We start from the raw sequence: 112088 nt of genomic DNA on the forward strand, positions 1-112088 counted from the left end.
CCGGCAGCCGCGTGACTTTGTCGAACAGCCTGGTGACCCGTTTTGTGCTCTGGTGGTCGGGGGCGACACCGGCGCGCACCAGACCGTATGGCGTGGGCAGCTTTTCGAAGACATTGACCTGCACCCCGCGCTGCGTCAGCAGTTCGTCGGCGGCGTACATCGCCGCCGGGCCTGAGCCGACGACCGCCACCGTCAGCGGCCTACCCGAACGCGAGTCGACCCGCGGCGCCTCGATCACCGGCGCCAGCTTCGACGTCGGCGGCACCTTCTCGTCGGGCGCGCGGTCGGGGTAGAACGCGGCGTTCAGCGCGACGAAGGGCAGTTGTTGCGGGTCCAACCGGGTCTCCGGCGCGATGGCGCCGACCGGGCATGCCGACACGCATGCGCCGCAGTCGACGCACGCCGCCGGGTCGATGTAGAGCATCTCCGCGGTGGCGAAGCCCGGTTCGTCCGGTGACGGGTGGATGCAGTTCACCGGACAGGCGTAGACGCAGGACCCGTCGCTGCAACACGACTGGGTGATCACATGTGGCATGAAGGCGCCTACGCGGCGGACACCACGTGCTGGCGGGCGGGCTCGCTGCGGTAGCGGCTCGGCTGGCCGTCGATCCGGCACAGTCGCCACATGAGCTTGGCGAACGGGTTCATCAAGCCGGTCTCGTGGCACAGCATCCGCACGTCGCCGAACATGTCGCGCAGCCACTGCTTCGACTCCGGCGAGCCGAAGAACAGCTCCTTGCGCACCGACCGCGGAATGTCGAACTCTTTCCAGAACGCTTTCGGCGGTACGACGATCGCCTTGCACAGTCGCCGCATGACCACGGGCACGTACAGCGACAGCCAGAACCGTTGTCTGGCCTTCAGATGCGGCACCCGCTTCTGCAGATACTCGTGGGCGAACGAGATGTGCCGAGCCTCCTCGGCGACGTGAATCGCCATCACCCGCTCCATGATCGGATGCAGCGCCTTGCCCTCACGCAGGATGTTCTTCTGCGTGTGGTCAATCGGCTCCTCGCCGGCGAGCACGCCGAAGAAGAAGGGGATCGGCAACGGTCCGGCCACCAGTGGGATCAACGGAGCGACCCAGCGCAACATGCGCGGCATACCGGGAACGTCCGCGCCGATGCGGTTCACCATCTCCTGGAACATCAGCGTGTGGTTGCACTCTTCGACCGACTCGTGCAGGCAGTACCGATATTCCGGAGAGCCGTTGGGCACCCAGAACGCGTAGTTGGTCAGTCCGCGGATCAAGATGATCTCGAACTGCAGTCCGACCTTGGCGACATTGGCTTGGCGCCACATGCCGATCGCGATCTGCTTCTCCAGCGGCTGGGCCTGATACCACGGATGGCGGCCCAGCGGATCGGTCGACGGCAGCACCCACCGCGCGTCGTTGTCGACCACCGCGAACTCCGGGGAATCCCAGTCGATGTCGGTGTACGGATTGAAGTTGCGTCGCACTGACCCCTCGGACAGTGTCGTGAGCGTGTCTACGTATTGAGCGTCGTCGCTGACATCCATATTGCGACGCCACCGCCTGACCATGCGTGTGCGGGCCATTCCGAGACCTCCCCTGTGAGGTTTACAAGTGCGCCTTCGTTGTCCAACACGGTACCGCAGGTATCGCATACCCGGAATACCCCTTACCCGGATGTGTCACACGGGTCTGACAGCAGCCTGATGTGACGGTGGTCACAGGCTCACTTCTTTCCGAAGTCCCCCGCCGACGTCAATCTGCCGCCGCCGAGAACTCCGCGTCGGTGAATCCGCAGTCACTGATGACCGCGGCCGCCGCACAGATCGACGGCGACACCGAACGACCTCTCACCACGCGCCCCTCGGTCGGGCTCGAACAACAGTCCCCCGACCGATCTCTTGAGTATCCACCCACAAGGTGGTGAGCAAGCAGGCGTTTGCCCATTTCTCGGCCTTTTCACCGACCCCTCCCGCAAAGACAGACCAGAAGTCCGGTCACTACTCTTGACCGCATGGCTCAGGCTGATGCTCCTCGCGCGAGCGGCTCATCGCCGCTGACCATCCCCGCCGAACTCAAGCCCAAGGACGGCCGTTTCGGCTGCGGCCCCTCCAAGGTCCGGCCCGAGCAGTTGCAGGCATTGGCCGCCGCGGGCGACGTCTTCGGCACCTCGCACCGACAGGCCCCGGTCAAGAATCTCGTCGGCCGGGTCCGCGACGGGCTGCGTCAGCTCTTCTCGGTGCCGGACGGGTACGAAGTGGTTCTCGGCAACGGCGGCACCACCGCGTTCTGGGACGCCGCCGCGTTCGGCCTGATCGACAAGCGCTCGCTGCACCTGACCTACGGCGAGTTCAGCGCGAAGTTCGCCTCGGCGGTGGCCAAGAACCCGTTCGTCGGCGACCCCGTCGTCGTCAAGGCCGACCCCGGCAGCGCGCCGAATCCCCAGTCGGATCCGTCGGTGGACCTCATCGGCTGGGCGCACAACGAAACGTCAACGGGCGTGGCGGTTCCGGTGCGACGACCGGAGGACTCCGGCGACGCGCTGATCGCGATCGATGCCACGTCGGCCGCGGGCGGCCTACCGGTGGACATCACGCAGACCGATGCCTACTACTTCGCGCCGCAGAAGAATTTCGCCAGCGACGGCGGGCTGTGGGTCGCGATCCTTTCGCCTGCGGCGCTGGCCCGCGTCGAGTCGATCGCCGCTTCGGGCCGCTGGGTGCCGGAGTTCCTGTCGCTGCCGATAGCGATCGACAACAGCACCAAGAATCAGACGTACAACACGCCTGCGGTGGGCACGTTGATCATGTTTGCCGACCAGTTGGACTGGATGCTGGACAACGGCGGACTCGACTGGGCGGTCAAGCGCACCGCGGACTCCTCGCAGCGTCTGTACGGGTGGGCCGAGGCCTCGCCGTACGCGACCCCGTTCGTCACCGATGCGCAATTACGCTCGCAGGTCGTCGGCACGGTCGACTTCTCCGATGACGTCGACGCCGGCGCCGTCGCCAAGACGCTTCGGGCGAACGGCATCGTCGATACGGAGCCCTACCGCAAACTCGGCCGCAACCAGCTGCGCATCGGAATGTTCCCCGCAGTGGAGCCTGATGACGTCAGCGCGCTGACCGCGTGCGTCGACTGGGTGGTCGAGCGTCTCTGACGGTGCTCTTCGCGCGAGCGCTCATCGATGACCTGCCGGGGCGTGTCTGCGGGGTTACGGCGGGATAACGAAGTAGGGTCCGTCTAATCGGGCTTCGCGTAAGCTCGGAGGAGGTCGGCATGCGAGAACTCAGGGTCGTCGGACTGGATGTTGACGGCAAACGAATCATCTGCGAGGCCGCCGGCTCAGGAGAGAAGTTCATGCTGCTGCCCGACGACCGGTTACGGGCCGCGGTAAGCGGCGAGAAGACCGGTCAGAGTAAAACCCGATCAGAGGCCGAGGTTCCAAGCGTGCTGCGTCCGAAAGAGATTCAAGCCAGAATTCGCTCGGGCGCATCGGTCGAACAGATCGCGTCGGCCTCCGGTGCCGACATCGAGCGGGTCGAGCGCTTCGCCCACCCGGTGCTGCTGGAGCGCTCACGCGCAGCCGAACTGGCAACTGCGGCGCACCCGGTGCTGGCTGACGGGCCGTCGGTGCTGACCCTGCTGGAGACGGTCACCACGGCGCTGGTCGCCCGCGGTCTGGACCCTGACGCGTCGAACTGGGACGCGTGGCGCAACGAAGACGGCCGCTGGACCGTGCAGCTGTCCTGGAAGGCCGGCCTGTCCGACAACGTGGCGCACTTCCGGTTCGCTCCCGGCGCGCACGGCGGCACCGTCACCGCGTTCGACGATGCGGCATCGGAGCTGATCGACCCCGATTTCGCCCGCCCGCTGCGGCCGGTTGCCGCCGTCCCCCAGCTCGCACGCGACGCCGACGAGCCAGAGCTGCCGCTCGCCGAGCCCGAACCGGAGCCGCAGCAGGAAGTACCCGAGGCAGCGAAGCCGCGAGCGCGCAGAACCAAAGGCAAGCCGGCGGTGCCGGCCTGGGAAGACGTGCTGCTCGGCGTTCGCTCGAGTGGCCAGCGCTGAACGCTTGACCTGAAGCCTCGTTGAGGTCATAGCGTGCGGCTCTATGAGCACGCCCGGATCGATCGGCCTCGCAAGCGCCTATCCGTACACCGATGACGCCACCGTCGTGGCCGACGAGGCGCGCCACGCCGAAGAGCTCGGCTACGCCACGCTCTGGCGGTCGGGCAATCTGCCGATGCTCACCGCCGCGGTGCGCGCCACCATGGCCGTTCCCGTCGCCACCGGCATCATCCCGGTCTCCGTCGTGCCCGCCGCCGAAGTCGCGGCCACGTTCCGGGCGCTGCCGCAGGGACGCTTCATCGTCGGATTGGGCGGCGCGCGCGATGCGCATCCCCTTGCCACCGTGAGCACCTACCTCGATGAGCTCGACGCCGCGGGTGTGCCCGCGGGCAGTCGGGTCCTCGCCGCGCTGGGCCCGCGAATGATGGCGCTGGCCCGCGAGCGCGCCGCCGGCGCGTATCCGTTTCTCGTGACGCCGTCCTATGTGATGGATGCGCGCGCGGTGCTCGGTGCCGACCGTCTCCTGGCGGTCTTGCTGATGGTCATCCCTGTCGAGGACCGGGAGGCTGCGCGGCGGGCCGCGGCCGAGCCGCTGGGTTTCCTGACCAAAGTCGGCGGCTACCGGCGAAACCTCCTGCGGCTCGGGTTCTCCGAGTCCGACATCGACGCAGTGAGCGACCGCCTGCTCGACGGCGTCACGGCGTGGGGATCCGTCGATGCGATTGCCGCGCGCGTCGCGGAGTACCACGCGGCGGGCGCCGATCAGGTGGTGCTGCGCATCCTGGGCGTCGACGACCTCGGCCACTGGCGGGCGCGGTTCGCCGAAGCCATGATCGCCTGAATACCTCTACCCCCCAGCGACAATGGCCAGCAGTGCCGCCCACGCACCCGCGACGCCGACCGCAGAGCCGTAGACGAACCATCGCCAGACGGGCAGCTTGCGCCAACCCCACACGGTCGGCGCCAGTCCGCCGACGGCCACCAGGTTGAGTCCGACTGCGAGCAGGGGGTGTACGCGCACCAGTCCAAGGCCCAGCACCACCACCGCGGCTGCGGTCACAGCGGCGACGAACCCGGCAACCGTCAGGCCCATCGCCCATGGCGTGGAGTCGTCGGTCACGAGCCGAGCCTAACGCGGGCCCATCGCCGTCAGTACAGCACTGAGGCGAGGAACGCGCCGCGGGGCTCTTGGTAAAGGCCGGTGGTCATCAGGTTCATCATGTGGACCACACGCAGCCCGTTCGCGAGGCACCACCGCACCAGGTCGGTATTGCGCATGGGCACAAGAAACCCTGGGCCGTCGAACGATTCTGCGGCGCCGATGAGGGCGTAGAGATCATCGTTCGTCTCGGCGACGGAGTGGGCCATGAAACCCAACCCGGTCGTGTACCCCGTTATCCTGCCGAGCCGTTCGACCACTCGCGCAGTGCCTTGCATGATGGCGTCGCGGACTTCACCACTGCGATCGTGGCCGTGGACACGGCGACACAGGGCGTCGCACACCTCGACGTCCGCGTCGGTCGCCGCGCGAACGTGATATCCCGGGAGCTGATGCGCCAAGGGCGCTCCCTGCATCGTCGCAAAGGGTTCGCGGACATCGAATCCGAGCTTGGCGTAGAGGCTCATCGACCGGTTGTGATACGCCGACTGCAACAACCGAACGCCGGGTGTCCGCAGGTCTGCGCTTCGGTCGAGCATCGCGTTCATCAGCGCGAGCCCAACCCGGTGATCCTGAGCGGCAGGGTCGACGGTGATCGGGCCCAGCCCGAAGATCATCGACCGTTCGTCCAGAAAGTTGCTTCCGATGATTCGTCCGCCATCCTCGGCGACCACTCCGTAGAAGCCGGGGTGCGCGATCAATCCGGACAACGCCCCCGTCGCGGCGTCGACCGACGGGAAATCAGGCGGAAACCCGTGGCGCTCAGCGATGGCCGCGAAGGCGTCATGACAGATGCGCCCGCATTCTGCTGCGTCCTCGGCCGTGGCCTCCCGAATCTGTAGCGGCATGACGCTCCTCCTTTGTCACGGCGCCGATCTCATTCGATCGTAGAAGGCCAGGGCGGCGGCCGTCGCGACGTTGAGCGAGTCGGTGCCGCGTGACATCGGGATGCGCACCCGCAGATCGCTCGCGCGCATGGTCCGCTCGGTCAGTCCGGGTCCCTCGGCGCCCACCAGCACGGCCACCTTGTCGTCGGTGATCGACGACATCGCCTCGGCCAGCGTTTGCGCTGCGGGATCCGGAGTCATCGCGAGCAAATGAAAGCCGTTGTCGCGCACCAATTCCAGATCGTCCGGCCACGACTGCGCCCATGCGTAAGGGACCAGGAGTGCATGGCCCATCGACACCCGCACCGCGCGGCGGTACAGCGGGTCGGCGCAGCCGGTGCCGAACACGATGGCGTCGACGCCGAGACCGGCCGCATTGCGGAAGATCGAGCCGAGATTCTCGTGGTCGTTCACACCCTCGAGCACCGCGATGGTGCGCGCTCCGTCGAGCACCTGAACGACCGTGAGCTCCTGCGGGCGGGATGCCGATGCCAGTACGCCGCGGTTGAGGTGGAACCCCACGACCTCGGCCATCACCTCGGGATGCGCGCGATAGTAGGGCGCGGCAACGGAATCCAGGTCGGACGCCAGCTCGCCCAGTCGCCGATCGGTGCCCAGCAGTGCCCGCGGGGTGAACCGCGACGCCAGCATGCGTTGGACGACCAGCACCCCTTCGGCGATCACGAGCCCCTTGCCGGTCGGCAGATCGGGCCTGCGGTCGACGCTGTTGAGGTCGCGGAAGTCGTCCAGCCGCGGGTCGGCGGGGTCGTCGACGTCGATGACGTTGACGCTCACGCGCTTTCTTCGACGATGGCCGTCATCAGATCCGCCGCCGCCAGTAGCGTCCTGCGCTGGTCCGGGTCGAGCCGGGCCAACCGCAGCATCAACCACTCCTGGCTGGCGCGACGTTCGGCCTCGATCAGGTCCGCGCCGGCGGGCGACACCGACACCAGCACCTGACGCCCGTCACCGGGATGAGCGACGCGATCGACCAGGCCGAGTTCGGCCAGCGACGCGATCACCCGCGTCATCGACGGCGGCCGGACCCGCTCCCGCATGGCTAACGCGCCCGGCGTCATCGCGCCCTCCTTGGCGAGGGTCGACAACGCCGACAACTGCGACAGCGAAACGGGGGAATCCGGGCGTCTGAACCGTAATTGGCGAGCCAGACGGATCACTGCGAGCGAAAGGTCGCTGGCCAAACGGCCGTCGGCATCTTTCACGAGGCAAAGAATACCTAGCATGTCTTCCACACCGTGCGATTATGACGCGCACGTCATCGGCTACGTTGACACCGATGTCCCCGATGTCCCCGATGTCCCCGCAACCGCCCGACCTGCCGGCCGGCGTGCGCAAGCCGTGGCCGGTGATCGTGGTGATCGCCGTGGGGTGGGCCGTCGCCGCGGCGCTGGCGTTCACGGTCGCCGACCTGCACCCGTGGCGTCCGTACACGGTGGCCGGTCTCGGGGTCGGCGTTCTTGGCACCGCGATCTATCTGTGGCAGCGTCACGCCGTGCGCAGCGGATCTCGCGGCGCACAGAGTGGGCTGGACTGAATTTCGACGACAGGCCGAGGAGGGTCGCCATGGCAGCTCCGCTGCTGCACGCGCAGATCGACATCAATGCACCGGTCGAGAAGGTATGGGCGCTGGTCGCCGACGTGCGCCGGATGCCGCAGTGGAGTCCGCAGTGCCGGATGATGAGGACACTGGGCCCGGTCCGCCAGGGCGCCCGCACCGTGAACGTCAACCGCCGCGGACTGCTGGTCTGGCCGACGACCAGTCGCATCACCGAGTTCGTCCCGGAGAAAAAGCTGTCATTCCGGGTCAACGAGAACGGGACGATCTGGAGCTATGAACTGGAACCGACCGACTCCGGGACTCGGCTGACCGAGACCCGACACGCCGAGAACGGCGTGAAGCCGGTGTCGAATATGGCCGTCAACAGGTTCATGGGTGGCGTGCCGAGCTTCGAGCAGGAGCTCGTCGAGGGGATGAATCAGTCCCTGGCGCGAATCAAGGCCGCCGCGGAGAGCTAGTCCGCAGGCTCGGTCGTATCGAGCACACCATCGTCATACGGGTCGTAGAGCGGTGACCCGGTGCCTGCCGGCGCCGGAGTGTCCGAGTGTGCGCCGCAACCGTATTCGGACTCGACGACCTGACCGTCTGCGGACAGCTCGTTGGCGCACACCCCGAACATCGTCCCCAGTGAGCCCGCGAGTGGAAGGTAGAACCCGCAGTCGCGGCACACCCGACGGGTGGAGCGCGCCATCGCCGAGCCGGGACCGTGCTCGCCGTCGTGCCATCGCTGTGCGGCCTCGCTGCGACCCCACGGGCTGAGCACCTGCTTGCGGCCCAGACCGAGTTCGACGGCGACGTCGTCGATCTGCGGGTCGCCGCTGGCCATGAAGCCGGGAACCAGGCGTGGATCGTCGGCGGCCGGAGCGAGCAAATCGCCGGGACTCAGGTCGCCGGGCCTGATCCGCTCGTGCCAGGGCACCCACTGGGGCGCGAGCAACGCCGTCGGACCCGGTACCAGCACGACCTCGCTGATCGTGGCGTGATCGGCACCGGGAAACGCGGCCATGACGACGGCCCACTGCCAGCCCCGGTAGCCGGGCATGTCGGCGAGGAATCGGTGCGTCGCCGCGGTGGGGTCGTCGAAACTGGCGCCCAGGTACTCGCCGACCGTGTCCTCGCCACTGTGCTCGACGATCGCCGCGCGCGCGTCCGCGACGGCGCTGAGCAGCACCGCCTCAAGGTCTGGACGCTCGGCGGGGTCCGCGGCGCCAGGCTCGGCGGAATCGGTCATGCTGTCCATTGCCACTAATTTTGCCTGAGCGGCGAACGACTAGCCACACCGGTCGCCTGCACGTCGACAGCCGCTGCGATGGGGGAGAATCGAACTGTGACCGGATCGCGGCGTGAGCACGACCCGACGGGTCGGCGCGACCCGCGGTATTACCCGCCTCGCCCGCCCGCCGACCCCGGCGATGAGCACCCCGGCATGGCGAACTACCCCAGCGACGGCACCTACCGGCGGCCCCGACGCTCCGGGCCATCGCCGAGCGCCAACCGCTGGCTGCCGCCGCTCGACGAGCCTGCCCGCGAGTTCTCGACCGACCCGCCGCCGCGGTCGGTCCGAACCGGCACGGGCGAACGAGTCACCGTCACGAGGGCGGCCGCCCAACGCAGTCGCGAGATGGGATCGAAGATGTACGGCCTCGTACATCGCGCCGCGACCGCCGACGGAGCCGACAAATCGGGTCTGACCGCGCTGACGTGGCCGGTGGTCGCCAACTTCGCCGTGGACGCGGCGATGGCCGTCGCACTGGCCAACACCCTGTTCTTCGCCGCGGCCAGCGGCGAGAGCAAGGGCAAGGTCGCGCTGTACCTGCTGATCACGATCGCGCCGTTCGCCGTGATCGCCCCGCTGATCGGCCCGGCCCTTGACCGCCTGCAGCACGGTCGCCGCGTCGCCCTGGCAGCGTCGTTCATGCTGCGCACGTTGTTGGTGGTGGTACTGATCGCCAACTACGACAGCGCCACGGGCAGCTTCCAATCGTGGGTGCTCTACCCCTGCGCGTTGGGAATGATGGTGCTGTCCAAGTCATTCAGCGTGCTGCGCAGTGCGGTGACCCCGCGCGTGCTGCCACCGACGATCGATCTGGTGCGGGTCAACTCGCGGCTGACCACGTTCGGCCTGCTGGGCGGAACCATGGTCGGCGGCGGACTCGCCGCAGCCGCCGAGTACCTGTTCGGACTGCTGCACATGCCGGGTGCGCTGTACGTCGTCGTCGCGGTGTCGGTGGCGGGCGCTGCGCTGGCGATGCGGATCCCGAAGTGGGTCGAGGTGACCGAGGGCGAAGTGCCCGCCACCCTGTCCTACCACGGCCGCACCGGCGAGTTGCGCCGCTACCCCGAGCAGCCGCCGTCGAAGGACGCGCGACAACCGATGGGGCGCAACACGATCACCGCCCTGTGGGGCAACTGCACGATCAAGGTGATGGTCGGTTTCCTGTTCCTCTACCCGGCCTTCGTCGCGAAGTCGCACGACGCCAGCGGATGGGAGCAGCTGCGCATTCTCGGCCTGATCGGCGCCGCGGCGGCGATCGGTAACTTCGCGGGCAACTTCACCAGCGCGCGGCTGCGGCTCGGCCATCCGGCGCAGTTGGTGGTGCGGTGCACGATCGTCGTGACGCTGGGGGCGCTGGCCACGGCCGTCACCGGCAACCTGTTGGTGGCCGCGGTGGCCACGCTGCTGACGTCGGGGGCGGCCGCGATCGGCAAGGCCTCGCTGGACGCCTCGCTGCAGGACGACCTGCCCGAGGAGTCGCGCGCGTCGGCCTTCGGACGCTCAGAGTCGTTGCTGCAGTTGGCTTGGGTGACCGGCGGAGCGATCGGCGTGCTGATCTACACCGAGCTGTGGGTGGGCTTCACGACGGTCACCGCGGTGCTGATTCTCGGGTTGGCGCAGACGGTGGTGAGCTACCGCGGCGAGTCGCTGATTCCCGGCTTCGGCGGCAACCGGCCGGTGTTGGCCGAGCAGGAGGGCGGCCTGGCCGACTCGGCGGCGGTCCCGGAGTGAAGCGCCTCATTGCCGCACTGGTTGCTGTCGTCGTCATCGCGACCACGGCGACAGGCGTGCTGATCTGGCGGATGAGCGGCTCCCACGAGTCGGAGTACCCGGAGATCAGCGCGTATTCACGCGGACTGTCGGCAAGAGTTGGACCGTATCGATACTGCAACGTGCTGAACCCGACGGAGTGCACCGTGTTCGAACAGCAGGGCGAGCTGCCGGTGTCCGAGCGGGAGCCGGTTCAGCTGTCGGTGCCCGAGGCGATCGGCAAGGCGCCGTGGGTTCTGTTGCGGCAGTACGACGATTCCGATGTGCTCGAGGAGTTCCGGCCCGACAGCAGGCTCGCGGTGACCATCCCGACGGTCGATCCGCGCCGGGGCAAGCTGAACGGCATCGCGGTGTTGCTGCCGACGTTGATCCGACTGGACGGCGAAGAGGTGCCCGCGCCGCACGCCGAGTGGTCGGTGCGGACGGTGTGGTCTTAGGCCGCGTGCTCGGCGGGAACCCGCTCACCCTCGCGCGTCGACCCCGGGGGTGTCCCGTCACCGAAGGGCTTGCCGCCCAACTGTTCCCGATCGTGCGCGGTGAGCCAGTTCGCCAGATCCGGCCCCTTCGGGACGATCTGCGTCGGGTTGATGTCCGTGTGCACGATGTAGTAGTGCTGCTTGATCTGGACGAAGTCGACGGTGTCGCCGAAGCCGGGCGTCTGGAACAGGTCTCGCGCGTACGCCCATAGCACCGGCATCTCCGACAGCTTCTGGCGGTTGCACTTGAAATGCCCGTGATAGACAGGGTCGAAGCGGGCCAACGTCGTGAACAACCGCACGTCGGCCTCGGTGATGGTGTCCCCGACCAGGTACCGCTGGTTCTCGAGCCGGTCGGACAGCCAGTCCAACGCCCTGAACAGCCGGTCATGCGCCTTGTCGTAGGCGGCCTGCGAGCCGGCGAAACCGCAGCGGTACACGCCGTTGTTCACCTCGGTGTAGATGCGCTGCGCCACCTCGTCGATCTCGTCGCGCAGTTCCTGCGGATACAGCTGCGGTGCGCCGTCGCGGTGGTGGTCGGTCCACTCGGTGGAGAAATCGAGCGTGATCTGAGCGAAGTCATTGGTCACGACCTGGCCCGTCGGCTCGTCGACGATCGCGGGCACCGTGATGCCCTTCTCGTAGTCCGGGAACCGTTTCAGGAATGCGTCCTTGAGTCGCGGGATCTTCAGTACCGGGTCCACGCCGCCGGGATCCAGGTCGAAGGTCCAGCTGTCCTCGTCGTGGGTGGGACCGCAAAAGCCAATGGAGAGAACGCCCTCGAGTCCAAGCAGCCTGCGCACGATGATGGTGCGGTTGGCCCACGGGCACGCCCGCGCGACGACCAGGCGGTAGCGCCCCGGCTCGACCGGATAGCCGTCACGGCCGTCGGCGGTGATGCGGGTGGTGATGTAGTCGGTGTCGCGGTCGAACTCGCCACCGCTGGCGACATAACTCATGACCCCATTGTTCCCCGCCGAACGTTCCTTACCGCTCGAAATCTCGGCGGATCTTCAAGCGGTAAGGAACGTTCGCGGGCGCTGAAGAGGAGCTAGGCGTCGAGCTCGCTCGCGACGGCCCGCACCACTTCCGACACCCGCCGGGCGACCTTGCGGTCCGGATAGCGACCCTTGCGCAACTCCGGCTGCACGACGCCTTCCAGCAGGGTGATCATGTCCTCGACCATGCCGTGCAACTCGTCGGGCGTGTGCTTGTGCTCGGCTGCGGCGGCCTCACGACGGGTCCGGGTGAGGCTCGGCGGCGAGTCGAGGATCTTCAGACTCAACGCCTGCGGGCCGCGACGGCCCGCGGCCATGCCGAACTCGACACGCTGCCCGGCCTTGAGGCCCTCGACGCCTGCGGGCAGCGCTGAGGACCGCACGTAGACGTCCTCGCCTTCCTCTTGCGACAGAAAGCCGAAGCCCTTCTCGGCGTCGTACCACTTAACCCGGCCGGTCGGCACTGGTCTCACCCGCTCGTCTCGTACTCACATAAGGAAAGCGTCCCGATTGCGCCGGGACGCGTGCAGCTGATCTTACTCGGACGCCTCACAGACCAGCACCCGCTTTACTCGGTAGGCTGGGGCAACCGTCGGAGGAGCCATGCGCCTAATACTGAACATCATCTGGTTGATCTTCGGCGGCCTCTGGCTGGCGCTGGGCTACCTCCTTGCCGCGCTCATCTGTTTCGTCCTGATCATCACGATCCCGTTCGGATTCGCCTCGCTGCGCATCGCGTCGTACGCGCTGTGGCCGTTCGGCCGCACCATCGTCGAGAAGCCGGGCCCGCGGCCGGGCGCGCTCGTCGGCAATGTCATCTGGGTCCTCGTCGCCGGCATCTGGCTGGCGATCGGCCACGTCCTCACCGCGGTTGCCATGGCCGTCACCATCATCGGCATTCCGCTGGCGCTGGCCAACCTCAAGCTCATACCGGTCTCGCTCGTGCCGCTGGGCAAGGAAATCGTTCCGGCCGACGAGTTCAACTCCGCGCGAGTCGCCGCATGACCGTCATCAACCTCGGAGTGCCCTCGCTGGGCCCCGCCGACCCCGCCCCGGCCGACGGTCCGCTGATCGACACGTTCGGCCGGATCGCCACCGACCTACGGGTCTCGCTGACCGACCGGTGCAACCTGCGTTGCACCTACTGCATGCCCGCCGAGGGACTCGACTGGCTGCCCGGCGACGATCTGCTGCGACCTGATGAACTGGCCCGGCTGCTGCGCATCGGCGTCACCAAACTCGGCATCACCAGTGTGCGGTTCACCGGCGGCGAGCCGCTGGTGGCCAAGCACCTCGAAGACGTGGTGGCCCTCACCGCGTCGCTGGCGCCGCGCCCCGAAATCACGTTGACCACCAACGGGATCGGACTCGCCAGACGGGCCGCGAAGCTCAAGCGCGCCGGGTTGGACCGCATCAACGTGTCACTGGACACCGTCGACGCCGCGCGCTTCGCCCGCATCACCCGGCGCGACCGGCTGGCCGATGTGCTGGCCGGACTGGAGGGCGCCAAGGCCGCAGGCCTCGATCCGGTCAAGGTCAATGCCGTGCTCGACCCGACCACCGGCCTCGACGACGCCGTCGGTCTGCTGCGGTTCTGCCTCGACCACGGATACCAATTGCGCATCATCGAGCAGATGCCGCTCGACGCCAGCCACCAATGGCAACGCGGACGGGCGCTGGGCGCCGACGACGTGCTCGCGACGCTGCAGCGGCATTTCGACCTTGAGCCCGATCCTGCGCCCCGTGGCTCGGCGCCCGCGCAGTTGTGGCAGGTCGACGGCGGTCGCGGCACCGTCGGCATCATCGCGTCGGTGTCCAAGGCGTTCTGCGCGGCGTGTGACCGCACCCGCCTCACCGCCGACGGCCAGATCCGCAACTGCCTCTTCGCGCGGCAGGAGACCGATCTGCGCCGGCTGATGCGCACCGGAGCCGACGACGACGCGATCGAAGCCGCGTGGCGGGCCGCGATGTGGGCCAAAGCGGCAGGCCACGGCATCAACGACCCCGGCTTCGTCCAGCCCGACCGCCCGATGAGCGCGATCGGCGGCTGAATGTCGGCGAAAGTGACGGTGCGGTACTTCGCGGCGGCGCGGGCCGCGGCAGGAATCGACGAGGAGATGGTGGCCGTCGTCCCGGGGACGACGGTGGCCGATCTGGTCGGTCAACTCGGTCAGCGCGACGCACAACTCGCGAATGTGTTGAGGCGCTGCTCATTTCTGTGCGACGGCATCGCGGTGCGTGACCAGGACGCGCCGGTGCAAAACGCTCAGACGATCGACGTTCTTCCGCCATTCGCCGGCGGATAACCGTGATTTACGTCACATAACGAAACGGTCACAAGCTGGCTACGACCAGGTAGAGCACCGGGTACACCAGCGAAAACGCCCGGAACTCCTGCGGGTTTAGAGGCCCATTATTATTTGCCGCCACCGGAAACGCCGGGGGCAGCAAGAGATGACGCACCCGTCGAGAGCCGTTACGGTTCATTCCCAGGCCATCGACGCGTAATCGCTTGGCCCGCCGTGCCTGACAGCGCCGAGCTCCATCCGTCAGTGCGCGGGAAGACGAACCAATTTGGATGGAGGCGGGGGACCCACCGGTCCACCGAACACAGATGGACCTGGAGCCGCTTGCGGCTCCTTGGGGTGAAGCCGACGCAAAGCGCCGGCCGGGTGACCTCTCTGACCCGAACCCGACAGCTGACCTCGCGGGCGCCGACGAGAGGAAACACACGCACCTATGAGTGGACGGCATCGCAAGCCCACTACATCGGCCAAGAACGTCGCCAAGATCGCCTTCACCGGCGCTGTCATCGGCACCGGCAGCCTCGCCCTCGCCGGGCAGGCGGGCGCGGCCACCGACGGCGAATGGGATCAGGTCGCCAGCTGCGAATCGGGCGGCAACTGGGCCATCAACACCGGCAACGGCTATCAGGGCGGACTCCAGTTCTCGCCCAGCACGTGGACGGGTCACGGGGGCGGCGAGTACGCACCCGCCGCGCACATGGCCACCAAGGAAGAGCAGATCGCGGTCGCCGAGCGCGTGCTCGCCGGCCAGGGCAAGGGCGCTTGGCCGTCCTGCGGCGGCCCGCTCTCCGGGCACACCCCGCGCAACGTGATCGACGACGCCGTCGAAGCGGTCAACAACCTGCTGCCGCCTCCGCCGCCGCCGCCGTTGAACCCCTTCGCTCCCCCGCCGCCACCGCCGCCCGCGCCGTTCGATGCGCTGGCCGCCCCGGCCCCGCCGCCTCCTCCGGCCGATCCGCTCGCGCCGCCACCACCCCCGGCACCCCCCGCGCCGGTCGACGCAATGTCGGCCCCGCTGCCTGCGGCCCCGCCGCCGCCGCCGCCCGCACCGCTGCCTGCGCCGCCACCACCCCCGGCTCCGGCACCCTTCGACGCGATGGCGGCCCCGCTGCCCGCCCCCGTGCCTGCGCCCCCGCCGGCTCCCGAGACCGTCGCTCCCGTCGCGGACTGGGACGTCGCCGAGGAGGCCGCCCCCGGCGAGCAGCCGCAGTTATGGGCTCTGCACGCCGACGCGCCACTTCAGCCTGCGCCGCCGCTCCCTCCGGTTCCACCGGCTCCCCCGGCACCGCCCGCGCCGGGGGTAGTCGCGGCACCCGCGCCCGGTCCGCTGGCGCCGATCAACGCCGTCAACATCCCGCAGCCGGCGTTCGATGCCGCGAACCAAGCCGTCTCCGGTGAGCTGCCGCTGCCGGCCGAGGTTCCGCACCTGGCCAGCCCGGAGAACCTGCCGGAGGGCACGACCATCGACCGTGCACAGGTCGCTGGGGAGAGCCCGAACGTCTCCTATCTCAAGGAGATCTGGCACGCGATCCAGACGCAGGACATCACCGGCAAGGACGCGCTGCTTGCGCTCACCCAGCGTCCGCTGTCGACGCCGGACGTCCCGGGCGGAGCGGCGCCGAACCTGCCCGGCGCCCCAGTGCCGCCGCCGCCCGGCGCCCCAGTGCCGCCGCCGCCCGGTGCGCCGGTGCCGCCTCCGGCGCCCGCCGTTCCGCTGCCGCCCGCTTAGTTACTCGCGGGCGGGTCAGGCGGATCCGACCCACTCCTGCGATCCGTCGCCGAAGAACTGGTGTTTCCACACCGGCAGTCGCTCCTTGACCATGTCGACCAGCCGTTCGCACGTGTCGAACGCCGCGCCGCGGTGGTCGGCGGCCACCGCGGCCACCAGCGCCGCGTCGCCGATGTGCAGGGTGCCGATGCGGTGACTGACCGCGATGGCCCGCACGCCGTGGCACGACGCCGCGATCTCGGCGGCCACGTCGGCCAGGGTCTGCTGCGCCGACGGGTGCGCGGAGTATTCGAGCCGCGTGACCGATCGGCCGCCGTCGTGGTCACGGACGACGCCGGCGAAGCCCACCACGGCGCCCGCGGCCTCGTGGGCGACCAGCGCCTCGTGCGCGGCCAGTTCGATGGGTTGTTCGGTGAGTTCAGCGCGCAGCACGGCCGTCATCGCGCGTGGTCCTTTCCGCCGAGTTGGTCCAGCGCGTGCTCTAGCACGTCGTCGAGCACGCCGAGACCGTCCTTGACGCCGCCGGGCGAGCCCGGCAGGTTGACGATCAGGGTGCGGCCCGCGACGCCGCACACGCCCCGCGACAGCACCGACGTCGGGACCTTCGGCAGCCCGGAACGCCTGATGGCGTCGGCGAGGCCGGGGATCTGGTAGTCGAGCAGCGCCTGGGTGACTTCGGGTGTGGCGTCGGTGGGCGATATCCCCGTACCGCCGGAAGTGATTGCGACGTCGACGTTTTCGGCCAGCGCGGCGCGCAGCGCGTCCCCGACTTCATCGCCGTCGGCAACCACGACAGGGTCGGGTGCGCTGATGCCGCGAGCACGCAACCAGTCGACGACGATCGGCCCGCAGCGGTCCTCGTACACACCCGACGCCGCGCGGGTGGAGGCGATGATGACCCGGCCCTCGCGCGTCATCTCGTCCACGTTCCCGTCTTGCCGCCTTCTTTGCGCAGTACCCGGATGTCATCGATGCGCGCGGCGGGGTCCACGGCCTTGATCATGTCGTAGAGCGTCAGCGTGGCGACGCTGACCGCCGTCAGCGCCTCCATCTCGACGCCGGTGCGGTCGGTGGTGCGCACGGTGGCGGTGACCTCGATCGCCTCGTCGCCGACGACGAAGTCGACGTCGACTCCGGTCAAGGCCAATTGGTGGCACAGCGGAATCAGGTCGCTCGTGCGTTTGGCGGCCAGGATGCCCGCCACTCGCGCGGTGGCGAGCGCGTCGCCCTTCGGCAGCCCGTTCGAGGTGATGAGCGCGACGACGTGGGCGCTGGTGTGCAGGGTGCCCGCCGCGACGGCGGTGCGCTTGGACGGGTCCTTGGCGGTCACGTCGACCATGTGCGCCGCGCCCGACTCATCGAGGTGGGAGAGGCTGGCCCCGCCGGAGGCGGGAAGGTCGGGCCCCGCGTCAGCCACTACTTGTTGATGACCGTGCTGGAGTGGAGGTACGGAAGCTCGTCGGCCGGCAGCGGGAAGGTCAGGTCGCCGAACGGCGACAGCGCGCCGGTGCGGTCGGCGGCCAATTCACTGACCGGGTGGTCGTCCTCGCCGTCGACGGCGGGCCAACCCGGGTCGACGTAGCGCTTCTTCTGCTGCTTGTCGTTTGCCACGTCAACATTGTGGCAGGCGCCGCGGGCACATGCGACACCGGCGGGCTGCTTTACGCTGGTCAGCAATGACCGAACACATTCCGGGCGTCCCGCTGGGCGCCTGGTTGGCCGAGCTGGACGACGAGCGGCTGATCCGGCTGCTGGAGCTGCGGCCCGACCTGACGCAACCGCCGCCGGGCAGCATCGCGGCGCTGGCGGCGCGCGCCCAGTCGCGGCAGTCGGTCAAGGCGGCCACCGACGACCTGGACTATCTGCGGCTCGCGGTCCTCGACGCGCTGCTGGTGCTGCACGCCGACACCACGGCGGTTCCGCTGACCAAGCTCGTCGAACTGCTCGGCGACCGGGCCGACGAAACCGGTATCGCCGCGGCTGTGGACAGCCTCCGCGAGCGTGCGCTGGTGTGGGGCGGCGAAGACAACACGGCGATCCGGGTAGTCGCCGAAGCCGCCTCGGGTCTGCCCTGGTATCCCGGGCAGGCCACGGTCGAAGACACCGCGCCCGACGACATCGCGGCCCGACTCGACACGCTGGACGAAGGCCAGCGCGAATTGCTGCAGAAGCTGATCGAGGGATCGCCGGTGGGGCGCACCCGCGACGCCGCACCGGGGACACCGTCGGACCGCCCCGTGCAGCGGCTGCTGGCGGCGGGCCTGTTGCGCCAGGTCGACGCCGAGACGGTGATCCTGCCGCGGCTCGTCGGCCAGGTGCTGCGCGGCGACCTACCCGGGCCGGTGCACCTGACGAAGCCTGATCCGGTCGTATCGAAGACGACGGCCGCCGATGTCGACGCCGTTGCCGCGGGCGCCGCGATCGACCTGCTGCGCGAAGTCGAGCTGGTACTCGAAACGCTCGGCGCCGCACCGGTTCCCGAGCTGCGCAGCGGCGGGCTGGGGGTCCGCGACGTGAAACGGCTCACCAAGGTCACCGGCATCGACGAGCGTCGGCTGGGCCTGGTCCTGGAGATCGCGTCGGCGGCGGCACTGATCGCGGCAGGCATACCCGAGCCCGAACCCGCCGACGGATCGGGTCCGTACTGGGCGCCGACCGTGGCCGCCGACCGGTTCGTCGAGTCCCAGACGGCGGCCAAATGGGGACTGCTCGCGTCGACCTGGCTTGACCTGCCTGCCAGGCCCAGCCTCATCGGCACCCGCGGACCGGACAACAAACCGTATGCGGCGCTTTCGGATTCGCTGTTCTCGACCGCCGCGCCGCTGGATCGCCGGTTGCTTCTCGAAGTGCTGGCCGACCTGCCGCCCGGCGCGGGTGTCAACGCCACCGAGGCGTCGCGCGCGATGGTGTGGCGCAGGCCGCGGTGGTCGGTGCGCCTGCAACCCGGCCCGATCGACGACCTGCTGACCGAAGCCCACATTCTCGGCATGGTGGGCCGCGGCGCGATCGCCACCCCGGCGCGCGCCCTGCTGGCCGGCGCGCTGGCCGACGACGTCGTCAAGGCGATGGACAAGGTGCTGCCCGCACCGATCGATCACTTCCTGCTGCAGGCCGACTTGACGGTCGTCGTGCCCGGCCCGTTGGAGCGCGACCTGGCCGAGCAGTTGTCGGCGGTAGCCAGCGTGGAGTCGGCGGGCGCGGCGATGGTGTACCGCGTCAGCGAGGCGTCCATCCGGCGCGCTCTTGACACCGGACGGACCGCTGGCGAGCTGCATGCGTTCTTCAAACGTCATTCGAAAACCCCTGTACCGCAAGGGCTGACGTATCTGATCGACGACGTGGCCCGTAGGCATGGCCAGTTGCGTGTCGGGATGGCCGCGTCGTTCGTGCGCTGCGAGGACCCGGCGCTGCTGGCGCAGGCGGTCGCGGCGCCTGCTACCGAGCCGTTGGAGATGCGCCTGCTGGCCCCGACGGTCGCCGTGTCGCAAGCGCCGATCTCCGACGTGCTGACCGCCCTGCGCGCGGCCGGCTTCGCACCCGCCGCCGAGGATTCGACCGGCGCGATCGTCGACATTCGCGCCCATGGTGCCCGTGTGCCCGCACCGCCGGGGCGACGCCGCGTCTACCGGTCCGCGCCGACCCCGACGAGCCAGACGCTCGGCGCGATCGTCGCGGTGCTGCGCAAGGTGGCGTCCGCGCCCCCGTCGGGCCTGCGACTGGATCCGGCCGTCGCGATTTCGGAGTTGCAGGAGGCGGCCCACCACCAGCACTCCGTGGTGATCGGCTACGTCGACCCGGCAGGGGTCGCGACGCAGCGGGTGGTGGCTCCGATCAACGTCCGCGGCGGACAGCTGACCGCCTACGACCCCGCGTCGGGACGGGTGCGCGAGTTCGCCATCCACCGCGTCACGTCGGTCGTGTCCGCCGACCCTGGGTAGCTCGCGCACCCGTTCCCGCAGGCCAGTGGATGTTTACGCACGCTCGTGGGGGTGGCCTGTCCGCGGCCCCTGGATAATGGACAGAATGACCAGCGAGCGAGCAGTTGAGCGGGATCGCGCATGACCGACGGACCCCTGATCGTGCAGTCCGACAAGACCGTGCTGCTCGAAGTCGATCATGAGCTGGCGGGTGCGGCGCGGGCCGCGATCGCCCCGTTCGCCGAACTCGAACGCGCACCCGAACACATCCACACCTACCGGATCACCCCGCTGGCCTTATGGAACGCCCGCGCAGCGGGCCACGACGCCGAGCAGGTCGTCGACGCGCTGGTGTCGTTCTCCCGCTACGCCGTGCCGCAACCCCTGCTGGTCGACATCGTCGACACCATGGCCCGCTACGGACGCCTGCAGCTGGTCAAGCACCCGGCCCACGGTTTGACGCTGGTGAGCCTGGACCGCGCGGTGCTCGAAGAGGTGCTGCGCAACAAGAAGATCGCGCCGATGCTGGGCGCGCGCCTCGACGACGACACCGTGATCGTGCACAACAGCGAACGCGGCCGAGTAAAACAGATGCTGCTCAAGATCGGCTGGCCCGCCGAGGATCTGGCCGGCTACGTCGACGGCGAGAAGCATCCGATCGCGCTGGACCAGGAGAACTGGCACCTGCGCGACTACCAGCAGATGGCCACCGAGTCGTTTTGGGCGGGCGGCTCGGGCGTCGTCGTGCTGCCCTGCGGCGCGGGCAAGACCCTCGTGGGCGCAGCCGCCATGGCCAAGGCGGGCGCCACGACGCTGATCCTGGTGACAAACACCGTCGCCGGTAGGCAGTGGAAACGCGAGCTGATCAACCGCACGTCGCTGACCGAGGATGAGATCGGCGAGTACTCCGGGGAGAAGAAGGAGATCCGGCCGGTCACCATCGCGACCTATCAGGTGATCACCCGTCGCACCAAGGGCGAATACCGGCATCTGGAGTTGTTCGACAGCCGCGACTGGGGCCTGATCATCTACGACGAGGTGCACCTGCTGCCCGCCCCGGTGTTCCGGATGACGGCCGACCTGCAGTCGCGGCGACGGCTGGGCCTGACCGCCACGCTGATCCGCGAGGACGGCCGCGAGGGCGACGTCTTCTCACTGATCGGGCCGAAGCGCTATGACGCACCCTGGAAGGACATCGAGGCCCAGGGCTGGATCGCTCCCGCCGAATGCATCGAGGTGCGGGTGACGATGACCGACAACGAACGCATGCTCTACGCCACCGCCGAACCCGACGAACGCTACAAGCTGTGCTCGACAGTGCACACGAAAATCGCTGTGGTGAAGTCGATCCTGGAGAAGCACAAGGGTGAGCAGACGCTGGTCATCGGCGCGTACCTCGACCAGCTCGAGGAGCTCGGAGAGGAACTCGACGCCCCGGTGATCCAAGGGTCGACGAAGAACGCCGAACGCGAGGCGCTGTACGACTCGTTCCGCCGTGGCGAGATCTCCACCCTGGTGGTGTCCAAGGTCGCGAACTTCTCCATCGACCTACCGGAAGCCTCGGTGGCCGTGCAGGTTTCGGGAACCTTCGGATCCCGGCAGGAGGAAGCGCAGCGGCTGGGCCGGCTGCTGCGGCCCAAGCACGACGGTGGCGGCGCGATCTTCTACTCGGTGGTCTCACGCGACAGCCTCGACGCCGAATACGCCGCCCACCGACAGCGGTTCCTCGCCGAGCAGGGCTACGGCTACATCATCAAGGACGCCGACGACCTGCTCGGCCCCGCGATATGACCGTGCGCCGAGTGATGCCCGTGCTCACGGTCGCCGACCTGGAGGCGACGCGGGACGCGTACGTGCGGGTACTCGGGCTGCGCGAGGTGATGAACCACGGCTGGATTGTCACGCTCGCCGACGACGGGCACCGCCATCAGCTGAGCCTGATGACCAAAGATGCGACGGCACCGTCGAATCCGGCCGTTTCCGTTGAGGTCGACGACGTCGATGCCGCCTACCGAGCCGCCGTCGACCTCGGCTTGCGGATCGTCCACCCGCTCAGTGACGAGGAGTGGGGCGTTCGCCGGTTCTTCTTCGCCGACGAGTCCGGCAATGTGGTCAACGTGTTGAGCCACCGGTCCTGACTGCTTTAGATATGTTTCCCAACGGGTTTGGACACGGTCAGTAGCACCACCGAATCCTCCGTTGCGCTCAGGCCGTGCCGTTCGCGCGGAAGGATGATGTGGTCGCCGGGAGTGCCGTCCCAACCCGCCGACGAATTGGTCACCCGCACCCGGCCCTGAAGTACCTGCAGAGTCGCCTCGCCGGGGCTCTCGTGATCATCCAGAACGCTGCCCGCCGTCAGCGCGATCAGCGTCTGACGCAGGTTGTGCTCATGGCCGCCGTAGACGGTGTGCGCGCTGCGGCCGCTGCTTGCCGCGCGAGCGGTCTCCAAATGCTCTCGGGCCAGTGCGGTGAGTGAGATCTTCTCCATATATGCGCGTCCTTCCCGGACGATCGAGGGCTGGTCGATTCGCGGTACGACTGCCACCACGATCCTCGCGGCGAGCTTTCCCGGCAAGGCTGAGCGTAGTTTTCGGCTCGCGCACGCACCCGCGGGGCCGAGACGCTAGCCTCATTACCCATGACCGCACACCGCCGCCTCAAGGCTGCACTGGCCGGCACCGCGCTCGGCCTTTCTGCGCTGCTGCAAGCGGGCGCGGCCGGCGCCGACCCTGTGCCGCCATTGCCTCCGCCCGTCCCGGGCGCTCCCGGCGAGCCCGCTCCTGCTCCGGGGCAGCCCTTTGCGGTGGACGTCGACGAGGCGGCGCCACCACCCGCCCCGCCGCCTGTCGGCCCGCCACCCGTGCCGGAGATGCCGAACCCGCAGTACGGGCAGGGCACGAGCCCGGGACCGCTCGGCTTCCTGCGGGACGCCTGGAACCAGGCCAAGGATCCGTACGGATTCACGGGGACGCCGCCGGGGCAACCGCCCGGCGTGGCTCCGCCGCCGCCGGGTGCGGGGCCCGCGCCGCAACTGCCTCCCGGATACGTATCGCTGACCGCGCCGGAGTCCAACGGTCCGCCGGTCGCACCGCCGACCGAGGGCGGGCCCGCACTTCCGCCGGGGTACTACCCCCTGGACGGGCCACCGCCGCCTGGATATTTCGACGCGCCTCCACCCGCTCCGGTACCGCCCGAGGGGCCGATACCACCGAGGCCGTAGCGCGAGCTGCATTGTGAGGTAACGCCTTCCAGCTGCGAGCCATCGTGTCGTGGCGGTCTCGTGCAGCATCGCCCATGGTGGGGCGATGCGACCGAACCACCGAATGGTGCATGTCGGCGATGGCCGCCGCGCCGCTTCGGATCCCTCAGCCGACCCCACGATGAGGGTCGCCGGCGGGTAGCCAGACATCGTCGTCCTCGATGCCGAGGTCTGCGCCATCGCGCGTGAACGCGTCGACGACGGCCAGCACGGCTGCGTTGGCCTCGTCGCGACGCCACACCAGTGACCATGTCCACAACGGCGCCGGGTGAATGATCGGTCGCCGCACGAGGTCTGGGGGCTGCTGCTCGTTCTGCCCCTTCGGGTTGTTCAGAACCGGTCGGCCGAGCCCTCGAACATGCTCGAAAAACGTTGGGCCCGTGACACCCCCGTCATCGGTATGCGCCACACGCGCACCGGTGTCGGCACCGAACTGCTCGCCGAACCGATTCCATGACGACCACGTCGCGGTGTCTGCATCAACCAGCACGACGGTGTCCTTCGCCTCCACCGGAGACGTATCCGGCCCGGCGCACAGAGCGTAGAGCCGGTCCACCCCGACCAGGCGCGCCTGCAGCGACAGCGACTCCAGATCGCTGTTGTCCACCCAACAGATGGCGAGGTCGAGGATTCCCTCGGACACCCGCGCGGCCTGGGTGTGCGACGGCATCACCCAGGTGTCGATCCGCAGCTGCGCGACTCCGGCCGCCCGTTCGGCCCAGTCGACGGGACACCAGTTGACGCAGCCGATCCGAACCGGTTCGGTGGTCGGCAGTTCGCGGGCCCGCCTTCGGAGATCATCGGCCTGCTCCACCAAAGCACGGGCATGCGGTAGCAGCGACGCACCGGTGGGAGTGAGAGCCACCGATCGCCGGTCGCGGTCGAACAGCCGCACCTTGAGATCCCGTTCGAGCGCTTTGATCTGCTGCGACAGCGACGGCCCGGCGATGCGTAACCGGTCGGCGGCGCGGCCGAAGTTCAGCTCCTCGGCCACGGTTACGAAGTAGCGCAGCTGGCGCAGCTCCACGGACCGAGCCTAATGCACCCAACGCAGTAGGAGGCGCAGCCTCCCAACAGGGAGCAAACCGGTCGTGGCCACGCGGAGTTCTGCTCGTCGACCCTTTGTTCCGGTACGTATCCGCACAAGAAAGGATTCGACATGACTGTCCACAACGGGTCGCGGTCATCACCGGCGCTTCGCAGGGCATCGGGGCAGGGCTGGTTTCGGCCTATCGCAAGCTCGGTTACGCGGTGGTCGCGAACTCCCGCTCCATCGGCGACAGCGAGGATCCCATGGTCCTTGCCGTCGCAGGCGACATCGCGCAGCCGGGGGTCGGCGCGTGCATCATCGACGCGGCACTTGCGCGGTTCGGCCGGGTCGACACGGTGGTCAACAACGCCGGGATCTTTGTTGCCAAACCGTTCACCGATTACACCGACGACGACTACGACGCGGTCACCGGGGTGAATCTGCGTGGCTTCTTCGAGGTGTCGCGGGCGGCGGTGGCCGCGATGGCGACCCGGCCCGGTGGCGGCCACATCGTCAACATCTCCACCAGCCTTGTGGACCAAGCCAATTCGCAGGTGCCCTCGGCACTGGCGTCGTTGAGCAAGGGTGGGCTCAACGCCGCAACCAAGGCACTCGCCGTCGAATACGCATCGACCGGGATCCGGGTCAACGCCGTGGCACTGGGCGTGATCCGCACCCCGATGCACGATCCGTCGTCGTACGAGTCTCTGTCGAAGCTGAACCCCAGCGGTCGCATGGGCGACATCGATGACGCCGTCGACGCCGTTGTCTTCCTGGAGAACGCCCCGTTCGTCACCGGCGAGATCCTGCACGTGGACGGCGGTCAAAGTGCAGGGCACTGACGTCGTGCGCGACGTCATGGACCAGTGGAAGGCGGGCATCGACGCCCACGATCCGCAGACGGTGGCCGCGGTGTTCGCCGAGGACGCGATCTTTCAGGGCCTGCGGCCCTACAGCGTCGGACGTCAAGGCGTCTTCGACTACTACGACTCCCAGCCGCGTGGAATGACGGTCAACTACCAGATAATGGAAAGCCGCAGACCCACAACCGGATTGGTGGTCGGCTACCTTCGCGCAGACTTCGCGTTCCGCGACCGGCCGCCCCTCGCGCTGAACGTCGGCGTGGTCGTCGCGCAAACGGGCGGCCGGTGGCGCATCGTGCACTACCAGGCGTCACCGCCGGCTAGCTCAGGGCGGGAATGACCTCGCGTTCGAACAGCTCGATGCTGTCGCGGTCGTAGGCCGCCTCGGGGAAGTACATGATCGCGTACTCGCAGCCGAGGTCGCGCATCTTCGTCAGCTTCTCGACGATCTGCTCCGGAGTGCCGGTAGCGGCGTCGGGTGAGGTGAGCGTGCCGAGCATCATGTCGACGGCTTTCTCGTCGGCCACGGCCACCTGCATGGCACGGATGCGCTCGATGCGCTCTTCCACATCGGCCTCCGACGAGCCGATCACGCAGTGGAAGTTGGACGACCGCACGATCGCGTCATAGTCGCTGCCCACGTCGCGGCAGTGATCGGCCAGCACCTGCGACTTGTGCACGAAGCCCTCCGGCGCCGAGGTGAAATTGGTGTACTGGGCGTATTTGGCGGCGATGCGCAGTGTCACCTTCTCGCCGCCGCCCGCGATCCACATCGGAAGTCCGCCGTCCTGCAACGGCTTCGGCGCCACGATCGCCCCGTCGACCTGATAGTGCTTACCGTCGAAGCTGACCTTGCCGTCGCGCCATGCGTCACGCATGATCTGCACACCTTCATCAAGGCGGGCCAATCTCACTCCTGCAGAGGGAAACCCGTAACCGTAGGCGCGCCACTCATGCTCATACCAGCCGCCGCCGATACCCATCTGAACGCGACCGCCTGAGATGATGTCCGCCGTCGCGGCGACCTTGGCCAGGTACACCGGATTGCGATAGCTCATCGCCGTGCACATCTGGCCCAGCTTGATGCGCGACGTCGTGGCGGCATACGCCGACATCAGCGACCATGCCTCGTGCGTCGCCTCCGCGGTGGGCACCGGCACGGTGTGGAAATGGTCGTACACCCACAGCGAATCCCACGGTCCCCTGTCGGCATGCGCGGCCAGATCGCGCATGAGCGGCCAGTGGTTGGCCGTGGGGATGTTGACGAGATCGAGCCGCCAGCCTTGGGGGATAAAGAGTCCGAAGCGCATGAAAGGAGACTCTAAGCCCGTTCGTTACCGAGTTGCCTTCGGAAGCCGACGGCCGTGCGATATGGTGTGGCTCACAGACCTGCCAGTATGTGATGTACGCCACAAAGGAGGCGCAGTGGACGGTTTTCGGGGTGCCGCGGTGCCGGGGCCACAACCACGCCCCTCACGCACCAGTGGACACAACGCCGCCGTGCGGTGGTTCTATGGTCTACTCCTCATCGTCATCGGCATCGCCGCGGTGGCGGGCATCATCAGCACCGCGTCGATGGGACAGACCCCGGTCGCCATCGCCATCGGCATCGTCGCTCTCGCGTTCTTCTCCCGCGTCGGCTGCTGACCGCCCTGAGTTGACGGGGTCCGCAGCTAGCCTGGCTGCATGGCCCTCTCCAAGGAAGAACGCGAACAGTTCCTCGCCGAACCGCACGTCGCCGCGTTGTCGGTCAACGCAGGCGACAAGCGCGGCCCACTGACGGTGCCGATCTGGTACCAGTACACGCCCGGCGGCGAGCCGTGGGTGCACACCGGTAACGGCTCACGCAAGCATCGCCTGATCGAAACGCAGGGCGAGTTCACATTGATGGTCGAGCGCCAGGAGCCGACAGTGCGCTACGTCGCGGTCGACGGACCGGTCAGCCGCATCGAGCCCGCAACCGACGAACAGTTGGTCGAGATGGTGAAGCGCTATATGCCGCCGGACAAAGTGGACGGATATCTCGAGTTCGCCCGTCGCGAGCACGGCGACAGTGTCGCCATCTTCATGAAGCCGCAGCACTGGTTGTCGGCCGACCTCGGCGGGTTCTAAGCGGTGTCCTCACGGCAGCGACTGTTCACCCTGATGTACCGGGTGGGCTTCGCCCCCTGGGACGGTCATCCACTGCCACAGGCGCTTCGCGATCTCGTCGAGGGCTCTGCGGCGCTGCCCGCAGGCACCGCGCTGGACCTCGGCTGCGGCACCGGTGATTCCTCGATCTACCTGGCCAAGCACGGCTGGACGGTCACGGGGGTCGACTTCGTGGCCAAGCCGCTGGACAGAGCGCGGGCCAAGGCCGCGACGGCTCGGGTGGTGGTGGAATTCGAGCGGGCCGATGTTACGCGGCTGTCCACCGAGGCCGTCGGCTCGAACTTCGACCTGATCGTCGACAGCGGCTGCCTGCACGGCATGAGCGCCGAAGACCGCGACGCCTATGTGCGCGAGGTCGCCGCGGTGGCCGCGCCGCAGGCCCGGTTGCTCATCGTCGCGTTCATTCCCGGCAGCTCCTTCGGTGTGCCGGGCATCGAGCCGGACGAAGTCAAACAGCGCTTCGCCCGCGACTGGACGCTGCTGTCGTCGGGTGACGAGACCGCGATGAACCACAACGGGAAGAACCCGGCGCGGCAGTACCTGTTTCAGCGCGCCGTGTAGAGCGCCGCGACCGCGGGCAGGCTCACCTTGAGCGCCGGGTTGCGCGGCAACGCGTCGACCACAGTGAAGGCAACCGGCACGTTGTAGACCGGCAGGTCCCTGCGGACGAGGTCGGCGAGTTCGTCGTCGGACGGTGCCGATGCACCCGGCGCGACTTCGATGGCGGCGAACGGCACCTGCCCGAGGCGTTTGTCAGGCACCCCGACGACGCACGCGTCGCGCACCGCCGGGTGCGAGATCAACACGCGTCGAACGGTTTCCGGCAGGACCTTGAATCCTCCCCGGTTGATCGCACCGTCGGCCCTTCCGTGCAGGGTGACGAACCCGTCGGCGTCGATGGACGCGATATCGGTGGTGCGGATCCAGTCGGCGCCGATCGGCGCGACCTTCGCTTCGAGCAAACCCTGCTCGCCGCAGCCGAGTTCGGCTCCGGTGTCCGGGTCGACGATGCGCAGCTGGGTGTCGGGCAGGGCCCGGCCGACGCTGTGCCGCTTCGCGGCGCCGAACTCCTGTTGCAAGTCGGGAGTCCATGCGCATAGCGAGCCTGCGAATTCCGTTGCACCGTAGGCCAACACGATCGGTATGCCGTACCGCTGCTCGAACTCGTCGCGGGTCTCGGGATCCAGCGGTCCGGATGCGCTGATCAGAAAGTCCAACGAGGCGAGGTCTCGTTCGGCGACGTCGGCGTCGAGCAGCATGCGGATGACGGCGGGCTGTACGCCGGAGCGTTTGATGCGGTGCGTCTTCACCGCGTTCACGTAACCCTCGACGGTGAACCGCTCGAGCATCGTGATGCGCCTGCCGTTGTAGACGCCGGCGATCAGTTGGCACACCCCGATGCCGCCGAACTGCCAGTACGCCAGTTCCGGCGGCGCATCTGCCGCGGCCTTCTCGCCGCTGGTCACACTGAACACCGTGCGCTCGAGCACTGGCGTCTTGATCGCCTGTCGTTTGGGTGGTCCGGTGGTGCCGCTGGTCAAAATGTACAGCGCCACTTCGGGTTCGGCCTCGGCGTGCTGACGGTCGGGGTCGCGACGCAACATCTCGACGGGCTCGCCCGTCGAGATCGCCACCGCGGCGCTGCCGGCCGTGCGCGCGGCGTCGAGCACCGGCGCGGTCCAGTCTTCGCGGTCAGCAACCAGGCCCGCGAGCGCCAGCGCGCCGATATCTCGGGCGATGGCTTCCGGCGACTGGAAGGAATAGATCATCGATACGGGTCGGCCCGCGGCGAGGAAGCCGATGATGGCGCTGGCATGCGGCAGACGGTTGCGCACCACCAGGCCGACGGGCGCGCGGTCCGGCACGCCGGCATTCCGCAGAGCCTGCTCGATCGCGTGGCCGTACGCGGTGATCTCCTCGCCGGTGTACCAACGGCCCTCGAATTCGAGGCACGGCTGCTGGCCATAGCTCGCGAGCCCCGCCGCGAACGTCTCGGTGAAGCTCTCCGGCACGTCGTCAATCTAGCGCGAACAGACGCAAAACTGCCTGTTTCCCACAGGTTTTGGGCAGTTTTGCGTCTGCTCGACGAAGAAATCTAGCTCAATGACGCCGGCGGGGTGAAACGCTCGCCGTACTTGGCGGCCAGCTCCTTGGCGCGGGCGACGAAGGCGTCCTTGCCGACGCCGCCGGGGCCCTCGTAGCCGACGATGAACTGCGCGCTGCCACCGGTGTACGGCGGGTAGCCGATGCCCATGATCGAGCCGATGTTGGCGTCGGCGGTCGACGTCAGCACGCCCTCGTCCAGGCACTTCTGCGTCTCGAGCGCCTCGGCGAACAGCATGCGATCGATCATGTCCTGCAACGGGATATCGCTGCCACCGGACTCGAACGTCTCCCGCAGGCCCGGCCACAGCCCGGTGCGCTTGCCGTCGACGTACTCGTAGAAGCCTGCGCCCTTCAAGCGGCTCGGCCTGCCGACCTCGATCATCTTGTTGACGACCGCCTCGGCCGGGTGCGGCTCGTAGGTGCCGCCGGCGTCCTCGACGCCCTTGCGGGTCGCGGTCGCGATCTTCTGCATGAGCTCGAGGTTGAGCTCGTCGGACAGCTGCAGCGGTGGCGCGGGGTAGCCGGCCTGGCTACCCGCCTGCTCGATGCTCGCCGGCTCCACACCCTCGCCGAGCATCGCCAGAGCCTCGTTGACGAAGGTGCCGATGACGCGGCTGGTGAAGAAGCCACGGCTGTCGTTGACGACGATCGGGGTCTTGCCGATGGCCAGTGTGTAGTCGAAGACCCGGGCCAGCGCCTCGTCGGACGTCTTCTCGCCCCTGATGATCTCCACCAGCGGCATCTTGTCGACCGGCGAGAAGAAGTGGATGCCGATGAAGTCGTCCTGGCGCTTCACACCGGTCGCCAGACCGGTGATCGGCAGCGTCGAGGTGTTCGACCCCAGGATCGCGTTGGGCTCAACGATGTCCTCGATCTCCTGGAACACCTTGTGCTTGAGTTCCTGGCTCTCGAACACCGCCTCGACGACGAAGTCGACGCCCTTGAGGTCAGCCGCGTCACCGGTCGGGGTGATGCGGGCCAGCAGCGCGTCGGACTTCTCCTGGGTGGTCTTGCCCCGCTCCAGCGCCTTGGCTTCGAGCTTCTCGGAGTAGCCCTTGCCCTTCTGCGCGGCCTCCAGGCTGACGTCTTTGAGCACGACGTCGAAGCCGGCCTTGGCCGAGACGTAGGCGATACCCGCGCCCATCATGCCCGCGCCCAGCACACCGATCTTGGTGATCGGTGTTTTACCGATGCCCTCCGGCCGCGAGCCGCCGCCGTTGATGTGCTGCAGGTCGAGGAAGAACGCCTGGATCATGTTCTTGGCGACCTGGCCGGTCACCAACGAGGTGAAGTAGCGGCTCTCGATGCGCGAGGCGGTGTCGAAGTCGACCTGCGCACCCTCGACCGCGGCGTCCAGGATGGCCCGCGGCGCGGGCATCGGCGCACCCTTGAGCTGCTTTTTCAGCAGCGCCGGGAATGACGGCAGGATGCTCGCGAGGCCCGGTGAGCTCGGGGTGCCGCCGGGCATCTTGTAGCCCTTCTGATCCCACGGCTGGGTGTGGCTGTCAGGGTTGGCCTTGATCCACGCCTTCGCAGCGGGCACCAATTCCTCGACGCTGCTCACCAATTCGTCGACCAGCCCGGTTTCCTTGGCCTTGGCGGGCTTGAACCGCGTGCCCTGGCTCAGCACCTCCATGAACGCCTTCTGGATGCCGAACATGCGCACGGTGCGGGTGACGCCACCGCCGCCGGGCAGCAGGCCCAGCGTCACCTCGGGCAGGCCGATCACCGAGCCCTTCACGTCGGCCGCGATGCGGTGATGACACGCCAGCGCGATCTCCAGGCCGCCGCCGAGCGCGGCGCCGTTGATGGCGGCCACCACCGGCTTGCCAAGCGTCTCCAGCTTGCGCAGATCCGCCTTGATGCCCTCGACCTCGTCGAACGCCTCGGCGGCGTTGTCGGGGCCGACATTCATCATGCCCTTCAAGTCACCGCCGGCGAAGAAGGTCTTCTTCGCACTGGTGATCACGACGCCGGAGATCGAATCTGGGTCCTCTGCGACGAGGCGTGCCAACTTCTCTACGGCGTCGTGCATCGACTCCTTGTAGTGCTCGTTCATCACGTTGGCTGAGCCGGTTGGATCGTCCAGCGTCAGGGTGACGATGCCGTCTGCGTCTTTCTCCCACTGAATGGTGTTCTCTGCCATGGTCTTAAACCCTCTCGATGATGGTCGCGACACCCATGCCGCCGCCGATGCACAGCGTGATGAGCGCGCGGCGCGCGTTGCGGCGCTCCAGCTCGTCGACCATGGTTCCGGTGATCATGGCGCCGGTGGCGCCCAGCGGGTGGCCCATCGCGATGGCGCCGCCGTTGACGTTGAGTTTCTCGTCGGGAATGTTCAGGTCCTTCTGGAACTTCAGGACCACCGACGCGAACGCCTCGTTCAGTTCGAACAGGTCGATGTCGTCGACCGTCAGGCCTGCGCGGTCGAGCACCTTGCGGGTGGCGGGCGTCGGGCCGGTCAGCATGATGACCGGATCCGCGCCGCTGGTCGCGGTCGCCACGATGCGGGCGCGCGGCGTCAGACCCTGTGACTGCCCTGCGCTTTCTGAGCCCACGAGCACCAGCGCGGCGCCGTCGACGATGCCGGAGCTGTTGCCGCCGGTGTGCACGTGGTCGATCTTCTCGACGTAGTGGTACTTCTGCAGCGCCACGTCGTCGAACCCGCCCATCGCGCCGACGCCGTCGAACGCGGTCTTGAGCTTGGCCAGGCCTTCCATGGTGGTGTCGGGCCGCATGTGCTCGTCATGGTCGAGGATGACCAGGCCGTTCTGGTCCTTGACCGGAACGACGGACTTGGCGAAGTAACCGCCCGACCACGCCGCGGCCGCCTTCTCCTGCGAGCGCAGCGCATAGCGGTCGACATCCTCGCGGGAGAACCCCTCGATGGTGGCGATCAGGTCGGCGCCGATGCCCTGCGGGACGAAGCCGATGCGGTAGTTGGTTTCGGGATCGGTGGCCCAGGCGCCGCCGTCGGACCCCATCGGAACGCGGCTCATCGACTCCACGCCGCCGGCCAGCACCAGGTCGTCCCAGCCGGAGCGCACCTTCTGCGCGGCGGTGTTGACGGCTTCGAGGCCCGAGGCGCAGAAACGATTGAGCTGGAAGCCACCGGTGGTCTCGGGCAGCTTGGCCACCAGCGCTGCGGTGCGCGCGATGTCGCCGCCCTGATCACCCACCGGCGAGACGACGCCGAGGATGAGGTCGCTGATCAGGTTCTCGTCGAGATCGGGGTAGCGGCCGCGCAACTCGTCGATCAGGCCGACAACCAGGTTGACGGGCTTGACCTCGTTGAGCGCGCCGTTCTTGTTCTTGCCGCGAGGCGTACGAATGGCCTCGTAAATGAAGGCTTCTTCTGACATGAGGGGCAGCGTAACAGCCTAAACCAACCAGATGGTTGGGCGGTCCTGTCGCCGACTCACGCCGACTGCGGCTCCTCGAGTTCGGCCAGCGTCGGGTAATCGGTGTAACCCGCGGGACCGGATGCGTAGAACGTCGCGACGTCGGGTTCATTGAGCTCGGCGCCGAGGATCAACCGGTCGATCAGGTCGGGGTTGGCCAGGAAAGCCCGGCCGACCGCCACGGCGCTGATGGCTCCCCACTGCGCGTAGCTCTCCAACTGGCAGAAGTCGGTGTCGGTCCCCCGCCCGGTGTTCAGCACGAAGGGACCCGGCCACACCGCGCGCAGGACGCCGAACGTCGGCTCCGTCGGATCGATGACCACGTGCAGGTAGGCCATGTCGAGCGGGGCGAGTCGTTCGATGAGGGCTTCGTAGGCGCTGACCTCGTCGATCTCGGTCATGGCCCCAGCGGTGTTTCCGGGCGAGATGCGCAGTCCGACACGGCCCGCACCGATCTCGTCGCTGACCGCCTCGACCACTTCCGCGGTGAGCCGGGCGCGGTTCGCCGCCGACCCGCCGTAATGGTCGATGCGCCGATTGGTCACGTCGGACAGGAACTGGTGCAGCAGATAGCCGTTGGCGGAGTGGATCTCCACGCCGTCCATGCCCGCGTCGACGGCGCGGCGGGCAGCCTCCCGGAAGTCGCGGACGATGGCGGGGATCTCGTCTGTTTCCAGCGCCCGCGGTACCGGCAACGGCCGGTGACCCGAAGGCGTGTGGGCGGTCATGTCGGCCGCGATCGCCGACGGTGCGACGGACTCGAGCCCGCTGATCTCCGGGTGGCCCATTCGGCCGACGTGCCACAGCTGCATGAACATGTGCCCGCCCGCGGAGTGCACGGCGCCGGCGATCTCGGCCCACTTGTCCTGGTGCCGGGCGGTGTAGATGCCGGGAGTGTTGAGATAAGCGCCGTTGGCGGCCGCCGAGACCGCAGTGGCCTCGGTGATGATGACGCCGGCGGCTGCGCGCTGGGCGTAGTACTGCGCGGCCAGGTCGGACGGCGTTGCGTCGGCCTTGGCGCGCGAGCGGGTGAGCGGCGCCATGAAGATCCGGTTGCCGGCGACGGTGTCGCCGACGCGGACCGGCTTGAGCAACGACGGGTCAAGATCGAATTTGAAAGCCACGCCGCAGTAAGCGCTGCGGCGCCCGCTTTCATTCCAGGCCTACGCTCGACACCCATGACGGAGTTCAATGTCGCCGGCCGGCCGGCTCCGGTCCGTCGGTTGCAGCCCTACGCGGTCACCATCTTCGCGGAGATGTCGGCGCTGGCCGCGCGCATCGGCGCGGTGAACCTCGGCCAGGGGTTCCCCGATGAGGACGGCCCCCAGGCGATGCTGAACATCGCCGAGAACGCGATCGCCGACGGCATCAACCAGTACCCACCCGGGCTGGGCATCGCCCCATTACGCGAAGCAATCGCCGCGCAGCGCAAACGCCACTACGGCATCGAGTACGACCCGGACACCGAGGTGTTGGTGACCGTCGGCGCCACCGAGGCCATCGCCGCGTCGGTGCTCGGACTCGTCGAACCCGGCTCGGATGTGCTGCTGATCGAGCCGTTCTACGACTCCTACTCCCCTGTCATCGCGATGGCCGGTTGCACTCGCAAGCCCGTTGCGATGACACCGAACGGCAATGGCTTCGCAATCGACGTCGACGGCCTGCGACGCGCCATCACCCCGAATACCAAGGCCATGATCGTCAACTCTCCGCACAACCCCACCGGCATGGTGGCCAGCGACACCGAACTCGAGGCGCTGGCCCGACTCGCCGTCGACGCAAACCTGCTGGTGATCACCGACGAGGTCTACGAGCACCTGGTGTTCTCCGACTTCCCTGGCCGCCGCCACCTGCCGCTCGCCGGCTACCCCGGGATGGCCGAACGCACGATCACCATCTCGAGCGCGGCCAAGATGTTCAACGTGACCGGGTGGAAGATCGGATGGGCTTGCGGTCCAGCAGATCTCATCGCCGGTGTTCGTGCGGCCAAGCAGTACCTGACGTACGTGGGCGGGGCGCCACTGCAGCCCGCAGTCGCACACGCGCTCGACAACGAGGAAGCCTGGGTGGTCGGCCTGAGGGAGTCGCTTCAGGCCAAACGCGACCGACTGAGCTACGCGCTGAGCGACCTCGGCTTCGTGGTGCACGACAGTTTCGGCACCTACTTCCTGTGCGCCGACCCGCGACCGCTGGGGTACGACGACAGCACGTCGTTCTGCAACGATCTGCTCCATAAGGCCGGCGTAGCCGCAATTCCTATGTCGGCGTTCTGCGATCCCGCCGCCGAGCACGCCGGGGCATGGAACCACCTGGTGCGCTTCGCGTTCTGCAAGAAGAACGAGACCCTCGACGAGGCCATTCGCCGACTGGGTGTCCTGCGGGTCTGAGCGTCGAGGACCCCGGTCACGGACCTCCTCGCCAGTGCTCGATGCGGTCGTGATCGGGCGTGAACCCGTGCTTGATCCCCCATAGCACGGCCTGCGTACGACTCCCGACGCCGATCTTGCGATAGATGGTGCGGATGTAGGACTTCACCGTGTTCGGACTCAGATACGTCAACTTGGCCACTTCGGCGTTGCTGTTGCCCTGCGTGATCAGCGCGAGGATCTCCGACTCCCGATCGCTGAGCCCTTCGCTGCGGCCTGGCCAGTCGAGCCCCACGGCGCTGCGCGCCCGTGGCGGCGCATCGCTGACGACCGTCTTTCCCGCATGCACGTCCTCGAGAGCGGCTACCAGTTCGCGCGCGGGCAGCGTCTTGGACAGATAGCCGTGCGCTCCCTGCTGCTGAGCGTTGCGGACAAGTTCCGGATGAAAGTTCCACGTATACACCACAACTCGGTGCGCTCGCGGATTGGCGACGAGCACTGCGAGCTCGTCGTGATCGGACTCCGGTTGGGCGAAGTTGTCGTACAACACGATGTCGACCGTGTCCTCAACCGGCTCATTGGCGTCGAGCTCGGCGACCACGACGCGATCACGGTACTGATCGAACATGTTGGCCACGCCGATGACCACGACGTCGTAGTCGTTGACGAGTGCCACGGTGATCGGCCCGTTCGGGCGGTTACCCACGTGCAGCAGATTACCCCCTTAGGGGTGTAGTAGCACCCCCCTTAGGGGTGTTGGCTTGATCGAGCACGCACCGAGTCATTACGAATCAGAAAGGCGCACAACGATGATCATTCTCGGCCTGATCCTGCTCATCGCCGGTTTCCTTCTCAAGATGTCGATTCTGTGGACCATCGGCATCATTCTGCTCGTCGTCGGCCTGATCCTGGCCGTGCTCGGGCGAACCGGCCGCGCTGTGGGCGGTCGTCGGCACTACTTCTAGTTCTTCGGTCGGCTGCTCCCGGTATAAGCCGCGAGGTGCTCGCCGGTGAGCGTCGTTGCGTCCGCGACGAGATCAGCCGGCGTGCCCTCGAAGACCACCCGGCCGCCGTCGTGACCCGCCCCGGGACCGAGGTCGATGATCCAGTCGGCATGCGCCATCACGGCCTGATGGTGCTCGATGACGATCACCGACTTGCCCGAGTCGACCAGGCGGTCGAGTAGCGCGAGCAGCTGTTCGACGTCGGCCAGGTGCAGACCCGACGTGGGCTCGTCGAGCACGTAGATGTCACCCTTGTCGGCCATCTGCGCGGCCAGCTTGAGTCGCTGCCGCTCGCCACCCGACAAGGTGGTGAGCGGCTGTCCGAGGCTCAAATAGCCCAGGCCCACGTCGGCGAGTCGATCCAAAATCTTATGTGCGGCAGGCACTTTGGCTTCGCCGTCGGCGAAGAACGACTCGGCGTCGGCGACCGACATCGCCAGCACCTCGGCGATGTTGCGTCCGCCGAAGGAGTACTGGAGCACCGCCGCCTGAAAACGCTTCCCCTCGCATTCCTCGCACGTGGTCTGAACGGTCGCCATGACGCCGAGATCGGTGTAGATCACGCCTGCGCCGTTGCAGGTGGGGCAGGCGCCTTCGGAGTTCGAGCTGAACAGCGCCGGCTTGACGCCGTTGGCCTTGGCGAATGCCTTGCGGATCGGTTCGAGCAGCCCGGTGTAGGTCGCCGGGTTGCTGCGGCGCGAACCACGGATCGCGCCCTGGTCGATCGCGACGACGCCGTCGCGCGCGGACACCGAGCCGTGGATCAGTGAACTCTTTCCCGACCCCGCCACGCCGGTGACGACGCATAGCACGCCGAGCGGGATGTCGACGTCGACGCATCGCAGGTTGTGCGTCGACGCACCGCGGATCTCGAGTGAACCCGTCGGCGTGCGTACCGAATCCTTCACCTGCGCGCGGTCATCGAGATGGCGGCCCGTGACGGTGTCGCTGCCGCGAAGGCCCTCCACGGTGCCTTCGAAGACCACCTGACCGCCGCCCGCGCCGGCGCCTGGGCCGAGGTCGATGACGTGGTCGGCGATCGCGATGGCCTCCGGCTTGTGCTCCACCACCAGCACGGTGTTGCCTTTGTCGCGCAGTTGCAGCAGCAGCTCGTTCATCCGCTCGATGTCATGCGGATGCAGGCCGATCGTCGGCTCGTCGAACACGTAGGTGACGTCGGTCAGCGACGAGCCGAGATGACGGATCATCTTGGTGCGCTGCGCTTCACCGCCGGACAACGTGCCCGCCGACCGGTCTAGTGACAGGTAGCCCAGCCCGATCTGGGTGAAGGAGTCGAGGAGATGCTGGAGGCCGGCCAGCAGCGGCGCCACCGACGGCTCCTTCACGTCGCGAAGCCAGTCGGCCAGATCGCTGATCTGCATGGCGCACAGGTCGGCGATGTTGCGACCCTTGATCTTCGACGACCGGGCTTGGGCCGACAACCGGGTCCCGTCGCACTCCGGACAGGTCGTGAATGTCACCGCCCGCTCGACAAAGGCGCGAATGTGGGGCTGCATCGCGTCGACTTCCTTGGAAAGGAAGGACTTCTGGATCGTGGGGATCAGTCCCGAATACGTCAGGTTGATGCCCTCGACCTTGATCTTCGTCGGCTCCTTGTGAAGAAGGTCGCCGAGTTCCTTTTTGGTGTACTTCTTGATCGGCTTGTCCGGGTCGAAGTAGCCGCAGCCGCGGAAGATGCGGCCGTACCAGCCCTCCATGCTGTAACCCGGGATGGTGATCGCGCCCTCGTTGAGCGACTTGTTCTCGTCGTACAGCGCCGACAGATCGAAGTCGCTGACCGAACCCATCCCCTCACAGCGGGGGCACATGCCGCCGAGGATGTTGAAGTCGCGGCGCTCTTTGACCGTCTTGCCGCCCTTTTCGAACGTGACCGCGCCGGCTCCGCTGATCGACGCGACATTGAACGAGAAAGCCTGCGGCGAACCGATATGCGGTTTGCCGAGCCGGCTGAACAGGATGCGCAGCATGGCGTTGGCGTCGGTCGCGGTGCCGACCGTGGAGCGCGGGTTGGAGCCCATCCGTTCCTGGTCGACGATGATCGCCGTGGTCAGCCCCTCGAGTCGGTCGACTTCGGGCCGGTCCAGCGTCGGCATGAACCCCTGCACGAACGCGCTGTAGGTCTCGTTGATCAGCCGCTGCGACTCCGCGGCGATCGTGCCGAACACCAGCGAGCTCTTGCCGGACCCCGACACCCCGGTGAACACCGTCAGCCGACGTTTGGGGATCTCGACGCTGACGTCTTTTAGGTTGTTCTCGCGGGCACCGTGTACTCGGATCAGGTCATGACTGTCGGCCGCGTGCGTGTTCGGCATTCAGGGCAGCTCCTGGATGCGGACCGTGTTACCCGCGGGGTCGCGGAAGGCGCAGTCGCGGGCTCCCCACGGCTGGTCCGTCGGCTCCTGCATGACGTCGGCGCCGCTGGCCGCCACCTTTTCGAACAGGGCGTCGACGTCACGGGTGGCCAGCATGATGCTGGCGTAGGTGCCCTTGGCCATCATCTCGGCGATGACGCGCCGTTCGTCCTCGGTGACGCCGGGATCAGCAGCGGGCGGCGTCAGCACCAGGTTCATCTCGGGCCTGCCCGCGGGGCCCACCGTGATCCAGCGCATGTCTTCGTATCCGACGTCCTTGCGCACCTCGAAGCCGAGCGCATCGCGATAGAACGCCAATGACTCTTCGGGATCGGTGTGCGGAAGGAAGCTCGCGTTGATCGTGATGTCCAGCCTGTTATTCATGGCCGTCACGCTAACTGCGGCTGCGCTCCCGATGCTTCTCGATTCCTGATCGGTCGGGTGACCTGTTTGGCGATGCACGACGGGATGCCCGCCGCCTCGCGCGTCGCTTCGCGCCGATAGACGCTCGGCGGCATGCCGACCAGTTCGGTGAAGCGCGTGCTGAAGGTGCCGAGCGACGAACAGCCGACGGCGAAACACACCTCGGTGACCGACATGTCGCCGCGCCGCAACAGCGCCATCGCGCGCTCGATGCGCCGCGTCATCAAGTAGGCGTACGGCGACTCGCCATAGGCGAGTTTGAACTGGCGCGACAGGTGTCCGGCCGACATGTTGACCCCGCGGGCCAGCGCTTCCACATCAAGCGGCTGGGCGTATTCGCGGTCCATCCGGTCGCGGACGCGGCGCAGTAGCTTGAGGTCGCGCAGCCGCTGCTCCTCGTCGGATCTGCTGGCGGTCACACAAGCAATCTAGCCATCACCGGGCGCGCATATGACTCATCACCCGCTTGCGCAGGCTCTCCACCGCCACGTTGAGAACAATCTTTTTGGCCCGCTTGACGATGAACTCCGGTATCGGAGCGGCGAGGTCGATGATGAGGTCGAAGCGCACCCGCGTCTTGTTGTCGCCCTCGGGCGTCAGGTTGTACTCGCCGTGCTGGCCACGCTGCTGGAACGTTTCGGCGGCATCCCACACCATCCACCGGTCGCCCCAGTGGTATTCCAGTACTTCTTTGTCCGTGATGCCCATGATCTTCAGCGTCGCCTTGACGTGATGTGGCTTGCCGTCGGGATAGCGGTCGAGCACCTCGGCGCTCTTGTGCACCGCCGACCACGACGGCACGTGGTCGATGTCGGCCAGCACGTCGAGGATGGCCTCCGGCGGGGCGTCGAAGACCGCTTCCTTTGAAGCTCGGACGGCCATAGGGCAAATGTAACCAAGCCGCCCGGCTCTACCAGCCGATCTCGGCTATCGGCGTGGTGGATTTCGGCGGGGCGCCGATGGGGCCCGCGGGTGTGCGGGAAAACCGCGGGGCCGGCGCCGCCTGCTCCACGCCGTCGACGACCGTCAGCGTTCCGCGCGCGGTGAGGTGCTCGTTGCCCGCGGCCTCGGTCCACGACAGCACCGGCGTGACGCACGCGTCGGTGCCCGCGAACACCGCACTCCACTCGTCGCGGGTCCTGCTCGCAAAGCGGTCGGTGAAGATGCTGCGCATCTGCGGGTAGGCCGCGATGTCGAACTGGTTGGGCACCTCGTCGGGGGAAAGCCCGAGCCCGCGGAGCAGTTGCGCAAAGAACTGCGGCTCGATCGCCCCGACGGCCATGTAGCCGCCGTCGGAGGTCTCGTATGTCCGGTAGAACGGGGCTCCGCCGTCGAGCAGGAACGACTCGCGTTGGTCCTTCAGTGCGCCGGTCGATTTCATCGTCCACATCATCTGAGACAGCATGCTGACGCCGTCGACCATCGCGGCATCGATGACCTGTCCCTGTCCGGAGCGTTCGCGTTCGTAGAGCGCGGCGACGATGCCCGCCAGCACCAGCATCGACCCGCCGCCGAAGTCGGCGACCAGGTTCAGCGGCGCGACCGGCGGCCGGTCTTTGTAGCCGATCGCGCTCAGCGCTCCGGTCTGCGACAGGTAGTTGATGTCGTGGCCGGCTGTCTTCGCCAGCGGACCGTCCTGACCCATCCGGTGATGCGGGCGAAGATCAGCCGCGGGTTGACCGCCGCGCAGTCGTCGGGCCCGACGCCGAGGCGTTCGCAGGTGCCGGGCCGGAAGCAGTCGAGCAGCACGTCGGCCTTGGCGGCCAGCTCGAGCAAAACCTGCGGTTCGTTCTTGACGTCGAGGTCGACGATGCGCTTGCCGCGGTGCAGCAGGTCGACGTCCTCGGCCGGCATCGTCAGCCCGCCCGGTCTGCGCACCCGCACCACGTCGGCGCCGAGGTCGGACAACATCATCGCGGCGTGCGGTCCCGGCCCGATGCCGCCGAGTTCGATGACCTTCACCCCGGCCAGGGGTCCCGTGTTCGTCACGGGGCCGAAGCTAGCTCAGCCCTTCTTGACCTTGAGCACCCGCTTGCGCAACCCGTCGGTGGCGGTGTCCATCAGACCCTTGGCGCCCTTCTTGATGAGAAAGCCGGGCAGGGGTACCAGTGGCTCGACCGTCAGCTCGAAACGGACCTTCGTCTTGTCACCGTCGGGGGTCAGCGTGTACCGACCATCTTGTGCGCGTTGCTGTTTGGCGCTCACCAAGGTCCAACTGACACCGTCGTCGTGCACCGTGTAGTCGAGGACCTGTTCGTCACTGACGCCGACGATCTTGACGACTTGGCGAGACTTGCTGGGGCGGCCCTTGTCGTCGCGCTCGAGTACCTCGACCTTCTGATGCGCCGACGACCACTCGGTCAGCGACTCGAGGTCGGTCAGTACGTCCATGATCTCTTCGGGTGTCGCCTCGATGACGACTTCGCGTGTTTCGGTGACGGCCATGACGGGGTGATTGCCAACCCCGGGCGCGTCGAAACTCGTCAGCCCTTCTTGACCTTGAGCACCTGCTTGCGCAGGCCATCGGTGGCCGCCTCCAAGCCGCCCTTCATCGCGCGCTTCAACACGAAGCCCGGGATGGGGACCGACGGGTCGACGGTGATCTCGAACCGCACCTTCGTCTTGTTGCCGTCGGCAGTCAGCGTGTAGGACGCGTCCTGGGTTTTGAGCTGGCTGGACTCCAGCAGCTTCCAGCTGGCGCTGTCGTCGGTCCACGTGTACTGCACGGTCTGCTCATCGGAGATGCCCATGGTCTTCAACTTCAGCCGGACCCGGGTCGGCCTGCCGTTCGCGTCCCGCTCGAGCACCTCGGCGCCCTGGTGCTGCGACGACCAGTCCGGCGCCGACTCGACGTCGGCGATGACATCGAGGATCTCTTCGGGACTCGCGTCGATCACGACCTCGCGGGAATCGCTGGTAGCCATGGCGAGACCCTAGCCCGATTACGGTTGACCGGATGGAGCTTTGGGAGCTTTCGGCGCGCGAGCGCATCCGGGACACGCTGGCGGCCTACAACTGGTCAGGCGATGCGTTGCGACTGCCAGAACTCGCCGAAACCTTCTGCGAGGACGGCGCGCTCGAGCTCCGCGGATCCGACCCCATCCGCGGCCGCGCCGGCATCGTGGCGTTCCTCGGCGGCGCTGTCGCCGCGCCGAACGCGACCGCGCACGCGTCGGGCGCGCGACGCATCGTGCGTCACAACGTGACGAACATCCGCTTCACCGAGGTGACGCCCGAACAGGCGCGGGTCGCCTGCTATTTCACGGTCGTCACGGAGATCGGTCTCGACCACTACGGGCGGTACCGCGACGTGTTCGTGCCCGTCGGTGATGACTGGCTGATCCGTCACCGCTTCGTGTCGACGGACTGGAATGCACCGGATTCGACGATGGCGACGGCATCCGCCCACCGCCAGTAGGCTCGACTGTTATGGAAGCTGCCGTGGACCCGACCGTTGCGCCGAGCGGGACCGGCTGCGCCGAATGCGAAGCCGACGGCGGCTGGTGGGTGCACCTGCGCCGCTGCGCGGCGTGCGGCCACATCGGTTGCTGTGATGACTCCCTGGCCCGCCACGCATCGGCGCACTGGCGCGACACCGGGCATCCGATCATCCGCAGTTTTGAACCGGGCGAGGACTGGTTCTGGAACTACGACGCGAACGAGTATTACGACGGACCGGAACTCGCTGCGCCCGAGTGTCATCCGGAGGACCAGCCGGTTCCCGGCCCGCGCGGTCGGGTTCCGCAGAACTGGATGACTCAACTTCGCCAGCGCGGCGACTAGAACGTAGGTCGGCTGGGTAGTCAGAGCGGGTGAGCAAAGAAAAGCCCGACATCGCCGAATCCGATTCCGGACCCGAGGGCGCGGACGACGACGTCGTCAGCGATCCGGCGAGGTCGGCCGGTGGCAGCGGCGACTGGTCCGACGAGGGGGGCGCGACCGACAGCGGGCCCGCCGACACCGGCGATGAGACGCAGTGAATCAGACGGATTGAGCCAGCGCTGACAACGTCTCGGCGGCAGAGTGTTCGGGCTTCCAGCCCAGCTGTGACTTCGCCTTGGCCGTGTCCATCACCACCGACGTCCGCCCGACGTGCAGCCACTCCAGTACGGAGGGGACGAACGGAAGTCGGGCGATGACCTGCGAAGCCGCCGACGCGGCGATTCTGGGTACCCGGACGGGGCGCGCGCCCAGTTGCTTGGCCACCGCCGACATCGACACCACCCCGTCACCGGCGATGTTATAGGCACCCGGCGGCGCGGATGTCGTTGCCGCCAAGGCGATTGCGGCAGCGACGTCGTCGTGATGGACCAACTGGAGCGGCGTGCCGGGGTCCGGGAACGGCGGCTTGAGCAGGGGCAGGGCCTGCGCGACCTTCTTGACCGGACCCGGTAACTGGTTCCACGGCATCGCTTCGGCCAGTGCGGGCGCTCTCGGGCCGGCGACGATGCACGGTCGCAGCACGTACGTCTCGAGATCCGAGCCCGTGACGATCTCGGCCAGTGTGGCCTCGCAAGCGGCTTTCTGCTCGGAGTAATAGTGCTCCGGCGAGCCTCGGGGCGGAACGTCCTCGGTGAGGGGAACGGGGTTGTCGGCGTGGTAGCCGTAGGCCGCCACGGACGAGGTGTAGACCAGCCTGCGGGGCCGTTCGGCGGCGACGGTCGCCTCGAAGACGTTGCGAGTGCCCTCCAGGTTGACCCGCGCACTCTCCTCGCGCGAGCCCATGATGATGAATGCGAGGTGCACCACCACGTCGGCGTCGGCGACCAGTGCGTCGACCGCCGCGCGGTCACGGATGTCCCCCTGCTGGTACCGCGTCTTGGTCCATCCGAGGCGCGCCGGGTCGAACGGCCGACGCGCCATGCCGATGATCTGCTCGACTTCGGTGCTGTGTTCCAGCGCCTCAACCGCCGAGATGCCGATATCTCCCGTCGGGCCGGTCACGGCCACAGTCAACCCCACACCCGGCAGCGTTCCCCGTCGCCGATGTTCCGAAACGACAGGCGGCTAGGGCGCGTCGGCCAGTGCCTGCTTGGCGGCGTTGTAGCCGGGGACGAATGTGATACCTGGACCGCCGTGACACCCGGCACTGCCCAGATACAGTCCCTCGATCGGAATCGGTTGATCGACATACCCTTTGGGTCCTGGCCGATTGATCCCCATCTGGTCCGGATGAATGAGCCCGTGACAGTAGTCGCCGCCGGGTGCGCCGAACATGGTGCCCATGTGCTTGGGGGTGAACGTGGTGTGCAGCGTGATGAGGCTTTCGAAGTTCGGAGCCAGCCGGGTGATCTTGTCGATGACCCGCTGACCCATCTCGGCCTTCATTTCGCCGTAGCCCTGTCTGCCCTTCTCTATCGGGAACCACAGTGAGAACGCCGAGGCGGCGTGCTTGCCGTCCGGCGCGAGGCCGGGATCGTTGACCGACGGAATCTGCAGGGCGATCGCGGGGTCGGCGGGCACGATGCCCCGGCGGCAGTCCTCCCACTGCTGCTGCAGTTCCTCCGGCGTGCTGAAGATTCCGATGTTCGACTGCATCGCGGGGTCGTTGAGCAGTTCGTAGGGCGCGGCGAACTCGGGGGCGCCGTCGAGCGCGAAGTGCATCTGCAGGTAGCTGCCGCGGTGGTCGATTCGCGAAAACCGCTCGCGCACATGGTCGGGCACCGCGCTCGCGGCGACCAGCTGGGTGAGCGTCAGGTCGGGCGCGACGCCCGAGACCACGACCGGCGCCGTCACCGTCGAACCGTTCTCCAGGCGGACACCGGTGACGCGTCCGTCGGCGACCGATATCTCCTCTACCTTGCAGCGCAGCCGCAGATCCCCTCCGCGCGAGGTGAATACTTCACAAAGATGGGCGGTGAGGGCCCCGATACCACCACGCACCTTCTTGACCAGTAGCGCGTTCTCGTCCGGAACGGCGAACCCGTAGGCCAGCGCCGCGGCAGTACCCGGAGTGGCCGGGCCCCGGTAGGTGGTGTTACACGCGAGCAGCGACAGCATGCCGCGCAGCGCACCGTGCTTCTCCCGGTCGGGCAGGTACCGGTCGAGCACATCGGTGACCGATCCGAACAACAGGTCGGTGATCGTCGAGCGTTCGAATTCGTTTGTCGCGCAGGCATACATCTCGTCGAGTGTCTTCGGCGGCCGGCCTGCGTCGAACCGCCCGAGAGCCCGTGTCGGCGCCTGGCACCACGCCATCAGTCCGGCCATGCCGTTGACGGTCTCTGCGCCGTGCACCTCGTTGATGTGGGTCATCAACTTCATCGGGTCGGTGTAGTAGACGAGGGGTTCGTCGCCGACACCGCGAAGGGACACCGACATCACGTCGAGGTCGACGGTCGGCAGCGCGTCGAGACCGAGTTCGCGGCTCACGGCCGCCGCCGTCGGAATCTGCACCGAACCGGCGATCTCGAACTTGAAACCGTCGAATAGTTCGACGGTGGAGGCCATTCCGCCGGCATAGAGCTTGGAGTCGAGGCACAGCGTGCGCAAGCCGGCCTCCTGCAGCAGGGTGGCCGCGGTCAGCCCGTTGTGGCCGGCGCCCACGACGATAGCGTCAAAGTCCGCCATCGGCTGAGGCTGACACGGGTCCAAAGTTTTGTCAATATTGACAAAACTTCAGCACCGCGCGGTCAGACGCCATCGCCGATGCCGCGCCGCAGCGACTCGAGCGCGGCCCGGCACAGCCGGGCGAGTTCGGGCAGCGACCGCTCGCCGTTCTCGCCGCCGAGCATCCACACCTCCATTGCACCGAACACCGCGGCCGCGATGCACCGGGCGGTGACGGTGATGTGCATGCGCTGGTCGGTGCCGGGTGCGGGCGGATCCTCTTTAGTCAGGTGTTCCTCGATCGCCTCGGCGAGCTCGGCTTCGACCTGACGCATATGCCGAACGATCCGGCCGGGCTCGATTTCCTTGGCGCGCAGAAGCGCGGTCTGCGTGACGGCCCAGTCGTCGTACGGCCGAGCCATGATCGCGGAGTGCACCGCATCGATCAGCGACTCGTCCGGCGAGCGGGCCGAAAGCGCGGCGCGGAACCAGTGCAGGCCCGCGTCGTAGTCGGCGAACAGCAGGTCGTGCTTGGACGCGAAATGGCGGTAGAAGGTCCGCAGCGACACTCCGGCGTCGGCGGCGATTTGTTCGGCCGAGGTGTCCTCCACGCCCTGGGCCAGGAACCGCACCAGCGCAGCGCGGCGCAACGCTTCTCGGGTGCGCTCACTGCGCGCCGTCTGAGCAGGCCGGGGCATATGCAGAAAAGTACCCGAGGCGACCCCGGGCCAGTTATGTCAATATTGACAAAACTTTGGCCGATCGCGAGACTCCCGCTATGGTTTCGCTCGTCGTCCACCTCGTGCTCGGGTTCGCGGTCCTGGCCGTCATCGTCAAGACGAACCCGACGATCTTCGCGCGCGTCGCCTCCGGCCCGCAGGTCTCCAAGCTGGAGCTGTTCTACTATGTCGCGGGCATCGCCTCGGTGGTGCTGGGCTATTACTTCAACAACCAATACGTCGCGGAGTATGCGCCGCCGGGTGGGCTGCACAATTTCGTCTGGGGCCCCGGCAGCTGGACCGAATTCATCGTGCTCGGCTACGACAACCCGGCCGCCAGCTCGGCGAGCCAGGATTACACGATCATGAGCCTGCTGCTCTTCCCGGTGTGGTCGATCGTCGACGGGCGCCGTCGCGGCATCAGGCACGCGTGGTTGTACTGCGGGTTCATCCTGTTCGCCAGTTCGGCCTTCGCCTGGGCGTTCTACCTGGCGACCATCGAACGCCAGCACCGACACCAGCGGTCAACGGTCGAGGTCGATTCCCTGACCTGACCCCGCAGGCCTTACAGTGGCGCCCTGTGAGGGTTCACCACCTCAACTGCGGCACCATGAATCCGCCGACGGCGCCGCGCCAGGTCTGCCATGTGTTGCTCGTCGAGTCGGACAACGGCCTGGTGCTCGTCGATTCCGGTTACGGGCTGGGCGACATCGCGGATCCGGCGCGCCGACTCGGCCCGACCCGCCGGTTCTTCCGGCCCGTGTACGACCCCGACGAGACCGCGTTGCGTCAGATCGAGCGCCTGGGCTTGCGCGCCGAGGACGTCCGCCATATCGTCACGACGCATTTCGACTTCGACCACATCGGCGGCATCTCCGACTTCCCACACGCCCGGATCCACGTCACGGCCGCCGAAGTCCGAGGCGCGCGGAATGCCTCGACGTTCGACGAGCGTCTGCGCTTTCGCCCCGCGCAGTGGGAGCACGGCCCACACATCGTCGAGCACGATCCGGACGGCGAGAGCTGGCGCGGATTCGCCGTGGCCAAGGAGCTGACCGAGGTTGCGCCCGGCATCGTGCTCGTCTCGCTGCCGGGCCACACCCGCGGGCACGCATGTGTCGCCGTCGACGCCGGGCACCGCTGGGTGCTGCACGCCGGTGACGCGTTCTTCCACCGCGGCTCGGTTGACGGCCAGTCACCCGTTCCGCGCATCGTGCGCTTCATGGAGCCGAAGCTCGCGCACGACCGAACACGGTTGCCGGACAATCACGCTCGGCTTGCCGAGCTCTATCAACGCCGCGACCCCGACCTGTTCGTGGTCTGCTCTCATGACGCCGTACTCTACGAGCGCGCGAAGGAGACCGCCTAGGCCTTCCGTCGCCGGAGGGTGGACTCGAGCCGGCTCAGCACGTCGAAATAGTGCGTCGGCGCCACGCGCGCGAGCCCGTCGAGGAAGTACGCATCGGGGCCCACCAGAATCCGCGCCTTCCCCGCCTCGACGCCGCGGTGGATGATTGCTGCGGCCTTGTCGGGCTGCGTCATCGTGATCGCCGCGAACTCCTGAGCCATCTGCTCGTGTGAACGGCCGCGGCCGTCGGGATCCTTGCGGAACCGGGCGTTGCGCACGATGTTGGTGTTGATGCCGCCCGGGTGCACGTTGACTGCGGTGACCCCGGTTCCCCGCAGCTCTTGGCGCAGCGAGTCGGTGAAGCCACGGACCGCGAATTTCGCAGCGCAGTATGCGCTGTTGGTCGGCATGCCGACGAGGCCGAACACGCTGGAGGTGTTGACAATCGCACCTTCGTTCTGCTCGACCAAGATCGGTAAGAACGCCCGTGTGCCGTTAACGACGCCACCGAAGTTGATGTCCCACAACCATTGATCGTCCTCTGGCACCGCGTCGAGAACGCGTGACGCCACCGCGACGCCTGCGTTGTTGAACACCGCGCCGATCGGCTGGGGAGCCCACTCGCGGACCTCGGCAGCGAAGTCGTGTTGCGCAGCGGCGTCGCGGACGTCGAGCACCTTCACCATGGCCGGGCCGCGCAGGGATGCCTCGGTCTCCTTGAGCCCGAGCTCGTCGACGTCGACGATCGCCACCGGGCAAGAATGCGCCGAAAGGCGTTGCGCCAGAGCGCGTCCAATGCCTGACGCCGCTCCGGTGATCACGGCGGTACGGCCGCTGATCGTCCTGCGTTGCTTGCTCATGCGTGCTCCTTGACTTCTGCGTGTTCGGTGATCAGGTCGATGATTCGGGGCCACGCGCCCAGCGGGAGGTCGTGGCCGAGGCCGTCGATGGTTTCCAGCCGTGCGCCGGGGATCGCCCGTGCGGTGGCCGCCCCGCCGGTCGGATGCACCATCAGGTCGCGGTCCCCGTGGATGACCAGGGTCGGCACGTCGATACCGGCCAGCTCGGCGGTGCGATCGCCGGAAGCGAAGATTCCCGCCAGCTGGCGAACGATACCGCCGGCGGTGGGGTCGCGGTCCCACGCGATGCCCGCCGCCTCGCGCACCATGTCCTCGTCGAACGGAAAGCCGTGAGAACCGATGTGGCGGAACATGTTCGCGGCGCGCTCCATGGCCTCGGCGCGCGTGCGCGGAGGCCGCGCCGTCAGCATGCGCCGCCACGTGGACGGGGCGGGTCGGCCGAGCCGCGGTGCTCCCGTGGTCGACATGATCGATGTCAGGGTGCGGACCCGACCCGGGTAGTGAGCGGCGACGGTCTGCGCGATCATGCCGCCCATCGAGATTCCGACGAGGTGGGCGTCGGAGTACCCCAGCACGTCGAGCAGGCCGACCGTGTCGCGCGCCATGTCACCGAGGTGGTATCCGTTGCGTCCGCGCAACATCGCCACGGGGTTGGGCGGCCGATAGTTCATGTGCGTGGACCGGCCTGCGTCGCGGTTGTCGAACCGCGTGACGTAGAAGCCCCGTTCAGCCAGCTCGGCGACGAAACCGTCTGGCCACGAATGTAATTGCTGGCCCAAGCCCGCGATCAGCAGCAGCGGCGGGGCGGTTGGGTCGCCGATCTGCTGGTAGCAGATTTCGATGCCGCGCCCGACGTCGGCCAGCGTGTCCCGGCCGGTCATGCCGTCGCCCGCGCAACGTCGGTGCAGGCTGGCGACGAGTTGCGCGCGCGGCGCCGGTACACCACCGCGCGGCCGCCGCGCGCCGGCGCGGTCGCGACCCCGCGGGAATGCCGACGCTCGCCCTGCGCATAGGTGGTACCGAATTCGAACTCGCGCAATAAGGTACGCAACGTCACATTCATCTCCATGTTCGCGAACGCGGCCCCGATGCACCGGCGAATGCCGCCGCCGTAGGGAATCCACGTATGGGTGTCGGGGTTCGAACCGAGGAACCGGTCGGGATTGAAAGTGGCCGGCTCGGCGTAGTTGCGTTCGGAGTGGTGAGCCATCGCGATACTCGCGATGATCGCGTGCTTCTCGGGAATCACCCACTCGCCGAGCCGGATCCGCTCGCGGGTGATCCGGATCGTGGCCTCGACGACGGGCCGGGTGCGCTGCACTTCCCAGATTGTGGCCTGCCGGAGTTCCGAGCCCGACGCGTCCACCTCGGCCGTCAGGCGCGCCAGCAACCGCGGGTGCCTGCGCAATCGCTCGACCGTCCACGCCAGCGTGGTTGCGGTGGTTTCATGGCCCGCGGCGAGCAGGGTGAGCAGTTCGTCGGCGATGTGCCCGTCGGAGATCGGCGAGCCGTCCTCGTAACGGGCCGCCAGCATCAGCGCGAGGACGTCGTTGCGGTCGTCGAAGGCCGGATCGGCGCGAGCCTCGCAGATGAGCGACGCGATGATCTCGTCGTAGCGACGACGGTTGCGCTGCACCCGCCCCCACGGACTCCACGGACCCAGATCCCGCCGGAAGGCAGGTGGGAGCACCGCCATCCGCGATGCCAGCGGCACCATGGGCGGGAGCAGTTCGCGCAGGTCGTCGAACGCGGTGCCCTGCGCACCGAACACGGCCCGCAAGATCGCATTGAGCGTGATCCGCATCATCGGCTGCAAGGTCTCGAACTCGCGACCTTCGGGCCAGCCGGCGATCTCGCGCATGACCTCTTCCTCGACGATCGCTTCGTAGCCGGTCATTCGCTTGCCGTGAAACGGCGGCACCAGGAGCTTGCGCCGTTCGCGGTGTTCGACGCCGTCGAGGCTGAACGTCGACCCCGGACCGAGGATGGTGCCCAGGTTCGAGGCGCGTGCCACCAGGTCGCTGTTCGCGGTGAACAGTTCCTTGACCAGCCCGCGCTCGCTGATGACCACGGTGTCGCCGAAGATCGGCAGGTCGAGAGTGAAGGCGCCGCCGTACTTGTGTCCGATCGCCTGCACCGCGCGATGGCGGGCCGTCAGGAACGCGGTGCCGATGACCGGCTTCGGTATCCGCGGCCCCGGCGGTAGCCGGACCGGGTCGGTGGTCGCCTCAGCCATTGTCACCTCCGTGGTACACCAAGGTACCGCAGACGGTACGCGGTGGTACCGACGATGGCAAGGTGGGATCAGTCGACCGAGGGAGTGAGCAAGGCGATCGAGGCGGCGACGGCCTCGTCGGTGACCTCGCTCATGCGGCCACCCTCCTCGACGGTGACCGCAACCAGTTCGCGAAGACCGCCGAGCAGCATGATGCTGCGCTGCCGCGACACCGGGCCGATGCCCGCGGCGCGAAACTCGTCGGTGCTGCCCAGCGCCTGGACCATGTCGAGAAAGTTGCCGAGGACGTCGCGCTGCAGGTCGCGCGCGGCTGCCCCCAGCGAGGGCACGTCACGGATCCAGCTGCGCATCAGCGGGGCTCGCGACTCCCCCGCCGAGATCCACGTCTCGACGGCTTGGCGCACCTGGCTGCGCCAGGGTGCGCGCGGGTCGACGGCGGCCGAGATCTGGCGGACCTGCTCGGCGTTCGCGTCGGTCAGCAGCGCGATGAAGCAGGCTTCTTTGCTTTCGAAGTGCTCGTAGAACGTGCGCCGCGACGTCCTGGCCCTTCGCACGATGTCGGCGACCGTCGTTTTCAGATAACCGTCTTCGGCGATCGACGTCTCGAGCCCATCGAGCAGCCGCTGGCGGAAGTTGGCCTTGTCCTCCCCGTTCATATGTCTGGCCACGTTAGTTTGTCGGCCACGCACCAGTGCAGGGACACCTCTGGGCAATCGCGGCGAAAACCAGCGCCGCAGGCACGCACGCGCCCGAGCACGCTTCCCTCCGGCCCTCATGAACCCCGCAGTGCCGGGGGCCGGATCAAACGCGCTCATTTTTGATTCGGCGCCGAGGGGGACACGGATGGGTTCGCAGCGACGTTCGCTCCGTCACGTCAGTAGTGACAGAAGTGTGACCGATCGGGCCTACGACCCCCGTGAGAAGCAAAGCGCCGCAAGGAAGGACACACTGGAAACAGCCCCGCGTGGCTTCAACAGGAGCAGCGCAATGAATTTCACACCGTCTCAACTCGCCGCCCGCCAAGGCGACGCGATCGACTCGCGTTATCACCCGTCGGCGGCGGTGCGACGACAATTGAACAAGGTCTTCCCCACCCACTGGTCCTTCCTGCTGGGCGAGATCGCCTTGTACAGCTTCATCGTGCTGCTGCTCACCGGCGTGTACCTCACCCTGTTCTTCGACCCGTCGATGGCCGAGGTCACCTACGACGGTGTCTACCAACCGCTGCGCGGTGTGCAGATGTCAAAGGCCTACGAGTCCACCCTCGACATCACCTTCGAGGTCCGTGGTGGGCTGTTCGTCCGCCAGGTACACCACTGGGCGGCCCTGTTGTTCGCCGCATCGATCATGGTGCACCTGGCGCGAATCTTCTTCACCGGCGCGTTCCGCCGCCCACGTGAGGCGAACTGGGTGATCGGGTCGTTGCTGTTGATCCTCGCCATGTTCGAGGGCTTTTTCGGGTATTCACTGCCCGACGATCTGTTGTCGGGCACCGGCATTCGGGCCGCACTGTCGTCGATCACACTCGGCATGCCGGTGATCGGAACTTGGTTGCACTGGGCGTTGTTCGGTGGGGACTTCCCCGGCCAGATCCTCATTCCACGGCTGTACGCGATCCATATCCTGGTCTTCCCCGGCATCATGTTGGCGCTCATTGGGCTGCACCTCGCGTTGGTCTGGTTCCAGAAGCACACGCAGTTCCCGGGGCCGGGCCGAACCGAGACCAATGTCGTCGGTGTGCGCGTCATGCCGGTGTTCGCGGTGAAGTCGGGTGCCTTCTTCGCGATGACGGTCGGCATCATGGGGTTGTTGGGCGGTCTGCTGCAGATCAATCCGATTTGGATACTGGGCCCCTACAAGCCGTCTCAGGTGTCGGCGGGTAGCCAGCCCGACTTCTACATGATGTGGACCGACGGCCTCATTCGCTTGTGGCCGGCGTGGGAGTTCTACATCGGCGACTACACGGTCCCTTCGGCAGTGGCCGTGGCCCTGATCATGGGTTTGGTGTTCGGACTGCTGACGCTCTATCCGTTCCTCGAGCGGAAGTTCAGCGGCGACGACGCGCACCACAACCTGTTGCAGCGGCCGCGTGACGCTCCGGTGCGCACCTCGGTCGGGGCGATGGCGATTGCGCTCTACATCGTGCTCACCTTCAGCGCGATGAACGACATCATCGCCTACAAGTTCAATGTGTCGCTGAATGCGACCACGTGGATCGGCCGCATCGGCATGGTGGTGCTGCCCGCGATCGTCTACTACGTGACCTACCGGTGGTGTGTGGCGTTGCAGCGCAGTGACCGCGCGGTGCTCGAGCACGGCGTTGAGACCGGCATCATCAGGCGTCTGCCGCACGGCGCGTATGTCGAACTGCACCAACCTCTAGGTCCGGTCGACAAGCACGGCCACGCGATTCCGCTGGAGTATCAGGGTGCTGCGCTGCCCAAGCGGATGAACAAGCTGGGCTCGGCCGGAGCACCCGGCACTGGCAGCTTCCTGTTCGCCGACCCAGTCGATGAGCACGATGCGGTGACCGAGGCTGCACATGCGGCGGACCGCAAGGCACTCATCGCGTTGCGCGATTACCAGTCTGGGAATGGCTCGTCGAACGGCAACGGATCGTCGTGATGGTGGCCAGGGCCGGGATCGAACCGGCGACCTTCCGCTTTTCAGGCGGACGCTCGTACCAACTGAGCTACCTGGCCGGAAGGCACCGGTCGTCTCGCACCGACGTGCCTCGCCTCGATGGCGACCCTGACGGGACTCGAACCCGCGACCTCCGCCGTGACAGGGCGGCGCGCTAACCAACTGCGCCACAGGGCCTTACCTGTGCACCCCATCGTACGTGCGGCGTGCGTACCCCCTACGGGATTCGAACCCGCGCTACCGCCTTGAAAGGGCGGCGTCCTAGGCCGCTAGACGAAGGGGGCCAGCCGAATCTCTCCGGGGTACTCACAACGCGATGACGTTGGGAGCTTCGATAGCTTAGGGTACCGGCACCCGAATCCTCAAACGCGGACGCCGCTGGGTAACAAGTACTCTGTTTCATCGCGCCCCTATAGCTCAGTTGGTAGAGCTACGGACTTTTAATCCGCAGGTCCCAGGTTCGAGCCCTGGTGGGGGCACCAGAAAGACGAGTTCAGCAGTAATATCTAACTATCCTAATCAGTTGACTCGCTGCATCAGTCCGCAGCCAGTCCGCAGGGAGTAAGCTGCGGGCATGCTCAAGCGCAGTTTCCGGGCAGGTGTTGAGGACCGGTGGCATCGACCACCCCGACGCGGCGAACAGGTGCCGTACCCGGCCGATCACGCCGGACCCGGCCATTGGTGCATGGACCCTAAGCACGCCACCCCTGGCACTCTGGTGACGACCGCACGCCACCGGCAGGGCAAGCGATGGATGGCCCGATGGGTAGACCACGACGGCCTAGAGCGAACCAAGGCGTTCGACCGCAAAGCCGACGCCGAGCGGCACAGGGTTGAGGTCACCACGCAACTGACCACCGGCACCTACGCTGACCCCCGACGAGGGGCGGTTACGTTTGGCACCATCGCTGAACCTTGGTTTGACTCCAAGAGCGGATTGAAGGCCAAGACACGAGCCGGGTACCGCTCACTACTCGATGTCGTAGTGCTGCCTCGCTGGGGCGAGACTCCGCTCCGAGACATCACCCACGCCGACGTTCAGTCATGGGTGCACAGGCTCGCCACGGACCCGGACGCACGGCAGCGGAAGGCATCCAAACAACCGGCGGAGGACGACCACAAGGGACTGTCGGCGGCAAGGGTGGTGCAGGCATATCAAGTGCTAGACCAGGTACTCAGATTCGCCGTGCGGGCACGGTATATCAGTCTCAATCCTGCTGCCGACGTCCAGCTTCCCCGCAAAATGGTTCCGGAGAAAACACCGCTCACACATGAGCAGGTACGTCAGATTGCCGACGCCGCTGGGGATTTGCGGACGGCAGTCTATGTCTTGGGCTACGGCGGTTTGCGGTATGGGGAGCTTGCGGCACTCCGAGTCGGAGACGTTGACGCGAGGCGACGGCGCCTCAAGGTGTCCCGGTCAGTGACCGACGTGGCGAAGATGGGCATGGTGGAGGGAACCACCAAGACTCACCAAACCCGTTCTGTCCCGTTGCCTGCCTTCGTCATGGACCTAGTCGCACAGCAGATCAAAGGCCGGTCACCGGATAAGTTGGTGTTTCCCCACAACGACGGCAGTTGGATTCCCCGCGACTGGTTCGCCTTGAGACTCGACAAGGCCAGCAGCACTGTCGGTTTGGTTGGCGTGACTCCTCACGTCCTGCGGCACACTGCGGGATCTCTTGCTGTTGCCTCGGGTGCGTCGGTGGTTACCGTGCAGAAGCTCCTAGGGCACCAGTCCCCCATAACGACCATGAACGCCTACGCCCACCAACTCCCGGACGACTTCGACAACCTGGCCGCTGCGATGGACACCGCTGCCCGTGCCGCAGCGGTGAAGTAGAGGCATCGTCCCAGGTCACGGCTAAATCAGGGTTAGAACGGATCGGGGTTAGACTAAGGCAGTTGAACACACACGGGACCCGCTGACGTCCCCCGACAAACCGCTATGAGCACCGGAAAGATCCGGTTGTCAGCGTATTTCGCCGGCTAATAGGCGAAAGATTCTGGGGCATAGTCCACATGACTCAGCCCGATTTACTTGGGATTCCCGAAGCATCCAATCTGCTCGGCCTTCCTGAAGCCACACTTCGGTGGTACCGAGCGTCTGGCACCGGCCCGAAGAGTTTCAAAGTTGGTCGCCGCGTCAGGTATTGGCGCAGCGATTGCCTGGACTGGCTGGCGATGCAAGAGGCTAAGTCGGCTGTCGGCGGTGTGAAGTGAACGCCGAGTATTGGACACCGGACGAAGCGTTCGCCCATGTCCCCACGCCTCCGGGTGGGGTCGATTCGTGGCATCAGGACGAAGCTGGGGACTGGCATCGCTGCTTCGTGGCATGGGAGCGGGTCCTGATCACCGAATCGTCCGAGCATTGCCGCTGCTGCGGACCAATCTTCGTAAGCATCGTAGGCGTGCAGGACTCGTCTGGCCACATGGGTGCGGGCATCTCACTTGAGGGAGACAGCGAATTGAACTCCGTTGAGACAAGAAAACTTGCGGCCATGTTGATGGACGCAGCAGAAGCACTGGATGGTATGGGTGGATTCAATCCCGCCGTGGGAGAAGGGCGATGAGCGTCCAATCCCGTGACAGACGTGAAGTCAACCACATGCTCGGTGAGCATCAATTGCCTGCTCTGTCAGGCGTAGTCACAGGAACCCAGCTACAAGCCGCATCGATCCCTCCCCTGGTGTGGGCGGTCTCCGGTCACTTGCCTGAAGGTTTGGGAATCTTGGCTGCGCGACCGAAAGCGGGAAAGAGCTGCCTCGTTCTCGGCATCGGATTGGCTGTCGCTGCGGGCAAGCCAGTGCTTGGCGTTGAGGTTGAGCAGCGTCCAGTGCTCTACCTCGCGCTGGAGGATGGTTGGCGGCGGCTGGGCGACAGGTGCCGCAACATGCTGGGTGACGGCGAAAAGTTTCCGGCTGCAATCGAGTTCATGATTGACGCCAAGGATGCTATCGAGCAAGCCGAAGCATTTGTTGCCGTGAACGACACCGGCCTGATCATCCTCGACACACTCGCGGTGGTCAAGCCGGAGCGACGCGCCCGAGATGACGCTTACGCAAAAGATTATGGCTTCATTCGCAGATTGAAGGCTCTCGCGAAGCCAGGTATCACGGTCCTCGTCGTGCACCACACCCGTAAGGCCGACAGCGAGGGAAGCTTTCTTGACGCCGTGTCGGGTACTCACGGGATCGCCGGCGCCGCGGACTTCGTCATGGTCCTGGATCGAAAAGACAACGAGCGCAACGGCGTTTTGCACATAACAGGCCGGGACGTCGAAGAAGCCAGTTATTCGCTGATCTTCGAGTGCGGAGAATGGAGCGCAGACGGCAACGGCCTTGAGGAGGCCGCACAGCGAGCGAACGAGAATCAGCTAGGGCGCACCAAGCGGCTAGTGCTGCAGTTCGTCAACTCGCGACCGCTGACTAGAACGGCGCATGTCGTTGAGAACTTGGACATCACTCCAGAGGCGGCACGCCAAACGCTCTCCCGACTTACTCAGGAGGGCCGGATCAAGCGGCTGTCGCATGGTGTGTACGTCCCTGTCACACAGTCACAGTCATATGAAACGGCCACCTCAGGCTTGATAACGGCGCGTGACAACTCACTATCGGACTGTCACACCGTCACTACGCAAAGTGACCGCGTGACAAAGCAACACGGAGTGTCACAACGGATGTCGCAGTCTGAATCACCTCGTAGCCAGGGCGAACATACCGACCGTGACACTGTGACAAGGAATTTGTACTCCCTGAAGGGTTGGCACTCACCTTCACAGTCGGAAACTACGTTTGGTGACATCCCCGATGTGCGGCAGGATCTCCCTTCCTCCCGTCTAGGCCCGCCGAAGGCGGAACATCGGCCAACCGAAATGCCCAATGCGAGGCATTGTGAGATATCGGGATGCGACCAAAGAGCCTATGGCAATTGTTGTTACGGCGACATTTATCGTTGCGCCGAGCACGCCGGAGAGTGGTTAGCGGAACAGGAGACGCTTTGAACCGCAAAAGCGTGAAGCCGCAACCTTCGCTAGCGATAGCGATGTGTGCTCAACCGCAATACTCGGCCCGTTCGAGCGAGTATCACTCTCGCCCTCTCGGCACCAGTTGCTCTTTGCACGTTGCATCAGCCAACCGACACCGACACATCCGCACAGAAGAAGGAACAGGCCCATGACAAGTGACGCCATGAATACCGCTGGAGAACGCCCATCAGCGATCCTTGGGGGAGGGGCGCTTGTAGTGCTCATGTTGAGGTTTACCCTGGCGCAACTGCGCCATGACTTGGGCCAACTGGGCATCCTGTTAGACGAGATCCGACGCGCCGGCCCCGGTTCACTGTGGGCCTTCGCGGCCGCGCTTAGCGCAGCTGCGGCGAACGGCTTCACCGCTTTGTGCGGCGGCGACCGACAATCCGCAGCTCGAAAGTTCGCGTCCGCTGGCAGCGGGGGCGTTCGTCTAAGCGAAGAAGGCGCGGCGCGGCTGGTGCTCGCGTGGCTCACCGAACCCGGCACCGTGGGCGACGTGCTGAGGGACATCGAGAATCAGGGCGGTCTTGATCTCGTTGAGCGCGTCGCTGCTGTTCTCAACGGCATGGTGGCCCAGTCGGTCGTGCAGCAGTGCGGCGGCAACCGGAAAGCCGCAGCCCGAAACGTCGAGGCCCAACTCGCGGATGAGCGAAGCCGCCCGACAGAGTGAGATCACGGTGCGCGGGTGATGGAGGGTAGGTCCGCGACCGCTCGATGTCACTAGCGAATCCGCACACCCTTTTCTTCAAATCACGCCGGGTACTTCACACCTGATGCCGACAAGCGCATGCACGCCAACCCAGGCGGCACCCACGTTACGCGCCAGACACCAAGTGATCAGGACCCAACCACCGCAACATGCGGCACCTCACCTGACACAGAGTCGATATTAATCAGCTCATTTCTTGTGAACCCTGTGTCATGGCGACGTGACTTTCTCGGCGGAGGAAGCGCTACGACGACGCACGTGTCACGCCGAACGAGATGGTGACGGCTGCCTGGGGGAGTACCCCTTCCAGATCTTCGCCGGACACTCAAGCAACAGCGCCGCATCCCCCTAGGGCGAAAATTTGCAAGACAGGGCGCGCAATACCGCCGGTGCCCGCCATGGCGAGCTGCGGCGCAATTTCGTCGAACGCCATGATCACAAAGAACCGCCCTCAGGGACACGGTCCGCCTTGCGGAAGTGGTGTGCTCACGGCGCGGCGCATTCTGACAGCCACGAGCATCGCTGACGCCACGCAATGCCATTCGAAGCTGTTGCTTTTACAGTCCGACTCACCCGGGCTGCGGTAGCAGCGATTCCGCTGAGCGTTGTTCAAAGTTTCTGAAACGATTAGCGCCATGGCCGATACTCCAGGCACGGGCGAGCGGGGAGCCGCCTACTGGTCGAAGCTCATCCACGTCGGGGTGCATCAGGGAGCAGTCGAACTGAGACCTCAACTCAACGAACTCGGACTCGATGAAGTGCACCGCATCTGCGATCGAGCCTGGGCGTACAGCCGCGCCGACTTCGAGCCCAACGCCCTGGTAAAGCTAGCGACAAGCCAGTGGCGTGAAACATGCGCGCTTGCTGGGTCGATTGCAGAGTCGCTGATGCTCGGTGCTGCCACCTACCTCGAGTCGGTATGGCACAGCAGGGCGATCGCTGCCGGAACCGAGCCGGCAGGCATGGCCATCGCGCAGCGGTACCTTGCCGATACTTCAATCGACACCGCGGTCAGTGTGGGGCACAGACTCATCAACTTCGTCGCTCGAGTAGCAAGGACCGTCCCTGACACTCGCCAACAGCTCGGTTCCGTTAAACAGTTCCAACACCTCGGTGATACATACGTCCCATTTGTGACCGACGCGCGAGAGGCGTGGCTGTCGCTCAACCCCGGCAGCCTTGCCGCGCTCCGGGCCGCGATCCCCGCGTTGCACCGCGACTCTGTCCAGGCCCTTGAAGACCTTGTTCAATCAGAGGCCTGGGAGAAGCTCTTCCAAACGCGTGCTGAAAACTTCCACCGCTGGCGTAAAGAGCACGAATCTGTTTCCGGCGTCGATCAGAACTCAGGGAGAGCAAGCGACATCTATGACCATGCTGGAAATGTCATCGGGAAGAGGGTAGCCGCGCAGCCTCGTCGCCACACGAGTAGTGACGGGATGACCGAGCGGACAACGGAGGTTGCCGGGGAGGGGGTGCGGGCGGTCTCGAAGGCTGTGGAAGCAGTGATCACAGATACGCTCGCCGTCCTCCCCAGACTAACCGGCGGGTTCACTCTAGAGATCGACCGCAACGGTCAGACCCGACGAATGAGCATGCCCATCTTTTGAACCCAGTGCCAATCATTGATCACGCGAACGCGCAGCCCTGTTCCGTCGTTAACTATGTTGCGACGTTCCAGACGAGCGGCTCCGCGGCGACCGCTTTCGCTCCATCGTGGTCGGCGAGGCGCTCCGCAATGGTTGCAACTGCGAGGTCCGGAGGCAGCACCTCCGAAAATTTCAGGCCCGCCAGCGCTGCCGGCGACACAAAGGGCAGCACCTCGTCCCAACCGAGACCCTTCAGGGCTGCCGGCAGATACTCTGCTGCCTCGGTGCCTCGGAGACGAACTCGAAAGTTATCTGGTCGCTGAGCGTCGTCGGCGATCCCTGACAGGCCGGCGATGAGAGTGGCATTTGCTCGTGCGCCAGCCCAAGTCCACCAGTGGACGTCGTCACCTTCGCGCAGCAGGACGAGGCCATTCGCAGAGACTTCGATGTGGTGGTTCTCTCTAATCTCCTCCAGCGCTTTGGCCGCGCGCTTGGAGATCGTTACTTCGGGGTCAACACCGAGCAGAACACCCCGCTCGGCGCGTACTAGGGAGAAGCTCAAGGGACCGGCGTCACCCGCCCATCTCATCCTCGCGGGAATGTCCGACGGCTCGACGTAACACCGGCGCCGCTTCCAGTCGATGTACGTCACCTGCCAGGAGCGTGCAGCCAGCACGATAATGCGTGGACCCGCAACCTTTCGCGTCAAAACGATTGGGTCGACGGTCCCAAGCTCGTGACGTCCCTCGATAACCGTGAACTCCGGATTGGCGGTGAACACAGAAACTAGATCCATGAAATTTCGACGCCCGAATCGCTGTTCTGCCTCTGGTCCGATGAATAGCATCCCAGCGTCAGATTCCAAGTGAAGCGACTCGACAAGCCCAGCCACAATCTGGTTAGCGTGCTCGTCAAAGATCGGCAGACCGTTCCACCACTCTCGCCAGACGTTCAAGCCGACCCGGCTTTCTTGCAGACAGATGGCGAGCAGCTGCTGCGCCGCAATGTGTCGTGGGCTTCTCGGTGCGAGAACCGGCTCCACGTAGCCACGGGTCCACAATCGCAAGACACCGGCGGCTCGGAGCAGGCCCTCCGACGTGGTCGTGAGGAAAAGTGCGTTCCGGAGAGTGCCAGGACGGCGCCCAGTGCGCCCGAGTCGTTGAAGAAAGGATGCGACCGAGCTTGGTGCGTTGATCTGTATCACGCGGTCGAGATCGCCGACGTCGATGCCCAGTTCCAACGTTGATGTGGAGACGATCACACAGTCGCGCGCTTCCGCAAACGCCTGTTCGGCCCGGCGTCGCTCGTCGACTGACAAAGACGAGTGCGAGACGAATGTCGTTACTTCGTGGGCGCGCAATTCGCGCGCGAGTTCTTCGACCTCCCGTCGAGACTCGCAGAAGACAAGCCTCTTTTCGCCAGCGTGGAGCAACGAAATGACCTTGGCAGCGTTGGGAATTGAGCCAACATGGTCGAGCGTTACATCGCCGGGTGGGCGACCGGAGTTCGCAACCAGCTCCGGCGCGACGACATCTGCAGGACGCTGATCAGCCTCAGATCCCTGGAGCCAGCGCAGGAGCTGAGCAGGGTTGCCGACAGTTGCCGACAATCCGATCCGCTGAATGCGCTGTCCTGCAAGCCGTTCCAGCCGTTCCAGAACGGCGAGTAGGTGCCAACCGCGGTCATCTCCGGCGAACGCGTGAACCTCATCAATAATGATGGCTCTCAAGTTGGCGAAGTGTTCGCGTGGATTCACTTTTGTAGAAACCAACATTCCTTCTAAAGACTCGGGCGTCGTAAGAAGGATGTCCGGTGGGTCCTCAAGTATCTTCTGTCGTTTCCCTTGTCCGGTGTCACCGTGCCACAGCTGCGCCCTTCGGCCGACCCACTCAGCGTAGGTATGCAGGCGAGGTTCAATGTTGTTCAAGAGCGCGCGAAGTGGGCAGACGTACAGCACCGACAGACCCCACCAGTTCTCATTGGCGGCCCGAGTGAGAATCGGGAACGCAGCGGCTTCGGTCTTTCCTCCAGCAGTCGGCGCGAGTAGAAGTGCATCGTGACCGTGCAGGATCGGCTCAATCGCTGCCTGTTGAAGGGGACGTAGCCCGTTCCACTCGAGCGTGTTGACGATGTGGTGCAGCACAACTGGATGCAGATTGCTGTCGTTCACAGCTTGATGTCGTCCACACTGGCGGCACCAGATGCGGCGTTTCGCTCTACGTCGTTAAGCTCACTCAGGTTCAGCGTCAGCTTGTAATGCTGCCTTGGGTTGAAGTCATCAAACTGGTCAACGCGATCAAGTATGTCGCCGACGAGCTTCTTCAGAAAGACGCGTGGGGAGACGCCCACCTGACCTCCTAGAGATCCGGCAACAGCCGCCGCAAGCATTGCGATGTAGTCGTCGTCGACAAGCTTGCGGACCCGGTCGCTGAAGTCGGCTCCGTCCGCGTACAAATCGCGCACAGTGGACCCCACCTTCTCAAGCAACTCTTGCGAGAAGCCCGGGAGGCGAATCTGAACTGCTCGCGGATTGTCGAAGCGCGCGTCCGTCGTAAAGTCAGTCGCCATCCGTTGCGCCAATGGTGGAAGCCGTTGAATGCCCTGGGTTCCGTCGAAGAATGCGGGGGTGCCCGTGATGAGGAGGTACAACCCCGGGAACCGGCCACCGTCTACATCGTCGATGAGCTGACGGAGTGCGTTCAGCGCCTTCTCGCGAACGTCAGTCCTAACCCGTTGGAGCGTTTCGACCTCATCAACGATGAGCAATAGGCCCGGATGCCCCGAGTCTCGCAGAACGGTCAAAAGGCCTTGGAGGAAGCCCATTGCGCCGAAATGATCGAGGTCTCCGCGGACACCGGCCGACCTGCGAATGGACGCCGTGACGTGCGGCTGGCCACCGAGCCAGGCCACCAAGCCTTCGGCGGTGGCGTCTTCGCCGCCGAGCTGTGCGTTTCTATAGCCGCGGAGCGCCGATGCGAACGCGGGGGTCCTGCGCGAGACGTCGGCGAGTCGCTTCTCGACAAGTGCATCGACCGAATCGCCTTCCGACTCCAAGGCGAACAACCACGCATCAAGAATGGGGCGGAACGCCGAAGGCGGGAATTCTGATGTCTCCAGTGACTCACAGACGCGGCGGTACACCGTTTCAAGTTTGTGGAGCGGTGTCTCCGTCTCCGAAATCTGTACCTCGGCGACAGCCATGCCGAGCCGCTTCGCTCGTTCACCCAGCCAGCGCGAAAAGAACGTCTTGCCTGAGCCGTACTCACCACGGACGGCTTTGAATACCGCGCCTCCAGATCGGACGTTGTCGAGCTCGGAGTCGAGGGCCGGCTCGAACGGGTCGAGACCGACCGCCAGCAAGTCGAGCCCGTTGTGCGGCACGGTGCCTCGCCGTAGAGCGTCTAAGACTTCTCTCCGCCGCCGTCCGCTGACGACCCGGCTCATCCGCTTAGTCCGAACTGTTCTTTGAGTAGGTCGATGTCAAGCACGATGGTCACACCGTCTGGATCGCGATCAAGAACTGGATACTGTTCGACGTTGAGCAGTCTTTGCGCCATCGGCAGAGCACCGTTCAGTCGCACGAGCGGAATGTCGAGAGCGATTGCGGCGGTTGCTTGGTCGATTCGGTTGCCGGGAGTTGCCATGAGGTGCCGAAGAAGCGAGCTGATCTGCCGATTGGTCAATGTCAGACGCGGGGCCCGTTTGCGCTGCTCCGCGAACGTTGCAGACTCAAGGACTTGCGCTGCCAAGTCTTGCGCAGCGGGCTGTTCGACTTCGTCGAAGAGCGTTAAGCTCTCGGTCTTCGGGAACGGCTGCTCTGGCAAAGGGGGCGCCTCTGTGCGTTCGATGGACTCTGTCAAGACTGACGAGTGCCACCACAGCGGCTGCTGAGGCGTCGCGAGTTCCCATCCGGTTGGAGGTTCGCCGGGTGTCAGGACGTGCAGCGGTACGACGACCTCGGCGGGAGCTGCGCCTCCATGGTAGCCGGCCTTTAACGGTCCATATCGCAATCGCTCGTCGACCGCCAAGACCGCGTCACCGTCATGCATCAGCACGCGAGCTCCAGTGACCCGAACCTCGCCGAGCTCCGGGTCAGGACCACCGTCCGCCGGTCTCGAACGGTTGCTGGAGGCGGGTCCGACCGAGACCATCCGTCCCTCGCGGCGTTCGATCACGTGACCGTGATCTGAAGTGAGGACGACTGTTCGACCGGCTCGTCGTGCGCGTTCCAGGAGGGGCCGTAGGTGAGAGACGGCATCTGTCGTCCAGTCGATGCCGGGGTCAGAACGATCGAGTGCATCGTCGATCGTGTTTAAGACACATGCCACGACGCCGGTGCCCGCGATGTCATCGACGGCGGTGCCGACGTCCGCTGACAGCGCAAAGCCAGCTCCAGAAGTGTCGAGTCTGAGCTTGTGGAACAACACGCTCGTCAGTCCATGAGCACGCATGAACGACGCAAAACCACTGCGCTCAGCGTCCTGCTGTCCTGATGCAAGCATTCCGGAGAGCAAACTGCACCTGGAGGTCTGCGTCAGCGACGGAAGCGCTGATACCACGAGGCTGCGCCGTGCTTTTCCCGTGGGAAGGCACTCAAGCCATGTGTCGTAGCGGCGCTCCACGTCATCGATAATCTCGGTGGCGACTGCGGCGCTCATGCCGTCGGCGACGATAAGTAGCACTGGTCGAGGTTCCTTGGCCAGCGGGACGACAACGTGCGCGAGCAGATCCTCGATGAGGAGGATGTCCTCGGGCAGGCTTAGACTGCCGGTTGTCTGGACCGCCAAGGTGGCTGCGAACTCGCTGTCGTGTCTGTCGCGACGCAGCCGGACTGCCTCAAGTACCGCCCGAAGCCCATGCGACAACGATTCTTCGTCTACTCCGCGCCATGCATCGGAGTACGCGCGGTCGACCCACGCGTCAAGGTCTCGGTGCCGGTGCATGGCAGGTGCGAAACCGCTAATTGTGCTGGATTCCGTTGCTAGCCAACGGACCAACCTCACTCCCGCGATCCCCCGTTCGACTCGAATCTCATCACGGTGGTGCGCGAGGGCGTGCTCTTGAACCTTCGACAGGGCAGCCTCGACTGAGGCTAGACACTCGCTTTCTACCAGGGGGTCATCCGTCGATGCGGCGAGTGCCTTTGTGCTGCTGCGGGCGACCGCCCGGCGAAGTTCCTCACCGAGCGCGGCGAGCCGAGATGTGAGGCTTGAACGCAGGTAGTCCGACGTGTCGACTCCCGAACCGGCGCGAAGCTCGTCGAGCAAGATGTCGGCTCGCGCGAGGATGCGACCCGTTTGCCGTGTAGCTGCGTCGTCGGCTCGCGCAAGCAGCGCCTTCGTGACCTCCTCGGCGGGCGCAACGAACGCCAAAAGCTGTTCTACGGTGACGTCGGCGAGATTGAGTTGCTGCACACGCAAGAGCACCCATGGCTCGGAGCCGGGCTGACAGGCGAGAACAGCCCGTCCAGCTAGACCGAGAGGCACGACGTCGTCGACTCGGCCGGCGTTCAGCAGATACGCGACGAGCGGTGCTGCCTTCACGCATCGCGCCGCAAGCCAAGCCACAACAGTTTCGGCTAGTGGCTCCCCAGCGAGATCGCGAAGCTCATTCAGCAGGACTACACGGCCAGAGTCGGCTGTCCACGCGAGCACTTCCTCGGGTGCGACGATTTCGGTTAGGTCGTTAAACCCTAAGCGCCGGTTGGCTACAACAGCGCAGACATGGTCGAGGGTCAAGAAGCCCGCACGCGCAGGAGGCCAGGGAGCGTCGCCGCGCGCGGCTAAGATGCCCGCGGCAACGTCGCGTGCACGTGGATCGATCACCAGTCGACGGTCGATGCGAGTGGCGCCAAATTGGTCGCGAACCGCGTCCCAGGGGTCCGGGTTCCGCAGCACGCCTCCGTACAAATGAGAGGTGATTCCTACTCCCAGATCGCTCTCATCGCGATCGGTGATGATGACAAGCCATGTTCCGTCTTCACGACTCCGGAGTGCGTCGCGCACCGCCAACGCCGAGGCGCACGGCAGGACGCGCACCTTGAAGTCGGCATATCCGAAGTCCCGGGGCCCAGACCAAGTGGGTCTAGCTCGAATCCCGAGCACGCCGGACTTCTGCTTGCCGTCTCTGGATGCCTTCGCCAGCAACGACCGGACGACGGGAAGCGTCGCCTGCGGGTGAGAGGAAACGGCGACCGTCACGGTTCAACCCGCCACTCCACAACGACGTTTTGGTCTCCGTGCTCCTCGACGAAAGCTTCGATGTCGGCCGTGACCCAAACGATGTCGGCTCTTGTGCTTACTTCGCGCTTCCCACTCGCCGTGTGCTGCGGAAGAGGTGCCGGCGCGGGCTGGGAACCTGGGGGTGGAGTCGGTGTTGCGGCGGAGGCAAGCCAGGCGAAGGCGTCGTCGTCGGCTCGTTGTAAGGCAGAGCTAATGGATTGGGCTAACTCATCCGCGACGAGCGCTGATCGGAGACGGGCGAGGGAATCTCTCGCCTCAGTGCCGCGGAGGTCTGTCTGCGTCTCGGCATCCAGCAAGGGCTTGAGTCGATCCCAATTGAAGCCTTCGAGGCTGCCTGTCACGGAGGAGGCCGTTGAAAGAGAACGGGCAGCGGCCTCATCGGTACCAGGAAGACTCGCGTTGGCGAACGTACTAATCAAGGCAACATTGTCCGTTTGGGCGAGGACGTTAGCGACGAGAGTCGCCACACCATTCGCGGTGCTGTAGCGGCCGGAAGCACTGGCGCCAGCCGTAATTCCCAGCTTTTCGTACGCTTTCGCGAGCGTTCCTGGGAGAGCGCGTGCGGCGGTGCTGTGAGACGAGAGTCGCTCACGAATTCCTGCCGTCAGTTCACCAACGGATGCTCCGGTGAGGAAGGTTGAACCCGTCACACCAAGCAGGACCGCGGCCCGCCTTACTGCTGCCTGCCAGTCTTCTGTGGAGGGCAAAGGCTCAGGCCGCAGCTCCATCTCGTCGGTGATTTGGCCTGGCCGCGGCGCCGGTGTAAGAGTTGAGCCATGGCGATACCAGGCTCGGCCCTGCTCGACCGCCCATGCAGATATAACGAGGTCGGCAACTTCCGGCCGTAGACCGGACGCGGGCTGATCTTCCCGGATCCACTGGCGCAGCGTTCCGACGGTGACAGGGTCCTTCATGTCGATTCCTGCCGAACCCATCGCACGCGCGAACTTCATACTCCACGTAAATCGGTCGGAGCCGAATAGGTAGTGCGTCTCGCCCATGTGGCCAATTCCGAGCGGGTTTGCGATACGACGCAGACCCTCACGATTTGCAGTCTCGATGAATACGCGTCCGTCGGGATCCTGATGAGCCAGCTGCACGGCTTCGAGTGCACGCTGGAGGTCGTTCGGCTTCACCTCCGAGTCCGCTGGTTCAAACTTCGGGTGCCCGGGGAACGACGTGCTGAAGACCTGGTCGACAAGGTTGCCAAACGCTGCGGCCAGGTCGTGACCGACCGGTGCTTGTGGGTTGAACTCGGGGTTCAAGGATCGAAGAACCCGGTCATGGCCTTCGTCAAGATCAAGATTTCCTGGTGTTGGCCTGGCCGCTCCGTACGCCTCTTGAATGACGCGGCGCAGGCGTTCTCGAAGAGCGTCTCGCTGGTTCTCCAAGATGCTTCTCGCCTGCGGGCGGTCGGCGACTGGCAGGTCGTTGGACATGTTTTGCCATCGATCACCTGGCCCGCTGAGGAGCCAGTCGAGGATGGCGAGCCTGCCCAGCTCGTTGCGGCGTTCCGCGGAGATGAAGTGCGGAAGCCACACAACCGTATTCGTCACGAGCCCGCGCTGAGAAAGGTCGTCGACACGTCTGTCGTCGTCGCGCACACTGTGGCCTTGATCGTCGAAAGGATAATCGACGACGAAACGCCACGTATCTCTCCCGGCCTTGAATGTCTCCTCGGCCAACCAGGTGTGGTCGCGAACGTTGCCGAACACGACTTCGACGTCACGCCGGGAGCCTCGCCACACACGGTTCTGGCGGTTCACGCCGGTGATGTCGTCTTCGAGCTGCTCTAAGTTGAAAGCTTCCCAGACAAGAGCTTTGATGAGTTGGCGACGTTTACCGTCGCTGTCCTCAACCTTTGCTTTCTCAACGATTGACTCGTAATCGACCTCAGAGATCTTCAAACGGATGATCGGGTTGCGGACGTCGCTACTTATGTGGATCTCTGGGATTTCGGCGTTCCATCGTTTCAACTTCGTGAGTACGACCGATGCTTCTTGGCCGGGAAGAGGACTCACGATCGATCCGTGGTTGAGTGCTGCAAGCCGCCCTGCGGTCAGCTCCTTCAGCGCGGAAACCTCTGAGGCGACAGCCGACAATACGAGCGTTTTCACCAAACGGTCGTCTGTGCGGAAAGCATGACCGGGTGGTAGGGCGTGCGCCTCTTCCTCACTGAGCTCGTGTTCACGAAGCAGGAGCGGCCGTAATTTGTTGTCATACAGTTCTTTTGCGTTGCGGAAACGCCCCTGCATGTCGGCTGTAATAGCTTGGTTGCCGTGCACCACTAAGTCGAACGTATCGCCGACCGGAATGACATTGGAGACGGTTAAGTAATCACGCTGGTCGACAAGTAGCTGCTGCATCACCTTGAGTGCGGTGCGGTCACGTTGCATCGCCGATGCAAGAGTGCGCAAGGTCGAGACGAGGGCTGGGGAGAACGGGTATGTCCGGCGGAAGGCCGCCTGATCCGCTCCTCTCTGACCGACTTCCGTCCCGACGCCGTCGAGAAGAACGTCCCATACCGCCGGTGTTCGGTCGATGCGCGCGAATGCTTCGTCGAGCGTAGCCTTGGCGGAATCGGACACCGGCTTGAGCAGACGCTTCTCGGCGACATAAGGAAGGTTGTCGTCACCGAGAACAATTGACCGAAATCGCCCCTCCTGGTGGCGAAACGCCGCATCGAGAGCGTCCTGTTCGGCACCGACGCCGCCGCCTGACTCAGAGAAGTAACGACGTAAGTCAAGCTGCCGGGCAACGAAGGTCACGATCGGGACAGCCCGGATGTTGTTTGCTTCGACGAACTTGGTGACCTTTTGTGCCTCCCTTCCGAAGAATTCGGCGTCGCGCACGCGGAAGGCCAGCCATAGCACTAGCTCATCGAGGAACATGACGATCGCGTCGTAACCCAGCGACTTTGCATGGTCGCTGATCGCCGCGAGCCCGGTATCGAGATCGACGAACTCAGCGCCGGTGGTGAAGGCGGTGAAGTATGCCTTAACTAAGGCCGAGGCCAGGGCCTGCCGCTCCCTGCTGCCAGGAGCAGCGGCCCGCGCTGCGTCGTACGAGGCGGCGGTCCAGTTACCTTCATTGAGTACTTTGCCCCACACGGATCCGGCTGCGCCACCCACGCTCTCGGCGTTGTTGAGACCAGCCAAGAACGCATCGTCACCCAGATTGGCCCGCATGCGTTCCGCATCAAGCAGCAGCTCATCGCTTCTATGCACCGCAGGGAGTAGGGCATCTGGATGTAGCGCTCGGACCTGCGCAACATAGCCACCAAGCAGGCATTGTTCGATGCTTTGCGCGTCGAGGAAGTGGAAGGCGAGTCGCAGGATCTTCTTATCCTGGAGCTGACTGTCGTGAGTCGCGAGAACGGAAGCAAGCTCTGCTTTTGCACGCACTGTTGGGTTGTGCCCGAGTAGGGCGTAAAGCACCGCCATGAAGTGGCTCTTGCCCGAGCCGAAGGATCCGGAGAGGAAAGACGCTCGACTCATACCATCGCCGAGTGCCGCTGCAACGAGATCAAGCGCGTCGTCGAACGCCTTCACGATGTCGTCCGTGACGACGTAGTCGGTAATTGTCGCGTCAAGCCGGCCCTGCCCGACTCCCTCGGTCAGCTTGAGGACGTAGTCCTCAGCGCCGGCGCGCTCAGGGATCGAAATGACATCCCTCAACAAGACGCTTTCGGTCACGCCCTTGCCCTCCTACCTCGCGTCGGTTCTGGCTGACGCCACTGGGCGAGTGACTCGCGGGTGGCTCCGAGCTTCAACATGTATCCGTCGAGCAACTCGGAGAAGAACTCAGCCGGACTGCTGCCGCCGTACAGCGGATCTGGCTCGCTGTGCCACTGTTCGACCCAAAAAAGTAGCTCGGCGACCCCGGCAACGAGCGGGATCAGGCGGTCATCCGGCCATCCTTGCTCCTCACCCGACTGAATCAACGTCGCTAGTGCAAGGGATTGTTGTGCGTAATCCCATCCAGCCCATCCGAGAAGAGGCGTCTGATCGCCATCACGGCCCGCGCCGGGATAGAGGACGAATCGCTCCTTTGGAATGTCCAGTTTGCCTCGATTCGACCAATACTCAGGCTTCGCGAAGTCCGCGCTTGTATACCTCGGAGGTACGGGCACAGGACCGTCGCCCCCCTGGCTCGTTGGAGCTGGCTTGTAGCGGCCGGCATCCTCGCGGCGTTGGATATCCCACGTGGCTTCCCAAGCCGTCCGCTTACGCATGCCAGATTCCTTATATCTGTATGCCGCAAGGAAAGGAACACACTCGCTTGCGATGAGCTTCGCGAGGCTGGCAGTGACCGGAACATCGAGACGTCCCGTCCATAACGCAACTGTCGATGCAAATGCCTGGTCGCGGGCGACTTCATCAGCGAGGACTGCAAGGGTTTTGGGGTGCGGTCGGCCCTGGGGGTCGAACCAGAATCGGGATTCCTCGAGCCGCCGTAGAAGCCACATGCGAAGGGCGCGCTCCTCTTGTTCCGCCCATGGCTCAGTAACCCATCGGCGCTTATTCTCGGGTCGTTCCAGCAGGCCGACGTATGGATGCGTTTCGATCTCGGTAATGCGGCGCTCCACGAGATGGCGGTAATCATGCGGCCACTGGTCGGGTAGTTCGGTCGTTGGCTTTGATCCGTGTCGTTCGAACCAAGCAGACTCCTCATCGCCATCCCTTATGCGGCGCGCGAGAACGATTTCAAAGGCGCGTTGCCCCGGAACAATGGTTGGACTGTCTGCCTCTCGATATGTGAGATCTTCATCGACCAGTCCCCAGAGTGAATACGCCTCCCAGTCAAGCTCCTCTTGCTCGAAGACGAGCTGTTCCAGCGTTTGCTTCCATCTTGCGGCGCGCTCCTCGAGCTCTGCCCGCGTGGGCGTGCTGGTTGGTTCTACAGCTGTCTGTACAAGGTTCTTCAGTTCCTCCGCTAGCCTGTCGATCACCTCTCCTCTGCGAGGGAGGGAAGCCGGGATAGGCAATCGCTTCAGCGTGGTGCCGGTTAACTCGTACCGAGGTTCCCATGCCTCGTCCCCGATGCCACCGCCAATACCGCCTACCCCTCTGTCGTGACTGTTCTGCTTCAGCCAGAAGCACACGACTGACGTATTGAGATATGCAAGTAACTGCTGGTATTGCTCGAGTGATGCGTCAGCGCGAAGTTGAATAAATGGCGCATGCGGATTGAAGACGCGGCCTCTTCTATCGAGTGCGAAGTGATTGTGCGTGGCGAGATTTGGATAGGCCAGCGAGAACGGTCTACCAACCCTATCAAGCGCGATCTGGTGCCACTCCCACCACGTTCTCCCATCTTCTCTGTACGTAACCTTTGAGAACGTGGCCCTGCTCCAAGTGACGGTACGAACGGGCCATAACCAACGATAGACTCCTTGGTCTTCGTCGATGTCGCGGAGCTTGCCGCCGGCGTATGGGAATATCGCATAGTCGCTATCACGAATCTCGAAGTCGCGAATTACCTCGCCGGGGACAAATTGGCGAGTCCAATCGGGATTAACCTCACGACGAACGAACGCGTCGCGCGGTGCAACGAACGCTGGATCGGCGTTGGTCTGTCCGCTATATCCGATCGTTGCGATCAAATTGTCCAGTACGCGTGTTCCCTTGTCGAGAGTCTCGAGGAGCTCGAGCGCACCACCGCCACTCAGTGACCATGGATGCGTACCTAGTCGATCACGCGCAAGATCTCTGACGGTGATCCATTCATCGTCCCAACCGATTTCGTCCGCGTGTTGTGCGATGCTTGTCCACACATGGCCGCGCGCGGGGTCTGGCGGGACTCCCGGCTCACCTTTGACGCTTAAAACGACGCGCACTAATTCGGAAGTCGGCTTCCGGTTGCGTCCGACGACAATGACCGTCGGTGTCCCGTGCCCCGGAATGTAGGCCCCCGCCAGGTTAACGATTAGTTTGAAATCTCGAGTGGGTATGTACTTCTCCACAAGCGGCTTGCCGAACTGCTGCTTCATGAATGCGTTGCCGACTATTTGGCCAACCCAGCCTGATTGGGCGTCAGTTGACTTAGCTAGGGAGAAGAATCTTTGCATAAACGGCACTGTGAGCGCATAGGTTCCCCGACAATGCCGGTACGCGCTCCTGTACAACTCGTTCAAGCCGGGATCTTTCACCTGAATGTAGGGTGGGTTGCCCACGACACAGTCATACTTTCCGTCACGAAGTATTTCCTTGAGGGCCTGAAGGTTTTCCGTGGCATACGAAAAGTTAGCCGCAACCTGGTCGACCGAAAACTGCGAACCGAGGTCCAACTCATGCTGGTCCAATCCGTGGAGCAGTGAGTCGCCCACAGCGACGTGGTAATTGAAGGCCGGAGCACCCTCCAGATTGTTCAAGCTACATGCCGTTAGTGCTGTCACGGTCAATCGGAATCGTGCGATAGCCACGGCATAGGGATTGAGGTCGACGCCGTACACCGAGTCGAGTGCAGATTGGACTCGCTCTCTTTCATCCATCCCAGGCGAGTGTTTGTGCCAGCGTTTAAGGAGGCGCTGGAAGCCGCTGAGTAGGAAGTGCCCCGACCCGCATGTCGGGTCGATCATCTTGAAGCCTTCGAGTGGTCGCTCGTTGAGAGCAGGCTCTAGGGTGCGGTCGAGGATGAACTCTTCCACAAAAATTGGTGTCTGCCTCAAGGCATATCGCTTCATCGCATCCTCGGAAATCTCTTGGTAGAGGTCGCCGAGGAATCGCGTGTCAAGTTCCGGGTCGCGAAGGTCGCGAACGATGGTGCCGCCCTCGTCACGCTCACGCCAAAAGCTGAGCAGGCTACTTGCGGCGTCACCTGAAAGCGTGACGAGCCACATCGGCGATGTCTCGTCCACGAGGCCCGCAGTGGCTGGAAGTGACCGCAAATAATCAATCGCTTGAAGCAACCACTCGCGGTCAGTGACGTCAGCGTTAGTGCGAGCAGTCTCGCGCAGGAACTGCTGCTGGGCCTCAATTGCCTCGCGGCTGCGAGGGCCGCTGATCCAAACCGGTTTAACCAGTGCGTTGTCCTCGCAGAATCGGATGAAGACGGTGGTTAGGGCCCACGCGACAGCGGCGAGGGTGACGCGTTCGTCGACCCAGGTTTCCCAAGCAGCCGCCGTTCGCTCAGCCGCTCGCGCCGCCGTGTACTCGGACCGCCACTCCTGCTGAACTTCTGGTAGGGCGGAGACTCGCGCACGAAGGTCGTCCTCGAGCCGCAGCACCTCGGCGCGCAGCTCAGAGGTCAACGTCTCACGAGCGCTCATCGAACTTCCCCTTCAGCTGCGACGAACAAATCGTCAACGCGTACAAACTGCGATGCGTAAGTCAGTGGTATAGGAATTCGGTCAAGAAGCGGTCCACCGCCTCCCTCTTCAGGCACCACTAGCCAAATCGCTTGATCTCGCCTGGTGGTTATGTCGGCAAGCTTGCTCAGCACTGACATGTGTCCGTAGCGTGCCAAGGGCGCAGCCTCGGTGATCACCACCGGGCGGTCTACGCCAGCCGCGTTGGAGAGTGCGTTGGCGATGGCGGTCTCGACGCCCGGTATGCTCTGCTCGACAAGCGCACTCAAGCCCCTGGCGTCGACCGATTCCTTAGCTGCGGCATCCGCCGCGAGTACTGCGTCCCATGGCACGCCAGCCTTCTCTGAGCTCTTCTTAAGTAACTCAAGTAGCACATCCGTGATATTGACCTCAGAAGCGCTGAAGGCTGTAACAAGCCCGGCAGCAATCCATGCAGCCTGCTTCGCGGGGGCACCCAGCACGAGGAACGAACGAGCGGACATACTCTCGCGCAGAAGCCTACTGGTCGGGTGACTGAAGCTATCAACCTTGCGGATCGGGATTGCAGGCAAAGACGTTTGCGTCAGGAACGTCGTGTCTGAATGCAATGACGGCACCGAGTAGGAATCACCGTCCCAAGTGAGTCCAGTGCCCGCATCTGCTAGGAGCTGGTCGAGGGCAGGCCTGCCAGGCACGTCGGCCACTCCAGGGAAACGAACCTGAACGAGCCGCTTGACCGCATTAACGGAGAAGCGCTGTGAAGGCATTGTCGAACCGAGCGCAAGGCGTACTGCATCCACGACCGGCATGCTCTTTGAGTAGAGCTCTCCGCTTGCAGAGGCCGCCACACCATCGGCAAGGCGCGCAGCTAGGCGTACAAGCCGGGTGTCGTCCAGCGAGGGAACACTATTAGTCCAGATTTGGCGCAACGCTGGGATCGACCTGCCACGAGGCACGACGAACTCGCCGGCGTCCGCAGACTCATTCACGAGCTGGGTTGCGCGAGCACCTAGAGTTTGGGCCACATCGGCGACGTCCGCAGTCCGTGCAAGCAACAGTCGACTGTCTTTCCGACGCCGACGGCGGGCAATTGGTGACTCTTCCTCCGCGCCCTTGGCCTTATCCTCAGCCCGGTCCAGGGCTGCGCGAACCATACCGGCGATAAGTCGTCGGTCCGATGCGGCCGCGCTCGTCGGCGCAAGCGCATCCACAATCGACTCCGTCCAAGCGGCACCATCGAGGCCTTCCAGGACTCCGGCGACGCGATCGAAAACGCCGTCAAGTAAACCCGCGGCTTGCGGCGACTTTGCCCAGGCATCGCGGAGGCTAGCGAGTGCCATCGAAGCTTGTGCCTGCCCGCCAAGCCCGAGAGCATTTGCGTGATCGGCAAGGACTGCAAACGGCGCCACATCACCTTCCAAGCCGAGCAGTACCGCGGCGGCAGTTCGCCTCGCCTGAGCCCGGGGTGATCCCGCGGATTCGACGAGCAGAGCCGCAGCCTTCTGGGGCGATGTGAACGGGTCGGCGGGGTTGATGTCGTCCGGGGGCGCCGGGCTGGGGAGCAATTGGCTTCCGAACATCTGCCGCCATTGCTTAGCCCGGCCGCGGATTTCTCGCTTGGTTGAATCAACGATCCCCGTGAATCTACTCAGTCTGCTTGTGTCGAGAGCCGCGAGGTCACCAACCGTCTTAAGTCGGAATGGTTCGAGTGCGCTTAGTGCGCGTGGTGTGAGACCCGACTCTGGCAGAGGAGTCTCTGGAGTTGCTCGTTCCGCGGCTTCGTCGGCATCCGCCGGCGTGGTCGCGACCGATCCTGCGAGAGAACTCCGCCACTCCGACAGCATGTCGGATGCGGTGTCATGGCGGCGCTTGATGTCCTTGGCCAGTGCCTTCTCGAAGAATCGGACCATTGCGTCGGCGATAGCTGGGTCGAAGTCACCAGGCTCGATCGTGGCGCGCTCGACGAACTGAGGAGCAGTCTCGCCGTCGCCGTAGACCGGGGCGTGCCCGGTAGCCATTTCAAACAGGGTCACGGCAGCGGCGTATCGCTCTGCGGCGGAGTCCCAATGTAGTCGCGTGCCACAACCCAGGAATGGGTCGAGGTAGGGAGGGGTGCCAGCGCTGATCGTGGCTGCGCTGGCCTTTGCGAGAGAGAAGTCAAAGAGGACCAGGTGCTTGGCGCGGTCACTCCTCTGTTCACGGACTCCCAAGTTCGACGGCTTGATGTCGCGGTGGTCGACGCCAGCCTCGTCTAGCATTACTAGCGCTTCCAGAAGATCGGTACCCCACCGGTCAAGAAGATCCAGCGAAAGCCGCCTGCGGTCGCGTAGTACTTCAGCGAGGGTTTCTTCTCCCGCGGACTCAAGGAGGAGCGCATTCCGGTCTCCAACTCTGATGGGCACCGTCTCGATAATGCGAACGATGCGCGGGTGCTTGCGACCGGTCAGAGCGGCCAGCACCTCGACTTCTGCGTCGAGTCGCTTGGCGGCGTTATCGTCTATAGCAACTTTGAGGACGCGCGCTTCCCCATCTGCTTCGGCGTCTCGCACCAGGAGTCCAACAGCCGTTGAACCGGAACCGAGTCGTCGTACCAGCTCAAACCTGCCACCGATCAAAGTGCCGGGTGGAGCGTCGAGCGGGTCGATGTCCGTGTCCCCGTTGCTGCTTCCCAATTCACGCTCGACGCGACTCAACATCTCCAGGAAGGTGTTGGCATCGCGAAGCCGGTCGCTTACCACCGGATTTGTAGCCGCGAGCACGAGCTCGCGAAGTGCCTCAGGAACTTGCGGAAGATCTGCGGCGAGATCCAGCCCGTGCTCGCGCTCTAGCCTCTGCTTTAGCTCTACTGCGCTCGTCGCTGGATCGTGGCCCGCGATCAGTAGATAGGTCAGTGCGCCAAGTGCGAAGACATCGAGGCGGGACCGGTTAGCATCGGGTCGCCACTGTCCTTCGGGTGCCACGTAAGCCCCGGCCACTCGGTTCGCTTCGCCGTGTTTTCGTGCTTCGAGCAGACCAAAGATGCGGGTCGCATTTCCTTGGGTCTCAATCACGCTAGGGCTGGCGCCCTCGGCGGCGCCGGCAACACTCCACCCACCTATAAGTGTCCGCGGCGGGCTATCGGCGTGGACTACGACGGCTGATGGGTTTAGGCCCCGGTGGACAATGCCGTTGCTGTGGGCGTACTGGACCGATTCAGCGAGCTGGCGTACAAGAGCCACATGTGCTCGAAGGTCGAGCTTCTCTCCGTTGTCCGCGAGCCAGAGATCAAGCCGCTGGTCATCGGGGTCATACGGGAAGACGAGGCCACTACCCAGCTCGTCCTCAACGATGTCCTGCGGTGCCAGGATGCCCGGATGATGTAATCGGGAAGTCAGCCCATACTCCCGCTCGGCGAGCCGCCGCGCGCCCGCTATTTGTGCCGTTGATGCACCCTGAGGAGAAGTAAAGAAGCGAATTCGAGCGAGCTTGCGGGTCACGCGATGTTCGGCGGGCCAGTCCTGCCAGTCGTCATCTTCGTCGAGCGCTTGGCCGATCAGTCGCCAAGAACCGACCTCTCGTTCGCGCCGAAGAGCGAATCCCGCTTGGTCAACTGCGCGTAGGAAGTCTCGCTCGTTGACGGCTTCTCGCCGCGGCGGTTCGAGAAGCAGCTCAGCGATGCCCGGCAGACTTGTCTGCTGCTCGCGGCCGTCGAGGCCGTAGAGGTCATTCTTATCGGCGCCCGAGAGTAGGCATCGCGTCGTGTGAGCATGAAGGAAGACCGCAGGCTTCACGAACGGGATGGTGCGCGCGTCCAGCCCCGCGTTGACCGCGGCATTCTTCAGCGCCCCGGCAAGACGCCGTGCCTTCATCGCGGTCTTCTTGAGCGGTGAGTCTTCCGAACGGTGAGCCAGTTGCCAGCGGTAGGCGTTGCCGCTGATGGCACCCTGATAATGCTTTAGCTCGACGAGGTAAAGCGCGCCCTCCCCTAGAACGAGAAGGTCGACTTCAGACCAGGTGCCGTTGCTGTCGACGAACTCGAAGTTGCTCCACGCGTGGAAGGGGCTGCGGTCAGGAAGAAGTTCGCGAATATGTTCGAGCCCCTCTTGCTCATGAGGATGCTCCGATTCGGTGACGACGTGCCATCGCTCACTGTTGGGTTGCATGAAACACTGTCGCCTCCCGTTTTCACCCCGGCAAACCGCACGTGCTAATCCTTCCACGACGATCCGACGCGGCGGGTCGTATCCCCAGTAGAGTCGCAGTCGGGCGAGCTCACCGCTAACGACAGTCGCGAGGTGGTGGACTAGGGAACGGCAACGGAGATGTATTAGCTCGCCGAACGCGGATCGGCCTAATGACTGCTGTATCCGCACGACGTCGGTGGTGAACACGAAGGACAGATCCTCTAAGGAGGGGTTCAAAGCTCGCGCCTTATCGAACATGTGCCCTTCATGCGGCGCGATGGCCCGGTACCCTCCCAAGTAAATCGAATGCCCCGGGGATGCAAAGGAGCAGGTGTGGCCACACGTGTGTACACAAGTTTTGATTATGACCACGATGCCACATTGAAAAACTTTCTAGTAGGGCAATCGCGCCTTCCAGATTCTCCGTTTGAAATTAGTGACTGGTCGATAAAAGTGGCATCACCAGGCTGGAAAGCAGAAGCTCGACGACGGATCCGGGCAAGCGACACTGTGGCTGTAATATGCGGACAATTTACACACACTGCCGTGGGGGTGGCTACTGAGGTGCAGATCGCTCGAGAAGAATCTATTCCTTACTTTCTATTAAAAGGCTATCGGGATAGAACTTGCTATAAGCCGACAACTGCGCTACCTGCTGATCAAATTTACCCATGGACGTGGGATAACCTCAAAATCTTGGTTGGCGGCGGTCGATGACATCGGGCGATGACGGGAACCCGCAGACCATGGAGTTCTACAAACTCGCCGTCGACATGGCCGATAAAATATCGGGCCGCAGGGCAACGTCCAATTCGTTCTTCCTCACCGTTCAGACTGCATTCGTTGCCGTTGTAGGGCTAGCTGCTCCCGCCTTGGAGAGCCGCCCGTGGTGGGTCAGCTCCGTGATAGCAGCTGCCGGAGTTACAATCTCGGTCTCTTGGTGGCTACAGCTTCGTAGCTATCGCGACCTTAATAAAGCGAAGTTCGCGGTGATCCTCGATATGGAATCTCGGCTGTCAGAGAAAGTGTTTACAAACGAGTGGAAAACGTTAAAGGAAGATCCTGTTGAGTCCTGGAGAGAGCGCTACGCGGAGCTCGGCCTCGTTGAGCGGGTTATCCCTGTCGTGTTCGCGGTACTATACGTTGCTCTACTCCTCGGAAGGCTCCTCCATTGACGTATTTGGAGGATGATGCGTCGCTGATCAAATCTATGTTGCCACGCGACGTTTCGCCGCCGGCTGAATCAGATTATTTGTTCATCCTGTACGCAGTGCTGATGCGGTCGCAGGGTGAGGCAGTCCGCCTGTCCGATGTTCACGACGCGTGGACAGCATGGAAACTATTAACAACAGACGACCATGAGGCGCTATTGCCATTCGACCAGCTTGATCCAGACGTGCAAGCGGAGGATCAGCCTTATGTTGACGCCATTGTTGCCGCAGCCAGGCGGCAGAAGGAGCGACCGAGCTTCTAGATTGCGTCTGGCGAAGTGCCCGCGTGGCTGGTCCGACGCAGGACCTTGGTACTCACACCTATGGTTAACCACCGACCGAGTGTTTGTCGCCGCGTCTCATTTTTCGGCCACCTACGCTGATGGCCGTGGGTGGCGATGAGGACAGCGAACGTCGAGACTTCTTTATCAGCTACACAGCCGCAGACGCGGCATGGGCTGAATGGATCGCGTGGACCTTGGAGGAGGCCGGATACACGACCTTCCTCCAGACTTGGGACTTCACGCCAGGTGCGCACTTCGTCCAGGAGATGCACCGCGCAACCTCGCTCGCGGATCGCACGATCGCAGTGCTTTCTGGGAATTACTTACAGTCCCAGTTCGCCAGCGCCGAATGGCAAGAAGCGTGGCGGGCAGACCCTTCTGGAGAACAGAGGCGATTGTTGGTCCTCCGGGTTGAAGACTGCGATCGTCCGGGGCTGTTGGGACAGGTCGTGTCGGTTGATCTGTTTGGGATGGAAATGGAGACTGCACGATCGCACCTTCTCAGCGCGGTCAGCTCAGAACGCCGAAAACCCCCACTTCCGCCTGATTTTCCAGGAGCGGAAGCGCCGATTACGCCTCCACCATTTCCAGGTCGGCTCATACCTGCATCTGCAGAGGAGTCCTACGGCGCCGGAGGTCCGATCAGCCGGGAGAACCCATTCGCGGTTGCCTACATGTGGTGGTACGGCATTCTTCAGCTAAATGAGGAAATCGTCCGGTCCACGGTGACCCCAGAGTCGGACGGTCAATGGGATCTGCCCGCCCTTCGTTCCCGTACAAGCGATAGCGGTATCGCCACCGGCGTAATGAAGCCCGTCTACGACGTTGCTTACGTCAGACTCGCGGAGGATTTACCTGAAGGCGCAGCGGTCTGGCAACTAGTTGGAGGTCAATTTCCGACAGAGGTCATGGTGGTCACACTCGTTCTTCGGCCAGAACTTGGTGGTTGGCGGGTACATGCAGTCGGCCAGCCAGTACCACCATCGGCTCTCCCCCGCACATGGACACCAGGCTTGTCGAGTTCCTAAATCAAGCAACATTTGGCGATGTCTGCCTCCGCGTGTAGTCCGCACACAGTCCGCAGCACACCCGACCGCACCCAACGAAAGCCGACGGCTACACACACCCAAACCTGTTGTGCCTCTTGCTTTCACCCATCGTTTCCGTCATCCACCCACAGTGCCCCTAAATCAACAAAGCCCAGGTCATGCAGACTTTTAATCCGCAGGTCCCAGGTTCGAGCCCTGGTGGGGGCACCACGGTTTCGGCCGAGCGTCGGGTGGACGGTTGACGTTGGCCGGGCTGGACCCGCACCCGGCATTTTGTTTGGCAGTCGCTGCCTCAAATCTCACGCCCATTGCCAAACCTGTAATGGCAGCGGCTGCCAAAATTCAATTATCGGAAGAGATTAACATTTAATTATCTGAAAGGTTAAGTTTCCTTCCGAAATTTTATTGCCTAAGGTGCAGCAAATGTAAAAATGACAGCGATCAATTTATCCTTTGCCAGTTCTACACGTTGCCGCGAACGCGGTGCATGGACCGGCCCTACGACCGACAATCTTTGTAGTCACATGTACGTGCGGCGTTCGAGTCAGGCTCCGCCCTGGCGCACCCAGATCTTTCCGCCAGGATGGGATACCTCAGTGAGGAAACAACTTAACGACGGAAGGCTGTTGGCGTGCGTCGATGCGGGCGATCTCAGATGTCAGGGCGCCAGGAAAGGTCCCTGGACTCTCTTCGGGTGTTGAAGACAGCGCACTATGCAGCTAAATTGTTTGCCGGGTCAATAGGATTGGCGGACGCCCGGTCGTGTTTGCTTGCGCTTAGCGAAGACCAGGCGCAGTATATGAGTTGTTGACGTGTTCGCAATTCATTTGCCACTCGCGACGCTATGAGAGTCAGGGTGGGGTATGCGAAAGATCAAATCTTCCGGGGTAAAGAACCGCAGTCACGCGAACGTAAGGACCGACCGGAAAACCGCGTTACCGCATCTGCGATGGGTACTGCGGCAGGTGATGTCACGAGTGCGTCCAGACGATCTGTCAGGCCCCGAGATTGCCGCTCTCCTCGGGGTCCTGACCCCCGCCCACTCCAGGGTTATCGGCAGACCAGCCCACCGGCCAGCCACCCTCGTCGGAGTTCGCGATGAGCACCCGACGCCGAATCTCGCTTAGCAGCGAATCGATTGACGCCCTTGTTAAGTCGCCTGTCAGCGTCGTCAGTTCCACCACGCCGAGTTCGTCACTACGGAGGTAGCCCGCGGCCACCAACGCCTCGACCGGCGACCTGCCATACGCCCGCGCTAGGGCGACGACGGCTTCGGCCCGCGGAGTATTGGTCCCGCGCTGCCATCGCGAGATGCTGGACTGATCGATGCCGGTGATCGCGGCGATGTCCTTCTGGGCCGCTTCCCCAGTGACCGTGACGACGTAGCGCCACCACGTCGATTGCGCTGCACGCGCTCGTGGCTGCTTGGTGGCGCCGGCGGCGAGAGTCGAGTTCTGTGACAGGTCCGTCACCTTATTCTCCTTGCGAGTCCCCGACCATCTATGCGTTCGGCGCGACTAATGCGCGCATGCATATTACCATGCACGCGATTCAAGCGACATCGCTGATCTGCCTCGCTGTCATCCGTCGACGCGGATCGAGGCGTTGCGAGCGCGACCCAACAGCTCACGTCGGCGGCTGCCGCACCCCGACAGCGTCGGTGAACCCGTCTGGTGGTGATTTGCTCACGGCTGGGGCATAGTTTGCCAGCGCGGCTACATCCTCGACCTGGGTGAGAACCACGGGAAGGCTAGCTAATCTGGAGCTAGGTTGCCCTCGCGGGAATAGTCGCCCACTGCGTGACCTGAGGGCAGACAACATATCTCATTGCGTGAGGCGGTTCGTCGTTACGACGCCGCGAGGTGGTCGCGGAACATGCGCATGGCGTCTGTCAGTCCGCAGAAGACCCGGTGCGCCGACGCGAGATCGTCCTCGGCAAATTCGGCCAGCGCGGAACGGATGTGGTTGCCCAAGGGAGCCAAGAAGGCGTTGATTAATTCAATGCCCTTGGGTTCGTAGCGCAAGATCACTTTCCTGCGATCGGACGGATGGGATTCACGACGGATATGCCCGGTACCGATCAACCGTTCCACCAGGTAAGTAATGGCTGCGCCGGAGACGTCCATCCGTTGGCGCAACTCGCCTGCCGTGAGCGGCCTGCCCGCCGTCTCCGCCACCATGATGTGCAGCAGACCGTAGAAGTCGTTGGTCGTGACGCCTTGGGTGCCGGCGAACACGCGGCCGATGCGGTCCCCTTCTGCTGTCAGCGCTTGAAGATCGGCCACCATGAGAGATTCCAACATTGCGCGGCTTGTCTGCTGCCCTTCGTGATGCTCGGCCATCGACGGTCCCCCTCCCCAGTTAACCCTACCGTCAATGCCAGAGTTTATGTGTGCTTCGAGGTTCGCTGGGGAGAACAAATAGGTCGCCTGGCAAATGACATCAGTGCCATCACAAGGCTTCATCCACCCCGACGTCGATGTGCTCGACGATCTCCGGTTCGCGCTGGCATTGCGTCGCGGTTGCCGGTGACCTGCGCGTCGCTTAGCGACTGGGCACCGAAAGTGACCTGGCTTGCATGATCGCATGCAAGTGAGTAGTCTCACATGCATACACGGATGGACTCAAACGACGGGCACGACGTGTTAGCGACTTTGATCGCGACGACGTCGGTGCTCTGCGGAGCCCCGGACAGGGAGCTCGAAATGAAACCAACCATCTACCCATACGCAACAGGAATCGCACTCGCCGGGGCCGGCGCGCTGATAGCGCTCGGCTCGGGTACCGCGCAGGCCGCGCCGGTGGAGTCGCCGGCGCCAGCCCCCACGACCCAGTGTCTGGTCACGGGTGCGGGCTGTTCCGTCAGCTCGCTGATCGGGCCCCGGCTCAGCTACGCACCGACGACAAACGCGCTGGCAGCGGCTTCGCGCTTCGAGTTCGGCCCGTACGAGCCGATTCACAGCATCGCTGTCAATGATCCCTTCTACCACCTGATCGGGATCGCCGGATTGGTCCCCATCGTGAACATCTTCGTCAGCAACGGCGTCAATGGTGCAGCGGGTACGGGCGCAGACGGCGGCAACGCCGGACTGCTGATCGGCTATGGCGGCGTCGGTGGATCCGGTGGCGCGGGGATAGCCGGCGGCAACGGCGGCCAAGGTGGGCTGTTCTTCGGCAACGGTGGCGACGGCGGCGTCGGTGGCCTCAGCGCTGCGGGCGGTAACGGTGGCAACTCCGGAACGCTGGCACTGTTCGGACACGGCGGTGACGGTGGCCTCGGTGGTGCCGGAACGCCTGGCACGGCCGGTACGCCGGTCACGGGCGCTGCTGCGAACGGGACGACCGGCGCGGCGGGCACGGGTACGGGCACAACGGGCGCCGACGGAACGAATCCGGCCGGTGACGGCGTCGCGGGAACCGCGGGCGCGGCCGGAGTGGCAGGCACCGGTGGTGCAGGCGCACCCGGCAACCCGGGTGATCCCGCCGGAGCGGGCGGTGCCGGCGGAACCGCTGGAGCCGCAGGAACCGGTGGTGACGGAGGCCTAGGTGGCAGCGGCACCGCGAGCGGCAATGGTGGCGCAGGTGGCGCAGGTGGCGCATCGAGTACTGCGGGTGTCACTGCAGTCGGCGGTGACGGCGGCGACGGCGGTAACGGCGGAACCGGTGCTACCGACGGTGGAGCTGGCGGTGCCGGAGGCGCCGCGGTGAACACCGGTGGAGCGGCAACGGGCGGCGTCGGCGGAGTCGGCGGCGACGGCGGAATCGGGGCAGCCGGGCAACCCGGCGGCACCGGCACCGCTGGCGGCGCAGGCGGCGCAGGCAGCAACGGCACTGTTGTGGGGACCGCGGGCACTGCCGGCGGACCCGCAGGTGCCGGAGGCAACGGCGGCACCGGCGGCATCTTCGGTGGTGGCGGTGCGGCCGGTGACGGCGGCACCGGTGGCACCGGTGGCACCGGTGGTACCGGCCAAGCCGGTGGCGACGGCGGCGACGGCGGCGCGGGGAGCACTGGTGGCACTGGTGGTGACGGCGATGCCGGCGGCAACGGCGGGGTCGGCGGAGCAGGCGGCGCAGGCACCGGCGGCAGCGGCGTTCTCGGCGTCGGTGGCGCAGGCGGCGAAGGCGGTTCGGGCGCTACCGGTGGTCCAGGCGGAGAAGGTGGCGCCGGCGGAGCCGGTGGCACCGGAGGCACCGGCGGGACCGGCGCTGCGGGTGGAACTGGCGGCACCGGTGGTACCGGTGGCGAGGCCGGAACCCCAGGTAGCGGCGGACTGATCGGTCATACCGGAAGCACCGGATCATCCGGCGCGACCGGGACGACCGGATCGACCGGAGCGACCGGAGCGACCGGAAGCACCGGATCGACCGGGGCGACCGGAGACACCGGCACCAGCGGCAGCGCAGGTGCAGGCGGCACGGCTGGCGGCACAGGAGCCACTGGCGCGTCGTCATAACTGAAAGGCAGGGCTGCGCAAGCGGCCTCTGCTGATCGAGCATCGGGGGCGTCGGCTATGCCGGCGCCCCCGGTGGCATGCTCGGACTCGAGAGGCTCGGAGGAGGTGAGGATTTCATGGCGATCCGAAAGGACGTCGACCGTGCGGCCTCAGGTCCCTACGCCGAGTCAGGTTCACAGGCGTTATCGGTCAAGGACGTCGGCCGGTTGTTATTGCGTTGCGCCGACAAGCCGGGACTGGTCGCAGCCGTCAGCGCTTTCCTGGCCTCGGCTGGGGCGAACATCGTGTCGCTCGATCAGCATTCCACCGAGCAGTCCGGCGGAACGTTCGTGCAGCGCACTATTTTTCATCTTCCCGGGTTGTCCGCGGCGCGGGACGCACTGGAGCGAGATTTCGGCGCGAAGGTAGCCACACGGTTCGACATGGACTTCAGGCTCACCGAGGCGGCCAAACCCAAACGCGTCGCGATCATGGCCTCGAAGGACGATCACTGCCTTCTTGATCTGTTATGGCGCACGCGTCGCAGCGAATTGGACATGACGGTGGTGATGGTGATCTCGAACCATCCCGACCTGGCCGACCAGGTGCGCCCGTTCGGTGTTCCGTTTGTCCACGTGCCCGCCTCGAAGGACAACCGCGCAGTTGCTGAGCAGCGTCAACTCGACCTGTTGCGCGGCAATGTCGACCTGGTGGTGTTGGCCCGCTACATGCAGATCGTCACCCCGACGTTCCTGGCCGAGGTCAGTTGTCCGCTGATCAATATTCACCACTCGTTCCTCCCGTCGTTCGTCGGCGCGGCACCATATCGCCGGGCCAAGGAGCGCGGCGTCAAACTCGTCGGCGCGACCGCGCACTACGTGACCGAGACGTTGGACGAGGGCCCGATCATCGAACAGGACGTCGTTCGAGTAGACCACCGCCACGGTGTAGGCGACCTCATCCGCCTAGGCGCCGATGTCGAGCGCGCCGTGCTTTCGCGGGCGGTGCTGTGGCATTGCGAGGACCGAATCATCCGCTATGGCAACCAAACGATCGTCTTCTAAGAGCACTCAGGGACGACGAGGTCGCGGATTCTCGCTCGGGTTCCCGCGTGCAGGCTCGGTTCGCCCACGCGAGCGCGCGACCACCGTGCAGAGCACGATCCCGACGAGAGCGAGACCGGCGAAGACGAACGTCAGGACGACGTTCGTGGTCTCACCCTCGAAGCAGGTGCCGCCCCGGGTGCCGGTGCCGCAGGCATACGAGCGGTTCGCTTCGTCGTTCGCGAGCCACTTGTAGCCGAAGAACCCCGCCAACGAAACGAACGCGACGATCCCCAACGTCGCGATGACGGTGTTCAGCCAGAAGCCGGCCTTGGTCATGGCTCAAGCTAACCCGGTGACCGTGTGCTTGCTTTTCTCGGCAGTCAAGGTCCCGCTGAAACTATGCTCGACAGCGATGCTCTACCAGCAATCGAGACCTCCGTATTGGCGGCGCCACAGGGTGACAACTGCGGCAGCACTGCTGCTCGTCTTGTGGCTGCTGACGGCCGGGTGGTACACCACCGTGGCGGTTGCAGGCGTCGTCGTGCTGCTCGTTGCCGTGCGACGACACCGCAGAGCGGCCAGGATTCGCGACGCCGGTCTGCGGGCGCGCGCCGATTACGAACACCGGCTGAGCCTCGCGGGCGATCCCCGCGGCACGTTCGGCCGCTATCCGCCGATGTGGAGTCAGACCTTCGGACAGTAATGGTGCGGGCTGTCGCGGTAGCCGACCGGCGGCAGGTTCCGTGCCGGGGTGTGTACGAGCGGCGCCTCGGCCGGTAGCCGGCCGTTGACCCTGTCCCAGCCCGCGCGGGCCCGCGGGTGGTAGCGCCGGCGCACCGGCACCAACTTGAATGCCAGATTGACGGCGCGGCCGAACAGGCGGTGCAGCCTCTCGTCGCGGCGCGACCACGAGTAGCCCATCAATTCGCGCACCGGCGGGTCGTACAGGCCGACGGTCACCCAGACCGCGAACGGCCCCAGGACTTTGAGCTGTAGGCGCCACAGCCAGTCCGGAACCCACTGCAGCGAAGGATGTTTCGGCATCGTCGACAAATCGAGTACTTCGCGTGCGGCCCAATTGTTCTCGAGGACATGGCGGCACATGTGATTCCAGTACTCCTGGAACTCCTCCCAGGTCTTGGGCACCGGGCGCATGCTCATCCCGTACATCCGGTACCACGTGATGTGCTCGTCGAACAGTTGGCGCTTCTGGTCCTCGCTCAAGCCGTCGCCGAAGCGCTCGGCGGTCAGGATGGTGCCCATGAAGAACGTCGAATGAGCCCAGTAGAAGACGTCGGGATTCAGCGCGCTGTACCGACGGCCCTGATCGTCGACACCCTTGATGCCGACGTGGTAATCGCGGACCTCGGCGCCGGTCTGTGGCGCCTGTTGGCCATCGAAGACGACGCCGCCGATCGGGTACAGCGACCGCAGCAGCCGCGGCATGCGCTCCATGAAGAAGATCGAGTGTTGCTCGACCGCCGCGCCAAGCTGCGGGTGCATGTTCTGCATCGAGCCGGCCCACGGTCCCTGCAACAGACCCCGCCAGTCGCCGAACAGTTTCCATGTCAGCGAGTCGGGGCCGAGTGGCTGTGGTGGCGCGTCATACCCACCCGAGGTCACCGGGCAACCGGCGGCGACGGGCGTGGTCCCGGTGGTCACGGGGCATGCCTCAGACGTATCTTGAGTCACTGATGGGCTTCCGTCCCGTCAGAGCCGAACTCTGACTACAGGCGTTGTCACAGTCAGCTTAGGAGGGATGTGCCTTCGGGTCAACGACGCGGTCGCTGGTCGGGCGTCCCCCTGCAGGACCGTCAGGCGCTGCGCCGCGACGATCTCGTCGCCGCCGGTGTCAACCTGCTCGGCGGTCCGGAGGGTCCGGCTCTCACCGTGCGCGCCGTCTGCCGGGAGGCCGGCCTGACCGAACGGTACTTCTACGAGAGCTTCACCGACCGCGACGAGTTCGTCCGCGCGGTCTACGACGACGTGTGCGCGCGGGCGATGTCGGCGCTGACCAACGCGGAGACACCCCGCGCGGCCGTCGAACGGTTCGTGGCATTGATGGTCGACGACCCCGCGCGTGGACGGGTACTGCTGCTCGCGCCGACCGTCGAGCCGGTGCTGGTCCGGTCCGGCGCGGACTGGATGCCGAGCTTCATCGAACTCCTGCAGCGCAAGCTCACCCGCATCACCGATCCCGCCGTTGCGGCCATGGTGGCCACGGGCCTGATCGGCGCCCTCTCGGCGCTGTTCACCGCCTACTTGAACGGTCGGCTCGCCGCCACCCGGGAACAGTTCATCGACTACTGCGTCGACATGCTGCTCAACCGGGTGTCTTCCTACTGAGCGCTTACTCGTCGGGCGTCGCGGCCTCTTCGAGCTCCTCGGCCTCTTCTTCCTCGGCCTGCTTCTTGGCCTCCCGCCCGAGCGGGCTGCCGATCGAGGCGCCTGGATCGGTGGCGGTGGCGAACGGACCCGCGCAATTCAGCGAGACCAGCATCTCGTCCTCGGAATGCTCGAAACCGTCACCGACCCCGCGCAGAAACGGGGGCTCCCAGGCGGCGGTGACGATGCAGTCGTCGTCTTCGAGCCTGTCGCCGACGCGCGTCGCGACAATCGGATCAAGACCGTCTTCGTCCATCGCCTCCGACGCGTCGGAATACGTCTGACCCACGTAGTCACTCGCGGCGGCGGTACCCGTCCCGAACAGCGCCAGCATTGCCGCTGCGGACACAACCGCGCCGACGCCCAGAATGCGCTTCTTCATGCTTGCCCGCTCCTGTCAGTGGTGCCGGAGCGTGCGGGCGAGATCTCTCGTATCAAGAATCGCCGCTCGTAGGCACCGGCGTGATATCCACGCAAGAGTTGCCCACGGACGTGTACAGGGACGGGCGCGCAGATGGAATGAACGTGAATTCCGTTGCGGTGAGAGGCGTCTGACGCCTACTCGTCGGGCGTAGCGGCCTCTTCGAGTTCCTGCTGCTCCTGCTCCTCGGCTTCTTCCTCGGCGGCGGCCTTGGCTTCGCGCCCGAGGGGGTTCTGCACCGACGCGCCCGGATTGGTGGCGGTGGCGAACGGGCCCGCGCAGTTGAGCGCCAGCGACACCTGTTCCTCGGAAGAGTCGATGCGCAGGAAGGCAGAGTCCCAGGCATTGACGACGATGCACTCGTCCTGCTCGAGCTGGTCGCCGACGCGGGTGGCCACCACCGCCGTGCCGCCGTCTTCCTCGATCGCCTCGGCCGCGTCGGAGTAGGTATCGCCCACGACGTCCGGGGCCGCGGTCGCGGTGCCCGCCCCGAACAGCGCTACGGCGGCGGCAACCAAGGATCCGGCCGTAACCAAAAGGCGCTTCTTCATGAGTGGCCGACCTCCATGTGCGATGACAGGCGAGATGATGGGCGTAGCTTATTGCGTCTCCGCCCGGTCCGCCACCGCTGCGATCAGGCGCCCGGCGTGGCTGCCTCCGCGAGTTCCTGCTCCTCCGCCTCGGCGGCTTCTTCTTCGGCTTCCTGCTTGGCGGCGCGCCCGGCCGGGCTGAGCGCCGAGTTGCCCGGCGACCCCGGTCCGGCGAGTTCGCCGTTGCAGTTCAGCGCGACGAGCACCTCGTTGTTGCCGATGATGCGGCCCCGCGAGCTGAGGTTCGGATAGCCCGCTTCCCAGGCGTTGGCGACGAGGCAGTCGCCCTCGTCCGCGCCACCACCGATACGGGTGGCGATCACCGGCGTCCCGCCGGCGTCCTGAATCATGGCCTTGGCGTCGCTGTACGGGCGGTCCACCACATCCGGGACAGCCCCGGCGGTTGCCACACCCAGTGTCAGGACAGCTCCGGCCGTCGAGGCGACGACGACTGCGCTGCCGATCATGTTGCGCGCCTTGACCAAGGCCCGACCTCCGAATCTCGTGTTTCGCTGCGGTGCGGGCCGAAGCGCTTTGCCCGCCGAGGATAGTACCGCGCCCTGATGCGCCGCGTGGTGCAGATGTGACACTCCGAGCAACGACTTGAATGTCACCGCGGTACACAGATACTCTGAGTGCAACCGACAGGTACAGATAACTGGAGCGTTTCGTACACGCGGACGGTGGGCGCGCGCCCTGCAGCGCGAGGAGGGAAGACTGATGCACGAGAACCTGACCGACCTGCACCTACTGCGGGAGCTCGAGCCCGTCGTTGAGAAGAACCTGAACCGGCACCTGTCGATGCGCAAGGACTGGAACCCGCACGACTACATCCCGTGGTCGGACGGCAAGAACTACTACGCGCTCGGCGGCCAGGACTGGGATCCCGAGCAGTCACAGCTCTCCGAGGTCGCTCAGGTGGCGATGGTCCAGAACCTGCTGACCGAGGACAACCTGCCCTCCTACCACCGCGAGATCGCGATGAACTTCGGCATGGACGGCGCCTGGGGCCAGTGGATCAATCGCTGGACCGCTGAGGAGAACCGGCACGGTATCGCCCTGCGCGACTACCTCGTCGTCACCCGCGCAGTCGACCCCATTCAGCTCGAGCAACTGCGCGTCGAGCAGGTCACCCGCGGCTTCTCCCCCGGTCAGAACGCCCAGGGCGACCTGTTCGCCGAGAGCCTGTTCGACTCCGTCATCTACGTGACGTTCCAGGAGCTGGCCACCCGTGTGTCGCACCGCAACACCGGCAAGGCGTGCAACGAGACCATCGCCGACCAGCTCTTGGCCCGCGTCTCAGCTGACGAGAACCTGCACATGATCTTCTACCGCGACGTGTCCGAGGCCGGCTTCGCGATCGCACCGGACCAGGCAATGCATTCCCTGCACCGCGTCCTGCGCAACTTCAAGATGCCCGGATACACCGTTCCGGAGTTCCGCCGCAAGGCCGTGATCATCGCCGTAGGCGGCGTCTACGACCCGCGTATTCACCTCGACGACGTGGTGATGCCGGTGCTCAAGAAATGGCGGATCTTCGAGCGTGAGGACTTCACCGGTGAGGCCGCGCGGATGCGCGACGACCTCGGTGTGCTCGTCGAAGAGCTGGAGGAGGCCTCGCAGAAGTTCGAGGAGTCCAAGCAGCGCCGTCTCGAACGCGAGGCGCGCAAGGCCGAGAAGCTGACGGCTGCAAAGGTGCTCGCCTCATCAGCGTCCTAGCTGAGCGCACACAACTGCGGATCGGGCCGATCGGGCTGCGCAGCCCGGTCGTGCTGGCCCCGATGGCCGGAGTCACCAACGTCGCATTCCGCACGCTGTGCCGAGAGCTTGAACTGGCCAGGGCCGGGACGGTCAGTGGCCTCTACGTGTGCGAGATGGTGACCGCGCGCGCGCTCGTGGAGCGCCATCCGTCGACCATGCACATGGTCACGTTCGCGCCGGACGAGTCACCCCGGTCGGTGCAGCTCTATTCCGTCGACCCGGAGAACACATTCGCCGCGGCCAAGCTGATCGTCGACGAGGGCCTGGCCGACCACATCGACATGAACTTCGGTTGCCCAGTCCCGAAGGTGACCCGGCGCGGCGGCGGTGCGGCCCTGCCGTTCAAACGCCGACTGTTCGGTCAGATCGTCGCGGCGGCCGTCCGCGCCACCGAGGGCACCGACATTCCGGTGACGGTGAAATTCCGGATCGGCATCGACGACGAGCACCACACCCATCTCGACGCCGGCCGGATCGCTGCCGAGGAAGGCGCGGCCGCAGTCGCCCTTCATGCCCGCACGGCCTCGCAGCGGTACAGCGGCCAGGCCGACTGGGAGCAGATCGCGGCGCTCAAGCAGCACGTCACCAGCGTCCCGGTGCTGGGCAACGGCGACATCTTCGAAGCCGACGACGCAGTCGACATGATGTCGGCCACCGGCTGTGACGGCGTGGTGATCGGACGCGGCTGTCTGGGCAGGCCGTGGTTGTTCGCCGAACTGTCGGCCGCCTTCACCGGAACCACGCCGGCCACGCCGCCAACGCTGGGCGAGGTCGCGCAGATCGTCGTGCGGCACGGCGAGCTGCTGGCGGCTCATTTCGGCGAGGACAAGGGCATGCGCGATATCCGTAAGCACATCGCCTGGTATCTGCACGGGTTCCCTGCGGGCGCCGAGCTGCGCAGAGCGCTGGCACTGGTCAAGACGCTTGACGAGCTGCGCGCTCTGCTCGACCAGCTCGACGCCAGTGTGCCGTTCCCGGCCGCGGCGACGGGACCGCGCGGACGTCAGGGCTCAGCCGCCGCGGTGGCGCTGCCCGAGAACTGGCTGGCCGACCCCGACGACTGCACGGTTCCGGCAGGTGCCGAGGTCATGCATTCCGGCGGCTGACGGGCGGAGAGCGGTCTCGATGTCGTCTCTAACCTGAGATGACTCTGACATCACTTCTCTCAGGATGTCTCAGTACGATAAGAGTCTTGTTCGTAATGGGCTCCAACGGCGGAGCCCCTCCTCGTGCGCCGAGAACAGAGGAACCGCGCACGACCATGCGCACTGACGCGCACGGTGGTTGAAGGGTCGGAGGCCGGTAGGACTATGAGTGACGGCGATAGCGCCACTCCTGGCCGGCGCGACCCATCGTTCGACAGGCGCAACCAATGGCTTACCCGAAGCTCGCGCCCATCGCTGGGTGCCGCGCCGTGGGAGCGCAACGGTAAAACCGACAACGACGACGCCGAAACAAGCGGCCATCACACCGACGGGGTCACCGTCGCCGACCTGATTGCCCGCGTCAGTGGTGACCAGGCGGTTCCGCCGCAGCTCAAGCGCCCGGCCGAACCCTCGCCGCCGCCAGCTCCGCCGACCGAGGTCATCGACGCCGTGCGCGAGCCCGATTACCCCGACGCCCCGGTCGGTGACCCCGACACCGAGATCATCCCGGCGCTGAAGGACGAGACTTCCGATCTGCCTGACTTGACGCTGCTTCGGCGCCGCGGGCGGGTGCCGCCGTCGCACGTCGGTTCCGTACGCACCACTCGCAGTCCCGAACCGCGACGGCGTCGCCGTGGCACGGTGTTCGCGGGCCGCGCGGCTGCAGCACTGCTGGCCGTGCTGGCGTTGGTTCTCACCGGTGGGGCGTGGCAGTGGCAGTCGATGAAGAACAACATGCTCAACCGCATCTCGGCGCTGGACCAGGATTCGCGCGACATCATCGACCCGAATGCACAGTTCGGTGACGAGAACTTTCTGATCGTCGGTGTGGACAGCCGCACCGGCGCGAATCTCGAGATGGGCGCGGGCACTCCAGAGGACGCGGCGGGTGCGCGGTCGGACACCGTGATGCTGGTCAACATCCCGGCGAACCGCGAACGCGTCGTCGCGGTGTCGTTCCCGCGTGACCTCGAGATCGAGCCGATGCAATGCGAGCCGTGGGACCCCGAGACGGGTGAGTATGGGCCGATCACCGACCCGGAGTCACCGATGTACGGCATGGAAGAGGTGTACACCGAGTACAAACTGAACTCCGCCTACGCCGTGGGCGGCCCGAAGTGTCTGGTCAAGGTGGTCCAGAAGCTGTCCGGCCTGTCCGTGAACCGATTCATGGCAGTCGATTTCGCCGGCTTCTCGAAGATGGTCGACGCCTTGGGCGGGGTGGAGGTGTGCACCACCACACCGCTGGAGGACTACGAGCTGGGCACGGTGCTGCCCAACGCGGGCAGGCAGATGATCGACGGGCACACCGCCCTCCAGTACGTGCGCGCGCGGCAGGTGACCACCGAGACCAACGGAGACTACGGACGCATCAAACGCCAGCAGCTGTTCCTGTCCTCGCTGTTGCGTTCACTGATCTCCAAGGAGGTGTTCTTCTCACTGTCCAAGCTCAACAACGTGGTCAACATGTTCATCGGCGACAGCTACGTCGACAACATCAACACCAAAGAGCTTGTGACGCTGGGACAGTCGCTGCAGAACATCGCGGCGGGCCGAATCACGTTCCTCACGGTGCCGACCACCGGCTACATGGACGAGTGGGGTAACGAGCAGCTGCGCGAAGACGACACCCGGGCGATCTTCGACGCGATCATCAACGACGACCCGCTGCCGGAGGAGAAGAACGCCGACAACAGCCCGGTGCCCGGTGCGCCCGAGCTACCCGAACCATCCGAGACGACGTTGACCCAGACTCCGGAGACGGAGACCGAAACTCCCACCCAGGATGCCGAGCCGTCGAGCGAGCTGGTCGACGCGGTCACCACCAACCCGCAGGACATCACGGTGCAGGTGTCGAATTCGACGGGCGAGGACGGCCTTGCGTCGACGGCGGCCACCGAGCTGCAGGCCCACGGCTTCAACGTCACCACCCCCGACGATTACCCGGGCCCGCTGAACTCGACGACGGTCTTCTTCTCTGCCGGCAACGAGCAGGCCGCCGCGACGGTCGCTTCCTCGTTCGCCAATCCGACCATCGAACGCGTCACCGGGATGGGCGACACCGTCCAGGTGGTGCTGGGCAGTGACTTCTACACGGTCAACGCGCCATCGCCCAGTGGCTCTCCGGTGCAGGTGCACGTCGTGCACGGGACGAGCAGCAGCGCTCCGACGCAACTGCCGGAGGATTTGGCCGTCACCAACGCGGCGGACACCACCTGCGAGTAATCGCACGGTCGCGACGGACCGCATTCACCTGGCGTTCACGATCACGTCGTGACGATTGCCCTGCTCAGCCCGTAGGCTGGGCACATGCGAACCGCGTATCACGAGCAATTGGATCAGCTATCCCAACAGCTCGGAGAAATGTGCGGGCTGGCCGGGGCTGCCATGGAGCGCGCGACTCAGGCGCTGCTGCAGGCGGACCTGGTGCTCGCCGAACAAGTCATCAGCGATCACGAGCAGATCGTCGCGATGAGCGCCCGTGCCGAAGAAGCGGCGTTCGTGTTGCTCGCCCTGCAGGCTCCGGTCGCCGGTGATCTGCGCGCGATCGTCAGCTCAATTCAGATCGTCGCCGACGTGGACCGGATGGGCGCGCTGGCACTGCACGTCGCCAAGATCGCCCGACGCCGTCACCCGCATCATGCACTGCCCGAAGAAGTCAACGGATACTTCGCCGAAATGGGCCGACTGGCCGTCGAATTGGGCAACAGCGCGCAGGAGGTGCTGGTTACCCGCGACCCGGAGAAGGCCGCCCGAATCGGCGACGAGGACGACGCGATGGACGACCTCCACCGTCACCTGTTCACGGTGCTGATGGACCGGGAATGGAAGCACGGGGTCGCGGCCGCTGTCGACGTGACGCTGCTCGGCCGCTTCTACGAACGCTTCGCCGACCATGCGGTCGAGGTGGCGCGCCGGGTCATATTCCAGGTCACTGGACATCATCCCGACGTGGAAGACGTCCCCGCCGCGCGCTGACGCCGGCATCACCGCCGCAAAACGAAAAGCCCCGCGAGAGCGGGGCTTTCGTCCTGTCTGAGCTCGTTTAACCGAAGCGGCCGGAGATGTAGTCTTCGGTGGCCTTCTTGTTCGGGTTGGAGAAGATCTTCTCGGTGTCGTCGATCTCGACGAGCTGGCCGGGCTTGCCGGTGGCTTCGAGGTTGAAGAACGCCGTCTGGTCGCTCACCCGCGCGGCCTGCTGCATGTTGTGCGTGACGATCACGATGGTGAAGTCCTGCTTCAGTTCGGCGATCAGGTCCTCGATCGCCAGTGTGGAAATCGGGTCCAGCGCCGAGCACGGCTCGTCCATCAACAGCACGTCGGGCTGCACCGCGATGGCGCGGGCGATGCACAGCCGCTGTTGCTGACCGCCGGACAATCCGCCGCCCGGCTTGTCGAGGCGGTCCTTGACCTCGTTCCACAGGTTGGCGCCCTTGAGCGAACGCTCGGCGACCTCGTCCAGCGTCTTCTTGTTGCGCGTGCCCTGCAGCTTCAGCCCCGCGACCACGTTGTCACGAATCGACATCGTGGGGAACGGATTCGGCCGCTGGAACACCATGCCGATGGTCTTGCGCACGCCCACCGGATCGACGCCGGCGCCGTAGATGTCCTCGCCGTCGAGCAGCACCGAACCCTCGACGCGGGCGCCGGGGATCACCTCGTGCATTCGGTTCAGCGTGCGCAGCACCGTCGACTTGCCGCAGCCCGACGGGCCGATGAAGGCCGTCACGCTGCGGGGCTGCACGGACAGCGCCACGTCGGCGACGGCCTTGAACGAGCCGTAGTAGATGTTGACGTCTTTGAGGTCAAGCCGCTTGGCCACTGAAGACTCCTAAACCTTCTTGGGGGAGAAGAACTTGGCGATGAACCTGGCACCGACGTTCAGCAGCGCGATCAACACGATCAGCGTGAACGCCGCGCCCCAGAGTCGGTCGGTCGGAACAGGATTGGCGCCGGCGCCTGCCGACGTCTGGTCGTACATCATGCCGGGCAGCGATCCCATGAAACCGCTGAACATGTCGAAATTCATGGCTTGGGCATAACCGACGAGAATCAGCAACGGGGCCGTCTCGCCCATGACGCGGGCCAGCGCCAGCAGGATTCCGGTGACAATGCCCGACAACGCCGTCGGGATCACGATGGCCGAAATGGTCTTCCACTTCGGCACGCCCAGCGCATAGCTGGCCTCGCGAAGGTCCATTGGGACGATGCGCAGCATCTCTTCGGTGGACCGGACGATCACCGGAATCATCAACAGCACCAAAGCAAGTGACACGGCGAAGCCGGAGCGCTCGAAGCCCAGTGTCGCAACCCACAGCGCGTAGATGAACAGCGCCGCGACGATCGAGGGCACGCCGGTGAGAATGTCCACCATGAATGTCGTCAGCTTGCCCAGTCGCGTGCCGCCGCCGTACTCCACCAGGTAGATGCCGACGAAGACACCGACGGGGATTGAGATCAGCGCGCACACAAGGCCTTGCAGCAGAGTGCCGATGATCGCGTGATAGGCGCCACCGCCGGCCTGAAAGGCAGTCATGCCGCCCTGCGAGTTGAACCACCAGGTGCTCGACGTGACGGCGCCGATACCCTTGACGATCACCGTCACCAACACCCATATCAGCGGCACCAAGGCGATCAGGACCGACGCGGTGACGAGAACGGTCGCGAGGTGGTTGGTGACCTTGCGGCGCGCGCTCACGCCCTGGAAGGTCGTCACCTTCACCGGCTTGTCCAGAGTTGACGTCATGAGGCGGACCGATCCTTCCCGGACACTGCTGCGCGAGCCAGCGTGTTGACCACGAACGTCAGGATGAACAACACCAGGCCCGCCGCGATGTACGCGCCCGCCTTGTATTGGTCGTTGAATTCCGAAGCGGCCGAGGCGATTTTGCTGGCGAACGTGAAGCCGCCGTCGAACAGCGACCAACCGAACGCGGTCTGCGTGCCACGCAGGATGATCAGCAGTGCGATCGTCTCGCCGAGCGCCCGGCCGAGGCCGAGCATCGCGCCGCTGATGTAACCCGACAGTCCGAAGGGCAGCACGGTGGTGCGTACCACCTCCCAGCGAGTCGCGCCCAACGCGAGAGCGGCCTCGATCTGGCCGCGTGGCGTTTGTACGAACACCTCGCGCGTGACCGCGGTGATGATCGGCAGAATCATCACCGCGAGCACGATGCCCGCTGTGAAGATGGTCCCACCGCCGGCCACCGACGCGTTGCCGGTCTGGAAGAGGAACATCCAGCCGAGGCTCTCGTTGAGCCACATCGCGAACGGCTTGATCACGGGGGCAAGGACGTAAAGCCCCCACACGCCGTAGATGATCGACGGCACAGCGGCCAGTAGGTCGACCATGTACGCCAACGGGCCCGCCACCCGCTTATGCGCGTACTGGGTCAGATAGATCGCGATGCCCAACGCCACCGGCATGGCGAGCACCAGCGCGAACACCGACACGAACACCGTGACCTGCAGCAGGTCGAGGATGCCGAACTGCATCGCCGACGTGTCGGTTGTTATCCAGTTGCCGGTGTAGAGGAAGAAATTCGCGTCGTTGCGACCAAGGGCCGGAATGGCGCGCCACAGCAGGAAAAAGCCGATCGCCGCAATGATGACGACGATCAGGACACCGGATCCCTCTGAAAGCCAGCGGAAGATCCGGTCTCCAGGACGAACTTTCGAACCCTTCGAGGGATCGGTGGAGATGGGTGTCGGCTCAGGGAAGGGCGTGGCCAATGCCTCGCCCGACCCTGCGCCCAACGGATTCGGAGTTGTCAATTGGACCCTATCGGTCATCTGTCGCAGCACCCATCTTTGCTGGTTTCCTGCTGTGGCGCCACTAGCTAGGCGGTTGAGCCGATAGCGTCGATCGACGTGAGCAGACGCTCCTTGAAGGCGTCCGGCAGCGGCACGTAGCCGGCGGCCGACAGGCCTTCCTGGCCCTGGTTGGCGGCGACCTTCAGGAACGACTTGACGGCCCCGGCGGTCTCGGCGTCGTAGCCCTGCGAGCACACGATCTCGTAGGTCGCGAGCACCAGTGGGTAGGCGCCGGCCTCCTTCGTGCCGTAGATCGAGTCGAGGTCCAGAGCCAGGTCGTTGCCCTCGGCGGCGAACTTCGCGGCGTTGATCGCCTTGCCCGCCGACTCGTCGGTGAGCTCGACCGCGCCTGCGCCGCTGTCGATTTGAGCGAACGGCACACCGGCCTGTTCGGCGAAGCCCTTCTCGACGTAGCCGATCGAACCCGGGGTGGCCTGCACGGCCTGCACCACGCCGGCGGACTTCTGTGCGCCCTCGCCGGCGCCACCCTGGAACTCGCTGCCGTCGCCCTTGGTCCAGGCTTGCGGAGCGGCCGCGGCCAAATACTTCTGGAAGTTGTCGGTGGTGCCCGAGGAGTCCGAGCGGAAGATCGGGGTGATGTCGGCATCCGGCAGGTTGGCGCCGCCGTTGAGACCGGCGATCGCGGGGTCGTTCCACTTCTTGATCTGGCCCTGGAAGATCTTGGCCAGGGTGTCGCCGTTGAGCACCAGCTTGTCGACGCCCTCGATGTTGTACGCCATCGCGATCGGGCCGAACACCAGCGGAAGGTTCCACGCCGGGTTGCCGCCGCAGCGATCCGCGGCCTGCTTGATCTGCTCTTCCTTCAGTGCCGAGTCCGAACCGGCGAAGTCAACCTGCTTGGCGATGAACTGCTCACGCCCCGCGCCGGACCCGGTCGGGTTGTAGGACAGGTTCTTGCCCGAGCACACCTGGCCCCACACGCGGTTGAACTCCGCGATCGCGTTCTGCTGAGCGGTCGAACCCTCGGCGGTGACGGAGTTCTTGCCGCCGCAGTCGGCCGACGCGGACGCCGAACCGCTGCCGCTGGTGGATCCACCGCTGCCGGCGTTGTTGTCGCTGCCGCACGCCGAGAGCGTCAGCGCGGCGATCGCCGCGACGGACAGGCTCGTGCCAAGCGTCTTGCCCATGCTGTTGCGCTTCACTTATCCCACTTTCGATTGACCGCTTTGAACTCCCCGGCAACGTATGCGCCCCCGGTGGACGGATCACGGATGGAAAGTAAACGGGCGGTGAACAGGTTCAGCTGGTTCACAGGGTTGCCCAGCTAGCGAGCGCTTACAGGGCGTACGCGGCGTCCACGCTGTGGACGCCAAATCCCAGGCGCTCGTAGGTTTTAACGGCGGCCGAGTTATCTGCCTCGACGTAAAGCATCACCGTTGGCTGTGAGCTTGCTGACAGTCGGTCCGCAAGGTGGTGCAGGCCGATCAATGTCAGCGCCGCGCCGAGCTTGCGGCCCTGCGCTTGCGGGTCCACCCCTACGACATAGACCTCGCCGAGATCGCCGGAATGAATCTTCGTCCAATGGAATCCCACCAACGTGTCGGTGCGCTCGTCGAAAGCCAGGAACAACCCGTCCGGGTCGAACCACCCCTGGACGCGACGCTCGGCGAGCTCGGACGTCGTCCAGCCGCCCTGCTCGGGATGCCACGCGAATGCGGCGTTGTTGACCCGCAGCAGTTCGTCGTCGTCGGCGGGTCCGCGATAGGTCGCAATCCGGACCCCTTCGGGGATCGTGACGGGCGGCAGGTCCGTCAGCGCCCTGCGCATCTGCAGCAGCTCCCGCACCACCGACAAGCCGAGCGATGCTGCGGTCGCCCGCGCCGGCTCGAGATTGCCATGCGCCCAGATGCGGGTGCCGTCACCGCCCTCGGCCAGTGCCGCACGCACGAGCGCCGACCCGATTCCGCCCCGACGGTGGTCAGGGTGCACGACCAGTTCGGCCATCGCGGGTCCCTGGTCCGACTTCGGCGCCAGGTTGAGATATCCGACGATGTCGCCGTCGCCGGCGAGTAGATGCCGGGTCCGGTCGTGGGCGAGTTCGCGGCCGACCTGGTCCCCGACGGGCGCGACGCCGTCGACGTCCGCTGCCGCCGCGGCGAGCTCGACAATGCGGCGCTGCTGGTCCTCCGAGAGGCCCGTGCGCCAGTCGATCGGCGTCACTGACTGCGCAGCGGGTCGACGAGCGAGTCGGGCACCACGTCGGGGGCAGCGTCGTAGGCGTCGTCGACGTCGCCGACGTCGTCGGGAAGCTCGGCATCGGGCGCAGGCGTCCGTCCTCGCGCCGGTCGTACCGCTTTGTAGCCGACGTTGCGCACGGTGCCGATCAGCGACTCGTACTCGGGACCGAGCTTGGCGCGCAACCGGCGCACGTGTACGTCGACGGTGCGGGTACCGCCGAAGAAGTCATAGCCCCACACCTCCTGCAACAGCTGAGCGCGGGTGAACACCCGACCCGCGTGCTGGGCCAGGTACTTCAACAGCTCGAACTCCTTATAAGTGAGGTCGAGTGGTCTGCCGCGCAATCGAGCGGTGTAGGTGCCCTCGTCGATCAAGAGCTCGCCAAGGCTGATCTTTCCGGCGTTCTCCTGGTTGGCCGCTCCACCGCGACGGCCGACGAGCAGCCGCAACCGTGCGTCGATCTCCGCGGGGCCGGTGCCGGGAAGCAGAATTTCGTCGAGTCCCCACTCGATGTTGACCGCGACCAGGCCGCCCTCGTTGACGACGGCCACCACCGGCACCGAATTGCCGGTGGTACCCAGGAGCCGGCAGAGCCCGCGTGCGGCGGCCAGATCAGTGCGCGCATCGACGATCGCGACGTCCGCGGACCCGGCTTCCAATAGCGACGACACCTCGGTGGGTGCCGTGCGCACATTGTGCGCGAGCAAAGCCAATGAGGGCAGAACCGACTCCGGGTGGGGATCGACGGTCAGTAGCAGTAGATCCAACTGGCCCTCCAACAGCCACGGGATCCTCGCCCAGACAACGATGTCGGTCGGTGACTTCCCAGATTCATACCGGTCACACGGCCGTTACCCGGCCGATGTTTCCCTAACGATAGCGCGCTACCTGCTGGTTAGCTGCGTCGAACCGGTCAGGCGGGGCGCAGTAGGCCAGAATGTGCGGGTGCGAAAGGTGATGATCGGCGTGCTGGCCACCGCGACCGCTGTTGTCGTCGGGGCCGTCGGGGTGGACTTCGGGGCCGCCATCTATGCCGAGTATCGCCTGGCCAGAAGCGTGCGCGAGGCCGCCGACCTGGCGTGGGACCCGTCGGTGGCCATCCTCGGTTTCCCGTTCGTGACCCAGGCGGCCGACCACCACTACGACGAGGTGGAGGTCCGGGCCAATGGTGTCGATCACGCCGTCGTGGGCAAGGCCTCGCTGGAGGCGACGCTGCACTCGATCGATCTGCCCGACGATTCATGGCTGATCGGCCCCGATGCCGAGCTGCCCGTCGCCAAGGCCGAAAGCCGCATCATCATCGACTCCACCCATGTCGGCCGTTTCATGGGCATTCCGGATCTGCTGGTCGAGGCCTCGACGCGGGAAAGCAACGACGCCACCGGCGGCACCACCGAGTCGGGCATCTCGAGCAACCGTGGGCTGTTGTTCACCGGAACGCCGAACACAGCGGACTACCACGAGAAGGTCAGCGTCGCGGTCGACCTGTCGATCGCCGGGCCGGACCGGACCACACTGGTGCTCACCGCGACCGATGTGCTGATGGGCCCGAACACCGCCGACCAGCACGTTCCCGACGACAAGAAGGCCGCGGTGCTGGCCGCCTTCAGCGCCAGCCTGCCGGGCCAGAAGTTGCCGTTCGGCCTCGCGCCGACGGCCGAGGGGGCCCGCGGGTCGGACATCATCATCGAAGGCATCGCCGAGGGAGTAACGGTCGCCCTCGACGAGTTCAACATGAGATGAGCGTTTATGTGATGAACGGGCAATGCGGATGAGCACCTCGTGGGCGTTGGCCCTCACCGTTCTCATCGCCGCGCTGGGCATCGCCTATGTGATCGGCCGCATGGTGTCGCTGCGCGCGGGCGCGCTCAAAGAGGTCGAGGCGGCCGCCGTGAACGTCAGCGACCTGGGGCTCTCGCGCACCGGTCCGACCGTTCTGCACTTCAGCGCGCCCTGGTGCGGACCGTGTGTCGCGGTGCGGCGGGTGGTCGACGAAGTCTGCGAGCAACTGCCCGAGGTCGCCCACGTCGAAATCGACATGGACGCCAATCCGGAGGCGGCACGGCGACTTTCGGTGCTGTCGTTGCCGACCACCTTCATCTTCGACGCGCACGGTTACCAGCGCTACCGCGCCGCGGGCGTCCCCAAGGCCGCTGACCTGCGGTCCGCGCTGGAACCGCTGTTGGCTTGATCACCCTGTCATTGGGTAAGCTGTGCCGCGTGTCCGCCCGCCTCGAGCCGATGCTCACCAAGCGCCGCGCAGTAGATCTGTGCCGCGTTGCGGGTTGCTGTTGTTGTTGTAGCTGCTGAGCGCAGCTGCGCTGGTTAGGCGCGCTCGCTCTGGGCAGCCGTTCCGGCTGCTCTGTCCCAGCCCATCCAACGCAACAGGAGTTCGTCACCGTGTCGATCAAGACCAATACGGCCACCGCCCTGGTGGACGTGCGTGGTCCCCGCTTCGTCGCCTGGGTCACCACGGCTGTCCTGGTGGCCACACTGCTGCTGTCGGCAGTCAGCCCGCTCGCGGCGGCAGCGCTGCTCGGTGTGCAGGCCGTCGTCTTCGCCATCGGCGCGGCGCTGGGCCCACGCCGGCACCCCTATGGCGTGGTCTTCGCGACGGTCGTCGCGCCCCGCCTGAGCCCGGCCACCGAGAAGGAACCGGTGCCCCCGCTGAAGTTCGCGCAACTGGTCGGCTTCGTGTTCGCGGTCCTGGGCGTCGCGGGCTTTGCCGCGGGCATCCCGCTTCTCGGCGCCGTCGCCACCGGCTTCGCGCTCGTGGCGGCGTTCCTCAACGCGGCGTTCGGCATCTGCCTTGGCTGTCAGATCTATCCGCTCGTCGCACGACTTACCTAAATATCAAGCAACTGAAAGGATTTCATTCATGGCACGTTCTGATGTGCTGGTCACCACCGAGTGGGCGGAGAGCAATCTCAACGCCCCCAACACCGTTTTCGTCGAGGTCGATGAGGACACCAGCGCCTACGACGGCGGCCACATCGAGGGAGCTGTGCGGCTGGACTGGAAGGCGGATCTGCAGGACCCTGTGCGCCGCGACTTCGTCGACGCCCAACAGTTCTCGAAGCTGCTCAGCGACCGCGGGATCTCCAACGACGACACCGTGATCCTCTACGGCGGCAACAACAACTGGTTCGCCGCGTACGCCTACTGGTACTTCAAGCTCTACGGCCACGACAAGGTCAAGCTGCTCGACGGCGGCCGCAAGAAGTGGGAGCTCGACGGCCGTCCGCTGTCGAGCGACCCGGTGACCCGCCCGGCCACCAGCTACACAGCCAAGCAGCCCGACAACAGCATCCGCGCCTTCCGCGACGAGGTCATCGCGGCCATCAACACCAAGAACCTGGTCGACGTCCGTTCGCCGGACGAGTTCTCCGGCAAGATCCTGGCTCCCGCGCACTTGCCGCAGGAACAGAGTCAACGCCCGGGGCATATCCCCGGCGCCATCAACGTTCCGTGGAGCAAGGCGGCCAACGAGGACGGGACCTTCAAGTCCGATGAGGACCTGGCCAAGCTGTACGCCGAGGCGGGCCTGGACGGTGAGAAGGAAACCATCGCGTACTGCCGGATCGGTGAGCGCTCGTCGCACACCTGGTTCGTACTGCAAGAGCTGTTGGGACATCAGAACGTCAAGAATTACGACGGCAGTTGGACGGAATACGGCTCCCTCGTGGGGGCCCCGATCGAGTTGGGAAGTTGATATGTGCTCTGCACCGAAGCAAGGCCTGACGTTGCCTGCCAGCGTCGACCTCGAAAAAGAGACGGTGATCACCGGCCGTGTTGTCGACGGCTCCGGTCAGGCGGTCGGCGGTGCCTTCGTGCGCCTGCTGGACAGCTCTGACGAGTTCACCGCCGAGGTCGTCGCGTCGGCGACCGGTGATTTCCGGTTCTTTGCCGCTCCCGGGACGTGGACGCTGCGTGCGCTCTCGCCCGCGGGCAACGGTGACGCCAGCGTCGCACCGTCGGGCGCAGGCATCCACGAGGTCGACGTCAAGGTCGCCTGAGCCGCTGACAAGGCCCGCCACTAGAATCGCCTGCGTGGTGTTGTTCTTTGAGCTTCTGCTGGTGGCGGCCACCGTGGTCATTACGTGGTTCGCGCTGTATGCGTTGTACCGGCTGATCACCGACGAGTCGTGACCTCCGGCGACGAGGCCGTCGCCGCCGCAGCCGAACGGGCCAAGATCACGGCGGCGCGCAACATTCCGGCGTTCTCCGACCTGCCGGCGCCGACGGACACCGCCAATCTTCGTGAGGGCGCGAACCTGTCCGACGAACTGTTGGCGCTGCTGCCGCTCGTCGGGGTCTGGCGCGGTGAGGGCGAAGGACGTGGCACCGACGGCGATTACCGGTTCGGCCAGCAGATCGTCGTATCCCACGACGGCGGCGACTATCTGATCTGGGAGGCGCGCTCGTGGCGGCTGACCAAGGACGGCGAGTACGACCAGCCCTCGTTGCGCGAGTCGGGCTTCTGGCGATTCGTCAACGACCCGAACGATCCATCCGAGTCGCAGGCCATCGAACTGCTGCTGGCCCATTCGGCCGGTTACGTCGAATTGTTCTACGGCCGCCCGCGCAACCAATCGTCGTGGGAGTTGGTCACCGACGCATTGGCGCGCAGCAAGTCAGGGGTGCTGGTCGGCGGCGCCAAACGGCTCTACGGCATCGTCGAGGGCGGCGACCTGGCATATGTGGAGGAACGCGTCGACGCCGACGGTGGTCTGGTGCCGCATCTGTCGGCCCGGCTCGCGAGGTTCGTCGGATGATGCGGGCGCTTGTGCTGGCCGCAGGCATCGCTGCGGCAGGGCTCCTGGCGGGGTGTTCGTCCGACAGCGATTCGACGGAGCAGACCACGACCACCACGCAAGCCCCAGCGGGCCATGGCTCGTTGGCGCAATGCCTGACCGAGCATGGCGTGCCCGCAGCGCCGGGCCCGTCCGCAGGACCGCCGCCGGGGGTCTCCGAGCAGGCCTGGAACGACGCCATGCAGTCGTGCTCGTCGCTTGCTCCCGGCCCCGCGGGCTAGCGCAGCACCGGTGCGCGGCCCTCGTCGACCAGCCAGACCTCTTGCAGTTGCGCCAGGCTGCCGTCCTCGCGAAGCCGATCAACGGCCCACGACACACATCTGGTGAGTGGGCTGCTCTTGTCCAGCACAACCCCGAACTGTTCGACATCGCTTGTCGCGCCGGGCAGTTGACCGACCATGAGACCATCGCGCAATTCGTTGGCGACCGCGAAGGCAGTCGGCAGATCCGTGACCAACGCGTCGACGCCACCGGTGGTCAACGCCATCTTCGCGTCGGTGTTGGTGTTGTACACCTCGACGTCGCCCCCGATCGACGTGGCGGCGGTATGGCTAGTGGTGCCGACCTGCACGCCGAGCTTGAGCGTCCTGAGCGCGGCGAGCGTCTTCACGCCGGCCGCCGGCGACGACCTGACCGTGACCACGGCCTGCGTCACGTCGAAATAGGGCGAGGAGAAATCAACCGCTGCCTTGCGCTGATCGGTGATCGAGAATTCAGTGAGGTTGGCGTCGAACGTCTTCGGGCCCGGTGCAAGCGCTGCGTTGAACGGCACGCGCACCCAGCGGACCTCGTCTCTGGCGTAGCCGAGCCTGATCGCGACCGCATAAGCAACTGCGGACTCGAATCCCTCGCCGTTGGAGGGATCGTCGCCCATGTACCACGGCGGGTACACCGGCTGGTCCGTGCCGAAGGTGAAGATGCCCGCGTAGAGGGTGCCGAGCGCGTCCTTGTGACAGTCGTCGTATGTGTCGGCGGCGTCCCGTTCGGCGACAGGCGCGCAGGCGGTCAGCACCGCCGCGCTCACCACCGCCAGCCACACCGGGCCTGTGCGCGGCATCGTCACCCACGGGGCGGACCGACGCCAGACATGGTGCGACCCCCGAGCCGACGTTCCACAGTTGGACAAAACCGTAGGGCTCGGGGGTCGGGTGACTGCGGGGAATTCGCCAGCGCGCGCGGATCGCGGTGAGCGTTGCGCTCGTTCCCCGGCGCTGCTAGCTCGCAGCCACCTCACATGTCCATAAGTCATTCAATTTCTCGGACCACCTCCCTTCTTGTGTACGAGCGACGGTACCCGCGCACAAACGCGGCGACAACCAATTTCTCAGCCATTACGCGCTCAGCGATCGCTGACGATCGCGGCGTCGACGAGTTGCGCAAGATCACGCGCCAACGGCGCAGGTGGCAGCGGCGCACCGTCCAAGGTGTGCACCCTGGCCGCCAGCGTGATGCTCGACACCAGCCAGACGCCCTGTGCGGCAACTAGATCCGTGACCCGCAATCTGCGGTAGTCGCAGTCGTACCCTTTGTTGCGAGCCACCTCGAACAGGGCGCGCTGCGTCGTGCCGCGCAGAATCGGATACCAGGGCGGCGGGGTGAGCAGTGTCGGGTTGCCGTCGACAGTCGTCGCGATCACCACCGTGGAGCGCGGCCCCTCGAGCACGTAACCGTCGGTGCCGACGAAGATCACGTCCGATGCGCCCTGGCGCTCCGCGTGCCGCAGTGCGGCCATGTTGATCGCGTACGACAGGGTCTTTGCGCCCGCCAGCAGCCACGGCATGTCGTCGGCACCCTCGGCGGTCAGCCCGCGCGGCAGGGTCACGGCCGCGACGCCCTTGCTGCGCGCCTCGGCCACCCGCGCCGGCAGGTCGCCGATGGTCGCGTACGCGGTCGGCGGTGAGCCGCCTTCGCGACCACGGCTGTACACCAGTCGCAGCACGCCCTCGCCGCCGCCGTCGGCCAGCCACTTGCCGACCGCGGCGTCCACGGCCGAACGCCACTGCGGCAGGTCCGGCGCCGGCAGGTCGGTCAGCTTCGCCGAGTGCGTCAGCCTCGCGAGGTGCGCCTCGAGCAGACACGGCCTGCGGTCGCGGACCAACAACGTCTCGAAGACGCCGTCGCCACGGACGGCGGCCAGGTCGTCGGCGTACAGCAGGGGCGCCGAGGGATCGTGCAGTTCACCATCGAGGGTCACCACGACCGCGGGTTGCGTCGCCATGGCCCAGAAGCGTAGCGCCCGGCGGCGGGCGCGAAGCGAGGAGCAGTGACCGTAGAGTTGAAGCATGTCCGCTGTTCCCGCCCCTGAAACCGGACCCGACGCCGGAGCCGTCTGGCACTACGGCGACCCGTTCGGCGAGCAGCGCGCCGCGGCGAACGACGCCGTGGTGGTGGACCGCTCGCACCGGGCCGCCCTGACCCTCACCGGTGGCGACCGGAAATCCTGGCTGCACAACATCTCCACCCAGCACGTCAGCGACCTGCCTGACGGCGCGGTGACCGAGAATTTGAGCCTCGACGGGCAGGGCCGTGTCGAAGATCACTGGCTGCAGACTCAGCTCGACGGCCTCACAGTGCTCGACACCGAACCGTCGCGCGGCGAGCCGTTGCTGACCTATCTGCAGCGGATGGTGTTCTGGTCCGACGTCGCGGTCGAAGCAGCGGACCTCGCGGTTTTGTCGCTGCTCGGTCCCCGCCTGACCGACGTCGCGGAGACCCTGAATGTCGGTCCTCTACCAGCGGAGTTGAGCGCCGTTGCGCTGCCCGACGGCGGGTTCCTGCGCCGCCTGCACGGCGTCGAGATGGACCTCGTCGTACCGCGCGAGCAGGCCGCGCACTGGAAGAAGCGGCTGACCGACGCCGGAGTGCGACCGGCCGGTGTATGGGCCTACGAGGCGCATCGGGTAGCGGCCCGCAGAGCCCGTCTCGGCGTCGACACCGACGAACGGACGATCCCGCACGAGGTCGGCTGGATCGGGTCAGCGGTGCACCTCGACAAGGGCTGCTACCGCGGGCAGGAGACGGTGGCCCGAGTGCACAACCTCGGAAAACCGCCAAGGATGCTGGTGTTGCTGCAGCTCGACGGCTCGGCCGAGCGTCCGTCGACGGGCGACCCGGTGCTGGCCGCCGGCCGCACCGTGGGCCGACTCGGCACGGTGGTCGATCATGTCGACGAGGGCCCGATCGCTCTCGCCCTGGTCAAGCGCGGCCTGCCCGCAGACACCGAACTGACCACGGGCGGCGAACAAGAGGTGGCCGCCGTCATCGACGTCGGGTCGTTGCCGCCGCCTGATGTCGCCGGTGCCGGGCGCCGCGCGGTGGAACAGCTGCGAGGTGGCGCGCGTTGACTGCCACGTGACCCTGCCAGCACACGACAGCCAGGCACGGTAAAGTGTCGGCAGGACGATAAATGACACTCAGATCGGAGCCGCCTGTACGTTGGGCCGCTCCGTTATTGCGCGAGGGGGTACCCCCATGGGCCGCGGCCGGGCGAAGGCAAAGCAGACCAAGGTTGCTCGTGAGCTCAAGTACAGCTCACCGCAGACCGATTTCGAGCGGCTTCAGCGCGAGCTGGCGGGCGCCGACGATTTCAACGGCGCCGATCCGGTAGCCGACGAAATAGACGACGACGACTGGCGGCGTTAGCCCTAAAAGCGCGGGTGCTGGCCCACGAGCTCGGCTCGGGGGCTGTCTTTGCCGCCCTTCTTGACCGTTCCCACGGTCCAGCAGTTGAGATGGCGGGCGGTCAGCACGGCCAGCGCCCTATCGGTGTCCTCGGGAGCCACGACGGCAACCATCCCGATGCCCATGTTGAACGTCTTCTCCATCTCGGCGCGCTCGACGCGTCCACGCTGGGCAATCATGCCGAACACCGGAGCGGGTGTCCATGTGCCGCGGTCGATTTCGGCCACCAGCCCGTGCGGGACCACCCGCTCGAGGTTGCCCGCCAGGCCGCCGCCGGTGATGTGGCAGAAGGTGCGCACCTGAGTCTCGGCGATCAGCGCAAGGCAGTCCTTGGCGTAGATCCGCGTCGGCTCCAGCAGTTCTTCGCCCAGAGTGCGGCCGAACTCCTCGACGTGCCCGGCGAGGTTCATTCGGTCGATCTCGAGCAGCACTTTGCGCGCCAGTGAGTAACCGTTGGAGTGCAGACCGGTCGACGCCATCGCGATGATCACGTCACCCGGCTTGACGCGGTCGGGGCCCAAGACGTCGTCGGCCTCCACCACCCCGACGCCGGTCGCCGAGATGTCGTAGTGGTCGGGCGCCATCAAGCCGGGATGTTCCGCGGTCTCCCCGCCCAACAGGGCGCAGCCCGACAACACACAGCCCTCGGCGATGCCGGCGACGATTTGACCGACCCGTTCGGGCACTGTGCGGCCGACCGCGATGTAGTCCTGGAGGAACAGCGGTTCGGCGCCGCACACCACGAGGTCGTCGACGACCATGGCCACCAGGTCGATGCCGACCGTGTCGTGTTTGTCCATGGCCTGGGCGACGGCGAGCTTGGTGCCCACCCCGTCCGTCGACGATGCGAGGACGGGCTCGCGATAGCCGCCGCGCAGGGCGAACAGTCCGGCGAACCCGCCCAAACCACCGCGGACCTCGGGTCTGGTGGCCTTGTTGGCCAGCGGTTTGAGGAGTTCGACGGCTCGGTCGCCGGCTTCGATGTCGACCCCGGCCGACGCGTAGGAGATGCCGGCAGGTTCGGCGCTTTCGGTCATCGCGAGTAAGGCTACCGGTGTTGGCCGCGCGTCGGTACGTGCGTGCGGCCCCTGTGTGCGAACCTGGCCACCATGACGACGCTTCGCTGGCTTGCGCTTCTCATGACGGCGATCGGTGCGCCGTGGACGCTGACCCCCGCGACGGCGTTCGCCACCCCGAGCTCCGGCGTCGAGGCGGTGACGCTGTCGCAGGCGACGGTCGACGGGATCGACTACATCACCCGTGAGATCACCATCGCCCCTGGCGGCAGCACCGGCTGGCACTACCACGACGGGCAGGTGTACGGCGTCATCCGGGCAGGCACGCTCACCCACGACGCGGCGAACTGCACCCGCGACGGCGTCTACGCCGTCGGGGCGCCCATCACCGAGGCCAGCGGACCGAGCAACGTGCATGTCGGGCGCAACCTGGAGTCCGTGCCGCTCAAGATGTGGGTGCTCTACATCAAACCCACGGGCGTTCCGCTCGCTGTGGATACGCCCGACCCCGGTTGCGCGTTTGCCTGACCGGGAACGGGGCATCTCCCGTAGATGGCCGCTGACGGAATTCGCTGTTTGGTGACGGGGGCGACCGGCTATATCGGCGGCCGGTTGATCCCGCATCTGCTTGACCGCGGCTACGCGGTGCGGGCCTTGGCGCGCAACCCGGACAAGCTCGACGACCGGCCATGGCGTGATCGGATCGACATCGCCTGCGGTGACCTCAGCGACGCCGACTCGTTGAGCGCGGCATTCGAGGGCATGGACGTCGTCTACTACCTCGTGCATTCCATGGGCACGGAGAAGAACTTCGAGCAAGCCGAAGCGGAATCGGCGCGCAATGTGGTCGAGGCAGCGCGTCGTGCAGGCGTCAGACGCCTGGTGTACTTGGGCGGTCTGCACCCGCAAAAAGACGACCTGTCGCCGCACCTGCGCTCGCGCGCCGCGGTCGGCGACGCCCTCATCGAATCCGGCATCGAGGCCGTCGTGCTGCAGGCCGGTATCGTGATCGGTTCGGGGTCAGCGTCTTTCGAGATGATCCGCCATCTGACAAATCGCCTGCCCGCGATGACCACGCCCAAGTGGGTGCACAACAAGATCCAGCCGATCGCTGCCCGCGACGTCCTGCACTATCTGGCCGAGGCCGCCACCGTCACGGTGCCGTCGTCGCGCACGTGGGACGTCGGCGGACCGGACGTCTTCGAATACGGCGAGGCCATGCAAGTCTATGCCGAGGTGGCAGGCCTGCGACGGCGGCTGATGATCGTATTGCCTTGGCTCACACCGACTATCGCGAGTTGGTGGATCGGCGTTGTGACTCCGATGCCCGGCGGACTTGCGCGACCGCTGATCGAGTCGCTGGAGGTCGACGCGGTGATGGGCGAACACGACATCGACGACATCATCGCGCCGCCGGAAGGCGGCCTGACGTCGTATCGGGATGCTGTCGCCGAGGCGCTGCGGGATGGACCGCTGCCCAGCGATCCGAGCTGGGCCCGCGTCGGCCGCAGTTAGGGCCGGCGCAACGCCGAGGCGTTGTCGTTGTCGGCCTGCAGAGGAATGCCGGTGCGCGCCGCCGTCGCCAGCATGTGCTCGATGACGTTCTTGCCCAATGCCGTTTCTCCGGGCAGCTCGATCGGGTAGACGCCGTCGAAGCACGCCGAGCACAGCCGCGAGGCCGGCTGCTCGGTCGCGGCGATCATTCCGTGCTGCGAGATGTAGCCGAGGGTGTCGGCGCCGATCGCGTGGCGCACCGCTTCGAGCATCTCGCCTTCGTTCCCTCCGTTGCTGGAGGCGTTGGCGATGAGTTCGGCGGGGGTGGCGAAGTCGATGCCGTAGAAACACGGCCATCTCACCGGCGGCGACGCGATGCGCACGTGCACCTCGACCGCGCCCGCTTCACGCAGCATCCGGATCAGTGCGCGCTGGGTGTTGCCGCGGACGATGGAGTCGTCGACGACGATCAGCCGCTTGCCTCGGATTACTTCCTTGAGCGGGTTGAGCTTGAGCCGGATGCCCAGCTGCCGGATGGTCTGCGACGGTTGGATGAACGTGCGCCCGACATAGGCGTTCTTCATCAGGCCCTGCCCGAACGGGATTCCGGACTCCTGTGCGTAACCGACGGCTGCGGGCGTGCCCGACTCCGGCACCCCGATCACCAGGTCCGCGTCGACGGGCTTCTCACGTGCCAGCCGGCGGCCGATGTCGACGCGGGTGCCGTGCACCGACCGGCCGGCGATCGTGCTGTCCGGTCGGGCCAGGTAGACGTACTCGAATACGCAGCCCTTCGGCTCGGGGTTCGCGAACCGCGTCGAGCGCACTCCGTCGGCGTCGATGGCCAACAGCTCCCCCGGCTCGATGTCGCGGACGAAGGAGGCGCCGACGATGTCGAGGGCTGCCGTCTCCGATGCGACCACCCAGCCGCGGTCCAGCCGTCCCAACGACAGCGGCCGCACACCGTAGGGGTCGCGCGCGGCGTACAAAGTGTTCTCGTCCATGAACGTCAGGCAGAACGCGCCGCGGACCGTCGGCAGGAGTTCGAGGGCGGCCTGCTCCAGCGTCGAATCGACGGCGCCGTGGGCCAGCAGTGCACCGAGAATGTCGGAGTCGGTGGTCGCCGCAGGTGCGCCGCGCCTACCGATCAGGCCCGCCTCGCGGGCACGCCCTGCGAGTTCAGCGGCGTTGACGAGGTTGCCGTTATGGCCCAGCGCCACACCCGTGCCTGCCGCGGTGTTGCGGAACACCGGCT

General features: G+C 65.5%; 114 protein-coding genes, 5 tRNA genes, 1 pseudogene and 1 riboswitch (2 of these 121 running past the window's edge). Of the genes and pseudogenes, 59 read left to right on the forward strand and 61 right to left on the reverse strand.

The window, feature by feature from the left end:
- Positions 1-535, reverse strand: partial view of an FAD-dependent oxidoreductase gene (locus N4S67_RS03910; protein WP_260991602.1) — the 5' portion only. Its footprint begins 1151 nt before the window's first position; the window shows 535 of its 1686 coding nt (coding positions 1-535); its start codon is at positions 533-535; its stop codon lies beyond the left edge, outside the window.
- An 8-nt stretch (positions 536-543) separates the two neighbouring features.
- The gene (locus N4S67_RS03915) at positions 544-1560 is read right to left on the reverse strand and encodes an AurF N-oxygenase family protein (RefSeq protein ID WP_260991603.1); all 1017 of its coding nucleotides are present in this window, start codon (positions 1558-1560) and stop codon (positions 544-546) included.
- A 428-nt stretch (positions 1561-1988) separates the two neighbouring features.
- Here N4S67_RS03915 and serC point away from each other — a divergent pair, with 428 nt between their 5' ends.
- The 3 genes from serC (at position 1989) to N4S67_RS03930 (ending at position 4886) form a co-directional block, all read left to right on the forward strand.
- Positions 1989-3134 (forward strand): phosphoserine transaminase, encoded by a 1146-nt coding sequence (gene serC / locus N4S67_RS03920; protein ID WP_260991604.1) that lies wholly within the window; start codon positions 1989-1991, stop codon positions 3132-3134.
- Positions 3135-3253: 119 nt separating this feature from the next.
- Entirely contained in the window at positions 3254-4045 is a 792-nt protein-coding gene (sepH, locus tag N4S67_RS03925) for a septation protein SepH (protein ID WP_260991605.1), read from the forward strand.
- Positions 4046-4088: 43 nt separating this feature from the next.
- Positions 4089-4886, forward strand: coding sequence for a TIGR03620 family F420-dependent LLM class oxidoreductase (locus tag N4S67_RS03930; RefSeq protein ID WP_260991606.1), 798 nt, complete (start codon positions 4089-4091; stop codon positions 4884-4886).
- 6 nt (positions 4887-4892) lie between these two features.
- On the opposite strand, the gene N4S67_RS03935 is transcribed toward N4S67_RS03930, so the two are convergent.
- From N4S67_RS03935 to N4S67_RS03950, 4 genes are read right to left on the reverse strand one after another with little or no spacing between them, the layout of a single operon-like run.
- Positions 4893-5138, reverse strand: coding sequence for a DUF2537 domain-containing protein (locus tag N4S67_RS03935; RefSeq protein ID WP_260992045.1), 246 nt, complete (start codon positions 5136-5138; stop codon positions 4893-4895).
- Between the two features lie 56 nt (positions 5139-5194).
- Positions 5195-6052, reverse strand: coding sequence for a GNAT family N-acetyltransferase (locus N4S67_RS03940; RefSeq protein ID WP_260991607.1), 858 nt, complete (start codon positions 6050-6052; stop codon positions 5195-5197).
- Between the two features lie 15 nt (positions 6053-6067).
- Positions 6068-6886, reverse strand: coding sequence for a TrmH family RNA methyltransferase (locus N4S67_RS03945; RefSeq protein WP_260991608.1), 819 nt, complete (start codon positions 6884-6886; stop codon positions 6068-6070).
- Positions 6883-7314 carry an Rv0880 family HTH-type transcriptional regulator gene (locus N4S67_RS03950; RefSeq protein WP_260991609.1) on the reverse strand — a complete coding sequence of 144 codons (432 nt, stop codon included), beginning with the start codon at positions 7312-7314 and terminating at the stop codon, positions 6883-6885. Before N4S67_RS03950 ends, N4S67_RS03945 begins: the two co-directional genes overlap by 4 nt.
- Positions 7315-7406: 92 nt before the next feature.
- On the opposite strand from N4S67_RS03950, the gene N4S67_RS03955 reads away from it, so the two are divergent.
- Both N4S67_RS03955 and N4S67_RS03960 read left to right on the forward strand, forming a co-directional pair.
- Complete coding sequence (locus N4S67_RS03955) at positions 7407-7646, forward strand: DUF2530 domain-containing protein (protein ID WP_260992046.1); 240 nt, start codon at positions 7407-7409, stop codon at positions 7644-7646.
- A 29-nt stretch (positions 7647-7675) separates the two neighbouring features.
- Entirely contained in the window at positions 7676-8128 is a 453-nt protein-coding gene (locus N4S67_RS03960) for an SRPBCC family protein (RefSeq protein ID WP_260991610.1), read from the forward strand.
- On the opposite strand, the gene N4S67_RS03965 is transcribed toward N4S67_RS03960, so the two are convergent.
- Complete coding sequence (locus N4S67_RS03965) at positions 8125-8910, reverse strand: DUF3027 domain-containing protein (RefSeq protein ID WP_260991611.1); 786 nt, start codon at positions 8908-8910, stop codon at positions 8125-8127. The genes N4S67_RS03960 and N4S67_RS03965 overlap by 4 nt on opposite strands.
- A 186-nt stretch (positions 8911-9096) precedes the next feature.
- Between N4S67_RS03965 and N4S67_RS03970 the strand changes: the two genes are divergently transcribed.
- Positions 9097-10677: an MFS transporter gene (locus tag N4S67_RS03970; protein WP_260992047.1), complete on the forward strand. Its 1581-nt coding sequence runs from the start codon at positions 9097-9099 to the stop codon at positions 10675-10677.
- Positions 10674-11153 carry a DUF2771 domain-containing protein gene (locus N4S67_RS03975; RefSeq protein ID WP_260991612.1) on the forward strand — a complete coding sequence of 160 codons (480 nt, stop codon included), beginning with the start codon at positions 10674-10676 and terminating at the stop codon, positions 11151-11153. Before N4S67_RS03970 ends, N4S67_RS03975 begins: the two co-directional genes overlap by 4 nt.
- On the opposite strand, the gene N4S67_RS03980 is transcribed toward N4S67_RS03975, so the two are convergent.
- Both N4S67_RS03980 and N4S67_RS03985 read right to left on the reverse strand, forming a co-directional pair.
- Positions 11150-12151 carry a glutathione S-transferase family protein gene (locus N4S67_RS03980; protein WP_260991613.1) on the reverse strand — a complete coding sequence of 334 codons (1002 nt, stop codon included), beginning with the start codon at positions 12149-12151 and terminating at the stop codon, positions 11150-11152. The two genes, N4S67_RS03975 and N4S67_RS03980, sit on opposite strands and share 4 nt — an antisense overlap.
- Positions 12152-12243: 92 nt before the next feature.
- On the reverse strand, positions 12244-12654 hold the full coding sequence (locus N4S67_RS03985; protein ID WP_260992048.1) for a cold-shock protein: 411 nt from the start codon (positions 12652-12654) through the stop codon (positions 12244-12246).
- 139 nt (positions 12655-12793) lie between these two features.
- On the opposite strand from N4S67_RS03985, the gene N4S67_RS03990 reads away from it, so the two are divergent.
- The 4 genes from N4S67_RS03990 (at position 12794) to N4S67_RS04005 (ending at position 16225) form a co-directional block, all read left to right on the forward strand.
- Complete coding sequence (locus N4S67_RS03990) at positions 12794-13195, forward strand: YccF domain-containing protein (RefSeq protein WP_260991614.1); 402 nt, start codon at positions 12794-12796, stop codon at positions 13193-13195.
- The gene (moaA, locus tag N4S67_RS03995; protein ID WP_260991615.1) at positions 13192-14241 is read left to right on the forward strand and encodes a GTP 3',8-cyclase MoaA; all 1050 of its coding nucleotides are present in this window, start codon (positions 13192-13194) and stop codon (positions 14239-14241) included. The genes N4S67_RS03990 and moaA overlap by 4 nt, the downstream gene beginning before the upstream one ends.
- Positions 14242-14496, forward strand: coding sequence for a MoaD/ThiS family protein (locus N4S67_RS04000; RefSeq protein ID WP_260991616.1), 255 nt, complete (start codon positions 14242-14244; stop codon positions 14494-14496).
- A gap of 251 nt (positions 14497-14747) precedes the next feature.
- Positions 14748-14919, forward strand: a riboswitch (cyclic di-AMP (ydaO/yuaA leader).
- A gap of 10 nt (positions 14920-14929) precedes the next feature.
- Entirely contained in the window at positions 14930-16225 is a 1296-nt protein-coding gene (locus tag N4S67_RS04005) for a transglycosylase family protein (RefSeq protein WP_260991617.1), read from the forward strand.
- Between the two features lie 15 nt (positions 16226-16240).
- Here the strand turns inward: N4S67_RS04005 and N4S67_RS04010 are convergent, their stop codons facing one another.
- From N4S67_RS04010 to N4S67_RS04025, 4 genes are read right to left on the reverse strand one after another with little or no spacing between them, the layout of a single operon-like run.
- On the reverse strand, positions 16241-16666 hold the full coding sequence (locus N4S67_RS04010) for a molybdenum cofactor biosynthesis protein MoaE (RefSeq protein WP_260991618.1): 426 nt from the start codon (positions 16664-16666) through the stop codon (positions 16241-16243).
- Positions 16663-17142: a MogA/MoaB family molybdenum cofactor biosynthesis protein gene (locus tag N4S67_RS04015; RefSeq protein WP_260992049.1), complete on the reverse strand. Its 480-nt coding sequence runs from the start codon at positions 17140-17142 to the stop codon at positions 16663-16665. The genes N4S67_RS04010 and N4S67_RS04015 overlap by 4 nt, the downstream gene beginning before the upstream one ends.
- A complete protein-coding gene (gene moaC, locus N4S67_RS04020; RefSeq protein WP_260991619.1) occupies positions 17139-17642 on the reverse strand; it encodes a cyclic pyranopterin monophosphate synthase MoaC in 504 nt (167 codons plus the stop codon). The genes N4S67_RS04015 and moaC overlap by 4 nt, the downstream gene beginning before the upstream one ends.
- The gene (locus N4S67_RS04025) at positions 17642-17836 is read right to left on the reverse strand and encodes a hypothetical protein (protein ID WP_260991620.1); all 195 of its coding nucleotides are present in this window, start codon (positions 17834-17836) and stop codon (positions 17642-17644) included. The genes moaC and N4S67_RS04025 overlap by 1 nt, the downstream gene beginning before the upstream one ends.
- Positions 17837-17901: 65 nt before the next feature.
- On the opposite strand from N4S67_RS04025, the gene N4S67_RS04030 reads away from it, so the two are divergent.
- The 3 genes from N4S67_RS04030 (at position 17902) to N4S67_RS04040 (ending at position 22280) form a co-directional block, all read left to right on the forward strand.
- Entirely contained in the window at positions 17902-20163 is a 2262-nt protein-coding gene (locus N4S67_RS04030; protein ID WP_260991621.1) for a helicase-associated domain-containing protein, read from the forward strand.
- Between the two features lie 120 nt (positions 20164-20283).
- Positions 20284-21933: a DNA repair helicase XPB gene (locus tag N4S67_RS04035; RefSeq protein ID WP_260991622.1), complete on the forward strand. Its 1650-nt coding sequence runs from the start codon at positions 20284-20286 to the stop codon at positions 21931-21933.
- Entirely contained in the window at positions 21930-22280 is a 351-nt protein-coding gene (locus N4S67_RS04040; protein WP_260991623.1) for a VOC family protein, read from the forward strand. The genes N4S67_RS04035 and N4S67_RS04040 overlap by 4 nt, the downstream gene beginning before the upstream one ends.
- 5 nt (positions 22281-22285) lie before the next feature.
- Here the strand turns inward: N4S67_RS04040 and N4S67_RS04045 are convergent, their stop codons facing one another.
- Positions 22286-22630, reverse strand: a complete 345-nt coding sequence (locus N4S67_RS04045) for a cupin domain-containing protein (protein WP_260992050.1) — start codon at positions 22628-22630, stop codon at positions 22286-22288.
- Positions 22631-22780: 150 nt separating this feature from the next.
- On the opposite strand from N4S67_RS04045, the gene N4S67_RS04050 reads away from it, so the two are divergent.
- The gene (locus tag N4S67_RS04050; RefSeq protein ID WP_260991624.1) at positions 22781-23362 is read left to right on the forward strand and encodes a hypothetical protein; all 582 of its coding nucleotides are present in this window, start codon (positions 22781-22783) and stop codon (positions 23360-23362) included.
- Positions 23363-23507: 145 nt separating this feature from the next.
- Here N4S67_RS04050 and N4S67_RS04055 read toward each other — a convergent pair whose 3' ends face one another.
- Positions 23508-24428: a LysR family transcriptional regulator gene (locus N4S67_RS04055; protein WP_260991625.1), complete on the reverse strand. Its 921-nt coding sequence runs from the start codon at positions 24426-24428 to the stop codon at positions 23508-23510.
- A 125-nt stretch (positions 24429-24553) separates the two neighbouring features.
- On the opposite strand from N4S67_RS04055, the gene N4S67_RS04060 reads away from it, so the two are divergent.
- Together N4S67_RS04060 and N4S67_RS04065 are read left to right on the forward strand one after the other, a co-directional pair.
- Positions 24554-25273: an SDR family NAD(P)-dependent oxidoreductase gene (locus tag N4S67_RS04060; RefSeq protein ID WP_260992051.1), complete on the forward strand. Its 720-nt coding sequence runs from the start codon at positions 24554-24556 to the stop codon at positions 25271-25273.
- Positions 25260-25634 carry an SgcJ/EcaC family oxidoreductase gene (locus N4S67_RS04065; protein WP_260991626.1) on the forward strand — a complete coding sequence of 125 codons (375 nt, stop codon included), beginning with the start codon at positions 25260-25262 and terminating at the stop codon, positions 25632-25634. The genes N4S67_RS04060 and N4S67_RS04065 overlap by 14 nt, the downstream gene beginning before the upstream one ends.
- Here N4S67_RS04065 and N4S67_RS04070 read toward each other — a convergent pair.
- The gene (locus N4S67_RS04070) at positions 25615-26604 is read right to left on the reverse strand and encodes an LLM class F420-dependent oxidoreductase (protein ID WP_260991627.1); all 990 of its coding nucleotides are present in this window, start codon (positions 26602-26604) and stop codon (positions 25615-25617) included. The two genes, N4S67_RS04065 and N4S67_RS04070, sit on opposite strands and share 20 nt — an antisense overlap.
- Before the next feature lie 115 nt (positions 26605-26719).
- Between N4S67_RS04070 and N4S67_RS04075 the strand changes: the two genes are divergently transcribed.
- Genes N4S67_RS04075 through N4S67_RS04085 form a run of 3 tightly spaced genes read left to right on the forward strand, consistent with a single transcriptional unit; the run spans position 26720 to position 28006 of the window.
- Positions 26720-26941 carry a hypothetical protein gene (locus tag N4S67_RS04075; protein ID WP_260991628.1) on the forward strand — a complete coding sequence of 74 codons (222 nt, stop codon included), beginning with the start codon at positions 26720-26722 and terminating at the stop codon, positions 26939-26941.
- Positions 26942-26980: 39 nt separating this feature from the next.
- Positions 26981-27406 carry a pyridoxamine 5'-phosphate oxidase family protein gene (locus tag N4S67_RS04080; RefSeq protein WP_260991629.1) on the forward strand — a complete coding sequence of 142 codons (426 nt, stop codon included), beginning with the start codon at positions 26981-26983 and terminating at the stop codon, positions 27404-27406.
- A gap of 3 nt (positions 27407-27409) precedes the next feature.
- Positions 27410-28006 (forward strand): class I SAM-dependent methyltransferase, encoded by a 597-nt coding sequence (locus tag N4S67_RS04085; protein ID WP_260991630.1) that lies wholly within the window; start codon positions 27410-27412, stop codon positions 28004-28006.
- Here N4S67_RS04085 and N4S67_RS04090 read toward each other — a convergent pair.
- The 4 genes from N4S67_RS04090 to N4S67_RS04105 form a co-directional block, all read right to left on the reverse strand.
- Complete coding sequence (locus tag N4S67_RS04090) at positions 27991-29457, reverse strand: class I adenylate-forming enzyme family protein (protein ID WP_260991631.1); 1467 nt, start codon at positions 29455-29457, stop codon at positions 27991-27993. The genes N4S67_RS04085 and N4S67_RS04090 overlap by 16 nt on opposite strands.
- Before the next feature lie 83 nt (positions 29458-29540).
- Positions 29541-31697, reverse strand: coding sequence for a 3-hydroxyacyl-CoA dehydrogenase NAD-binding domain-containing protein (locus N4S67_RS04095; RefSeq protein ID WP_260991632.1), 2157 nt, complete (start codon positions 31695-31697; stop codon positions 29541-29543).
- A 4-nt stretch (positions 31698-31701) separates the two neighbouring features.
- Entirely contained in the window at positions 31702-32913 is a 1212-nt protein-coding gene (locus N4S67_RS04100; protein WP_260991633.1) for an acetyl-CoA C-acetyltransferase, read from the reverse strand.
- Between the two features lie 56 nt (positions 32914-32969).
- Positions 32970-34076, reverse strand: coding sequence for an alkene reductase (locus N4S67_RS04105; protein ID WP_260991634.1), 1107 nt, complete (start codon positions 34074-34076; stop codon positions 32970-32972).
- A 54-nt stretch (positions 34077-34130) separates the two neighbouring features.
- Between N4S67_RS04105 and N4S67_RS04110 the strand changes: the two genes are divergently transcribed.
- A complete protein-coding gene (locus N4S67_RS04110; protein ID WP_260991635.1) occupies positions 34131-35339 on the forward strand; it encodes a pyridoxal phosphate-dependent aminotransferase in 1209 nt (402 codons plus the stop codon).
- A 16-nt stretch (positions 35340-35355) separates the two neighbouring features.
- On the opposite strand, the gene N4S67_RS04115 is transcribed toward N4S67_RS04110, so the two are convergent.
- Positions 35356-36024 (reverse strand): response regulator transcription factor, encoded by a 669-nt coding sequence (locus tag N4S67_RS04115; RefSeq protein WP_260991636.1) that lies wholly within the window; start codon positions 36022-36024, stop codon positions 35356-35358.
- Positions 36025-36127: 103 nt separating this feature from the next.
- Here N4S67_RS04115 and N4S67_RS04120 point away from each other — a divergent pair, with 103 nt between their 5' ends.
- A complete protein-coding gene (locus tag N4S67_RS04120) occupies positions 36128-36283 on the forward strand; it encodes a DUF6131 family protein (RefSeq protein ID WP_260991637.1) in 156 nt (51 codons plus the stop codon).
- On the opposite strand, the gene N4S67_RS04125 is transcribed toward N4S67_RS04120, so the two are convergent.
- The 7 genes and pseudogenes from N4S67_RS04125 to N4S67_RS04155 form a co-directional block, all read right to left on the reverse strand.
- The gene (locus N4S67_RS04125; RefSeq protein WP_260991638.1) at positions 36280-38655 is read right to left on the reverse strand and encodes an excinuclease ABC subunit UvrA; all 2376 of its coding nucleotides are present in this window, start codon (positions 38653-38655) and stop codon (positions 36280-36282) included. The genes N4S67_RS04120 and N4S67_RS04125 overlap by 4 nt on opposite strands.
- The gene (locus N4S67_RS04130) at positions 38656-39066 is read right to left on the reverse strand and encodes a VOC family protein (protein WP_260992052.1); all 411 of its coding nucleotides are present in this window, start codon (positions 39064-39066) and stop codon (positions 38656-38658) included. It lies immediately after the preceding gene.
- 17 nt (positions 39067-39083) lie between these two features.
- Positions 39084-39536: a helix-turn-helix transcriptional regulator gene (locus N4S67_RS04135; protein WP_260991639.1), complete on the reverse strand. Its 453-nt coding sequence runs from the start codon at positions 39534-39536 to the stop codon at positions 39084-39086.
- Between the two features lie 16 nt (positions 39537-39552).
- Positions 39553-39999, reverse strand: a complete 447-nt coding sequence (locus N4S67_RS04140; protein WP_260991640.1) for an SRPBCC family protein — start codon at positions 39997-39999, stop codon at positions 39553-39555.
- Positions 40000-40027: 28 nt separating this feature from the next.
- Positions 40028-41031: pseudogene (locus tag N4S67_RS04145) on the reverse strand (CaiB/BaiF CoA transferase family protein).
- Positions 41032-41121: 90 nt separating this feature from the next.
- The gene (locus tag N4S67_RS04150) at positions 41122-41562 is read right to left on the reverse strand and encodes an SRPBCC family protein (RefSeq protein WP_260991641.1); all 441 of its coding nucleotides are present in this window, start codon (positions 41560-41562) and stop codon (positions 41122-41124) included.
- Between the two features lie 38 nt (positions 41563-41600).
- A complete protein-coding gene (locus tag N4S67_RS04155; RefSeq protein ID WP_260991642.1) occupies positions 41601-42041 on the reverse strand; it encodes an SRPBCC family protein in 441 nt (146 codons plus the stop codon).
- Positions 42042-42073: 32 nt separating this feature from the next.
- Here N4S67_RS04155 and N4S67_RS04160 point away from each other — a divergent pair, with 32 nt between their 5' ends.
- The 3 genes from N4S67_RS04160 to N4S67_RS04170 are packed head-to-tail and all read left to right on the forward strand — an operon-like array spanning position 42074 to position 43097.
- On the forward strand, positions 42074-42535 hold the full coding sequence (locus N4S67_RS04160; RefSeq protein WP_260991643.1) for a nuclear transport factor 2 family protein: 462 nt from the start codon (positions 42074-42076) through the stop codon (positions 42533-42535).
- Between the two features lie 11 nt (positions 42536-42546).
- On the forward strand, positions 42547-42900 hold the full coding sequence (locus N4S67_RS04165; RefSeq protein WP_260991644.1) for a UBP-type zinc finger domain-containing protein: 354 nt from the start codon (positions 42547-42549) through the stop codon (positions 42898-42900).
- Between the two features lie 29 nt (positions 42901-42929).
- The gene (locus N4S67_RS04170; protein ID WP_260991645.1) at positions 42930-43097 is read left to right on the forward strand and encodes a hypothetical protein; all 168 of its coding nucleotides are present in this window, start codon (positions 42930-42932) and stop codon (positions 43095-43097) included.
- Position 43098: 1 nt separating this feature from the next.
- Here the strand turns inward: N4S67_RS04170 and N4S67_RS04175 are convergent, their stop codons facing one another.
- The 3 genes from N4S67_RS04175 to N4S67_RS04185 all read right to left on the reverse strand — a co-directional run bounded on the left by N4S67_RS04175 (position 43099) and on the right by N4S67_RS04185 (position 46364).
- Positions 43099-44079 (reverse strand): NAD-dependent epimerase/dehydratase family protein, encoded by a 981-nt coding sequence (locus N4S67_RS04175; protein WP_260991646.1) that lies wholly within the window; start codon positions 44077-44079, stop codon positions 43099-43101.
- Positions 44080-44124: 45 nt separating this feature from the next.
- On the reverse strand, positions 44125-45687 hold the full coding sequence (locus N4S67_RS04180) for a phytoene desaturase family protein (RefSeq protein ID WP_260991647.1): 1563 nt from the start codon (positions 45685-45687) through the stop codon (positions 44125-44127).
- Between the two features lie 62 nt (positions 45688-45749).
- Positions 45750-46364 (reverse strand): TetR/AcrR family transcriptional regulator, encoded by a 615-nt coding sequence (locus tag N4S67_RS04185; protein WP_260991648.1) that lies wholly within the window; start codon positions 46362-46364, stop codon positions 45750-45752.
- Between the two features lie 80 nt (positions 46365-46444).
- Between N4S67_RS04185 and N4S67_RS04190 the strand changes: the two genes are divergently transcribed.
- Together N4S67_RS04190 and N4S67_RS04195 are read left to right on the forward strand one after the other, a co-directional pair.
- Positions 46445-46939, forward strand: coding sequence for a DUF2834 domain-containing protein (locus N4S67_RS04190; RefSeq protein ID WP_260991649.1), 495 nt, complete (start codon positions 46445-46447; stop codon positions 46937-46939).
- A 26-nt stretch (positions 46940-46965) separates the two neighbouring features.
- Entirely contained in the window at positions 46966-47754 is a 789-nt protein-coding gene (locus tag N4S67_RS04195) for an MBL fold metallo-hydrolase (RefSeq protein ID WP_260991650.1), read from the forward strand.
- Here N4S67_RS04195 and N4S67_RS04200 read toward each other — a convergent pair.
- The 4 genes from N4S67_RS04200 to N4S67_RS04215 all read right to left on the reverse strand — a co-directional run bounded on the left by N4S67_RS04200 (position 47751) and on the right by N4S67_RS04215 (position 51485).
- Positions 47751-48593 (reverse strand): SDR family NAD(P)-dependent oxidoreductase, encoded by an 843-nt coding sequence (locus N4S67_RS04200; RefSeq protein WP_260991651.1) that lies wholly within the window; start codon positions 48591-48593, stop codon positions 47751-47753. The genes N4S67_RS04195 and N4S67_RS04200 overlap by 4 nt on opposite strands.
- Entirely contained in the window at positions 48590-49474 is an 885-nt protein-coding gene (locus tag N4S67_RS04205; protein ID WP_260991652.1) for an alpha/beta fold hydrolase, read from the reverse strand. Before N4S67_RS04205 ends, N4S67_RS04200 begins: the two co-directional genes overlap by 4 nt.
- Positions 49471-50829, reverse strand: coding sequence for a cytochrome P450 (locus N4S67_RS04210; protein WP_260991653.1), 1359 nt, complete (start codon positions 50827-50829; stop codon positions 49471-49473). The genes N4S67_RS04205 and N4S67_RS04210 overlap by 4 nt, the downstream gene beginning before the upstream one ends.
- 68 nt (positions 50830-50897) lie before the next feature.
- Complete coding sequence (locus tag N4S67_RS04215) at positions 50898-51485, reverse strand: TetR/AcrR family transcriptional regulator (protein ID WP_260991654.1); 588 nt, start codon at positions 51483-51485, stop codon at positions 50898-50900.
- A 331-nt stretch (positions 51486-51816) separates the two neighbouring features.
- Between N4S67_RS04215 and qcrB the strand changes: the two genes are divergently transcribed.
- Positions 51817-53454 (forward strand): cytochrome bc1 complex cytochrome b subunit, encoded by a 1638-nt coding sequence (gene qcrB, locus N4S67_RS04220; protein ID WP_260991655.1) that lies wholly within the window; start codon positions 51817-51819, stop codon positions 53452-53454.
- On the opposite strand, the gene N4S67_RS04225 is transcribed toward qcrB, so the two are convergent.
- The 3 genes from N4S67_RS04225 to N4S67_RS04235 form a co-directional block, all read right to left on the reverse strand.
- A tRNA-Phe gene (locus N4S67_RS04225) sits at positions 53455-53531 on the reverse strand.
- Positions 53532-53572: 41 nt separating this feature from the next.
- Positions 53573-53649, reverse strand: a tRNA-Asp gene (locus tag N4S67_RS04230).
- Positions 53650-53683: 34 nt separating this feature from the next.
- Positions 53684-53756 (reverse strand) — tRNA-Glu (locus N4S67_RS04235).
- A gap of 122 nt (positions 53757-53878) precedes the next feature.
- Between N4S67_RS04235 and N4S67_RS04240 the strand changes: the two genes are divergently transcribed.
- The 6 genes from N4S67_RS04240 (at position 53879) to N4S67_RS04265 (ending at position 59818) form a co-directional block, all read left to right on the forward strand.
- Positions 53879-53954: transfer RNA gene (locus tag N4S67_RS04240), tRNA-Lys, on the forward strand.
- Between the two features lie 236 nt (positions 53955-54190).
- Positions 54191-55315, forward strand: a complete 1125-nt coding sequence (locus tag N4S67_RS04245; protein ID WP_260991656.1) for a tyrosine-type recombinase/integrase — start codon at positions 54191-54193, stop codon at positions 55313-55315.
- Between the two features lie 179 nt (positions 55316-55494).
- The gene (locus N4S67_RS04250) at positions 55495-55695 is read left to right on the forward strand and encodes a helix-turn-helix transcriptional regulator (RefSeq protein WP_260991657.1); all 201 of its coding nucleotides are present in this window, start codon (positions 55495-55497) and stop codon (positions 55693-55695) included.
- A 346-nt stretch (positions 55696-56041) separates the two neighbouring features.
- Complete coding sequence (locus tag N4S67_RS04255) at positions 56042-57475, forward strand: AAA family ATPase (protein ID WP_260991658.1); 1434 nt, start codon at positions 56042-56044, stop codon at positions 57473-57475.
- Between the two features lie 172 nt (positions 57476-57647).
- Complete coding sequence (locus N4S67_RS04260; RefSeq protein WP_260991659.1) at positions 57648-58172, forward strand: hypothetical protein; 525 nt, start codon at positions 57648-57650, stop codon at positions 58170-58172.
- Positions 58173-58846: 674 nt separating this feature from the next.
- Positions 58847-59818: a hypothetical protein gene (locus N4S67_RS04265; RefSeq protein ID WP_260991660.1), complete on the forward strand. Its 972-nt coding sequence runs from the start codon at positions 58847-58849 to the stop codon at positions 59816-59818.
- Between the two features lie 52 nt (positions 59819-59870).
- Here the strand turns inward: N4S67_RS04265 and N4S67_RS04270 are convergent, their stop codons facing one another.
- Genes N4S67_RS04270 through pglW form a run of 6 tightly spaced genes read right to left on the reverse strand, consistent with a single transcriptional unit; the run spans position 59871 to position 77469 of the window.
- Positions 59871-61967, reverse strand: a complete 2097-nt coding sequence (locus tag N4S67_RS04270; protein ID WP_260991661.1) for a DEAD/DEAH box helicase — start codon at positions 61965-61967, stop codon at positions 59871-59873.
- On the reverse strand, positions 61964-63241 hold the full coding sequence (gene brxD / locus N4S67_RS04275) for a BREX system ATP-binding protein BrxD (protein WP_260991662.1): 1278 nt from the start codon (positions 63239-63241) through the stop codon (positions 61964-61966). The genes N4S67_RS04270 and brxD overlap by 4 nt, the downstream gene beginning before the upstream one ends.
- Positions 63238-65997 carry a BREX-2 system phosphatase PglZ gene (pglZ, locus tag N4S67_RS04280; protein WP_260991663.1) on the reverse strand — a complete coding sequence of 920 codons (2760 nt, stop codon included), beginning with the start codon at positions 65995-65997 and terminating at the stop codon, positions 63238-63240. The genes brxD and pglZ overlap by 4 nt, the downstream gene beginning before the upstream one ends.
- Complete coding sequence (locus N4S67_RS04285) at positions 65994-69734, reverse strand: phage resistance protein (protein WP_260991664.1); 3741 nt, start codon at positions 69732-69734, stop codon at positions 65994-65996. The genes pglZ and N4S67_RS04285 overlap by 4 nt, the downstream gene beginning before the upstream one ends.
- The gene (pglX, locus tag N4S67_RS04290) at positions 69731-73309 is read right to left on the reverse strand and encodes a BREX-2 system adenine-specific DNA-methyltransferase PglX (protein ID WP_260991665.1); all 3579 of its coding nucleotides are present in this window, start codon (positions 73307-73309) and stop codon (positions 69731-69733) included. The genes N4S67_RS04285 and pglX overlap by 4 nt, the downstream gene beginning before the upstream one ends.
- The gene (pglW, locus tag N4S67_RS04295; RefSeq protein WP_260991666.1) at positions 73306-77469 is read right to left on the reverse strand and encodes a BREX system serine/threonine kinase PglW; all 4164 of its coding nucleotides are present in this window, start codon (positions 77467-77469) and stop codon (positions 73306-73308) included. The genes pglX and pglW overlap by 4 nt, the downstream gene beginning before the upstream one ends.
- 354 nt (positions 77470-77823) lie before the next feature.
- On the opposite strand from pglW, the gene N4S67_RS04300 reads away from it, so the two are divergent.
- The 5 genes from N4S67_RS04300 (at position 77824) to N4S67_RS04320 (ending at position 80244) form a co-directional block, all read left to right on the forward strand.
- Entirely contained in the window at positions 77824-78207 is a 384-nt protein-coding gene (locus tag N4S67_RS04300) for a hypothetical protein (RefSeq protein ID WP_260991667.1), read from the forward strand.
- Positions 78204-78665, forward strand: coding sequence for a RipA family octameric membrane protein (locus N4S67_RS04305; protein ID WP_260991668.1), 462 nt, complete (start codon positions 78204-78206; stop codon positions 78663-78665). The genes N4S67_RS04300 and N4S67_RS04305 overlap by 4 nt, the downstream gene beginning before the upstream one ends.
- On the forward strand, positions 78662-78964 hold the full coding sequence (locus tag N4S67_RS04310; protein ID WP_260991669.1) for a DUF7701 domain-containing protein: 303 nt from the start codon (positions 78662-78664) through the stop codon (positions 78962-78964). Before N4S67_RS04305 ends, N4S67_RS04310 begins: the two co-directional genes overlap by 4 nt.
- 125 nt (positions 78965-79089) lie before the next feature.
- The gene (locus N4S67_RS04315; protein ID WP_260991670.1) at positions 79090-80013 is read left to right on the forward strand and encodes a toll/interleukin-1 receptor domain-containing protein; all 924 of its coding nucleotides are present in this window, start codon (positions 79090-79092) and stop codon (positions 80011-80013) included.
- Positions 80014-80166: 153 nt separating this feature from the next.
- Positions 80167-80244, forward strand: a tRNA-OTHER gene (locus N4S67_RS04320).
- A gap of 785 nt (positions 80245-81029) precedes the next feature.
- On the opposite strand, the gene N4S67_RS04325 is transcribed toward N4S67_RS04320, so the two are convergent.
- Complete coding sequence (locus tag N4S67_RS04325; RefSeq protein WP_260991671.1) at positions 81030-81506, reverse strand: helix-turn-helix domain-containing protein; 477 nt, start codon at positions 81504-81506, stop codon at positions 81030-81032.
- 375 nt (positions 81507-81881) lie between these two features.
- Entirely contained in the window at positions 81882-82376 is a 495-nt protein-coding gene (locus N4S67_RS04330) for a MarR family winged helix-turn-helix transcriptional regulator (RefSeq protein ID WP_260991672.1), read from the reverse strand.
- Between the two features lie 363 nt (positions 82377-82739).
- Between N4S67_RS04330 and N4S67_RS04335 the strand changes: the two genes are divergently transcribed.
- Together N4S67_RS04335 and purU are read left to right on the forward strand one after the other, a co-directional pair.
- Complete coding sequence (locus N4S67_RS04335) at positions 82740-84488, forward strand: PGRS repeat-containing protein (protein ID WP_260991673.1); 1749 nt, start codon at positions 82740-82742, stop codon at positions 84486-84488.
- A gap of 116 nt (positions 84489-84604) precedes the next feature.
- Positions 84605-85531 carry a formyltetrahydrofolate deformylase gene (gene purU, locus N4S67_RS04340; RefSeq protein WP_260991674.1) on the forward strand — a complete coding sequence of 309 codons (927 nt, stop codon included), beginning with the start codon at positions 84605-84607 and terminating at the stop codon, positions 85529-85531.
- Between the two features lie 6 nt (positions 85532-85537).
- On the opposite strand, the gene N4S67_RS04345 is transcribed toward purU, so the two are convergent.
- Complete coding sequence (locus N4S67_RS04345; RefSeq protein WP_260991675.1) at positions 85538-85849, reverse strand: hypothetical protein; 312 nt, start codon at positions 85847-85849, stop codon at positions 85538-85540.
- Between the two features lie 121 nt (positions 85850-85970).
- On the opposite strand from N4S67_RS04345, the gene N4S67_RS04350 reads away from it, so the two are divergent.
- The gene (locus N4S67_RS04350; RefSeq protein ID WP_260991676.1) at positions 85971-86216 is read left to right on the forward strand and encodes a hypothetical protein; all 246 of its coding nucleotides are present in this window, start codon (positions 85971-85973) and stop codon (positions 86214-86216) included.
- Here the strand turns inward: N4S67_RS04350 and N4S67_RS04355 are convergent.
- Positions 86198-87205 carry an oxygenase MpaB family protein gene (locus N4S67_RS04355; protein WP_260991677.1) on the reverse strand — a complete coding sequence of 336 codons (1008 nt, stop codon included), beginning with the start codon at positions 87203-87205 and terminating at the stop codon, positions 86198-86200. The two genes, N4S67_RS04350 and N4S67_RS04355, sit on opposite strands and share 19 nt — an antisense overlap.
- 69 nt (positions 87206-87274) lie before the next feature.
- On the opposite strand from N4S67_RS04355, the gene N4S67_RS04360 reads away from it, so the two are divergent.
- Positions 87275-87859, forward strand: coding sequence for a TetR/AcrR family transcriptional regulator (locus N4S67_RS04360; protein WP_260991678.1), 585 nt, complete (start codon positions 87275-87277; stop codon positions 87857-87859).
- A 4-nt stretch (positions 87860-87863) separates the two neighbouring features.
- Here the strand turns inward: N4S67_RS04360 and N4S67_RS04365 are convergent, their stop codons facing one another.
- The 3 genes from N4S67_RS04365 to N4S67_RS04375 all read right to left on the reverse strand — a co-directional run bounded on the left by N4S67_RS04365 (position 87864) and on the right by N4S67_RS04375 (position 89376).
- On the reverse strand, positions 87864-88280 hold the full coding sequence (locus N4S67_RS04365) for a hypothetical protein (protein WP_260991679.1): 417 nt from the start codon (positions 88278-88280) through the stop codon (positions 87864-87866).
- A 176-nt stretch (positions 88281-88456) separates the two neighbouring features.
- A complete protein-coding gene (locus N4S67_RS04370; RefSeq protein WP_260991680.1) occupies positions 88457-88870 on the reverse strand; it encodes a hypothetical protein in 414 nt (137 codons plus the stop codon).
- Positions 88871-88953: 83 nt separating this feature from the next.
- Entirely contained in the window at positions 88954-89376 is a 423-nt protein-coding gene (locus N4S67_RS04375; RefSeq protein WP_260991681.1) for a hypothetical protein, read from the reverse strand.
- A 253-nt stretch (positions 89377-89629) separates the two neighbouring features.
- Between N4S67_RS04375 and N4S67_RS04380 the strand changes: the two genes are divergently transcribed.
- The 4 genes from N4S67_RS04380 to phoU all read left to right on the forward strand — a co-directional run bounded on the left by N4S67_RS04380 (position 89630) and on the right by phoU (position 94794).
- Positions 89630-90628: an acyl-ACP desaturase gene (locus N4S67_RS04380; RefSeq protein WP_260991682.1), complete on the forward strand. Its 999-nt coding sequence runs from the start codon at positions 89630-89632 to the stop codon at positions 90626-90628.
- 14 nt (positions 90629-90642) lie between these two features.
- On the forward strand, positions 90643-91776 hold the full coding sequence (gene dusB, locus N4S67_RS04385) for a tRNA dihydrouridine synthase DusB (RefSeq protein WP_260992053.1): 1134 nt from the start codon (positions 90643-90645) through the stop codon (positions 91774-91776).
- 204 nt (positions 91777-91980) lie between these two features.
- Positions 91981-94041 (forward strand): LCP family protein, encoded by a 2061-nt coding sequence (locus N4S67_RS04390; RefSeq protein ID WP_260991683.1) that lies wholly within the window; start codon positions 91981-91983, stop codon positions 94039-94041.
- 84 nt (positions 94042-94125) lie between these two features.
- Positions 94126-94794 (forward strand): phosphate signaling complex protein PhoU, encoded by a 669-nt coding sequence (phoU, locus tag N4S67_RS04395; RefSeq protein WP_260991684.1) that lies wholly within the window; start codon positions 94126-94128, stop codon positions 94792-94794.
- A 67-nt stretch (positions 94795-94861) separates the two neighbouring features.
- Here the strand turns inward: phoU and pstB are convergent, their stop codons facing one another.
- The 6 genes from pstB to N4S67_RS04425 all read right to left on the reverse strand — a co-directional run bounded on the left by pstB (position 94862) and on the right by N4S67_RS04425 (position 100595).
- Positions 94862-95638: a phosphate ABC transporter ATP-binding protein PstB gene (pstB, locus tag N4S67_RS04400; RefSeq protein ID WP_260991685.1), complete on the reverse strand. Its 777-nt coding sequence runs from the start codon at positions 95636-95638 to the stop codon at positions 94862-94864.
- Positions 95639-95647: 9 nt separating this feature from the next.
- Positions 95648-96562, reverse strand: coding sequence for a phosphate ABC transporter permease PstA (gene pstA, locus N4S67_RS04405; RefSeq protein ID WP_260991686.1), 915 nt, complete (start codon positions 96560-96562; stop codon positions 95648-95650).
- On the reverse strand, positions 96559-97608 hold the full coding sequence (gene pstC, locus N4S67_RS04410) for a phosphate ABC transporter permease subunit PstC (protein ID WP_260991687.1): 1050 nt from the start codon (positions 97606-97608) through the stop codon (positions 96559-96561). The genes pstA and pstC overlap by 4 nt, the downstream gene beginning before the upstream one ends.
- Before the next feature lie 47 nt (positions 97609-97655).
- Positions 97656-98792 carry a phosphate ABC transporter substrate-binding protein PstS gene (pstS, locus tag N4S67_RS04415; RefSeq protein WP_260991688.1) on the reverse strand — a complete coding sequence of 379 codons (1137 nt, stop codon included), beginning with the start codon at positions 98790-98792 and terminating at the stop codon, positions 97656-97658.
- A gap of 133 nt (positions 98793-98925) precedes the next feature.
- A complete protein-coding gene (gene mshD / locus N4S67_RS04420) occupies positions 98926-99810 on the reverse strand; it encodes a mycothiol synthase (protein ID WP_260991689.1) in 885 nt (294 codons plus the stop codon).
- Complete coding sequence (locus tag N4S67_RS04425; RefSeq protein ID WP_260991690.1) at positions 99807-100595, reverse strand: winged helix-turn-helix transcriptional regulator; 789 nt, start codon at positions 100593-100595, stop codon at positions 99807-99809. The genes mshD and N4S67_RS04425 overlap by 4 nt, the downstream gene beginning before the upstream one ends.
- Before the next feature lie 190 nt (positions 100596-100785).
- Here N4S67_RS04425 and lmeA point away from each other — a divergent pair, with 190 nt between their 5' ends.
- The 8 genes from lmeA to N4S67_RS04460 all read left to right on the forward strand — a co-directional run bounded on the left by lmeA (position 100786) and on the right by N4S67_RS04460 (position 104863).
- The gene (gene lmeA, locus N4S67_RS04430) at positions 100786-101571 is read left to right on the forward strand and encodes a mannan chain length control protein LmeA (RefSeq protein ID WP_390893246.1); all 786 of its coding nucleotides are present in this window, start codon (positions 100786-100788) and stop codon (positions 101569-101571) included.
- A gap of 28 nt (positions 101572-101599) precedes the next feature.
- Positions 101600-102019 carry a TlpA family protein disulfide reductase gene (locus N4S67_RS04435; RefSeq protein WP_260991692.1) on the forward strand — a complete coding sequence of 140 codons (420 nt, stop codon included), beginning with the start codon at positions 101600-101602 and terminating at the stop codon, positions 102017-102019.
- A gap of 29 nt (positions 102020-102048) precedes the next feature.
- The gene (locus N4S67_RS28015) at positions 102049-102138 is read left to right on the forward strand and encodes an Ms5788A family Cys-rich leader peptide (protein ID WP_353651812.1); all 90 of its coding nucleotides are present in this window, start codon (positions 102049-102051) and stop codon (positions 102136-102138) included.
- A gap of 90 nt (positions 102139-102228) precedes the next feature.
- Positions 102229-102678 (forward strand): DUF4395 domain-containing protein, encoded by a 450-nt coding sequence (locus N4S67_RS04440; protein WP_260991693.1) that lies wholly within the window; start codon positions 102229-102231, stop codon positions 102676-102678.
- Between the two features lie 28 nt (positions 102679-102706).
- Positions 102707-103540 carry a sulfurtransferase gene (locus N4S67_RS04445; protein WP_260991694.1) on the forward strand — a complete coding sequence of 278 codons (834 nt, stop codon included), beginning with the start codon at positions 102707-102709 and terminating at the stop codon, positions 103538-103540.
- 1 nt (position 103541) lies between these two features.
- Complete coding sequence (locus N4S67_RS04450) at positions 103542-103844, forward strand: DUF1416 domain-containing protein (RefSeq protein WP_024448701.1); 303 nt, start codon at positions 103542-103544, stop codon at positions 103842-103844.
- 84 nt (positions 103845-103928) lie between these two features.
- Positions 103929-104603, forward strand: a complete 675-nt coding sequence (locus N4S67_RS04455; protein ID WP_260991695.1) for an FABP family protein — start codon at positions 103929-103931, stop codon at positions 104601-104603.
- Positions 104603-104863 (forward strand): hypothetical protein, encoded by a 261-nt coding sequence (locus N4S67_RS04460; RefSeq protein ID WP_260992054.1) that lies wholly within the window; start codon positions 104603-104605, stop codon positions 104861-104863. The genes N4S67_RS04455 and N4S67_RS04460 overlap by 1 nt, the downstream gene beginning before the upstream one ends.
- On the opposite strand, the gene N4S67_RS04465 is transcribed toward N4S67_RS04460, so the two are convergent.
- Both N4S67_RS04465 and N4S67_RS04470 read right to left on the reverse strand, forming a co-directional pair.
- Complete coding sequence (locus N4S67_RS04465) at positions 104860-105699, reverse strand: ABC transporter substrate-binding protein (protein WP_260991696.1); 840 nt, start codon at positions 105697-105699, stop codon at positions 104860-104862. The two genes, N4S67_RS04460 and N4S67_RS04465, sit on opposite strands and share 4 nt — an antisense overlap.
- Before the next feature lie 282 nt (positions 105700-105981).
- A complete protein-coding gene (locus tag N4S67_RS04470) occupies positions 105982-106860 on the reverse strand; it encodes an aminodeoxychorismate lyase (RefSeq protein WP_260991697.1) in 879 nt (292 codons plus the stop codon).
- Positions 106861-106924: 64 nt separating this feature from the next.
- Here N4S67_RS04470 and ygfZ point away from each other — a divergent pair, with 64 nt between their 5' ends.
- Together ygfZ and N4S67_RS04480 are read left to right on the forward strand one after the other, a co-directional pair.
- Complete coding sequence (gene ygfZ, locus N4S67_RS04475; protein ID WP_260991698.1) at positions 106925-107986, forward strand: CAF17-like 4Fe-4S cluster assembly/insertion protein YgfZ; 1062 nt, start codon at positions 106925-106927, stop codon at positions 107984-107986.
- A 127-nt stretch (positions 107987-108113) separates the two neighbouring features.
- Complete coding sequence (locus tag N4S67_RS04480) at positions 108114-108284, forward strand: DUF3073 domain-containing protein (RefSeq protein WP_260991699.1); 171 nt, start codon at positions 108114-108116, stop codon at positions 108282-108284.
- A 2-nt stretch (positions 108285-108286) separates the two neighbouring features.
- Here the strand turns inward: N4S67_RS04480 and purM are convergent, their stop codons facing one another.
- Positions 108287-109360, reverse strand: coding sequence for a phosphoribosylformylglycinamidine cyclo-ligase (gene purM, locus N4S67_RS04485; RefSeq protein ID WP_260991700.1), 1074 nt, complete (start codon positions 109358-109360; stop codon positions 108287-108289).
- Between the two features lie 72 nt (positions 109361-109432).
- Between purM and N4S67_RS04490 the strand changes: the two genes are divergently transcribed.
- Entirely contained in the window at positions 109433-109867 is a 435-nt protein-coding gene (locus N4S67_RS04490; protein WP_260991701.1) for a cupin, read from the forward strand.
- A 24-nt stretch (positions 109868-109891) separates the two neighbouring features.
- Positions 109892-110854 carry an NAD(P)H-binding protein gene (locus N4S67_RS04495; protein WP_260991702.1) on the forward strand — a complete coding sequence of 321 codons (963 nt, stop codon included), beginning with the start codon at positions 109892-109894 and terminating at the stop codon, positions 110852-110854.
- Here N4S67_RS04495 and purF read toward each other — a convergent pair.
- Positions 110851-112088, reverse strand: partial view of an amidophosphoribosyltransferase gene (purF, locus tag N4S67_RS04500; RefSeq protein WP_260991703.1) — the 3' portion only. The gene runs 295 nt beyond the window's last position; the window shows 1238 of its 1533 coding nt (coding positions 296-1533); its start codon lies beyond the right edge, outside the window; the stop codon is at positions 110851-110853. The two genes, N4S67_RS04495 and purF, sit on opposite strands and share 4 nt — an antisense overlap.

Origin of the sequence: Mycobacterium deserti (genome assembly GCF_025345615.1) — a bacterium.
GTDB lineage: Bacteria > Actinomycetota > Actinomycetes > Mycobacteriales > Mycobacteriaceae > Mycobacterium > Mycobacterium deserti.

Coding starts and splice junctions, on each gene's coding strand:
- N4S67_RS04470 (WP_260991697.1), bottom strand. CDS start 106,860: ATGGCGACGCAACCCGCGGTCGTGGTGACCCTCGATGGTGAACTGCAC.
- N4S67_RS04365 (WP_260991679.1), bottom strand. CDS start 88,280: ATGAAGAAGCGCATTCTGGGCGTCGGCGCGGTTGTGTCCGCAGCGGCA.
- N4S67_RS04445 (WP_260991694.1), top strand. CDS start 102,707: ATGGCACGTTCTGATGTGCTGGTCACCACCGAGTGGGCGGAGAGCAAT.
- N4S67_RS04460 (WP_260992054.1), top strand. CDS start 104,603: ATGCGGGCGCTTGTGCTGGCCGCAGGCATCGCTGCGGCAGGGCTCCTG.
- sepH (WP_260991605.1), top strand. CDS start 3,254: ATGCGAGAACTCAGGGTCGTCGGACTGGATGTTGACGGCAAACGAATC.
- N4S67_RS03960 (WP_260991610.1), top strand. CDS start 7,676: ATGGCAGCTCCGCTGCTGCACGCGCAGATCGACATCAATGCACCGGTC.
- N4S67_RS04335 (WP_260991673.1), top strand. CDS start 82,740: ATGAAACCAACCATCTACCCATACGCAACAGGAATCGCACTCGCCGGG.
- N4S67_RS04465 (WP_260991696.1), bottom strand. CDS start 105,699: ATGCCGCGCACAGGCCCGGTGTGGCTGGCGGTGGTGAGCGCGGCGGTG.
- N4S67_RS03970 (WP_260992047.1), top strand. CDS start 9,097: ATGGCGAACTACCCCAGCGACGGCACCTACCGGCGGCCCCGACGCTCC.
- phoU (WP_260991684.1), top strand. CDS start 94,126: ATGCGAACCGCGTATCACGAGCAATTGGATCAGCTATCCCAACAGCTC.
- N4S67_RS04450 (WP_024448701.1), top strand. CDS start 103,542: ATGTGCTCTGCACCGAAGCAAGGCCTGACGTTGCCTGCCAGCGTCGAC.
- serC (WP_260991604.1), top strand. CDS start 1,989: ATGGCTCAGGCTGATGCTCCTCGCGCGAGCGGCTCATCGCCGCTGACC.
- N4S67_RS04480 (WP_260991699.1), top strand. CDS start 108,114: ATGGGCCGCGGCCGGGCGAAGGCAAAGCAGACCAAGGTTGCTCGTGAG.
- N4S67_RS04260 (WP_260991659.1), top strand. CDS start 57,648: ATGACAAGTGACGCCATGAATACCGCTGGAGAACGCCCATCAGCGATC.
- N4S67_RS04215 (WP_260991654.1), bottom strand. CDS start 51,485: ATGAACGGGGAGGACAAGGCCAACTTCCGCCAGCGGCTGCTCGATGGG.
- N4S67_RS03980 (WP_260991613.1), bottom strand. CDS start 12,151: ATGAGTTATGTCGCCAGCGGTGGCGAGTTCGACCGCGACACCGACTAC.
- N4S67_RS03940 (WP_260991607.1), bottom strand. CDS start 6,052: ATGCCGCTACAGATTCGGGAGGCCACGGCCGAGGACGCAGCAGAATGC.
- moaA (WP_260991615.1), top strand. CDS start 13,192: ATGACCGTCATCAACCTCGGAGTGCCCTCGCTGGGCCCCGCCGACCCC.
- N4S67_RS04155 (WP_260991642.1), bottom strand. CDS start 42,041: ATGGCTACCAGCGATTCCCGCGAGGTCGTGATCGACGCGAGTCCCGAA.
- N4S67_RS04125 (WP_260991638.1), bottom strand. CDS start 38,655: ATGCCGAACACGCACGCGGCCGACAGTCATGACCTGATCCGAGTACAC.
- N4S67_RS03930 (WP_260991606.1), top strand. CDS start 4,089: ATGAGCACGCCCGGATCGATCGGCCTCGCAAGCGCCTATCCGTACACC.
- N4S67_RS04200 (WP_260991651.1), bottom strand. CDS start 48,593: ATGAGCAAGCAACGCAGGACGATCAGCGGCCGTACCGCCGTGATCACC.
- N4S67_RS04495 (WP_260991702.1), top strand. CDS start 109,892: ATGGCCGCTGACGGAATTCGCTGTTTGGTGACGGGGGCGACCGGCTAT.
- N4S67_RS04250 (WP_260991657.1), top strand. CDS start 55,495: ATGACTCAGCCCGATTTACTTGGGATTCCCGAAGCATCCAATCTGCTC.
- ygfZ (WP_260991698.1), top strand. CDS start 106,925: ATGTCCGCTGTTCCCGCCCCTGAAACCGGACCCGACGCCGGAGCCGTC.
- N4S67_RS04305 (WP_260991668.1), top strand. CDS start 78,204: ATGACATCGGGCGATGACGGGAACCCGCAGACCATGGAGTTCTACAAA.
- N4S67_RS04205 (WP_260991652.1), bottom strand. CDS start 49,474: ATGACCGGCCGGGACACGCTGGCCGACGTCGGGCGCGGCATCGAAATC.
- lmeA (WP_390893246.1), top strand. CDS start 100,786: ATGATCGGCGTGCTGGCCACCGCGACCGCTGTTGTCGTCGGGGCCGTC.
- N4S67_RS04005 (WP_260991617.1), top strand. CDS start 14,930: ATGAGTGGACGGCATCGCAAGCCCACTACATCGGCCAAGAACGTCGCC.
- N4S67_RS04150 (WP_260991641.1), bottom strand. CDS start 41,562: ATGGCCGTCACCGAAACACGCGAAGTCGTCATCGAGGCGACACCCGAA.
- N4S67_RS04375 (WP_260991681.1), bottom strand. CDS start 89,376: ATGATCGGCAGCGCAGTCGTCGTCGCCTCGACGGCCGGAGCTGTCCTG.
- N4S67_RS04030 (WP_260991621.1), top strand. CDS start 17,902: ATGACCGAACACATTCCGGGCGTCCCGCTGGGCGCCTGGTTGGCCGAG.
- N4S67_RS04070 (WP_260991627.1), bottom strand. CDS start 26,604: ATGCGCTTCGGACTCTTTATCCCCCAAGGCTGGCGGCTCGATCTCGTC.
- N4S67_RS04000 (WP_260991616.1), top strand. CDS start 14,242: ATGTCGGCGAAAGTGACGGTGCGGTACTTCGCGGCGGCGCGGGCCGCG.
- N4S67_RS04390 (WP_260991683.1), top strand. CDS start 91,981: ATGAGTGACGGCGATAGCGCCACTCCTGGCCGGCGCGACCCATCGTTC.
- purM (WP_260991700.1), bottom strand. CDS start 109,360: ATGACCGAAAGCGCCGAACCTGCCGGCATCTCCTACGCGTCGGCCGGG.
- purU (WP_260991674.1), top strand. CDS start 84,605: ATGGCGATCCGAAAGGACGTCGACCGTGCGGCCTCAGGTCCCTACGCC.
- N4S67_RS04165 (WP_260991644.1), top strand. CDS start 42,547: ATGGAAGCTGCCGTGGACCCGACCGTTGCGCCGAGCGGGACCGGCTGC.
- N4S67_RS04265 (WP_260991660.1), top strand. CDS start 58,847: ATGGCCGATACTCCAGGCACGGGCGAGCGGGGAGCCGCCTACTGGTCG.
- N4S67_RS04010 (WP_260991618.1), bottom strand. CDS start 16,666: ATGACGGCCGTGCTGCGCGCTGAACTCACCGAACAACCCATCGAACTG.
- N4S67_RS04040 (WP_260991623.1), top strand. CDS start 21,930: ATGACCGTGCGCCGAGTGATGCCCGTGCTCACGGTCGCCGACCTGGAG.
- N4S67_RS04345 (WP_260991675.1), bottom strand. CDS start 85,849: ATGACCAAGGCCGGCTTCTGGCTGAACACCGTCATCGCGACGTTGGGG.
- N4S67_RS04095 (WP_260991632.1), bottom strand. CDS start 31,697: ATGGCAGAGAACACCATTCAGTGGGAGAAAGACGCAGACGGCATCGTC.
- N4S67_RS04330 (WP_260991672.1), bottom strand. CDS start 82,376: ATGGCCGAGCATCACGAAGGGCAGCAGACAAGCCGCGCAATGTTGGAA.
- pstA (WP_260991686.1), bottom strand. CDS start 96,562: ATGACGTCAACTCTGGACAAGCCGGTGAAGGTGACGACCTTCCAGGGC.
- N4S67_RS03915 (WP_260991603.1), bottom strand. CDS start 1,560: ATGGCCCGCACACGCATGGTCAGGCGGTGGCGTCGCAATATGGATGTC.
- N4S67_RS04035 (WP_260991622.1), top strand. CDS start 20,284: ATGACCGACGGACCCCTGATCGTGCAGTCCGACAAGACCGTGCTGCTC.
- N4S67_RS04190 (WP_260991649.1), top strand. CDS start 46,445: ATGGTTTCGCTCGTCGTCCACCTCGTGCTCGGGTTCGCGGTCCTGGCC.
- N4S67_RS04210 (WP_260991653.1), bottom strand. CDS start 50,829: ATGGCTGAGGCGACCACCGACCCGGTCCGGCTACCGCCGGGGCCGCGG.
- N4S67_RS04140 (WP_260991640.1), bottom strand. CDS start 39,999: ATGGCCGTCCGAGCTTCAAAGGAAGCGGTCTTCGACGCCCCGCCGGAG.
- N4S67_RS03955 (WP_260992046.1), top strand. CDS start 7,407: ATGTCCCCGCAACCGCCCGACCTGCCGGCCGGCGTGCGCAAGCCGTGG.
- qcrB (WP_260991655.1), top strand. CDS start 51,817: ATGAATTTCACACCGTCTCAACTCGCCGCCCGCCAAGGCGACGCGATC.
- N4S67_RS04110 (WP_260991635.1), top strand. CDS start 34,131: ATGACGGAGTTCAATGTCGCCGGCCGGCCGGCTCCGGTCCGTCGGTTG.
- N4S67_RS04120 (WP_260991637.1), top strand. CDS start 36,128: ATGATCATTCTCGGCCTGATCCTGCTCATCGCCGGTTTCCTTCTCAAG.
- N4S67_RS04050 (WP_260991624.1), top strand. CDS start 22,781: ATGACCGCACACCGCCGCCTCAAGGCTGCACTGGCCGGCACCGCGCTC.
- pglX (WP_260991665.1), bottom strand. CDS start 73,309: ATGAGCGCTCGTGAGACGTTGACCTCTGAGCTGCGCGCCGAGGTGCTG.
- N4S67_RS03935 (WP_260992045.1), bottom strand. CDS start 5,138: ATGGGCCTGACGGTTGCCGGGTTCGTCGCCGCTGTGACCGCAGCCGCG.
- N4S67_RS04180 (WP_260991647.1), bottom strand. CDS start 45,687: ATGGCGGACTTTGACGCTATCGTCGTGGGCGCCGGCCACAACGGGCTG.
- pglW (WP_260991666.1), bottom strand. CDS start 77,469: ATGCAACCCAACAGTGAGCGATGGCACGTCGTCACCGAATCGGAGCAT.
- N4S67_RS03990 (WP_260991614.1), top strand. CDS start 12,794: ATGCGCCTAATACTGAACATCATCTGGTTGATCTTCGGCGGCCTCTGG.
- N4S67_RS04185 (WP_260991648.1), bottom strand. CDS start 46,364: ATGCCCCGGCCTGCTCAGACGGCGCGCAGTGAGCGCACCCGAGAAGCG.
- N4S67_RS04380 (WP_260991682.1), top strand. CDS start 89,630: ATGCACGAGAACCTGACCGACCTGCACCTACTGCGGGAGCTCGAGCCC.
- brxD (WP_260991662.1), bottom strand. CDS start 63,241: ATGAGCCGGGTCGTCAGCGGACGGCGGCGGAGAGAAGTCTTAGACGCT.
- N4S67_RS03965 (WP_260991611.1), bottom strand. CDS start 8,910: ATGGACAGCATGACCGATTCCGCCGAGCCTGGCGCCGCGGACCCCGCC.
- pstC (WP_260991687.1), bottom strand. CDS start 97,608: ATGACCGATAGGGTCCAATTGACAACTCCGAATCCGTTGGGCGCAGGG.
- N4S67_RS04435 (WP_260991692.1), top strand. CDS start 101,600: ATGAGCACCTCGTGGGCGTTGGCCCTCACCGTTCTCATCGCCGCGCTG.
- N4S67_RS04255 (WP_260991658.1), top strand. CDS start 56,042: ATGAGCGTCCAATCCCGTGACAGACGTGAAGTCAACCACATGCTCGGT.
- N4S67_RS04045 (WP_260992050.1), bottom strand. CDS start 22,630: ATGGAGAAGATCTCACTCACCGCACTGGCCCGAGAGCATTTGGAGACC.
- N4S67_RS04490 (WP_260991701.1), top strand. CDS start 109,433: ATGACGACGCTTCGCTGGCTTGCGCTTCTCATGACGGCGATCGGTGCG.
- N4S67_RS04160 (WP_260991643.1), top strand. CDS start 42,074: ATGGAGCTTTGGGAGCTTTCGGCGCGCGAGCGCATCCGGGACACGCTG.
- N4S67_RS04080 (WP_260991629.1), top strand. CDS start 26,981: ATGGCCCTCTCCAAGGAAGAACGCGAACAGTTCCTCGCCGAACCGCAC.
- N4S67_RS04100 (WP_260991633.1), bottom strand. CDS start 32,913: ATGTCAGAAGAAGCCTTCATTTACGAGGCCATTCGTACGCCTCGCGGC.
- N4S67_RS04370 (WP_260991680.1), bottom strand. CDS start 88,870: ATGAAGAAGCGCCTTTTGGTTACGGCCGGATCCTTGGTTGCCGCCGCC.
- N4S67_RS04015 (WP_260992049.1), bottom strand. CDS start 17,142: ATGACGCGCGAGGGCCGGGTCATCATCGCCTCCACCCGCGCGGCGTCG.